At 45.0% G+C, this 90,774-nt stretch carries 89 protein-coding genes, 2 pseudogenes and 3 riboswitches (1 of these 94 cut by a window edge); of the genes and pseudogenes, 27 read left to right on the top strand and 64 right to left on the bottom strand.

Going from position 1 to position 90,774, the window contains the following annotated elements; translation table 11 throughout:
• Positions 1 to 159 precede the first annotated feature (159 nt).
• The 9 genes and pseudogenes from AB3351_RS17600 to AB3351_RS17560 form a co-directional block, all read right to left on the bottom strand.
• On the bottom strand, positions 160 to 1,887 hold the full coding sequence (locus AB3351_RS17600; protein ID WP_371148453.1) for a TniQ family protein: 1,728 nt from the start codon (positions 1,885 to 1,887) through the stop codon (positions 160 to 162).
• Between the two features lie 123 nt (positions 1,888 to 2,010).
• The gene (locus AB3351_RS17595; RefSeq protein WP_371148452.1) at positions 2,011 to 3,045 is read right to left on the bottom strand and encodes a TniB family NTP-binding protein; all 1,035 of its coding nucleotides are present in this window, start codon (positions 3,043 to 3,045) and stop codon (positions 2,011 to 2,013) included.
• A gap of 3 nt (positions 3,046 to 3,048) precedes the next feature.
• Positions 3,049 to 5,163 (bottom strand): integrase catalytic domain-containing protein, encoded by a 2,115-nt coding sequence (locus AB3351_RS17590; RefSeq protein ID WP_371148451.1) that lies wholly within the window; start codon positions 5,161 to 5,163, stop codon positions 3,049 to 3,051.
• A complete protein-coding gene (locus AB3351_RS17585) occupies positions 5,145 to 5,759 on the bottom strand; it encodes a TnsA endonuclease N-terminal domain-containing protein (protein WP_371148450.1) in 615 nt (204 codons plus the stop codon). The genes AB3351_RS17590 and AB3351_RS17585 overlap by 19 nt, the downstream gene beginning before the upstream one ends.
• Before the next feature lie 388 nt (positions 5,760 to 6,147).
• Positions 6,148 to 8,097, bottom strand: coding sequence for a TniQ family protein (locus AB3351_RS17580; RefSeq protein ID WP_371148449.1), 1,950 nt, complete (start codon positions 8,095 to 8,097; stop codon positions 6,148 to 6,150).
• Positions 8,098 to 8,283: 186 nt separating this feature from the next.
• A pseudogene (locus AB3351_RS17575) lies at positions 8,284 to 10,206 on the bottom strand (adenosylcobalamin-dependent ribonucleoside-diphosphate reductase); the annotation flags it as partial.
• 55 nt (positions 10,207 to 10,261) lie between these two features.
• Entirely contained in the window at positions 10,262 to 11,122 is an 861-nt protein-coding gene (locus AB3351_RS17570; protein WP_371148448.1) for a helix-turn-helix domain-containing protein, read from the bottom strand.
• Between the two features lie 228 nt (positions 11,123 to 11,350).
• A pseudogene (locus AB3351_RS17565) lies at positions 11,351 to 12,022 on the bottom strand (ribonucleotide reductase N-terminal alpha domain-containing protein); the annotation flags it as partial.
• A 268-nt stretch (positions 12,023 to 12,290) separates the two neighbouring features.
• On the bottom strand, positions 12,291 to 13,109 hold the full coding sequence (locus AB3351_RS17560) for a lipoate--protein ligase family protein (RefSeq protein WP_371148447.1): 819 nt from the start codon (positions 13,107 to 13,109) through the stop codon (positions 12,291 to 12,293).
• Between the two features lie 163 nt (positions 13,110 to 13,272).
• On the opposite strand from AB3351_RS17560, the gene AB3351_RS17555 reads away from it, so the two are divergent.
• Positions 13,273 to 13,461, top strand: a complete 189-nt coding sequence (locus AB3351_RS17555; RefSeq protein WP_371148446.1) for a hypothetical protein — start codon at positions 13,273 to 13,275, stop codon at positions 13,459 to 13,461.
• 186 nt (positions 13,462 to 13,647) lie between these two features.
• On the opposite strand, the gene AB3351_RS17550 is transcribed toward AB3351_RS17555, so the two are convergent.
• From AB3351_RS17550 to AB3351_RS17515, 8 genes are all read right to left on the bottom strand, one after another.
• Positions 13,648 to 15,219 carry a glycine betaine uptake BCCT transporter gene (locus AB3351_RS17550; RefSeq protein WP_371148461.1) on the bottom strand — a complete coding sequence of 524 codons (1,572 nt, stop codon included), beginning with the start codon at positions 15,217 to 15,219 and terminating at the stop codon, positions 13,648 to 13,650.
• Positions 15,220 to 15,346: 127 nt separating this feature from the next.
• The gene (locus tag AB3351_RS17545) at positions 15,347 to 16,516 is read right to left on the bottom strand and encodes a M24 family metallopeptidase (RefSeq protein WP_371148460.1); all 1,170 of its coding nucleotides are present in this window, start codon (positions 16,514 to 16,516) and stop codon (positions 15,347 to 15,349) included.
• A gap of 163 nt (positions 16,517 to 16,679) precedes the next feature.
• Complete coding sequence (locus AB3351_RS17540; RefSeq protein WP_371148445.1) at positions 16,680 to 18,131, bottom strand: aldehyde dehydrogenase family protein; 1,452 nt, start codon at positions 18,129 to 18,131, stop codon at positions 16,680 to 16,682.
• Between the two features lie 21 nt (positions 18,132 to 18,152).
• The gene (locus AB3351_RS17535) at positions 18,153 to 19,193 is read right to left on the bottom strand and encodes a homoserine dehydrogenase (RefSeq protein ID WP_371148444.1); all 1,041 of its coding nucleotides are present in this window, start codon (positions 19,191 to 19,193) and stop codon (positions 18,153 to 18,155) included.
• 11 nt (positions 19,194 to 19,204) lie between these two features.
• Positions 19,205 to 20,425 carry a M20 metallopeptidase family protein gene (locus AB3351_RS17530; protein ID WP_371148443.1) on the bottom strand — a complete coding sequence of 407 codons (1,221 nt, stop codon included), beginning with the start codon at positions 20,423 to 20,425 and terminating at the stop codon, positions 19,205 to 19,207.
• A 63-nt stretch (positions 20,426 to 20,488) separates the two neighbouring features.
• Entirely contained in the window at positions 20,489 to 21,712 is a 1,224-nt protein-coding gene (locus tag AB3351_RS17525) for a cystathionine gamma-synthase family protein (protein ID WP_371148442.1), read from the bottom strand.
• The gene (locus tag AB3351_RS17520) at positions 21,709 to 22,710 is read right to left on the bottom strand and encodes a cyclodeaminase (RefSeq protein ID WP_371148441.1); all 1,002 of its coding nucleotides are present in this window, start codon (positions 22,708 to 22,710) and stop codon (positions 21,709 to 21,711) included. The genes AB3351_RS17525 and AB3351_RS17520 overlap by 4 nt, the downstream gene beginning before the upstream one ends.
• Positions 22,711 to 22,725: 15 nt before the next feature.
• A complete protein-coding gene (locus AB3351_RS17515; RefSeq protein ID WP_371148440.1) occupies positions 22,726 to 23,931 on the bottom strand; it encodes a M24 family metallopeptidase in 1,206 nt (401 codons plus the stop codon).
• Between the two features lie 218 nt (positions 23,932 to 24,149).
• Here AB3351_RS17515 and eutB point away from each other — a divergent pair, with 218 nt between their 5' ends.
• Together eutB and AB3351_RS17505 are read left to right on the top strand one after the other, a co-directional pair.
• Positions 24,150 to 25,163, top strand: coding sequence for a hydroxyectoine utilization dehydratase EutB (eutB, locus tag AB3351_RS17510; RefSeq protein ID WP_371148439.1), 1,014 nt, complete (start codon positions 24,150 to 24,152; stop codon positions 25,161 to 25,163).
• Positions 25,164 to 25,220: 57 nt separating this feature from the next.
• Positions 25,221 to 26,927, top strand: coding sequence for a PucR family transcriptional regulator (locus AB3351_RS17505; protein WP_371148438.1), 1,707 nt, complete (start codon positions 25,221 to 25,223; stop codon positions 26,925 to 26,927).
• Between the two features lie 29 nt (positions 26,928 to 26,956).
• Here the strand turns inward: AB3351_RS17505 and AB3351_RS17500 are convergent, their stop codons facing one another.
• The 6 genes from AB3351_RS17500 to AB3351_RS17475 all read right to left on the bottom strand — a co-directional run bounded on the left by AB3351_RS17500 (position 26,957) and on the right by AB3351_RS17475 (position 32,928).
• Entirely contained in the window at positions 26,957 to 27,670 is a 714-nt protein-coding gene (locus AB3351_RS17500; RefSeq protein WP_371148437.1) for a TraR/DksA C4-type zinc finger protein, read from the bottom strand.
• 161 nt (positions 27,671 to 27,831) lie between these two features.
• Entirely contained in the window at positions 27,832 to 29,328 is a 1,497-nt protein-coding gene (gene gcvPB / locus AB3351_RS17495) for an aminomethyl-transferring glycine dehydrogenase subunit GcvPB (protein ID WP_371148436.1), read from the bottom strand.
• On the bottom strand, positions 29,321 to 30,679 hold the full coding sequence (gene gcvPA / locus AB3351_RS17490; protein WP_371148435.1) for an aminomethyl-transferring glycine dehydrogenase subunit GcvPA: 1,359 nt from the start codon (positions 30,677 to 30,679) through the stop codon (positions 29,321 to 29,323). The genes gcvPB and gcvPA overlap by 8 nt, the downstream gene beginning before the upstream one ends.
• Positions 30,680 to 30,682: 3 nt before the next feature.
• Positions 30,683 to 31,075 carry a glycine cleavage system protein GcvH gene (gene gcvH, locus AB3351_RS17485; RefSeq protein WP_371148434.1) on the bottom strand — a complete coding sequence of 131 codons (393 nt, stop codon included), beginning with the start codon at positions 31,073 to 31,075 and terminating at the stop codon, positions 30,683 to 30,685.
• A gap of 41 nt (positions 31,076 to 31,116) precedes the next feature.
• Positions 31,117 to 32,217, bottom strand: coding sequence for a glycine cleavage system aminomethyltransferase GcvT (gene gcvT / locus AB3351_RS17480; RefSeq protein WP_371148433.1), 1,101 nt, complete (start codon positions 32,215 to 32,217; stop codon positions 31,117 to 31,119).
• Between the two features lie 68 nt (positions 32,218 to 32,285).
• Positions 32,286 to 32,388: riboswitch (glycine riboswitch) on the bottom strand.
• 3 nt (positions 32,389 to 32,391) lie between these two features.
• Positions 32,392 to 32,482: riboswitch (glycine riboswitch) on the bottom strand.
• Positions 32,483 to 32,745: 263 nt separating this feature from the next.
• A complete protein-coding gene (locus tag AB3351_RS17475; protein WP_371148432.1) occupies positions 32,746 to 32,928 on the bottom strand; it encodes a hypothetical protein in 183 nt (60 codons plus the stop codon).
• Positions 32,929 to 33,167: 239 nt separating this feature from the next.
• Between AB3351_RS17475 and AB3351_RS17470 the strand changes: the two genes are divergently transcribed.
• The 4 genes from AB3351_RS17470 (at position 33,168) to AB3351_RS17455 (ending at position 36,998) form a co-directional block, all read left to right on the top strand.
• On the top strand, positions 33,168 to 33,569 hold the full coding sequence (locus AB3351_RS17470) for a hypothetical protein (protein WP_371148431.1): 402 nt from the start codon (positions 33,168 to 33,170) through the stop codon (positions 33,567 to 33,569).
• Positions 33,570 to 33,688: 119 nt separating this feature from the next.
• Positions 33,689 to 34,051 (top strand): ion channel, encoded by a 363-nt coding sequence (locus AB3351_RS17465; protein ID WP_371148430.1) that lies wholly within the window; start codon positions 33,689 to 33,691, stop codon positions 34,049 to 34,051.
• Positions 34,052 to 34,467: 416 nt separating this feature from the next.
• Positions 34,468 to 36,186, top strand: coding sequence for a DEAD/DEAH box helicase (locus AB3351_RS17460; protein WP_371148429.1), 1,719 nt, complete (start codon positions 34,468 to 34,470; stop codon positions 36,184 to 36,186).
• Positions 36,183 to 36,998, top strand: a complete 816-nt coding sequence (locus AB3351_RS17455; protein ID WP_371148428.1) for a YqhG family protein — start codon at positions 36,183 to 36,185, stop codon at positions 36,996 to 36,998. Before AB3351_RS17460 ends, AB3351_RS17455 begins: the two co-directional genes overlap by 4 nt.
• Before the next feature lie 53 nt (positions 36,999 to 37,051).
• Here the strand turns inward: AB3351_RS17455 and AB3351_RS17450 are convergent, their stop codons facing one another.
• The 13 genes from AB3351_RS17450 to AB3351_RS17390 form a co-directional block, all read right to left on the bottom strand.
• Positions 37,052 to 37,216: a YqzE family protein gene (locus tag AB3351_RS17450; RefSeq protein ID WP_371148427.1), complete on the bottom strand. Its 165-nt coding sequence runs from the start codon at positions 37,214 to 37,216 to the stop codon at positions 37,052 to 37,054.
• Between the two features lie 80 nt (positions 37,217 to 37,296).
• Positions 37,297 to 37,692, bottom strand: coding sequence for a hypothetical protein (locus tag AB3351_RS17445; RefSeq protein ID WP_371148426.1), 396 nt, complete (start codon positions 37,690 to 37,692; stop codon positions 37,297 to 37,299).
• Between the two features lie 6 nt (positions 37,693 to 37,698).
• Positions 37,699 to 38,235 carry a competence type IV pilus minor pilin ComGF gene (locus tag AB3351_RS17440; RefSeq protein ID WP_371148425.1) on the bottom strand — a complete coding sequence of 179 codons (537 nt, stop codon included), beginning with the start codon at positions 38,233 to 38,235 and terminating at the stop codon, positions 37,699 to 37,701.
• On the bottom strand, positions 38,127 to 38,501 hold the full coding sequence (locus AB3351_RS17435) for a hypothetical protein (RefSeq protein WP_371148424.1): 375 nt from the start codon (positions 38,499 to 38,501) through the stop codon (positions 38,127 to 38,129). Before AB3351_RS17435 ends, AB3351_RS17440 begins: the two co-directional genes overlap by 109 nt.
• A gap of 12 nt (positions 38,502 to 38,513) precedes the next feature.
• Positions 38,514 to 38,954, bottom strand: a complete 441-nt coding sequence (comGD, locus tag AB3351_RS17430; protein ID WP_371148423.1) for a competence type IV pilus minor pilin ComGD — start codon at positions 38,952 to 38,954, stop codon at positions 38,514 to 38,516.
• A complete protein-coding gene (locus AB3351_RS17425) occupies positions 38,941 to 39,300 on the bottom strand; it encodes a competence type IV pilus major pilin ComGC (protein ID WP_371148422.1) in 360 nt (119 codons plus the stop codon). The genes comGD and AB3351_RS17425 overlap by 14 nt, the downstream gene beginning before the upstream one ends.
• A gap of 20 nt (positions 39,301 to 39,320) precedes the next feature.
• Positions 39,321 to 40,364, bottom strand: coding sequence for a type II secretion system F family protein (locus AB3351_RS17420; RefSeq protein WP_371148421.1), 1,044 nt, complete (start codon positions 40,362 to 40,364; stop codon positions 39,321 to 39,323).
• Positions 40,321 to 41,436 (bottom strand): GspE/PulE family protein, encoded by a 1,116-nt coding sequence (locus tag AB3351_RS17415; RefSeq protein WP_373270237.1) that lies wholly within the window; start codon positions 41,434 to 41,436, stop codon positions 40,321 to 40,323. The genes AB3351_RS17420 and AB3351_RS17415 overlap by 44 nt, the downstream gene beginning before the upstream one ends.
• A gap of 126 nt (positions 41,437 to 41,562) precedes the next feature.
• Entirely contained in the window at positions 41,563 to 42,009 is a 447-nt protein-coding gene (locus tag AB3351_RS17410; protein WP_371148419.1) for a universal stress protein, read from the bottom strand.
• 127 nt (positions 42,010 to 42,136) lie between these two features.
• Positions 42,137 to 43,279: an HD-GYP domain-containing protein gene (locus tag AB3351_RS17405; RefSeq protein ID WP_371148418.1), complete on the bottom strand. Its 1,143-nt coding sequence runs from the start codon at positions 43,277 to 43,279 to the stop codon at positions 42,137 to 42,139.
• Positions 43,280 to 43,547: 268 nt separating this feature from the next.
• Positions 43,548 to 43,862 carry a YlbG family protein gene (locus AB3351_RS17400; RefSeq protein WP_371148417.1) on the bottom strand — a complete coding sequence of 105 codons (315 nt, stop codon included), beginning with the start codon at positions 43,860 to 43,862 and terminating at the stop codon, positions 43,548 to 43,550.
• Positions 43,863 to 44,073: 211 nt separating this feature from the next.
• Positions 44,074 to 44,547 carry a YlbF family regulator gene (locus tag AB3351_RS17395; RefSeq protein ID WP_371148416.1) on the bottom strand — a complete coding sequence of 158 codons (474 nt, stop codon included), beginning with the start codon at positions 44,545 to 44,547 and terminating at the stop codon, positions 44,074 to 44,076.
• Positions 44,548 to 44,608: 61 nt separating this feature from the next.
• Entirely contained in the window at positions 44,609 to 46,537 is a 1,929-nt protein-coding gene (locus tag AB3351_RS17390) for a hypothetical protein (RefSeq protein WP_371148415.1), read from the bottom strand.
• A gap of 167 nt (positions 46,538 to 46,704) precedes the next feature.
• On the opposite strand from AB3351_RS17390, the gene AB3351_RS17385 reads away from it, so the two are divergent.
• The 3 genes from AB3351_RS17385 to AB3351_RS17375 are packed head-to-tail and all read left to right on the top strand — an operon-like array spanning position 46,705 to position 47,782.
• Entirely contained in the window at positions 46,705 to 47,193 is a 489-nt protein-coding gene (locus AB3351_RS17385) for a PaaI family thioesterase (RefSeq protein WP_371148414.1), read from the top strand.
• A gap of 49 nt (positions 47,194 to 47,242) precedes the next feature.
• Complete coding sequence (locus tag AB3351_RS17380) at positions 47,243 to 47,602, top strand: hypothetical protein (protein ID WP_371148413.1); 360 nt, start codon at positions 47,243 to 47,245, stop codon at positions 47,600 to 47,602.
• A 15-nt stretch (positions 47,603 to 47,617) separates the two neighbouring features.
• Positions 47,618 to 47,782, top strand: coding sequence for a hypothetical protein (locus AB3351_RS17375; protein WP_371148412.1), 165 nt, complete (start codon positions 47,618 to 47,620; stop codon positions 47,780 to 47,782).
• A gap of 231 nt (positions 47,783 to 48,013) precedes the next feature.
• Here AB3351_RS17375 and AB3351_RS17370 read toward each other — a convergent pair whose 3' ends face one another.
• From AB3351_RS17370 to AB3351_RS17360, 3 genes are all read right to left on the bottom strand, one after another.
• Positions 48,014 to 48,223 (bottom strand): hypothetical protein, encoded by a 210-nt coding sequence (locus AB3351_RS17370; protein ID WP_371148411.1) that lies wholly within the window; start codon positions 48,221 to 48,223, stop codon positions 48,014 to 48,016.
• A gap of 75 nt (positions 48,224 to 48,298) precedes the next feature.
• Entirely contained in the window at positions 48,299 to 48,688 is a 390-nt protein-coding gene (locus AB3351_RS17365) for an Asp23/Gls24 family envelope stress response protein (protein ID WP_371148410.1), read from the bottom strand.
• A 92-nt stretch (positions 48,689 to 48,780) separates the two neighbouring features.
• On the bottom strand, positions 48,781 to 49,053 hold the full coding sequence (locus AB3351_RS17360) for an ArsR/SmtB family transcription factor (protein WP_371148409.1): 273 nt from the start codon (positions 49,051 to 49,053) through the stop codon (positions 48,781 to 48,783).
• Positions 49,054 to 49,167: 114 nt separating this feature from the next.
• Between AB3351_RS17360 and sleB the strand changes: the two genes are divergently transcribed.
• The 5 genes from sleB (at position 49,168) to AB3351_RS17335 (ending at position 55,752) form a co-directional block, all read left to right on the top strand.
• Positions 49,168 to 49,956: a spore cortex-lytic enzyme gene (gene sleB / locus AB3351_RS17355; protein WP_371148408.1), complete on the top strand. Its 789-nt coding sequence runs from the start codon at positions 49,168 to 49,170 to the stop codon at positions 49,954 to 49,956.
• Between the two features lie 181 nt (positions 49,957 to 50,137).
• Positions 50,138 to 51,190: a calcium/proton exchanger gene (gene cax, locus AB3351_RS17350; protein WP_371148407.1), complete on the top strand. Its 1,053-nt coding sequence runs from the start codon at positions 50,138 to 50,140 to the stop codon at positions 51,188 to 51,190.
• Between the two features lie 110 nt (positions 51,191 to 51,300).
• The gene (locus tag AB3351_RS17345; RefSeq protein WP_371148406.1) at positions 51,301 to 51,798 is read left to right on the top strand and encodes a peptidyl-prolyl cis-trans isomerase; all 498 of its coding nucleotides are present in this window, start codon (positions 51,301 to 51,303) and stop codon (positions 51,796 to 51,798) included.
• Positions 51,799 to 51,956: 158 nt separating this feature from the next.
• A complete protein-coding gene (locus AB3351_RS17340; protein WP_371148405.1) occupies positions 51,957 to 53,549 on the top strand; it encodes a long-chain-fatty-acid--CoA ligase in 1,593 nt (530 codons plus the stop codon).
• A gap of 103 nt (positions 53,550 to 53,652) precedes the next feature.
• Positions 53,653 to 55,752, top strand: coding sequence for a sigma-54 interaction domain-containing protein (locus AB3351_RS17335; RefSeq protein WP_371148404.1), 2,100 nt, complete (start codon positions 53,653 to 53,655; stop codon positions 55,750 to 55,752).
• Between the two features lie 47 nt (positions 55,753 to 55,799).
• On the opposite strand, the gene AB3351_RS17330 is transcribed toward AB3351_RS17335, so the two are convergent.
• The 8 genes from AB3351_RS17330 to AB3351_RS17295 form a co-directional block, all read right to left on the bottom strand.
• Complete coding sequence (locus tag AB3351_RS17330) at positions 55,800 to 56,585, bottom strand: gamma-glutamyl-gamma-aminobutyrate hydrolase family protein (RefSeq protein ID WP_371148403.1); 786 nt, start codon at positions 56,583 to 56,585, stop codon at positions 55,800 to 55,802.
• Between the two features lie 43 nt (positions 56,586 to 56,628).
• Complete coding sequence (locus AB3351_RS17325; RefSeq protein ID WP_371148402.1) at positions 56,629 to 58,641, bottom strand: ABC transporter ATP-binding protein; 2,013 nt, start codon at positions 58,639 to 58,641, stop codon at positions 56,629 to 56,631.
• 23 nt (positions 58,642 to 58,664) lie between these two features.
• Entirely contained in the window at positions 58,665 to 59,591 is a 927-nt protein-coding gene (locus AB3351_RS17320) for an ABC transporter permease (RefSeq protein WP_371148401.1), read from the bottom strand.
• A 5-nt stretch (positions 59,592 to 59,596) separates the two neighbouring features.
• Positions 59,597 to 60,532 (bottom strand): ABC transporter permease, encoded by a 936-nt coding sequence (locus AB3351_RS17315; protein WP_371148400.1) that lies wholly within the window; start codon positions 60,530 to 60,532, stop codon positions 59,597 to 59,599.
• Between the two features lie 81 nt (positions 60,533 to 60,613).
• Positions 60,614 to 62,263, bottom strand: coding sequence for a peptide ABC transporter substrate-binding protein (locus AB3351_RS17310; RefSeq protein ID WP_371148399.1), 1,650 nt, complete (start codon positions 62,261 to 62,263; stop codon positions 60,614 to 60,616).
• Between the two features lie 654 nt (positions 62,264 to 62,917).
• On the bottom strand, positions 62,918 to 63,433 hold the full coding sequence (locus AB3351_RS17305; protein ID WP_371148398.1) for a hypothetical protein: 516 nt from the start codon (positions 63,431 to 63,433) through the stop codon (positions 62,918 to 62,920).
• Between the two features lie 14 nt (positions 63,434 to 63,447).
• A complete protein-coding gene (locus tag AB3351_RS17300; protein ID WP_371148397.1) occupies positions 63,448 to 64,518 on the bottom strand; it encodes a M42 family metallopeptidase in 1,071 nt (356 codons plus the stop codon).
• 73 nt (positions 64,519 to 64,591) lie between these two features.
• Entirely contained in the window at positions 64,592 to 65,482 is an 891-nt protein-coding gene (locus AB3351_RS17295; protein ID WP_371148396.1) for an EamA family transporter, read from the bottom strand.
• A gap of 117 nt (positions 65,483 to 65,599) precedes the next feature.
• On the opposite strand from AB3351_RS17295, the gene AB3351_RS17290 reads away from it, so the two are divergent.
• Positions 65,600 to 65,800, top strand: coding sequence for a hypothetical protein (locus AB3351_RS17290; protein WP_371148395.1), 201 nt, complete (start codon positions 65,600 to 65,602; stop codon positions 65,798 to 65,800).
• Between the two features lie 81 nt (positions 65,801 to 65,881).
• On the opposite strand, the gene AB3351_RS17285 is transcribed toward AB3351_RS17290, so the two are convergent.
• Both AB3351_RS17285 and AB3351_RS17280 read right to left on the bottom strand, forming a co-directional pair.
• Positions 65,882 to 67,411 (bottom strand): fumarate hydratase, encoded by a 1,530-nt coding sequence (locus tag AB3351_RS17285; protein WP_371148394.1) that lies wholly within the window; start codon positions 67,409 to 67,411, stop codon positions 65,882 to 65,884.
• 122 nt (positions 67,412 to 67,533) lie between these two features.
• Entirely contained in the window at positions 67,534 to 68,712 is a 1,179-nt protein-coding gene (locus AB3351_RS17280) for a rhomboid family intramembrane serine protease (protein ID WP_371148393.1), read from the bottom strand.
• A 97-nt stretch (positions 68,713 to 68,809) separates the two neighbouring features.
• On the opposite strand from AB3351_RS17280, the gene AB3351_RS17275 reads away from it, so the two are divergent.
• Both AB3351_RS17275 and AB3351_RS17270 read left to right on the top strand, forming a co-directional pair.
• A complete protein-coding gene (locus AB3351_RS17275; RefSeq protein WP_371148392.1) occupies positions 68,810 to 69,487 on the top strand; it encodes an ABC transporter ATP-binding protein in 678 nt (225 codons plus the stop codon).
• Positions 69,442 to 70,236, top strand: coding sequence for an ABC transporter permease (locus tag AB3351_RS17270; protein WP_371148391.1), 795 nt, complete (start codon positions 69,442 to 69,444; stop codon positions 70,234 to 70,236). The genes AB3351_RS17275 and AB3351_RS17270 overlap by 46 nt, the downstream gene beginning before the upstream one ends.
• 42 nt (positions 70,237 to 70,278) lie before the next feature.
• On the opposite strand, the gene AB3351_RS17265 is transcribed toward AB3351_RS17270, so the two are convergent.
• Positions 70,279 to 70,596 carry a hypothetical protein gene (locus tag AB3351_RS17265; RefSeq protein ID WP_371148390.1) on the bottom strand — a complete coding sequence of 106 codons (318 nt, stop codon included), beginning with the start codon at positions 70,594 to 70,596 and terminating at the stop codon, positions 70,279 to 70,281.
• Positions 70,597 to 70,774: 178 nt separating this feature from the next.
• Here AB3351_RS17265 and AB3351_RS17260 point away from each other — a divergent pair, with 178 nt between their 5' ends.
• On the top strand, positions 70,775 to 71,233 hold the full coding sequence (locus AB3351_RS17260) for an acyl-CoA thioesterase (RefSeq protein WP_371148459.1): 459 nt from the start codon (positions 70,775 to 70,777) through the stop codon (positions 71,231 to 71,233).
• Positions 71,234 to 71,264: 31 nt separating this feature from the next.
• Here the strand turns inward: AB3351_RS17260 and AB3351_RS17255 are convergent, their stop codons facing one another.
• From AB3351_RS17255 to AB3351_RS17245, 3 genes are all read right to left on the bottom strand, one after another.
• Positions 71,265 to 71,849 (bottom strand): class I SAM-dependent methyltransferase, encoded by a 585-nt coding sequence (locus tag AB3351_RS17255; protein WP_371148389.1) that lies wholly within the window; start codon positions 71,847 to 71,849, stop codon positions 71,265 to 71,267.
• A gap of 58 nt (positions 71,850 to 71,907) precedes the next feature.
• Positions 71,908 to 73,581, bottom strand: a complete 1,674-nt coding sequence (locus tag AB3351_RS17250; RefSeq protein WP_371148388.1) for a methyl-accepting chemotaxis protein — start codon at positions 73,579 to 73,581, stop codon at positions 71,908 to 71,910.
• 96 nt (positions 73,582 to 73,677) lie between these two features.
• The gene (locus AB3351_RS17245) at positions 73,678 to 74,055 is read right to left on the bottom strand and encodes a helix-turn-helix transcriptional regulator (RefSeq protein WP_371148387.1); all 378 of its coding nucleotides are present in this window, start codon (positions 74,053 to 74,055) and stop codon (positions 73,678 to 73,680) included.
• Positions 74,056 to 74,216: 161 nt separating this feature from the next.
• Here AB3351_RS17245 and AB3351_RS17240 point away from each other — a divergent pair, with 161 nt between their 5' ends.
• Positions 74,217 to 74,588, top strand: coding sequence for a hypothetical protein (locus tag AB3351_RS17240; protein WP_371148386.1), 372 nt, complete (start codon positions 74,217 to 74,219; stop codon positions 74,586 to 74,588).
• Between the two features lie 41 nt (positions 74,589 to 74,629).
• Here AB3351_RS17240 and thiD read toward each other — a convergent pair whose 3' ends face one another.
• Both thiD and AB3351_RS17230 read right to left on the bottom strand, forming a co-directional pair.
• Positions 74,630 to 75,433, bottom strand: coding sequence for a bifunctional hydroxymethylpyrimidine kinase/phosphomethylpyrimidine kinase (gene thiD / locus AB3351_RS17235; protein WP_371148385.1), 804 nt, complete (start codon positions 75,431 to 75,433; stop codon positions 74,630 to 74,632).
• Positions 75,420 to 75,569, bottom strand: a complete 150-nt coding sequence (locus AB3351_RS17230; RefSeq protein WP_371148384.1) for a hypothetical protein — start codon at positions 75,567 to 75,569, stop codon at positions 75,420 to 75,422. Before AB3351_RS17230 ends, thiD begins: the two co-directional genes overlap by 14 nt.
• Positions 75,562 to 75,661, bottom strand: a riboswitch (TPP riboswitch). Its footprint overlaps the gene before it by 8 nt.
• A gap of 131 nt (positions 75,662 to 75,792) precedes the next feature.
• Between AB3351_RS17230 and AB3351_RS17225 the strand changes: the two genes are divergently transcribed.
• Positions 75,793 to 76,554 carry a 3'-5' exonuclease gene (locus AB3351_RS17225; protein ID WP_371148383.1) on the top strand — a complete coding sequence of 254 codons (762 nt, stop codon included), beginning with the start codon at positions 75,793 to 75,795 and terminating at the stop codon, positions 76,552 to 76,554.
• 75 nt (positions 76,555 to 76,629) lie between these two features.
• Here the strand turns inward: AB3351_RS17225 and acsA are convergent, their stop codons facing one another.
• Positions 76,630 to 78,351 (bottom strand): acetate--CoA ligase, encoded by a 1,722-nt coding sequence (gene acsA / locus AB3351_RS17220; RefSeq protein ID WP_371148382.1) that lies wholly within the window; start codon positions 78,349 to 78,351, stop codon positions 76,630 to 76,632.
• Positions 78,352 to 78,620: 269 nt separating this feature from the next.
• Here acsA and AB3351_RS17215 point away from each other — a divergent pair, with 269 nt between their 5' ends.
• Positions 78,621 to 80,045, top strand: a complete 1,425-nt coding sequence (locus tag AB3351_RS17215; protein ID WP_371148381.1) for a S8 family peptidase — start codon at positions 78,621 to 78,623, stop codon at positions 80,043 to 80,045.
• A gap of 73 nt (positions 80,046 to 80,118) precedes the next feature.
• Here the strand turns inward: AB3351_RS17215 and AB3351_RS17210 are convergent, their stop codons facing one another.
• Positions 80,119 to 80,622: a DUF3907 family protein gene (locus AB3351_RS17210; RefSeq protein ID WP_371148380.1), complete on the bottom strand. Its 504-nt coding sequence runs from the start codon at positions 80,620 to 80,622 to the stop codon at positions 80,119 to 80,121.
• A gap of 216 nt (positions 80,623 to 80,838) precedes the next feature.
• Between AB3351_RS17210 and AB3351_RS17205 the strand changes: the two genes are divergently transcribed.
• The 3 genes from AB3351_RS17205 (at position 80,839) to AB3351_RS17195 (ending at position 83,219) form a co-directional block, all read left to right on the top strand.
• Entirely contained in the window at positions 80,839 to 81,270 is a 432-nt protein-coding gene (locus AB3351_RS17205) for a hypothetical protein (RefSeq protein WP_371148379.1), read from the top strand.
• A gap of 129 nt (positions 81,271 to 81,399) precedes the next feature.
• Positions 81,400 to 82,749 carry a branched-chain amino acid transport system II carrier protein gene (gene brnQ / locus AB3351_RS17200; protein WP_371148378.1) on the top strand — a complete coding sequence of 450 codons (1,350 nt, stop codon included), beginning with the start codon at positions 81,400 to 81,402 and terminating at the stop codon, positions 82,747 to 82,749.
• 236 nt (positions 82,750 to 82,985) lie between these two features.
• Positions 82,986 to 83,219, top strand: a complete 234-nt coding sequence (locus AB3351_RS17195; RefSeq protein WP_371148377.1) for a hypothetical protein — start codon at positions 82,986 to 82,988, stop codon at positions 83,217 to 83,219.
• Positions 83,220 to 83,272: 53 nt separating this feature from the next.
• Here the strand turns inward: AB3351_RS17195 and AB3351_RS17190 are convergent, their stop codons facing one another.
• The 6 genes from AB3351_RS17190 to AB3351_RS17165 all read right to left on the bottom strand — a co-directional run bounded on the left by AB3351_RS17190 (position 83,273) and on the right by AB3351_RS17165 (position 89,777).
• The gene (locus AB3351_RS17190; protein ID WP_371148376.1) at positions 83,273 to 83,737 is read right to left on the bottom strand and encodes a FixH family protein; all 465 of its coding nucleotides are present in this window, start codon (positions 83,735 to 83,737) and stop codon (positions 83,273 to 83,275) included.
• Positions 83,738 to 83,825: 88 nt separating this feature from the next.
• Positions 83,826 to 84,251, bottom strand: a complete 426-nt coding sequence (locus AB3351_RS17185; protein WP_371148375.1) for a YugN family protein — start codon at positions 84,249 to 84,251, stop codon at positions 83,826 to 83,828.
• A gap of 88 nt (positions 84,252 to 84,339) precedes the next feature.
• Positions 84,340 to 88,134, bottom strand: a complete 3,795-nt coding sequence (locus AB3351_RS17180; RefSeq protein WP_371148458.1) for a dynamin family protein — start codon at positions 88,132 to 88,134, stop codon at positions 84,340 to 84,342.
• 85 nt (positions 88,135 to 88,219) lie between these two features.
• A complete protein-coding gene (locus AB3351_RS17175) occupies positions 88,220 to 88,945 on the bottom strand; it encodes a polyphosphate kinase 2 family protein (RefSeq protein ID WP_371148374.1) in 726 nt (241 codons plus the stop codon).
• Between the two features lie 127 nt (positions 88,946 to 89,072).
• Entirely contained in the window at positions 89,073 to 89,516 is a 444-nt protein-coding gene (locus AB3351_RS17170) for a hypothetical protein (protein ID WP_371148373.1), read from the bottom strand.
• 15 nt (positions 89,517 to 89,531) lie between these two features.
• The gene (locus tag AB3351_RS17165; protein ID WP_371148372.1) at positions 89,532 to 89,777 is read right to left on the bottom strand and encodes a hypothetical protein; all 246 of its coding nucleotides are present in this window, start codon (positions 89,775 to 89,777) and stop codon (positions 89,532 to 89,534) included.
• A 125-nt stretch (positions 89,778 to 89,902) separates the two neighbouring features.
• On the opposite strand from AB3351_RS17165, the gene AB3351_RS17160 reads away from it, so the two are divergent.
• Complete coding sequence (locus tag AB3351_RS17160; protein WP_371148371.1) at positions 89,903 to 90,106, top strand: small, acid-soluble spore protein, alpha/beta type; 204 nt, start codon at positions 89,903 to 89,905, stop codon at positions 90,104 to 90,106.
• Between the two features lie 88 nt (positions 90,107 to 90,194).
• Here AB3351_RS17160 and AB3351_RS17155 read toward each other — a convergent pair whose 3' ends face one another.
• A complete protein-coding gene (locus tag AB3351_RS17155) occupies positions 90,195 to 90,503 on the bottom strand; it encodes a winged helix-turn-helix transcriptional regulator (protein WP_371148370.1) in 309 nt (102 codons plus the stop codon).
• Positions 90,504 to 90,725: 222 nt separating this feature from the next.
• Between AB3351_RS17155 and AB3351_RS17150 the strand changes: the two genes are divergently transcribed.
• On the top strand, positions 90,726 to 90,774 hold the start of the coding sequence (locus tag AB3351_RS17150; protein ID WP_371148369.1) for a hypothetical protein. 83 nt of this gene lie beyond the right edge of the window; only the first 49 of its 132 coding nucleotides appear in the window; it begins with the start codon at positions 90,726 to 90,728; the stop codon falls past the right edge of the window.

Here is a 90,774-nt window from a genome sequence, read left to right as displayed (position 1 = left end):
AATGGCAGCTTATTTTTCAATCATTCATAAAAAGCTACAAACAGTTGTACGGGAGTGGTTTGTCTGAAACTGGATAATCAACACCCCTGTTACTATATATTAAAGGTTTGTAGTTACTTATGGTACGGTCCACTTCAATTAATCCTAAACATGATAATTTCACCATTTACTATTCCTCAGCTTTGCAACTGCAGATACCTGTTCTTTACTAAACAAATATCTTTTCCTTCCATCCTTCCACATAATAATTTTATCTGGCACTATTATACCTTTATTGATAAGAGACCACATTTTTTTTTCACCAATCTTCAGAAGTTTGATTACATCTGTCATGTAATAACCTTCTTGAATCTGTTTTTCGTATTTTATCTGTTCAATACAAGCTCGTAATTCACTTTCTAAATATAAGTTATCTGCTAAATTACCATTTATTCTTTTTGATTTCGGATGAATTCTACCCTCTAATGTGAACTGCAACAGTCTTTCAATACTTAGACCACAAACAGAGAACTTAATTAATGCCTCATAAAAGGTGATTCCATTAATTTCCCCTTTACATGGCTCTTCTCTACATTCTTGAAGTAATTTGTTCACTTCTTCAATTTTTATTTTTACGTAAGAAGCGTATGGTGTTTGAACTTCTGTTAGGAGACCTGCTTTAACAAGGCTAACAATAGATTCACGTTGTATACCTAAAATATCCGCAGCTTCTTTTTTGTTTATATAACTATCTGCATCTTTCAATGCTATTTCTAAAGATTCACGATCAATAAGATATATCGTTTTCTTTCCTCTTTTAACTTCATTCATTTGTACTTTGCCTGCATCAACGATATGTTGAATAGAACCATATGATAATCCAGCTAAAGCTTTGACTTCTTCTTTACGAAGCGTTGTTCTCTGTTCCAGTAGGGCTTGTTCACTCTTAAAGATAGATATATCCTTCCTAGCTAAACCTGCATCTATTTTACGAACCCAAAAATCAGCATATGCTTCTTTAATCATCGGAAATTCATCCAGTACTCTTTCAAATTGTTTTTTTTGTGAATACATATGCGAATGACTTTTTTTTGAAACAAATACTTCTAAAACACGGTAAAAATTATTTGGAAAATCAATATACATCCACCAAACGTTAGCATATGCGCTTAGACATTTTCGATTTGTTAGACTTACTCCCTTCTTGTTGTTAAAAATCCTAATTATACTCTCTTGATCATCAACAAAACTATATAGCCCCTCCAAAAGGTGAAATGAAGCATTTGCCAACCTTAAAAATTTAGGAAACAAAATCCCTTCTTTTCCTAGAATTATTTCTGTCTTTTTAAACATAGCATTTTGTAATCCAACTTGACTTTGATAAAAATGTGAATAAATATTTTCATACTTTATTAAAGCATCTTTATAACGGAACCCACATTCTTTGCAACGGCCGGATATTAATTCTCGATGACTAACTTTTTTAAAACATGCCTGACAAGAATCTACTAATTCGCATTTATGAGTAATACAAAGACATACCTGTTGCAATCCCCAAATGTATTGGTGAACAGTTTCTTCCTGTATACATATAGGACAATATTTCACCTTATTTTTTAGCAAATATTTCTCATATGAATGTCCAAATAATTGTGAACACCAATAAAGTAAACTATGTTTATATAGCTCGTGGAATTCTTGCCCTGTTAGGTGGGATAATAAAAGAACATCTTGTTCTGTAAACAAATTGTTTTGTATTTGAGATGGCCTTGTTGAAATTAATTTTAAAATCCAAGAAGTATTCGAATAACAGTTTTTCGAACATAAACGTTCCAGATAACTTAATAAACTCTCCCCACAGAGAATTTCTGGACGGATTAAAAACATCTGATCAGACATTTCTTCCATGTTTCTCACACCTTTCCCATTCATACCTTCAGTCTTTTCTTCATAATCCTTTTTCATACTAGATTAAATAAAAGAGCACTTGCCTAGGGTAGCAAGTGCTAAATGAGTATCAAAAATATAATATTATTTTTTCTGCTTACGTCTTCTATCGTGATTTTGTTTAAATAAACTCTCTTGCTGCAGCCGCTCTTTTTCGATTTCTTCATCTAAGTTAAAGTTCTTATTAGCAAATGGGTTTATCGCAAATGGACGAATCGAACGAGTAATCTTTTGAAAAGCATCTCCCAAATCAACTTCGCAAACATGATCTTGACCTTTTTTCAATGCAAATTTTGTAGCCTGCTTTAGTAAATCCATTACATATCGAGGAACACCAAAAGAAAAATAATAGAGCTTCCCAGCCACATCGGGATCAGCTAGATTTGAAAGTTTACTAAAGGGTAATTCATGATCAATGGCTTTAAGGAACTTTCTAAACGCAAGCTTTTCTTCAGTGGTTGAAAAACTAAACGGATGTAAAAATGCTCGATTAGGATATCGGCCATCCAATTGTTCATTATGCTTAAAGATCCGTTCCGACTCGGGCAATTCACACAACACCACTGGAATATTAATTTCTTCGATAAAAGTTTTTAACCAATCCGATGCCGTTGCTAAAACGTGATCCGTGTCTCGGTCAATCAAATGCTGGAATTCATCTAAAATGATTATTTCGATTCTGCACGCCTTAACAAAGTTTTGTATACGGTGAGTCATGTTTTCTTCCGTACCCGAGTCAAATAACGGATCACCCATTGTTCGAAGGATTTTTGATGCAAGAACTTTAGGAAACCTTGCACGAGGCGGAACTTTAACATTCAAAACAGGAATAACCGTTCGCTCCTTTTGGACTTGCCTAGGAAAATTAGCCACATACTCATCAACCAATGTAGTTTTACCAGCCCCAGTAGGACCTAATATGCATAACTGATCAGTAATAACACTTTCCTTAGATAATGCATGTATTTCCTCCAATTCAGAAAATACTTCATTGAAATTCGGATGTTTAACTACTATCGCCTTTACGTGTGCAACCCTTTTTGCATACTCTGGAAGAGTAGGACGGACACCGTTCAATGATTCAAAATGAGTCACTTTATATCTCCATTCTTCATTCAATTTTTATACCCTTCTACGAATCGTAGTTTCGAATCCTTGAAGATCCTCGTTATCCCCTTCACCATAGTTATACTCATTTATAACAGGGGATACATTTTGACTGTCAGAGCCACCTTCCCGTTTTTCTTTATTCCTTCCCTTCTTTTCTTTTCTACTTGAAGTACTTTTTGATGTTTTCTTTGACTTCTCCGTTATCTCTTCTACCAATTGCAATGATTCAATATCACTTGGTGCCAGCTGTACATCATAAATGGCTTGTATTGCTCCTAAATCTTCTGCAAACTGTTTTGCTCGTACGTCATCTGGTAACATCTCGATTTGACGTAGAGTCTTCCTACTATGTTGCACAATTTCGTCAATTCTATTTTGAGCTTCTGCAAGAACACTCGTATCAAAATTCCGATACGCTTGCTCGTTGTTGTATGAGTATGCATGTAATTGCTCATAATGGACAGGATGATTAGGATCAATCCTTTTGCGACGCAAACTATTTCTTGTTGGTGCTGCTTCTATATATTGAAGATTCTGTTCATCCCAAATATGTATTACACGCATGTCAGCCATATCATAACGTACCCTTACTTTACGGTCATCCTTTTTCCGTTTCTTCTCATCAAACAAACGCATTAATTCCGGACTTTGGAAAAATTGCGATTGAATCTCTATACCTTTGTTCGTAATAGTTCGCATATCAACACCAGTTGCAAGCAATAATTTCAAGTGTTCTTTTTTATATGGAAGGGTTCGTTGTACTCTAGTTTCTTTTAATCCTTCCTTCCACATAACTTCTGGCTTCATACCTAGTTCTGGGCTAATGTCATTTGCAATGAGGTCAATTAAAGCAATATGGATAATTTCATACAATGCCCGCAAGGTAACACATGCTTCCTTGTCCGAATTATATTGGGACTTCTCTTGTGGGTTTGAAAAAGTAGTACCTGGGATTTTATGAAACACTTTAGAATTTAACGTTTTAAATGTCCGTTCAATTGTTCCCTTATGATGACCTGCTTTTACTGGACAGTATTGCATTTCAATTCCAAGCAATGAACATACTTCCTCTAAATCCTGGGATTCATTTACTTTAGCGTTGTCAAGTACAACTGTTTCTGGAACTCCATAAGCGAGCCAATCATGTTGAAGACGTGGGTATAAGGTACGTAGATGAACCTTGGGTAGCATCGCATGAAGCAAACACTGCTTAATGGCTCTAGTGTCAGGTTCTTGAGGGGAAATGTAAAAACCAAGGGGGTAATGACTGTATTTATCAACGGCTAAGACAAGATAATATCGTTTCCGTTTCGATGTCTGTGTATCTACAATCAATAGATCAATTGGGGTCCAGTCAATTTCAACACGTTGTAAGGGTCGTTCAACTTCAACCTCTGCAGTAGATCCATTCTTATTCAAATCAGCTTGAACCACACCATGCCTAGCCTTATCCTTGGCATAGCTATCTGTTTTGTCTTGTACAATACGAAAGACCGTTGTAAGGCTGCAAGGTTTTATTTTTTGATCGTCGTCACGTGTTTCATTATATTCCTTCACTCGTTCTTTCATTTCAATCCATTTGTCTCTAATGGTCGACTGAAGACCGGTTCTTTCTTCCTTACGCAAAATACCCTCAATAATCGATACCACAATTGGATCCGTATTATAATCTCTCTTTTTAAAACGATCATTAGGAATTAAACTGCGCTTGTCTTCAGTAGCTTCCCAACGTTTTTTCCAGCGATACAGGGAAGCTGGCAAACCAATGATATTTTTGAGTTCTTGGGGTAAGGCAGAAAGATAATCTTTATACTTAGCTGATTTAACTTCACCCGTAATAATCGGTTTTAGTATTTGATACCGCTTCTCCATTAGATCACGTTCTTCATCCGTAAGCACACCAGTATCATACACTATAATTTCTTCTTCTTTTTTCCCAATCTCTTTCTTTATGGTTAGCCGGTTTTCATACCAGGCAATTAATAATTCATTTTCAGAGTGTATTTCAATTTGGTTGTCATAGGATAAATTAGTGATTTCGATATCATCGCCAATATACTTCCGAACCATATACTCTTGATCATTCAAACGAAATTTGATACCTGGAGTTAATGATACTCTCTCCATTGATATTCCTCCTCTGTTCTTCCACATGAAACAATAGAAATATCCGTTAATTTATCACTAATCAAATTTACATATACTTTTTTATAGTAAATAAGAGAGTATATTGCTTTATAAAATTCTTCGCTATTCAAATTGTTGCAATTTTCTCTAAGCATCTCTATCGTACAATCTCCTGAATCTCGAAGCATTTGTAACACATATTTTAATTTTTGAATTGGGATATGCTGATCTGCTAGTGCTCGTAAAAGAGATAAGTTTCGTTGTAAATATCCCTGTCGAAGTTGAACGTCAGTTACAACACAATAATTCCACCCCATTTTCTCACAATAAAGACGCCCTACAAGAAACTTAATTTCGTTCTCCGGCTTTTTAATTTTACTTGTTGGTTTAATCTCAACAATCCTTACTAAACCATCCTTTGTCAACACTTTGAAATCAGGATAATAATCACGTTTTCTGTGCTTATACAGATAAGGAATAGCTAAAGGCTGATGGATAATCTCAAGGATGTTTGGATCGTAATCAGCTATTCTAACATAATCTCTCTCAATACTACTTTCACAGTGAATCATTTTACCAGTTTTGAGAAAAGGCACTTTCCAACGATAATGCTTACCTTTACTCGCTTTTATTTTTCTAGCATGCTGTACGATTTAAATTCACCTCTCAAAATTAGTGTTGCCATTAGCAAGCATTCTCTAAACCAAGTAAGGGTGGGTGACTGCTAATTTACTACAAGTTTTTCATTAATCATATTTCGTTACGATCTGTATTTAATCCTTTGACGAATATAGTCATGTTATGTCTATATATTGTTGTAAACAACTAGTAATTCAAACGGGGATCAGCAGTAGCTTTGTCAGGTGAAACTGGATATTAAATGAAGTCCCTCTTTAACCCCATTGTCTGTTTAAATATCACCAATTGCTGTCGAAGAAAAAAGTATGCATTTCAAATACCGGTATTTATTAAGAATTAAGTTTTCTATGTGAAATTTCCATCTAAAAACATATTTACATCACTTTGAACAAATAAGTATTTGGTATATCCATCAACTGAAGGTCCCGAAACCGGTTGGATACCATTATTGATTAAATGTTTAGCTAGGTGTTTGTTATATCCTTTTCCAACTTCCAAAAAACTTACAGTCCAGTAATTATCAACAAATTTATCCAAACTTGATTTATTTACAAGAACCAAGTTCTTTCTAACTTGAATAGCTTCAATATAGCCCCTTTTTATCCAATGACTGATATCATAACTTGTAACTTTTATTTTTTTCGCAGCTTCGGCAATTGAGTAATACTTTCTATCCTCATTCTTTTCAGTTACATAAGACTTATCCCCGAGGTAGCCGCCATGCTTTCTCTTATATGTACACTTTTTCTTTCTGACACAGTTCTTCACATATAAATCCAAAGATCCTTGATCGAAATGATATTTTTGAAATCCAAACGATTGGTTATTTATGTTGACTGGCACTAACTCACCGTCAATCAGTGAAAAAATAAAGTCTTTTAAGGATTTGCCGTATTCCCTTACAAACATCTGCGCTTCTTTAAAAGAATATACAGCTCCTTCATTACGACATTTTGGTAATTTCATATTTGAGTCGATTTTCTTAAATATTGCTTCAGTGTCTTGTCTATTAAAAATGCTAAATGAAGCATTATCTTCTTTAGGTGACAGGACTGGAGAGATTAATGAGGATTCTACTAAACATTCGCAGCCCTTTACATCAAGTCCCAAAACATCTGCAAGATTAGGAATCCCTTTAATCATATTTTTTTTGAATTCAAGTACATCTGTTTTTAATAGTATAGTATTGTAAATCCTATTGTTTGCTTCATAATATCCTCTAAAAACTCCCTTATTTATCAGAATGCGAATAATATAAATTTTTATTCCTAAAACCTTTTCAGCTTGATGCCCAGTTAAATATTTATTTCTGAATATATCAGACTTGTTAAATGTGCTTGATATGTAATCTTGAATATGAATATCTAAATAATTTTCAAACCCCTCCCTCAAAAAATTGAAATCTTCATTATCGAAATATTTGTAAATCTTTCTTGTTAACTCTCCAAAATCCTTTGTGATCCCAATTTGTGAAGATTGGATAATTTGCCTTCTTCTTATTTTTATATCCTCTAAAAATTTATAATAATTTTCCGGAAAATAATTAAAGACATTATATGATTTGGTTAACCATTCACTTAATTCAGCTATATTATACTTCCTAGTTACAATTACGTTCTGATCTACGTTTTCTGGAAATGATTTAGCAATAAAAAATAATACATCATTTAGATCAATAAGACTTAAACTTTCCAAAGGGTTTGAGTTATCTTTATTTCTTCTACTTAAGTGAAGTTTTTCATATATTAATTTTGAAACGTAAACATTCTCTGAGTATTTGGCTGGAGAACTGATTAAATCAAAATCACAATTATTACAGTGATATTTTCGCATACTATGGAAAGTAATTTTACAGTTACAATTTGGGCAAACATCTATAAGCAACTGCCTATGAAAATGACATACAGTATACGAAAATAAATCCCAAACTTTACGTAAATATCCATATTGTTTAATACATTCTGAGCATATTCTTAGTTTGTCTGTAGCGACATGCATAACTTGTACATATTCTTTCACAACATTGTTTTCACTCTTGTGTCCTCCATTTTCTAATTTGAAATTTATTTTTTTTAGTTCCTCTATTTCTTTATCAAATAAGAATGCTAATTTAATCAGATTTTCTTCATTGATACTTAAGATATCATATTTTCTTAGTTGTCCTTTTTCTAAACTAATTAAGCTCTTTATCCAACGAAGCTTATATTTATTTTGGTACAAAATTCTTATTATGTATCCAAACAAACCTTCATCAGAGATTGGGTCTGGTCTGCTTAACAATATTGTTGGCTGCATAAGATCCCCCCAAAAAAGGGTGAGAACATTAATGCCCTCACCCAGTTGTATAATTATTAAATTAAATGTGTATTTTATTCATTTGTCAATAATAATGAAGCAAAATTCTCACCTAAAACGTAATTTTTCTCACCTGTTATGAAAAATCACACATTTATATGAATATAACTGACATTCTCATCATACTTACGAGCAGCGGGAATAGCCGCATGACTCACAATGCTTGCAGCCCTCTTCAGCTACAAGCGCTGCCGCGCCGCATTCTGGACACAGATCGAGTCCTTCACGATAGATGTCCCCATCCTCATCGCGCTCATGCGTCTCTTCTTGCTCAGGCATCGCAGCCGGAGCCTGTACATCTACATCAATCGCAGCCGCTACCGGTGTGCCTTCATTCTCATCAAGGTAGAATTCAATCGCCTTTGCTACCGCATCCGGAATCGAATCGACACGGTTGGCACCGAAACCAACAGCACCGGAGCCGCCAATCCCTTTCAGATGCTTAATTAACAGACGAGCCTTGTTACCATCCGGCAGTTCACCAAAGCGGAGGAACAGCGTAGATACACGGCCAAGCGCCTCAGACATCGCAAATACATCGCTACCCGCTTTTCCTACGTTTACAATGACCTCAAACGGTGCACCATCTGCTTCGTTTACCGTTATGTAGGCTTTGCCGAGTGGCGTTTTCATCTTATAGGTTGCGCCTTTGAGACGAAGCGGACGACGACGGTAGTCTTTTGTCGGCGGCATCTCATCAAGATCTGTCGCTTGAGAGATTTCCTCTGTTTTCGTCTTCAGCGTAGTTGTCTCTTTCTTTTCGTCTTTCTCTTCGCCTTTTGTCGTCAGAACCTGTACATCACGGCTGCCGTCACGGTAGATCGTTACGCCTTTGCAGCCAAGGTCGAAGGCAAGTTCATACAATGCTTTTGTATCTTCAACGGTGAAGTCTGTCGGTGCGTTCGCTGTTTTACTGATGGAGCTGTCCACCCATTTCTGAATGGCACCCTGTACACGCACGTGGTCTTCTGCCGATAGATCCATTGCGCTTACGAAATAATCTGGCAGCTTTTCTGCATCATTCTCTTCAAGCCATTCTTTTGCAATCGGCACGTACTGCTTGTCGAATCCCAGACGGCTTTGACGATAGAATTCAAACGCATAAAATGGCTCGATGCCTGTAGACGTACCCACCATCGTTCCTGTCGATCCGGTAGGAGCCTGTGTCAAAACGGTTACGTTGCGCATGCCGTTCTCTTTTACCGCACTGCGCACTTCCTCATCAAACTGCTTCATGAAGCCGCTTTGCAGGAAGAGGTCCGCATCAAACGCCGGGAAGCTTCCTTTTTCGGCAGCAATTTCTGTAGATGCCAGATATGATTCACGAGCAATAAAGTTATATAGCTTGTCCAAGAAATCAAGAGATTCCTGACTTCCGTAGCGGATTTCTAGGTTGATCATCATCTCTGCAAGACCCATCGTTCCAAGGCCGACACGGCGCTCGTTCTTCTGGTTCGCTTCATTCTCTGGGAAGTGATATGGTGTTGCATCTACGACATTGTCTAAGAAACGCACAGAATGGCGCACGGTTGTCGCAAGGCTTTCCCAATCTACATCGCCGTCTTTTGTGAATTTTGAAAGATTAATTGCAGATAAGTTACAAACGCCCCACCCTGGGAGACCCTGTTCCCCACATGGATTCGTACAAATAATCGGGTTAAAGTACCAGCTGTTCGACATCTGATTGTAGTATTCCATGAATACAACACCAGGCTCAGCGGATTTCCATGCCGACTCAATGATTGTATGCCACATGTCACGTGCACGAATTGTTTTGTATACACGCACCGGCTTGCCAAGCTCAAGCCATTTCTCCATATTGCCATCCCAGACCTCATCATATTCCGGGTCTGTTGTGTCCGGGAATCTCAAATCCCATTCCAGGTCTTCTTTAACAGCTTTCATGAAATCGTTGCTGACGCAAACAGATAGGTTAGCATTTGTAATCTGTCCCATATTCTGTTTTACCGTAATGAAGTCCAGCACATCCGGGTGCCAGTCGTTCATCATTAGCATTAATGCTCCACGCTTTATGTTACTCCCCGCCTGTAGCGAGTGGATAGGTCATTTCTGCCTATCTCTCATGCTTTCACATGAGTTCAGACTATATCATCAAGGAAGTAAACTTTTCATACTTTCGATTCAGCTTTAATGTTCCATAGGCATACATTTCATTATAGATTCTACACAAATCTTTTTGTGAAGTTATATGGAGGTCATAACAACCTTGCTTTTTATATAAGCCATTAATTCCTAGAGCAATTTCCTTAGACTTAAAAAATAACAGTATATCATTCAATAAAGCCTGCGAACCGGTAATACCGAACCTTTTTCTCCATCTTCTCTGACTTCTATGGTCGTAAATGTGTCCATCAGCATCAAATATACCGCGGATAAAGGCCCATTGTAAGTCTTGTCTGTTAAAATTAAGCCATTGCTCTTTTCCCGTCTTTTGTGGAGATATTCCTAATCGGATTAAATCATCGCATATCTTTGTGCAGTTAATTATAAGCGAAGCTTTCATCTGCTCATTAGAATATGTTGCCTTGTGAAACTTCAACATATCTTGCATCTCCATGTATAAAGCAATGTCTTCTAATATTTGTCGATCCGCTATAGAAAGCACAATCCCCATTCTTTTGCTTTTCCCTCTATCGACAATATAACCATCACCGTTAATAAAACCAACGATGTAAGCTTTATCAGGAGTATCAATTGTAGCGAAAAAATTTTCATCATAACGATACCGTTTCGATTTTACTTTTCCCGCTTCTCCACAAGGCCTGCCCTTTAATCCTATTTCTATCATCCAACGAGAAACAGTTCCTCTAGGAATGTCTATAAGCTTAGCTATTTCATTCTCAGTATGCCCTTGATTATAAAGCTGAATAAGGTACTGCTGAAGCTTTTCCTTGCTTCGCGCCTCGTAGTAACGTCTCCGCTGTCTACGATTTACTCGTTCCATATTACTTCCCTCTTAATGAATTCCTTCATGCGGGATACGATGTAACGTAGGAACTTTTAATAGTCGTTGAACCTTCGCCTCCGTTTCCAAAGGCGCTTGGCTGCTGATTGTCCATTGTTGCATCCATCCGATTTTTATGCGTTCACGCTCGCCGTTGCCAGCCACGTTGTAGCTCAGATAGCTTTAGGATGTTCCAGCAATTCGCGAAGTTACGTCGCCATGGTATTAACGACTTCCACCCTGCTCAATTAATCCGGTTGTATAGCTGAACAATCCGCCCCATGATACAGAACCGCTCGATGAACCGTTCACTCCACGCACTTGTGCACGGCGCGGACGAAGGCTGGAGAGGTTAATGCCGACCCCGCCCCCGCGTGACATAATTTCCGTCATCTGGCTCAGCGTTTCCATGATACCGCCGCGGCTGTCGTGCGGGGATGGAATTACGTAGCAGTTATACAGCGTCAGCTCATCATTTGCACCGGCACCGGCTGCAATCCGCCCACCCGGAACAAGCTTCCAATCCATCAGCAGATTACGGAACTTCTCCGTCCACTCCGCTTGCTTCTCCGGTGTTGTCTCAACGGATGCAATCGTCTTCGCCAGGCGATCCCACATCTCATCCGGTGTGCTCTCAAGCGTGCGCAGCGCCTTCTCTACATCCGCTTCCACCACGTCACCATTCCGCAATTTCACGTGGATGATCTTGCCTTCACGCGATTCTACTACACCGACTTCCTTTTTTGGGAATTTCGGATCATCTTTTGTTAAAACAAGTACAGTGTCTCCGGCTTGTACATTGTCAGGATTCGTATCTTTGAGCGCATAACGGTCGAGGAAAATTTTTTCGCTTAATCCTTCCAGTTTCGTTTTGCCCGCCATTTCAGTTGTTGTCTCCATTTTTCGCCCTCCAACTGGTTGAAATATAAATTGACCATTCATACCCGGTCTGATACATTGAATAGGTGTCCTTATTAGTCTAAACCAACGATTGCTAATACGTCAATATATTGTGCTTACATATAGATATTACCACAATATATAGTTAATTTCCTGTTTTTCCTCGAAAAATTTTTCGACAAAATATATTGCGATCCCGCAAGCTATTTCTCTTGCTCAACCGCACAAAAAACGGCCTCGTCGGCCGTTTTTATTTTCTACCTCGGTTCTATCGCTTGTAATTCCATTCATCGCAGCCGTACTTCTCCCGTACAAGCTGTTCGGCAAGCGCTTTCTCTTCCATCGTCAATTCATCATCCACAAGCTCTACCCCGAGCCCCTTGGCAAATCCTTTACGAAACGCTGCACTCGCTTCCTCGACCGTTGCCGGAGCCCTGCGCACTTGATTAATCGCAACCGCCTTCTCTGCAAAGCTCTTCTTCAGCCACTCCCGCACTCGCTCATTCGGATGACGAATAATATCAAACAGCATATCGGCATCCATATCCAGCAGAATGGCACCGTGCTGTAGAATCACGCCTTTCTGCCTTGTCTGAGCGCTTCCGGCCACCTTCTTCCCCTCTACCACTAGTTCGTACGAGGACGGGGCATCAAAACAAGCCGCAGAGGATGGGGCAGCAAGCTTCGCCTGATCTGGATTTACCATATCGGCCTCTAAATCCAACAGCCTGAAACCCTCTACCAGTCCCGCACTAATAATACGATAGGCATCGGTTACGCCTGATGGCATCGCCGGGTGCAATTCAGAGACAATCACACTATATGTAAGCTCCTTATCATGCAGAACCGTTCTACCTCCAGTCGCACGTCGTACGAACCCGAGACCGTATTGCCTTACTTTATCTAGATCAATTTCCTTCTCAGCTTTCTGGAAATAGCCGATTGATACCGTTGCTGGCTTCCATGTATAGAAGCGGACGGAAGGTTTCGTTTTTCCTTCACTATGTAGAGTTAGAACCGCCTCATCAATCGCCATATTCATCGCCGGGGAACTGATTCCCGTATCGAGAAAACGCCATTGCTCCATAGATGTACCCCTTTCTCTTTTGCTTCCCTTCTATTGTAGCATACGCAGTATATGCCTCACCTTTTTCAACTTGCTTTACATAGAGCATGTTTCACAAAGAAAAATAAGTGGTAAAGATAAGTCTACGTATATATTCCATGAGTATCAAAGGAGGCGTTACCGAATGAAAGACATGTGTATTTATTGCGGTGAAGAGTTGGTACTCTGGGAACGAAGCCGAAGCTATTGCAGCAAATGCCGGGAAGCAGCGGAAGTGACGTATGCAGATGATGTGCATTATGCAGATGACGAGATTCGCCACGATGACTATTATATTGATGAATCAGAAAATTTCAGCCATAAATATGAATAACAGGAGAAACAGCAATGAAGCAGCCAACCAGATACAGAGATGGTTTTATAGGTAATCTCCTGTCCCTCTTATGATTCACAGTGTAAAGGACGCTGTGAATTGTAAGGGGGATTTTTTTATAATTTTCACAGAAAAAAACAGCCTGAGTCTCCTGCTATTTCTGACTCAGGCTGCCTATCTTATCACTTATCCTGAACTTGCCTTCTTCTCTTCCTTGGAATACTCGCTGTATGATTGCCCCCCTAGCTGCTGTTGATGCTGCTCCTGCCGCAATGATTTCACAAGTGAAATACACATCGCAATTAAAATAAAGGTAAACGGTAGGGCGGTAACGAGTGATGCCGTCTGAAGTCCTTTTAATCCGCTGCTAATAATGAGAACAGCGGAAATGGCAGCCATCAATCCACCCCAGATTACCTTAGCGAGCATGGAAGGATTTAAGTTACCCTTTGATGTCATCATACCAAGTACAAACGTTGCCGAATCCGCAGATGTAACAATGAAGATCGCGATAAGCACAATCGATACAACAGACAGCAGCGAAGAAAGCGGAAGCTCATTTAGCATGACAAACAACGCGCTTGTAATATCTTTTGATACCGCATTTGCGATCGCTGTATTCTCAAACAAATCCATATGCAGAGCCGTTCCGCCAAAGATAGCAATCCAGACCAATCCAATAAACGGAGGTACGATCAAAACACCCATAACAAATTCGCGGATGGTTCGTCCTTTGGAAACACGTGCCACGAACGAGCCGACGAAGGGGGACCATGCGATGACCCAAGCCCAATAAAATATGGTCCAATCACGTACCCAAGTTCCGCCTTCATAAGGGGTTAAATAAAAGCTTGTCTCTATGAAATGCTGAATATAATCGCCAATTCCAAGTGTAAATCCATTAAGGATAAAAACTGTCGGTCCAGCAAAGAGAACAAACAGCATCAGGCAGAGCGCCATACCCATATTGATGTTGCTTAAGACTTTAATCCCCTTATCAAGTCCCGTTACAGAAGAGGTCATATAAAGAACAAACAAAACGGTAATAATCAGCAGCTGCACCCACGTATGATCCGGAATGGAGAAGACATACTTCAATCCGCCGTTAATTTGGAGAACAGACATTCCAAACGATGTAGCAACCCCTGTTATCGTTGCAATCACGGCTAGAATATTAATCCCATTCTTTAAGTAATAACTTTTACGCTTTCCCATAACAGGCTGCAGGGTTGAGCTGATGAGAGAATTACTCTTTTTACGGAATTGAAAGTAGCTAAGACCAAGACCTACGACCGCGAATACCGACCACTGATGTATTCCCCAGTTGAAAAATGTATAGCGCATGGCAGTGCGTGCCGCCTCAGCCGACTGCGGCTCCATGCCCTTAAATGGAGGAGAAGCAAAATGAGTCATCGGCTCAGCTACTCCCCAAAACACCAGCCCGGCTCCAAAGCCTGCGCTAAACAGCATACTGATCCAGGTAAAAAAGGAGTACTCCGGCTTTTCATGGTCTGCTCCCAGCTTGATTTTGCCATACCGGCTAAAAGCCATGAAAAGGCAAAAGCCTACAAAAAACACCATCGAAAGCAAATAGAACCAGCCAAAATTAATGGTCGTGAAATCAAAAATCGCGGAAGCATATTTCGCAAAGCCTCCCGGCGCAACCACTCCTGCAATAACAAACAGGAGAACAATAGCCGCGGAGGCCCAAAAAACTACATTATTATGCGATGCCCGCTTTATATCATTTTTCAAAATGATCACCCTTTATCCGTGTTATTCACACTTGTTTTTTAATAGGAGAGCTGCTCAAGTAATGAAGTATATCACTCTACTCTTCTGTAAACGCTTTCTCTCTATTCTGTCAGGGTTTCTTGATCCGTCTTTATTTCTTAACAAACAACTCTCTCGGAAAATTCGCCAGCACTTCACATCCTGTCTCCGTCACCCGAAACGATTCACTGATCTCCACTCCGTAGTCATCAAGCCAAATGCCAGGAATCATATGAAAGGTCATGTTCGGCTGCAGGATAGTTCGATCTCCTTTTCTGATGCTTGCGGTATGCTCACCCCAATCCGGTGGATAGTTCAATCCCATCGAATACCCAATGCGGGAGTCCTTTGTAAAGCCGCTTTTTGCAATCGACTTGTTCCAGGCTTGCTCTATTTCTTCGCACGTAACACCCGGTTTAATAACGTCCAATGCATTGTTGATTCCCTCGCCCACCACCTTGGCTAACTCACTGATTTTTGCCGGTGCCTCTCCGATTACAACCGTTCTTGCCAATGGGGAGTGATAGCGGTGATAGCAGCCAGCCAGCTCCAGGATCACAGGTTCGCCCCTTTTATAGGTTTGATCGGTCCAGGTTAAGTGCGGTGTCGATGTTTTTTCTCCGGCAGGCAGCAGCGGAACAATAGCGGGGTAGTCACCGCCATACTGCTCGGTTCCACTGATTTGAGCATGGTAGATTTTCGCTACCACATCACATTCCCGTATACCTTCTTCGATGGATTCAATACCTATGCGCATCGCGTTTTCTACAATTTTGGCCGCCCGCTTCATATACGTAATCTCTTGCTCCGATTTAATGAGGCGGACCCAATTCACCATATTGGTTCCATCGACAAAACGGGCAGTAGGCAGTCCTTTCTTCAAGCTCTCATAGCACTGCGCGGTAAAATAGTATGCATCCATCTCCACTGCAATTACGCTGCTATCCTGTCCTCTCTCCGCTATGATCTGAGCTACAAAATCCATTGGATGCTTTACAGTACTATGAACATAATCATCCGAATACGCAAGAATGCGGTCTTCATCGATCCAGGCCGTTACCTTCGCAGCATTCGCGTCCATTCCCCTGCCCACCCATATTGGCTGATCTTCATCAATCATAACGATGAGGAGCTGATGAACATAGAAGGACCAGCCATCATAGCCGGATAGATAATTCATATTAGCCGGATCGGTAAGCAACAGCACATCAATCCCTTTTTCACTCATGGACTGCTTCGTTTTTTTCAATCGTGTCTGGTATTCTTCCACATCAAAGCGCAGCATACGCACCCTCCCCATGTAATCGTTTTCTCTTACGCAGAGGAGAACTCCGGTTGAGGCTATCCCCAGGAGTCCTCTCTTCCTTCATCTAAAAACATTTTATTTTATGAATAATACATTTAATTATATATATCACTATCTTAACCGTAAATAATTATTTAATTTAGCTAGATTTACTCAGCTTAAAACATACAACTTTTGGCTCTGTCATTTCTTGAATTGCAAACTTTACCCCTTCTCGACCTAAACCTGAACCTTTAACGCCTCCAAATGGCATCCCATCAATTCGGTAATCCGTGCTGTCATTGATCATCACACCGCCTACATTCATACGATGAATCGCCTGAAATGCCCGATCGAGATTGCGGGTAAAGATTCCAGCCTGCAGCCCGTAATTCACATCATTAGATTTGACAATCGCTGTGTCAAAATCGGGGACCGAATACAGCAGGACAACCGGTCCGAATATTTCTTCCTTCGCCAACGTACAATCTTTTGGAACATCCGCTAATACAGTCGGCATATAATACGCGCCACTACGGCGTCCACCGCACAGCAGAGTCGCTCCTTTATCAACAGCCTCCGCCACCCACTTCTCGACACGAATCGCTTCCTTCTCCGTAATCATCGGTCCCATATCCGTCTCTTCAGATAGCTTGTCGCCGACACGATACTGGAGCGTTCTTTTTATGAAGGCTTGGGCGAACGCATCATAGCTCTTCTCTTCAATATAAATCCGCTGTACACCCAGGCAGTTCTGCCCCGCTGCCCAAAATGCGCCGGAAACTGTCGATTCCACCGCTTCCTCCAGATCCGCGTCATTTAACACAATAACCGGTGAATTCGAACCGAGCTCCATTCCTATCTTCTTCAATCCCGCTTTATGGCTGATCTCTGTACCTGTTTTGATTCCGCCTGTAAATGAAACCATGCGTACATCAGGATGCGTGACAAGAACATCCCCGATTTCTTTGGCATGTCCAGTAATGACGGTTAATACCTTGGGGGGCAGTCCGGCTTCAACAAAAGCTTCTGCCAGAAGGAGTGCGCTTAGAGGAGTAACCATTGCTGGCTTTACAATGATCGCATTCCCTGATGCGATGGCTGGGCCAACCTTGTGGGCTACTAGATTTAGCGGGTCATTAAACGGTGTAATGGCTGCAATAAGCCCGATCGGAAAACGATAATAATAGCCGACACGATTTTCGCTTCCAGGCATTTGATCAAATGGAATGGTTTCGCCATGGATTCTTCTTGCCTCTTCGGCGCTAATGCGGAGGGTTTCGATGCAGCGCATGACTTCTTTTCGCGCTTCGCGGATCGTCTTGCTCCCTTCGCGGGCGATGGTTATGGCATACTCTTCGTTGCGCTTCTGAATACTATCAGCCGCTCGATTCAGAATTGCAATCCGTTCATGCACAGGCATCGCTGCAGCGATCTCGACTCCCTCTTTGGCCGCTTCAATCGCTTTTCGCATGTCTTGTGCTGATGCAGCAGGCACTGTCGTAATCAAACTATTGTCCTTTGAATCGTATACTTCAACCACCTTTGTACGTGTTACCCATTCACCGGCGATATACATGCCCATTTGTTTTACCGTTGTTGATAGAGCCATTCTTCTTTTACCCCTTTCTATTCATATCTGTCCACGTGCAATATTAATCAAGTCAATCAGAATAGAAAATCCCGTTTCGGTACGGCCTGCTCCGGCCCCAACCAACGTAATCGGCCCAGCCAGATCACACGCATACGTAATCGCATTGACCGGTCCCATAATACCAGCTAACGGATCTGTAAGCGGAATCGCCTCAGGTCCTACTTTTGCGGTTATGTTATTTCCTTCCTTTTTGATTGCCGCTATTAACTTCCATCTCTTCCCATTGTCTTTTGCCCACTCAATATCCTGCCGTGTCAGATGCGTGATTCCTTCACACGCAATCTCGTCCCTTTTCATTGGCACGTTCATTACAACATTGGCAAGAATCACCGCTTTATATTGAGCATCATATCCTTCTACGTCACTGGTTGGATCGGCTTCAGCATAGCCAAGCGCCTGCGCTTCCTGTAACGCCGCTTCATAGGACAGTCCGTCTTCCATTTTGGTTAGAATGTAGTTCGTTGTCCCGTTTAAAATTCCCTTGATTTCGTGAATTTCGTTTCCCGCAAGCGAGACAAGCGGCATGCGCAACGCGGGCGTTCCGCTCATGACCGTTCCTTCGAATCCCCAGCGTACATTCTGCTTCTTCGCAAGCTCCGCTAGTTCTTGATAGGCAAGCGCTACCGGCCCTTTGTTGCTCATCACAACATTTTTTCCGGATTCAAACGCGGCCCGGCAGTGGTCAATCGCCGGCTGTCCCGTTTTTATATCGGTAAAGGTCATCTCTACAATGGTATCCGCGTTGCTCTGACGAATCGTCTGGAAGCTATCCCAGCCTCGGATTAAGCCGGGAGTGGAAGGATACTCATCCAGCCTGCCAGTATTTTTTACTGTATGAAGCACCTGATGAAGATCGAGACCGTCCGGATGATAGAGCGACCCTTTCATCAAATCAGCAATGGCAACAATTTTCGCGTCAAAACCGATGCCTTCTTGCAGGGCTTCCGCTTTGTCTCTAATGATTTCTGCTATTCCCTGCCCGACAACTCCAAAGCCGAGCAAAGCAATCTTATGTGCCATAAACCTGCCCCCTACTTTTGATTTAGCTTATATGTGCCTTGTAGAAACCGTACGGCCGTTTCCGCCATAATGGCAGCGCCCATAGGCAGGCATTTTTCGTCAATATCAAAGATCGGCGTATGAAGCTCCCGCTTGATCCCATCTAGGGGGGAGCAGCCGAGAAAGAACATTGCCGCTGGAACCATCTGGGCCATGTAAGCAAAATCCTCTCCCCCAAGGCCAAATGGAGTGTGCTTGATCACCGTTCCAGGGTAGAGATCTGTCAGCGTTTCTTGCAGCCATGCATTTACGGTCGCATCATTTTTTAATGCGGGTTCTCCGCGCTGTACCGCAAATCGATAACTGCCCCCGAGTACGTCCACAATAGAAATGGCTTTCTCAACTTCCGTAATTAACTGCTCTCGCACGACAGGATCATAGCTGCGCAGCGTTCCCTCCAAGTAAACCTCAGCCGGAATGATATTGCTTGCTGATCCCGCATGAATCTGGCCGACACTCACAACAGCCGCTTCAAGCGGAGATATCTTCCTCGCAACAATACCATGCAGCGCCTGCAGTACAGGCCCTAGCATCCATACCGGATCCGTTCCTAGATGCGGATAAGCCCCATGACCTCCCGTACCAAAGATCGTCGCCTCAAATACGTCCACATTCGCCATGCTATATCCTTCATGCACTTGCACTTCACCGACCGGGTTTTCCGGACTCATATGCAGTGCAATCGCACAATCCACCCCGTCCAAAGCTCCGGCTTGGATCATATGGACCGCTCCTGTCAGGCCGTTTTCATCCGTGCTCTCTTCCGCCGGTTGAAAAATCAGCTTAACCGTCCCCTTAATTTCTCCTTTTTGAAAGCGCTCGGCCAGCAGTTGAGCCGCACCTAACAGGATGGATGTATGAGCGTCATGGCCGCAAGCATGCATGATCCCTGGATGCTGTGAACGAAAGCTGTGGCCGGTTTCCTCCATAATCGGAAGCGCATCCATATCCGCGCGAATCGCGATGGTTGGACCGGTGCCAGAAGATAGCGTACCGACAACTGCGGTAGGATAACCTACACCGATTTCGATTTCGATCCCGGGCATCGTCCGCAGAACGTCCACTACGAATTGGGATGTCTGGAATTCCTGATAGCTTATCTCCGGGTTTGCATGGATACTGCGCCGCCAATGAATAAGTTGTCCAAAAAGCGCTTCCGATCTTTCCACTATTGACTCATGTTGGGTTGCCATTGTTTCACCTCGTAAGCCCATTTGACCGGATGACGACGCTCGCCACCCGGTCATGTTTTTTATTTACTTTTCGATTGTTGGTGCCAGCTGCATTTGTGCAGCCATGTGTTCGAACGCCTGCTCCAAATCGGCAAGTAAATCTTCCGTATCTTCAATCCCTACTGATAAACGAACCAATCCTTCAGGAATCCCCATCGCTTCGCGCTCTTCCGGTGTACACTCAACATGGCTTGTTGTACGAGCAGGACCATATGTGCTCTCTACTGCGCCCAGGTTTGCCGCTCGGTTTGCAAACTGCAGCTGCGGCAGGAGGTGTCTTACAGCATCCATGCCACCTTTTATTGCAAAGCTCAGCATCCCGCCAAAGCCTCGCATTTGCTTTTTGGCAATGTCATGGTTCACATGTGTTTCTAGTCCTGGATAATATACCGCTTCGACGAATTCTTGTTCCTGCAAATATTGAGCAATTTTCATCGCGCTCGCTTCCTGCTGGCGAACACGCAGCTTTAAGGTCTTCATTCCTCTTAGGATGAGATAAGCCGCCCAAGGGTCCATCGTAGCCCCGTTAATTTCACGGTAGTGATAGATTTTCTTCACCAACTCTTCTGAGCCGCATACTACTCCGCCGAGCGCATCCGCATGCCCGCCCAAGAATTTCGTTGCGCTGTGCAGAACGAGGTCAGCACCGAGTGCTAATGGATTTTGATTGATTGGTGTTGCAAACGTATTGTCTACAACAACAAGCGCACCTGCTGCATGACCGGCCTTCGCCATACGCTCAATGTCCGTAATCTTTACCGTCGGATTCGTCGGGGTCTCGAGGTAGAGGATTTTGCAGCCCTTCGCTACTTCAGCTTCTATCGCCTCGTGGTCACCCGTCGTGCACAGCACAACCTCAATCCCCATGAGCGGCAGGAATTCTGTAAAAATCTTATTGGTTCCACCATACGTATCTTTAATAGAAACAACACGGTCACCCGGACGCAAGAACGTATACAGCGTATTGCTGATGGCTGCCATTCCGGTAGAGAAGCTTGTGGCAGCTTCTGCATTTTCAAGAATTTTCATTTTATCTTCAAATGCCTGTACCGTCGGGTTGGTGTTGCGTCCATAAATATGCCCCTTCTTTTTTTCTGTGGCCACATCATACCACTCATCCATATCGGTATAGCCGTACGCTACGCTCACAACAACAGGTACCTGCGTTGCTCCATGAACAAGATAGTCTTCTTCTCCGGCCCATACACTTTTTGTTCCAACGTTTGCTCTCTCAAAATTTTTTGTCATACCAATCGCCCCTCTTCGTTTTCTAATTGAATTCCAAGCCCTTTTGCTACCAGTTCACTGTAGGCAAACCGCGCGATTACAGTATCCTGTACACCGGTTCCCGTTAAATCACAAATCGTAATCTGTTCCTCATTCGTTCGCCCTGCCATCCGGCCTGCAGTTAACTCCCCGATCTCAACAATATCGCTCTCCTTGGACAATATTCCCTGCGCTACCCCATGATGCAGCTCTCCCAATCGGAAGCACTGTGCTTTCACATCGCATGCCAGCAGATCGGCACGCTCTAGCACATGTACGTCCAATTCCTGCTTATGCTCAGCATCAGAACCCATCGCTGTAATATGCAGGCCAGGGTGCAGCCACTCCGGTTTGATGATCGGAGTTTTGGATGGTGTGGTCGTAACCACCATCTGGCTTTCTTTGACGACCGCCTCCGCACTAGAGGCCGCGCTCACTTTGACACCTAGTTCTTCCTCCATCTCGATGACATAGCGTTCGACACGCTCCGGCGTAGGCCCGTACACGAGCACGCGGTTGAAATCACGCACCTGCTGTAATGCCCGGATCTGATAGCGCGCCTGTGCGCCGGCTCCGATCACACCTACCGTATCCAATTCCTGCTTGGCAAGATATTTCGCTGCTACGGCTCCTGCTGCGGCCGTCCGTATATCCGTTAAGTATCCATTGTCCAGTAAAAGTGAGAGCGGAATGCCCGTTTCCGCGCTGATGACGATCATCATGCCGCTTAAGCTGGGCAGGCCCTTTTGATAATTGTTAAAAAAACCGGATGACATCTTAAGTGCAAACGTATCAAGCCCTTGAATATACGCTGTCTTGACATCAACTTCCCCGTTATGCTCCGGAATATCTACCCGGAGAATCGGAGGCATGGTCGCCCTCCCCAAAGCCAACTGGGTAAAGCCGTCCTCGACAATAGATATCGCTTCCTTATTCATTTGTACGCTGGCACGTATTTCATTTTCACGAAAAATGATCACCTTATGTTCACCCCTTTACCCGATGAATGATTCGGGAGCTGTTGTTTCTGTTGTCTTTACAATCAGTTCTCTCGGAACATCTGCAAATACTTCACAGCCCGTCTCCGTCACCCGAAACGATTCACTGATCTCCACGCCGCAGTCATCAAGCCAAATGCCAGGAATCATATGAAAGGTCATGTTCGGCTGCAAGATGGTCATATCCCCCGGGCGAAGACTTGCGGTATGCTCACCCCAATCGGGCGGATAGTTAAGACCCATGGAATATCCGATGCGAGAATCTTTTGCAAAACCGCTTTTTGCAATCGAATGCCTCCAGGCTAACTCGACTTCTTCACAGGTTACGCCGGGCCGAACGGCGGCGAGCGCAGTGTTAAGCCCTTCGGCCACCACACTTGCCAAGTCCTGCAGCATGCCCGAAGCCTCTCCGATTACCACCGTTCTTGCCAATGGAGCATGATAGCGCCTATAGCAGCCGGCCAGCTCCAAAATCACGGGTTCACCCCTCTTATAGCGTTCATCGGTCCAGGTTAAATGGGGGGTCGATGTTTTTTTCCCGGCGGGCAGTAGCGGAACAATAGCGGGGTAATCACCGCCATACTGCTCAGTTCCGCTGATTTGAGCATGATAGATATTTGCCACCACGTCGCACTCTCTCACGCCTTCTTCAATGGACTCAACCCCTGTAAGCATTGCACGTTCAACAATTTTTGCTGCTTTTTTGATATACGCAATTTCTTGTTCCGACTTTATGATCCGCACCCAATTAACGAGTGCTGTCGCATCCTTGAATGCGGCATTCGGCAATCCTTTTTTTAGGCTTTCATAACATTGAGCGGTAAAATAATAGGTGTCCATCTCTACACCAATCGTCCGGCTCCCCTGTCCGATTTCTTTCAAAATATCGGAAACAAAGTCCATCGGATGCTTGACTGCCGATTGAACATAATCATCTGTATAGGAAATGATGTTGTCGTGCCGAAGCCATGTCGTTACCTTGGCTGCATTCGCATCCTGGCCTCTGCCAATCCAAAACGGCTGCTCCTCGTCAACTATGACAATGAGCATTTGATGAACATAAAAGGACCAGCCATCATAACCGGAAAGATAATGTATATTGGCAGGATCTGTGACAAGCAAGACATCGATTCCTTTTTCGCTCATTTTCTGCTTCGTTTTGTAAAGCCTCTCACCATATTCGGTAACTGTAAATGATGACATAGCAGCGCTCCTTCTCAGCCGATTGAACTCCTGACTTAGCAAAATGTTCTTAAAATTTGGTATAGTGAAATAGTAATTAATTTTTATGTAGATAACATCTGCAAAATTGTATGAAATTTTTTCGAAAACTATAGTCAATTTATCTAATTGACGCTCCCTTATGCCTTTTATATAATGCACCTATTCTAATCATTGCATTATTCTATAGGAGGCTCGCGATGCATTACGCACAATCTCACTCTTTACCAAAAGTAACAGAAGTGACAATTCGGGACATCTGGCAAGCCAGAAAGCGAATTTCTTCCATCGTCAAACAAACCCCTATTATCTATTCGCATCACCTCTCGCAGCTAACAGGTTCGGCTATTTATTTGAAGCTGGAAAATCTTCATGATATTGGTGCATTTAAAGTCAGAGGTGCTGCCAATAAAATTCTCAGTCTGACTCCTGAGGAACGCGAACGGGGCGTAACCACATTCTCTACCGGAAATCATGGGCAAGCTGTAGCCTTTGTAGCGCAGCAGCTTGGAGTTAAGGCGGTTGTATGTGTCTCGAACAGGGTTCCAAAAGCGAAAATTGATGCCATTCAGCGTTGGGGAGCAACAATTGAGATTACCGGAGATAGTCAGGATGCGGCAGGAGAACATTGCGATCGGCTGCAAAAAGAGCAGGGATTGACTGTCATTAAGCCGTTTGATGACCCTGAGGTGATCGCCGGGCAAGGAACAATGGGACTAGAGATCGCTAGAGAGGTTCCTGAGGTCGATATGGTGATTGGGGGATTATCGGGCGGCGGCATGCACTCTGGATTAGGATTGGCTATGAAGTCGATCGACCCTGCCATTCAGGTTGTCGGCGTTTCTATGGAGCACGGGGCGGTCATGTATGAGAGTATAAAAGCAGGAAAACCAGTGGTTCTAGGAGAGAAGGATACGCTTGCCGACAGTCTTCTTGGCGGCATCGGTTTGGATAATGCGTATACGTTTGAGATGGTAAAAAAGTATGTGGATCAATCACTTCTTGTTTCAGAAGAGGCAATTGCTGAAGGAATGGCCTATATGTTAAAACATCATCACATGGTGATTGAAGGAGCCGCGGCAGTTGGAATCGGTGCTCTTCTGCGCCAAAAGATTGTAAAGCCCGGCAAATGTATCGTCATCATCATAAGCGGGTGCAATGTAAACCTTGATGCACATATACAAGCAGTCATGCCATTTATCAATAAAGTATAATAACGTTGTATGATGATATGAATTGCAAACTATACTTTATCCACCTAGGAGTTTTTCATGAACTTTACTGTAAAGGATGTAATGAATCTTGAGATTATGAAGCCTGGCCGCGTGTTAACAGCTCCATCGGCAATGTCTAAACGGCCTGTGGAATCCGTATCTGTTATCGAGATACCCGTTGAGAATTTCATCCTCAAAAATGAATTGGTATTGACTACGGCTATAGGATGCAGCGAGGATATACATGTGTTCAAACACTTCGTCCAGGACATCGTAGAATCGGGAGCTGCAGCGTTGGCTATTGCTACCGGACGCCATGTAATAAGTATCCCAGAGGAAATAACAGCCTATGCTGAGGAACAGCGCTTTCCGATCATTGAGATTCCCTGGGAGATTCGGTTTTCCGATATTACACATACTCTTCTAAGCCACCTCAATCACTGGCAGCAGACAACCCTGCAGCGCTCAGAGGAGCTGCAGAAGCAACTCCTTAATCTTTTTCTTCATGATGCCTCACTCTCTGATGCCACAGAATTAATCAGCCAAACGATTGGCAGTCCGGTCCTTATTGTAGATAAGAACGGCCATATTAAAGGATCGAGCCAGCAGGCAAGTAGCTTGGCAAAGAAATGGGAAGAGCAGGCTAAGACATATCTTACCTCACATATACCAAACGCGGTGCGTTACACCGAGGAGAGTATTAATTGGGTGCATTTTGTAGACGATGCCATTGTCCAACTTGAGATTAAAACAGCTAATAAGGTTCATGGATATCTGCTGCTTGCTCTCTCATCCACTTATTCGCTGCAAACTTTTCAGGAAAATGAAGAAGAATATATCTTGGAGCGGGCAATCACAATAGCTGCTCTATGGTTTCAGCGAGAGCATGCCATTCTAGAGACAGAGTTTCGTCTAAAGGATGATTTCATATGGAGTCTGGCAAAGGGTGAGATCGACTCCTGGGATACAGCCATATCCCGCGCCAAATCCTTGAATTATAATGTAATGCGCCCCTATGTCTGCATTCTGGGAGCACCTGAAAACTTGGAGTCCCTTTTCCAGCAGAACAATTCGATGCAGCTCTCTTACGAGCAGTGGACACAGACGATCGTACACTCCATTGAGGAGCAATTAATCAGTGCCGGGGAAGCTATGCAGCGACTCACAATGACTACGTATCACCAGGATCGATTTATCATTTTTCTAGAAATCTCGATGGATAATATAAATGAAATCGTTACAGCCTACCTTGATCGGGTAGATGACAGGCTGAACGAGCTTGCACCTGGTCTTCTCATATCATGGGGAATCGGAGAAAACCATGCAGGCGAGCGGACATTTATGGAAAGCTTCAATGACGCACGAATCGCATTAGAAGTGGGAACCCGCCAGAAAGGTCCCGGTTATCGCAGCACATACGCCAATACAGAGATTTACCGTGCGTTATCAAGCTTAGCAGATAATACTAAGATGCAGGAGATAACCCTATCTACAATTGGCGCACTCATCGATTACGATCAGCAAAGAGGACTTGATCTTATCCATACGCTCAACACGTATATACGCAATCAGGGAAATGTCAGTCAAACTGCGCGCGTCCTCAGCTTGCATAGACAGTCCCTGCTCTATCGCCTTCGTAAAATCGAGTCGCTTACGCAACGCTCGCTGGTCGATCCTGATGATTTGTTTTTATTGGATTTAAGCAGTAGACTCTGGACAACAGGACTGCTTGCAGCCACGATGAATTCATCGTCTTACGAATAAGTAAAAGAGGCCAAAACGGCCTCTTTTACTTATTCATTTTTATACATGTCGTTTGCCTCATCCAGCACAGCCTCATACCTGTCTCGCAGCGGCGATTCCAGGCTGGGGCCGATATAATGTCCGTCCAGATCAGCAAGCGCCAGCCCTTCGATATCCTCTACGTATCCGACTGATTCATCCGCCTCAATATACATATCATCATAATCAAGCTTGGATGGATCAAAGAAGTCGGACGGGCTGTCCGATGTACCGTATCGTGATACATCCTGCCACGCATCCTCCGCATCATACAATGTCGCATCCGCTTCGTCATACTCAAATTGACCGTACGCCGGAGCAAGTATGTCTTCTTCTGCCGGACGCCGCTTTGACACAAACCGTTCATCCGCATGCTCCATACAGCGTGTCGTTGTCGGAAGAGCTGCCAAGCGTTCAGTCGGAATCGGCGCGCGGCACACTTCACATATCCCGTACACGCCGCGATCAATCGCTTCAAGCGCACGCGTAATGTCACGCATCTCTTCTTCCTCATGTTCATAAAGAGCCAGATCCTTTTCACGTTCAAACATCTCGCTTGCCAAATCGGCCGGATGGTTATCATAGTTGGACAGCTCACTGACTGATTCCTGCATCGCGGCCTGACTCATTCCATAGGCATCGCTCTTTTGAAGGCGCTCTTGCAGATCCTGCTGCTGCTTGGTCAACAGCGAACGATAATGAGAAAGCTCTTGATTCGTAAGCATCTCTGAGCATCCCTTTCTTTCTATCCCAGATTATAAACCACCCTCTGTATAGCGGCGGCGCTATGCATAGTATCTGCATGACCTGATCAAAAGATGTTGGGGATTGAAGGAAGAAAAAGAAAAGGAGAGGCGGCTCATCCGCTCTCCCCTTATATCTATTCTTATTCCATTGCCTCTGGTTTTGTATAGCGCAGCACCGGTTTTCTAGCTGCTAATACTTCATCCAGACGGCTGACTACAGTATGATGCGGCGCTTCCTGCACCAGTTCTGGTGTCTGTTCCGCCTCTTGTGCAATTTGAATCATGACGTCGATGAACTCATCAAGTGTCTCCTTCGACTCTGTTTCGGTTGGCTCAATCATCAGACATTCCTCTACAATAAGCGGGAAATACGTCGTCGGCGGATGATAACCAAAGTCAAGTAAACGCTTAGCAATGTCTAACGTACGAACGCCCTGTTTCTTCTGCCGCTTCCCTGATAGAACAAATTCATGCTTACATACCGTATCAAACGGCAGATCATAATGTTCAGCCAGCTTGCGCATCATGTAATTGGCGTTTAATACCGCATATTCGGAGACGAGGCGCAATCCCTCCGGCCCCATCGTACGGATATACGTATAGGCACGTACATTGATCCCAAAGTTCCCGTAGTATGCTTTCACGCGGCCAATCGACTGCGGACGGTCAAAATCAAGACGATAAACGTCTCCTTCTTTTACAACCATCGGCTTCGGCAAAAACGGTACTAAATCTTTCTTCACTCCTACCGGACCGGAGCCCGGGCCACCGCCGCCGTGCGGTGTTGTAAAGGTCTTATGCAAATTTAAGTGTACAACATCAAAGCCCATATCACCCGGACGCGCTTTGCCAAGAATCGCATTGGCATTGGCTCCATCATAATACAGCAGCCCGCCAGCTTCATGAACGATCTGTGCGATTTCTACAATGCTCTTCTCGAACAAACCAAGCGTATTCGGATTGGTCAGCATAAGCGCTGCCGTGTCTGCTCCAACCACCTGTCGAAGCGCCTTTACATCAACAAACCCATTCTCATCCGATGCTACCGTTACGGTCTCAAATCCTGCCACACTTGCAGAAGCCGGATTCGTCCCATGGGCGGAGTCCGGTACGATCACTTTCGTGCGTTGCTCCCCGCGGCTTTCGTGATATGCACGAATCATCATCAGCCCGGTCCACTCGCCCTGAGCACCGGCGGCGGATTGCAGTGTGACCGCGTCCATACCGGTAATGGCTGCCAAGTCTTCCTGCAGTTCATACATTAGCTGCAGTGCACCCTGCACCGTCTCTTCTGGCTGGTACGGGTGAATGCGTGCAAATCCAGGATAACGTGCCACATCTTCGTTAATCTTCGGATTGTATTTCATCGTACATGAACCAAGCGGATAGAAGCCGGAATCAACTCCGTGATTGCGCTTGGACAGCTCCGTATAATGACGCATAAGTTGAAGTTCGGAAACCTCCGGCAGCTCTGCCGGTGTTTGACGTAAATACTCACTCGGAATTACCGCCGTAACGTCCACTTCCGGCACATCACAGTGCGGAAGCGAGTAGCCTACGCGACCCGGTTTGCTCATTTCGAAAATGAGCTCTTTTTCTTTGTTCTGTTCCTGAACCTTCGGCATCGTGTTAAGCATGGTGCGCTCCCTCCAATCCTTTCACTAATCGGTCGATCTCTTCTTTTGTACGCAGCTCTGTCACAGCCAGCAGCATATGCCCTGCAAGCTCGGGATAATCACGTCCAAGATCAAAGCCGCCGATAATTCCATTCTGGAGAAGCGCTCGATTAATGTCACCTATTGGCCGTGACGCCTTAATCACAAATTCATTAAATACCGGGGTATCATATGTCACTTCGTAGCCGTTAAGTTTGGCGATTTGCTGCTTCGCATACTGCGTCTTCTGTACGTTGAGCAGCGCCATTTCCTGCACACCTTGCTTACCGAGCGATGTCATCGCCACCGCTGCGGCCAATGCATTTAACGCCTGGTTGGAGCAGATGTTGGATGTCGCTTTTTCACGTCGGATATGCTGCTCACGCGCCTGAAGCGTTAGCACAAAGCCCCGACGCCCTTCTTCATCCTTCGTCTGCCCCACAATGCGCCCTGGAATCTGACGCATCAGTTCTTTTTTCACTGCAAAATAGCCGCAGTGCGGGCCGCCAAAAGCCATCGGAATCCCAAACGGCTGTGCGTCTCCTACAACAACATCAGCACCGAATGCGCCCGGCGGTGTAAGAATGCCTAAAGAAAGCGGATTTGCACTCACGACGAGCAGACCCTTATGCTGGTGTGCGATCTTCTCAATTTCGTTGAGCGGCTCGACCGCACCAAAGAAGTTCGGATATTGGACAAGAACAGAAGCCGTTGTCTCATCCACTGCGGCCGCAAGAGCCTCCATATCTGTGATTCCGTTTTTGCAGCCAATCTCGACAATCTCTAAGCCCTGTCCCTTGGCATAGGTTTGCAGAATCGAGCGCGCTTCTGGGTGCACACCGCGTGATACCACAACTTTTTTGCGCTTCGTCTTTGCTGCTGTCATTGCCGCAGCCTCCGCTAATGCGGTAGCTCCGTCATACATAGACGAGTTGGCGACATCCATTCCGGTTAATTCGCAGATCATCGTCTGAAACTCAAAAATCGCCTGCAGCTCACCCTGACTGATCTCTGGCTGATACGGTGTATAAGCGGTATAAAATTCAGAGCGGGAGATGACATGATTTACCACGCTTGGAATGTAGTGATCATACGTGCCTGCACCTAAGAAGCAGGCATAATCAAGCGCGTTGACGTTTTTTCCCGCCATTCGCCCCATATGTTTGGTCAGCTCTGTTTCCGGGATTGCTTCAGGAATCTCAAGCTCCCCCTTAAAACGAATCGACTCTGGAATATCTGCGAACAGCTCTGCAATGTTGGTGATACCGAGATCGGCCAGCATCTCCTGGCGATCCGCCTCAGTCATTGGAAGATAACGATATTTTACGGTCACGCTTTATTCCTCCTCCTTGCTGTATGCTTCATACTGCTCGGCTGTCATCAATGCATCCAGCTCTGCGGGATCAGAGAGGGCAATAACAACCATCCAGCCAGCATCATATGCATCCCCGTTAATTGTCTCCGGTGCATCTTCGAGCGCCTGGTTTACCTCCACCACTTCCCCACTTACCGGTGAGTAAATATCGGACACAGCTTTCACGGATTCAACAGTACCCATGCTTTCATCTACCTTTACGACAGCGCCTTCCTCCGGCAGTTCAATAAATACGATATCCCCGAGCTGATTTTGAGCAAAGTGCGTAATGCCGACACGTACACGCCCACCGTCAAGCACTTCCACCCATTCATGTTCCTTGCTGTATCTATACTCCATCTGCAATTGACTCATCTTGTCTTCTCCCCCAATTTCGTTCCTTACTGTGTCATTGTTTATGCTTTCGGGCGCTTATAAAAAGGCGTCGGTACAACTTTTGCCTTGACACGCTTCCCTCTGATTTCTACGTCCAGTTCTGTACCCGGCTCACTATGCTCACGCTTCACAAGAGCAAGACCCACGCTTTTCTTAAGCGTCGGCGACTGTGTACCTGTTGTCACCTCACCTACTTGCTCATCGCCTGCATATACGGCATAATGCGTGCGCGGAATGCCGCGTTCGATCATTTCTAGGCCGACCAGCTTGCGCGGGATGCCATTTTCCTTCTGTGCTTTGAGTGCCTCCTGCCCGATGAACGGTACCGGCTTATCAACCTTCACCGCAAATCCCAATCCAGCCTCAAGCGGACTGATATCCTTACTTAATTCCTGGCCATACAGCGGCAGACGCGCTTCAAAGCGAAGCGTATCACGCGCACCCAATCCACACGGCAGCACATCCTCCCCACCGGCTTCAAGGATTTTTTTCCATAGCACAGGTGCATCTTCCGCTTTTATATAAATTTCAAATCCATCTTCACCAGTGTAGCCCGTGCGCGAGACCAGTCCAGCCACGCCTGAGAAATTCACATTCTGTTCGAAATGAAAGAAGCGAATCGCAGATACATCCGTGTCCGTCAGCTTCTGTGCCACCGTTTCAGCAAGCGGCCCCTGCAAAGCCAGCAGAGCTATTTCATCCGATATATTGCGTAGAGTCATCTCGCCTTCCGCATGCTTCTTCATCCATTCATAGTCTTTATCGATATTAGAAGCATTAACAACGAGCAGATATTCATTATCCCCACATTTATAAACCAACAGATCATCAATCGTGCCGCCGTCTGGATAACACATAATCGTATACTGTGCCTGACCGATCGTCAGCTTCGATGCATCGTTTGTCGTTATTTTCTGTATAAAAGCAAGCGCGTCTTTCCCTTTTACCTCTATTTCACCCATGTGTGAAACGTCGAATAAACCGGCCTTTGTACGCACCGCCTCATGTTCTTTTTGGATGCTTGAGAACTGAACAGGCAAATCCCAACCGCCAAAATCAATCGTTTTGGCTCCATACTCTGCATACAGTGGATACAAAGGCGTTTGTTGCAATACAGTCATTCATCCAACCTCCCGTAAACATTCTCATTTTTCACAAAAAAAGGACAGGGATAGGGCGTCTTCCCTATCTCTGTCCTTTGTACCTGAGAGCTACCCAGACCAAGCTGCGCAACGGCAGCGTCCTATTCCGGTTTCCCCTTTGGTGGCTCGTCATGCGAGCTCTCTCCAGAGTTGCGTCCCACAGAAGTACTTTTGCCTGAGAGATTGAAAGGTATTCTTGCTCCTTCGGCGACGTGCTTCGCACGTTCTCTCCCTCTGCTTTCATCCGCACGATATTATATTATTGTTAAAAGTCAAACATATCATTCGCTTCTATCGTACCATGAATCAGAAAAATTGCAATGCATTCATCACTTTTTTATTAACGAAAATTAATCAAAACATAATATTGTTTGTCTTTTACGAATATAACACGAATAAAAATCACATTTCAATCAAATATAAACAAAAAACCGAACATTATTAACAAAAATCAGCTTTCCTACATAAAAAACGGAGCAAACATCTCTGCCCACTCCGCTGCTTCTTTTATTTTCTATTTTGTTTTGGTTCCCATACACATGTATATATCGGATCGACCTTGGTCAGTACAATACAATCATCTTCCACAGCGATCTCAATGGTTCCATACCCGAGAATCTCTTGAATCTCCGGCGGCAGCACTAGATTCCCATGTTCGTCAATCTGACCAAGCAGCGGCTTTTTTTCCATGCTATATATGCCCTCCTTACGGCCCGGCTACAAACAACCGTACCTTTATATCCGTCTTTTTCATTATTTCATCTCTTGTTTTATGATTCAATACCTAAAGAAAAGTACGCCTTTTTATATGGTTCAAAGGAATCATTTTCGTATAAAAAAGAGAAGAACACAAGAAAATTTCCAGATAACCTCTTATTATAAAAGAAGATATAAAATTTTCACCTCAGTTTAGAAGGGAGTACAAGAACATGCTATCGAATTGTTCTGTGTGCGGCAAGGTCTTTATGAAAGTCTCTAAATCGGTCTGTCCAGACTGTGCACGCAAGGAGCTAGACACCGTTAAACGTATTCGCGACTATTTGAAACCAAAGGAAAGACGGAATGCTCCCCTTGCTCAGATTTCGCAGGACCTTGATATCTCGCTTCGCTATATCGAATATTTGATTCGCGAAAAGTATTTTGACCTCACACGCTATCCGAATCTACAATATCCGTGCAAAAGCTGCAACACTCTCATTACGCTAGGAGAATACTGCAGTTCATGTGCAGCAAATCTGCGTAAAAAACTAAACAGCGCAGGCGAAGACATAGAGAAATCCGCAGAAGATGGTCGAGATGCGAACGGACAATTCTACAAGTCGCGCCTATAATCGAGTTCTTCTGCTACTCAATTAGATATACAGTACATTTCATAATTCCCCTCCCTTCCGGCATACATATGTACAAGTTAGCAATGTACTCTAAATACGTATGTTCCGGATGTGAGACAATGAAACAAAACATGATCGAATGGAGAACATGGCATAATTTTTTGATCCTTTTTTTACTGTATATGAATCTTGTACTTTCGTTCGGGCTCCTATACTGTGTGCTTGAATGGATGGGTCTTGGATTTATTCTCGATCATTATGCTTCTCCTGCGCATCAAAGCCAGTGGTATGACCGGATTACACGTTCATTTTACTTCAGCGCGGTGACCCTACTTTCAGTCGGATACGGAGATTTAAGTCCATTCGGTGCCGCCAGGGGGGTCGCTATGCTTGAAGCGATGATCGGCTATGTCCTGCCGGCTGCGCTGGTTATCCGGTATGCCGCATTCCCCAGCTCAAAGCCGCCCACACATACCTCTTGAAAAGAGGGAGGAATCCTCCTTCTTTTTTTATGTACAGCCATGCAAAAAGTGCGCACCGCACACGCGGTCCGCACTTTTCGTAGAACCGAACACACAATCGAGACATTCGGCTCCTGATGGCCATATATACGCATAGTGAATGTCTCATCGTATCTTCGGTATTGGCGTGTATTCACACACCTTATGCAAGCTCCAAACGCGGGTTGAGGCTGATAACGCTTCATCGCTGCATTATTCTTTCAATCCCATTTTTATGTTTGAAGCTTACGATATACTTTCCCACTCTACTTCTACTTGAAACACAAAAGATAATTTTTTACATAGATTCTTTTTTTTCTGGGCATTCTATCGATATAGACCATGTTCGCATGCTGGCCTAACGGCTAGGAACGGAAAAGAAAGAAGGTGGCTTTGGCATGATGGACATCCCCATTACATTTCAAAGGGATTGGCTTGAAGGCTTTAAAACAAGAGTGCAGGAAGATGGACCGTGGCACCATCGCGAGTTATATCGATTGGCCTGGGAAGCTGAAGGTGCCTGCGCGGTAGGTGATTTCAATGAATTACAGTGTCTTAGACACCTACCTCACCTTACCCCGCTTCCTCATCAAATCGAGACCGCCCAAACAGTCATTTGCGAAATGCACGGACGCGCACTGCTCGCTGATGAAGTAGGTCTTGGTAAGACAATTGAAGCTGGACTGATTCTTAAAGAATATATGGTACGCGGCCTTGTCAAAAAGGTATTGATCCTTGTGCCTGCCTCTCTTGTTGTACAATGGGTGCGGGAGTTGACAAGCAAATTTTCTATTCCGGCAATAGCACAGCGAAAAGAATATATGTGGACACAATATGATGTGGTCGTAGCCTCTATTGATACAGCCAAACGTCCTCCGCATCGTGATATCGTCCTTGCTCAACCGTATGATCTCGTTATTGTTGATGAGGCGCATAAGCTCAAAAATAAACAGACCAAAAACTATCAATTCATTCAGGAGCTGAAGAAAAAGTACTGTTTATTGCTCACCGCTACCCCTATTCAAAACGAGCTCGATGAGCTGTATAACCTTATTACATTGCTGAAGCCAGGGCATTTAGGTCAATCCGCACAATTCCAGGAAAGCTATGTACAGGGCAGACGTCAAGTAAAAAACAATGAAACATTAAAGAATGAATTAAAAAAAATAATGGTGCGCAACCGACGCGCCGACGGCAAAGTCGAATTCACTGCACGACATGTCATTACAGTACCTGTGGAGCTGTCATCTGAAGAGAAGACATTATATGAACAAATCACCCGTTTTGTCCAGGAGCAGTATCACGATGAAGAGGGTGGATATAAAAACCCGCTCGCCCTTATTACGCTGCAGCGAGAGATTTGCAGCAGCAGGGATGCCGCATTCATGACGCTGGTAAATATGTATAACCGCGCCGCGGAATCTTCGCCCGTACGGCAGCATATTCTTGCACTGATCGAGACGCTAAAGCAGGTTACAACACATCAGAAGGCAGAGAAAGTTATCGACATTATTAAAAAGTCTGATGATAAAGTGATTATTTTTACCGAATACCGTGCGACACAAGAATATCTGCAGCGTATGCTAGCGCAACACGGAGTTACCTCTGTCTTGTTTCGCGGCGGCTTTAAACGCAGCAAAAAGGATTGGATGAGCCAGCTATTCGAGCACCGCGCACAGGCGCTGATCGCTACCGAAGCCGGGGGAGAAGGAATCAACCTGCAATTCTGCAATCGGTTGATTAACTATGATATGCCATGGAATCCGATGCGGGTAGAGCAGCGAATCGGTCGTGTGCACCGTCTCGGTCAGACTCGGGACGTCTATATCTATAATCTGGCAACACGCGGCACCATCGAAGAAAAAATTTTGCATCTGCTCTATGAAAAGATCAATCTATTCGAGATGGTGATTGGGGAATTGGATACGATCATTGATCGTCTGCATCTTAACAAGTCGCTTGAGAAAAATGTCATCGATATTCTCTTATCCTCAAAAAGCGAAGGAGAACTCGCCATTAAAATGGACAACTTAAGTCAGGTAATCCAGGCAGTGCGTCAGGATACTGAAGCCATCATACCTGCCGAAGAATCGCTGGAAGGAGCCATACTTCCATGAATCAGATGCAGGTTCGTTCGTTCCTTGAACGTTATTTTGCCGCACATCAGGCACGGTATGAAGAAGTACATCCTGCTTACTTTAAAGTGGAACTGCCGACAGAAGTCGATAAAGATTTGGGGAATCGCCCATTCTACTGGACGTATGTAGAAAAACTAAACTTAGAACCACAGCCGATGTGCATGACACTTGTATTTGACCGCGCCGCATTGCCCGATGGTGTACACGGGGAAGATATTATGTTCGGCTCTCCGCGTCTGCAGCAATTTTTCACCTCGGCACGCCGCCATGGACGTTACATCCGGCTGTATGAGCATGCAAATGCGCAAGCCGCTCCCGACGTACAGGCGGCGCTTACACCCTGGCTTGGTATTAATTACAAAATCTCATTTATTTGCGATCGTAAAAAAGACTATCTCCTCTCACTTGGCATCAATCTCATTCACGGGCAGATTGACGAGCATTTCTTTGCTTCACTCGAATCTCGTGCCATGCGGCCGCTTCTCCCAGATTATGCTTATACAATGCGGCCCATCTTCAGCCCGGATTCGGCTGTTACTCATTTGGAGCAATATATAGAAAAATATATTCAGCAAGAAGATACTGCCTGGGCGAAAGAAGCCCGTAAGCGACTCGCTTCCGAACTCTTGCAGATTGAACAATTCTATACTGCTGTCGATGCTGGTGATAAGCCCAATGAAACGGTTATGAATCCGAAAGAAAAGCGGACAGAAGAGTTGCGCTGGCAGTATGAACCGCGCATCGAGGTCGACATTATCAACGGCGGACTGTTCTTTCTGCATACACCATAAGTGGACGATTACCAAAAGAGCCGAACCACTATAACCCTGGTTCGGCTCCTTCTTTATTTCTTTTTGCGGCGAAAAAGCATACCAATCGCAAGCGGCAGCATACCGAACCATCGATAAGCGAACGCTTCTTTCGGTTTTTTCTCCCTCTGACTTTTCGGTGTTTCCATGTATTTCACCAATCGCTGTGTTAAAAACTTTACATACTCCTGTGAGGACATCAGACACGCCTCCTTTATTTATCTTTTATTATTTATAGCGTGTCCGCTCTCCGGCCTTTTCAATCATTTTGGCACCCCCGCTACTCAATCATCGTCTCACTCCATCTGATAATCTCCCCGGTCTTCCGGTCAACGATCACCCACAGCCGTGTTGCCCGCTGTGGTACACGCCCGACTCCGGCGCCGATCCAGGCTTCTTTTGTACCACGCGGCTCTATTATGACTTGAATCTCTCTGCCCTGCACATGATATGTACGCGGTTCATAGTTGCCAGGCTCATTTAGCATATCTTCAATCATAAAATATACGCCCGCCTCCACGATATAATGGAGCCGCATACGTTCGCGATCATTAGAGGCAATTGGCCGCAGTTGATTTAGAAATACAATGGTATGCAGAATAACAAGCAACATAAGCTGAACATAGATCAGGACAATAAAAAAGACGGTACCACGCGAATTATTACACGGACCCATGCGGCATTACCTCACCCCCACAACTTCTCTTTTGCCAAGGAAAAGGCGACCGCTCCATATTGCGCCCTCCTTTTCCATCTCCACATAAAAGGAGCAGCCCTCTCCCTGCATGTCCATCTGAAATTGGCGTACATATTGGGCGACAATAATATATCCTGCCGTATTGACGCGTCGGACAATACGCTCACCCACCTGATCATACGTAACAACTCCGACAGCCGGATGTGTAAGATATAGTACACCCTTTTTTAGCTCCATTTTTGTACAGCGCCGAATTTCTTCTTCAATGTACGAAAACAAACCACGTGCTTCCGCTTCCAGCACGCTTTCATTTTTTACGCGTTGAAAATATCGCTGCGTTTCTGTAAATCCATACAACAGCGAAATAAGCACAAGGGATAGGACTACGGATGAAAGCAGGGCTTCAAGCAGCGTTACTCCTCTTTCGTTTCCGGTAAGAGAAGAGGGGTAAGCCGATACCCTTGAAAACCGATATGCCTCTCGCCTCCCCGTCTGTTCTTCCAACGAATCTGTACCTCGCATGTTTCCACCCTCTCCGTACTCTGTCCATACGCTACTCGAATCTGATAGCGGACACCGTGTTCTTCCCTCTCTGTCGTATCCATAGTCTGACCTACCTTCCATTGTTCAAGCAGTGACCTAGCAAGCAGGTACCCCGTTATTTCACTTTGCTTCTCTGCTCTCTCGCGCGTTATGATCTGCAGCGATCCTTGCGCTGCAAGCACAAATCCAGCAAACAGCGCAAGGGATAATAGCGCTTCAACATACGTGAACCCGTCTTCTTTCATCGTTTTCCTCCATTATTCAGCGCTCACTTGGAACCGACCGCTTGCCATATATACCGTAATACGCTTCTTTTGGCCGGTAGGATATGTGATAAAGATAGTACCTGCCTGCATCACATGACCTAAATCATTAAAGCTGATCGTACCGGATGCAAAGTTACTTACTACGGTAAAACCTGGCGGGATCGCTATCTTTTTTCTTTTCAATTCCCACATACGCTGGATGGTATAGAATTGATTATGCTTCCATACAACCACCTGAACACTAGCTCGGTAACTGATCGCTTCACTTGCGGCTGCATATAAATCAGCGCTAAGCTTTTCGATGAATTGCTGGCCTTGCATCTGTTGAACGGTATGAACAGCCGACGGCAAAGCAAGTCCAATTACACTCGAAAAAATGGCCAATACGATAAGCACTTCAATGAGGCTGAATCCATTCTTACGGTCCACCATGCTTACTGCACGCCACCGACATACTTTTTCCGTCGGCGGAAGCTGTTACTTCATATGCACCTTGAAGCGGACAAGTCGGTGTATTCCCTAGATATCCTTTGTCAACAAGCTCAGTCAGCGCATCGGCCGCTGCCGGATAAGCACCTCCATTTTCCACCGCATAAGCCTCAAGAGTAGTAAGAATCATCCGCTGATTTACTTCACAACTCCTCGTTTGCGCTTTGGCTACCGCCCCCTTGTAATTAGGTAGAGCCAGTGCCAAAAATGCACCAATGATAACGATCACAATAAGCAGCTCAATCAGCGTAAATCCGGCTTCACGCTTTTCTTTCTCATGCGCTTCCATTTGTTCGTCACCTTCTTTTCTTATTTCACTTCATTCATCATGTGCAGCACAGGAAGAAAAAACGACAGAACGACAATGAATACAATGCCTCCGATCCCAAGCAAAATTAACGGCTCTAACCAACGCATCAGCTTCTCGATCTGATGCTTCATATCGGTCTCCGTTTGCTCGCTGTAAAACAGAAGACATTCTCCAATCCTCCCGCCTTCTTCTCCTAACTCAACATAACGAAGAAGTTCCGGCGTAAAACACGCATGATTCTGCAGGGATGCACTGAGCGTGCGACCTTGCCGCAGTTCTTCTTCTATCTCTTCCGTGATCTGTCGAAGAAAGAACCAGGGCGAACGTACCCGCAGTAAATGACATACAGCAAGGATGGATACTCCCGCTTCGAGCAAAAGACCTGCCTGCATAGCAAAATAGTGGCTATATTGCAGGGTAAGCCAATATCGCACATGCGGCATGCGCAGCAGATATGAAGTCAAACGAGGCGAACGATAAAGCTTCCATATAATGAATACTCCTGCGAATGCTACCGCTATGGTTGGGAGGCTATAGGAAGAAAACAGGACAAAGGTAGAGAGAAACAAACGAGTCAACGGTGGAAGAGTAATATTCATTGTGTCATACATCGAGGATAACTGAGGCAAAATAACATGAAGTAAAAACCATAAACATGCAAGCGATAGGACTAACAGCAAGGATGGATAGCTCAACAACTGGTACAATTGATGTCTCCAAGCAACTCTTCTGCGGTAATAGCGGGCGGCAAATCCGAAGCTGGACGCATAGTGTCCATGCAACTCACCTGCTGCTATAAAAGAAAGAAAGATCGGAGGTGCGCTCAGCTTCTCAAGCGCAGCAGATAGCGGAATACCTGCTTCGAGTCGTTCAAGAACACGTTGAAGTTCCTCTCTCTCCCGCCGGCTAAAGTGATGAAGGGTCAACTGCAGACTATCAAGCAGCGGAATGCCGGCATCAAGCAGATAGGACAGACGTTGGCTTAGTCGTGCCAGCGATTCATCGGACCACTTCCTTATATACCGTATACTGCTCGCGTTCACTCGGCTCAGCCACCCCTTCTGCAATTTTCTGTTCCAGCAAGGCCGACAGAAAGGAAAAGCCGTTCTTATGAAGATACTGACGGATCACAGATGCAGAACAGCGATTTAGAATATAAGGGTGAAGGTCTTCTTCAACATGCAGCACCTCATAGATGCCTACCCGTCCACGAAAGCCCGTGCCATGACAGGAGGTGCAAGCTGGGGACTGTTCATAGCATTGTGGACAACGCTCACGAATCAAGCGCTGGGCTACGATGCCTGTTAGTGCAGAGCTAACCAGATACGGCTCAATCTCCATATCCAGCAAACGAAGAATCGTGCTCACCGCATCCAATGTATGGATGGTAGAAATAAGCAAATGCCCGGTGAGCGCAGCCCGTACAGCGACTTCTGCTGTCAGCTTGTCCCTAATCTCCCCTACAAGGATAACGTCAGGATCCTGCCGCAGTACGGCCCGTAAGCCTTCATGAAATGAAAGGCCTGCCCGCGGATGAATTTGTACCTGATTTATTCCTGGAATCCGGTATTCAACAGGCTGTTCAAGTGAGACGATATTGCGTCCGTGACGCTGCAACTCATGGAGCATCGTATACATCGTAGTCGTCTTTCCACTTCCCGTAGGACCTGCGATTAGAATCATTCCTTGGGCTTTTGATAGCATTGTGCGAATACGAAATACGTTCTCCCCATTCATACCCAACGATGAGAGGGACTGATATTTCGTCTCATGCGGCAGGAGACGAAGCACCACCTTCTCTCCGTATATGGTCGGCAGTGTAGCAACGCGCACATCAATCGGGCTTTCCTTGCCATCCGTCTTAGTTTGAAAAGCAAAGCCACCATCCTGCGGCAGCCGCCGCTCGCCAATATCCATTCCACTCATCAGCTTAATGCGCGATACGATGGGAGGCCCGAAGCTTTCCTCCTTCTCTTCCACCTCCTGCAAATAACCATCAAGTCGAAAACGAATAACCACTCGGTCCGCAGTCGGTTCTAGATGAATATCACTTGCTCCGCATTGAATCCCTTTCTGAATTAACATCGTTACATACTCTGGTACATCATTCATCATACCCCTCCTTTCTTGCTTCTATTTTATACCATATTTTTCCATTTATCAAAACCTTTCGGCATATTATGACAAAAAAATCCCTCTCACCTCATTCGAGGCAAAAGGGATACATCGTATATCATGATATTATTTTACAATTAAAACAGGACACTCAGCGAGTTGTGATACTTTATGACTGACGCTGCCAAGCATCATTTCTTTAAATCCGCTTAGCCCACGACTACCAATAACGATGAGCTGATAGCCACCTTCTTCAGCCTGATCCACAATTTGACGGGCCGGATCACCGACCACATAAAATGCATCTACCGCAATACCTTCTGCTTCCACTTTGGCTTTAGCCTGCTTTAGCAGCTCTTCGCCTTCTTTTTTCATTGCTTCATTAAAATCAATATTATATTCCTTTGAAATGTACGCCATTTCCCCAACCATGTACGGCGGAATTACTGCTTCTTTTCCTACATGAAAGAGACTAACCTGTGCGTTCTGTTCCTTAGCAATCGTCGTCGCAGCCATAAGCGCCTTATTGCTCATTTCTGAACCATCGACAGCTACCAGTATTTTATTAAACATTTCCTCGTCCTCCTCGCCGTAAAATATCTATCTACTTTTTTATTGTACAACCGGATACAAGCATTTACCAGTCGGTTATAGAGTAAATTATAAACATTTTGGTACGATTTGCACTTGTTTGATAACATTACGTAATAATACTCTCACGCTGATTGTATTCTTCATACTCTTGTTCGTTGTGCTGTTCCACCTGTTTGAATTGCGGCCATTCCCCTCTTTTGTAAAGCGCAAGAGCTGCCCGGGCAACATCCGGGTGGAATTGCGTACCTATACAAGCTTTGATCTCTTCCATGCCTTCATTAAATGTTTTTGGCGTATTATATGACCTCGATGATGTCATTGCATCAAATGAATCGGCTACATTTACGATGGCTGCGAGAAATGGAATCTCTTCACCCTTTAAACCGTGCGGATATCCCCGACCGTCATATTTTTCATGATGATATAAAATAATATCACGGACGCCCTTCATTTTCTTTAGGCCTCCGACAATGCGCGCTCCTTCGAGCGAGTGTCCTTTTAATTCAAGCCACTCTGATTCCGTTAACTTTCCTGTTTTGTTCAATACAGCAGTGGAAATATGAATTTTTCCAATGTCATGCAAAAGCGCCCCGTATTTTAGCATAAACATTTCATCTTGGGTAAGCTCTAGCTCCCTGCCCAGCGCAAGTGCGTACATCTGCACGCGGGTGGAATGCCCTAATGTATAAGCATCCTTGCTTCCGATGGCTTTCGCTAAGCTTGTGACCAACTCATCAAGCACGATCTGCTCTTCTCTTTTGATCTGCTGAAAGTGTGAAATCAATAGATTAGCCATCACACCGAAGACAGGAAGCATGAAAATATGCGACAGCGCATACACGGATGTGCGCCATTCCCCTTCATATACGTATGTATAGCCGCAATCGTATAAAATAAGAATAAACACGGAAAGCAGCGAATACGCAAACCCTACTGGCTTCTCATCATACAATCCGATAGAAGCAATACCGAGATAAATCAAGATAAGGTACGGACTTTCATCGACACCACCAGTCACCCATATATAGCCAAGAACAAATATAAAGTCAAGCACACGAAGCAATTGTTCATTTGAGGCAAGAAACGCCTCTGCCTTTTTTCCCTTCCACGTGTACACGCCGATCCCAATCATCCATCCCACCACTGTCAGCCCTAAGAATACGGCTGGCGAGAATGTAGGATGATGCTCAACAAAAAAATAGGTTAACGTAATTACGCTTAAAGAGACAAAGCGGAGTTTGCTTTTCATATGATTATGCATACATCCCACCCACTTTATCTTTTTCTTATTCAATTTTGTATCGGTTTTTTACGATGTGATTTTTATCTATTTGATACACATTAAAAGTTCAAATAAAAAAGCAACCTAAACAGGTTGCTGACTTCCGGAATTAGTGCGTTTTTTTCTGGTCGTCATGTAGCACGATATACATGATAAAGCTTAATACCCCTGTAGCAAGCACAAAAATTGGAATGTTCCACAACCAGTCCATCCGCGTGCCTCCCCCTTCTCACATCTACTTACTCTGTTCTCCTCGTGTAATCGATAAAATTTGTGTTTCTTCCATTTTGTAATCGAATTCCTTTGCTTTATCCGGTTTCGCATTATCATAATGCACCGGAATCTCATGACGGTGTGATTTCTCTACTCTCGTTACAAAATCAAGCTTAGAGATTCGATCAATCGTATCGTCGAGCCGATCAGCAGCCGTATACATCGCCACATAATTCATACGGCGGGATATGTAATGAATGTTACCGAACTTGCGTAAGTTGCGGGCCGCCTTCACGCTTCGGACGTAAACTGCCAGTCCGACACGGTGTTCTCTCATGTTTTGACTCTCCTTTTTCGTATAGTAGCACCATCAATCCTTGTTATCAAGGACCTAGACTGGTGAAGAAGTGACAACTTTCTTACTGTATAAAAAACAGAGCCTTCTAGGCAAAAATAGGCTGCCTGATCTCTCAAGCAGCCCTGTATCGACGGAATGGGCAGCCCACCGCCGCACTTCTATATTCTGCACACCGATGAACGATCGGCGGCTATTTCGTGGAACAGCCGCAGCCGCCTCCCGTACCGCAGCCACCACTACCGCAGCCGCCACCCATCATCTCATACAATGGATTGTTGCTTGGTACCTTGATATTGTCTGACACTGCATCTGCAATCGTCCGGCTGACACGGTAGAGCAATTCGTCCAGCGCGTCTTCAGCCTGTTTGAATGCAGCGATAGATGCGACCTTCTCCATCTCTCGCTTCTTCTGCCGAATCTCGCGCGTGACTTTATTATAGTCCGGATGATACTTCCCGAACCTCTGTACTTCCTCATATGCTTCCTTCATCTGATTGAATGAAGCAATGCTTGCCATAGCTTCATGGTCCTGATCCATCTGCTTACGAAGTTCCAGGTACCGCTTCATCTCTTCGGAGCCCATAAGCTGCTCGCCTATCCGGTGAGCACGCTCCATCACCTCGTGAAAATCGAGCGGTGACACAGTCATTGTTTGACTTGGCATACTCTCACCTCATTATCATTGTATCATGTCACCCAGTCTCTGCCTAGTCCTGGCATGATGTCTAAGAGGGCAGGTGCAGTTTCACGCGCCCGATCTCTTCAAGGCATACACTCTCTCTTCGATTACGGGTAGAAAGCGTTAGACGATAGTGTCCGTCCTCAGCCCTCATATCTACAATGCGCGTCTCTTTTAGAGGTTGCCCGCTTACTTCCATGGACAATGGAATGCCCAGCGTTTGCGCTGTTGTCATAAGTTTACGAAGAGTAGAGTGGTGATAGCTCTGATAATTTTTATGCCAAATCGCCGGGATATCTTTAAGTCCAGGCAACGTGTCTGCAAGCGTTGGGAATACCGATTCAATTTTATATCCGCCCTCCGCTTGAACATCCATGTCGCTCTTGGAGTCAAGTGTATTATTCCAATTCGGTTCTAGTATAGCCGCCTGCTCTTCATTTATGCTGATCCCCTTCTGCTTGACCGCTTTCTCAAGCGAAGCCAGATGAGATTCATCCACCAAAAAATCCTGTGCATTCAAACGTTCCCCCATGTATGCAGACAGCCCAGGATCAGCCGCAAGTCCATCGGCCGTCTCCACATCAGGACAACGCAAAATGACAGCCCGCAGCACACGCACAGATGAGCCGCTGTGCAGCCATTGCATAATCTGATTCCGCACGCTGATAGGTACATCAGGCTGAATACGCTCTAAGTCCTTAAGCAGCCCACCATTCCCTCCATCCCGCTTAATAGTCTGGACAGACGCTTTGGTTAAGCGAAAACGCCATACCTCCTGCTGTTCTTCTAGCTCTGCATACGCTCCCAGCCGCCAACGCAGCTCATACGGTGCTTGCGGGAGAAGCAGCACCTCAAACGTAGGCTGTACATATCCGGTACCCTCCCATGTCCGCTGCTCGTCAGACTCTGCCTGCATCTCTATTGTCCACGTAAGCGCTGCCTCTACTCCTTCACCCTGTCGGGTCATAAAACCAAACCATAGAAGCAGCGGAATTACTTCTTCGGCAAACGTCTGCCAATGGCTGCTCATACGCCCATGATTCTCCCCGCCATATTGGACATTTTCAAGCCTTTGTAGTGAACAAAGAGAAAAACGACGCTCACTACACGCCTCCATCCAATCAAACACAGCGCAATAACAAGGATTCGCGGTGCTTATTACTCTTCTTACCTGCTTATATAAGCGGCGCTGTACCGCAGACGCAAACCCACGAAATACAGATTCCGCCTGTTCTTCATCAACCGTATATCTCTCTTCACCCTCACGTTCCTGCCTTTCAAACAGCCCCATAGATAGTATAAGATGGAGCAAAAAGCCGTCTCGCGTAGCACTCTCTAGCGGCAGTCGTGCCATAAAGGAGGTGAATAGCTCATCCGGATACGGAATGAGTTTTTGCCAAAGCCTGCGCATTTTCATTGGCAAAACTCCTTTTTTAGTGAGCACAATCGGCTGCTTTCGATGTTCCTGCAGAATCGAAAATACAACATCACTGATTGAAAAAGCCGTTGCCTCGTCTCTGCCTGATAACATTTGACCTTGAGTCGGCGGCTCTTCACACTGGCGTACCATAATCGATGCAAGCCACGAACGAAATGCCGTCTGTATATCCCAAGGCATACAGTACGCAAGTTCCCCCCATAGACGACGCAGCGTATAGATAAGCCCCCGCCGCCTAAGACCTGTCAACCCGCTATATATAATAAGCGGTGATACTTCCCGCGCGTATTCCTCCATTTGGCGGTATGTAACAATATCCTCGCCAACCTGATACAGAAAGTGTAGCAGCACCTGCTTTTCTTCCTCAGTAAACGTCTCCCACATCTGTTCAATAACGTGCGGATCCGTTATATAGCTTGCAATGTCTTCAGCAGAAAACGAACCTTCTCCTTTTTTAGTGCTCGGCCATTCATTTTCCTGCACCAATTGTTCTAGTACACGGTGATTGAGTTGCCTAAGGATCGTACGAACTTCCATATTTCCCACTCCAATTTCCACAACAAGTTCTGGATAGATAAACCATGGTCATTATAAGTATATACATTTCCTATAAGGAGATAAAACATTCTGCCCCCTTCTTTGAATTCATTCTTTTCTTATTTTGATTATAATGTTAGATAAGAGACAAAGGAGCTGACTTGATTATGCGAAAAGATCAACATGCATTGCTGGAATTTATACAAGATACCCTCGCTGAAGGAACAGAGGATGAACAGCAAATCCTCTATCTGGCACGTCAGGCTATTGAGCATGTGCGTGAACGCAAGACTGCCTACCTGGCCGGTTTTCTTGGTCTGCAGGGAGAATATCTTGAAGATGGAACCTACCGATTTGAAGTACCCATTACACCTTTTATGCTCAATCAGATGAAAGCGGTGCATGGCGGCATTACCGCTACCCTGGCTGATTCGGTTATGGGCGCGGTGGCGATGCGCTCTACCGGCTATAAAGTCGTCACTACAGAGATGAATGTCCATTACTTGACGCCGGGTACAGGAGATCGACTCATTGCCACCTCCTCCATATTGCGACGCGGAAAAACGCTTTGTGTTTGCGAATGCAAAATACATAATGAGCAGGGGCGGCTTGTCCTTGCCGGTACGGGAACTTTTTTTCTTGTTGAGCCGATCTAAGCGCATTCTTCTCATTTCTGCATAGTGTAACAGCAGGAGGAGGAGATGGATGGCGAGGAAAAAGCGGATAAACAATGACAATAAGAATACTACCAGTGGGGCAAATACCAAAAAAAACGACAAAAATTCCATTCCCGCTACTTCCGCTCTTCCATTCGATAAGCTTCTGACCTCAAACAACCTTGAATTCGTTACCGCCCTGCTTCTACTCACCGAAAAGCTTAAGGTTGAGAGCATATTGCTCAGCCGGAAAGGCGGCGTAGAAGTGACGCTGATCGGGGAATTCTGCACCATAGATAATACCGGCGAAAACTCACGGGTCGAGCGACTTGCTTCTTTTTTGAAGCAAGATGGAAGCATGACAATGGATGAAGTCTTTTCGGCATTTAAAAAAAGACTATCGGAATAAAAGGAGGGACAAAAAGTGGCGGACGGACACAGCAAGCGTAGAGGCCACAATCAAGCAGCAGATAATGCCTGCTGTTTTGACGGCGAACAATTCTCCATGGTGGTCCTCTTGCTTATCCTGATTTTTCTTGGCTTCTTCGGCAAAACAACATTTGAAACACCCGAGCTTCCTTTCCCTTAAAACAAAAGGACCCAGCCTGCCAAGCGGGTCCTTCTTGTTATGATATTTAATTATCGAAACCGTTGAACAGGAAAACCAACACAATAATAATTACAATAATCCATACGATTTCAGAGCCGCCATCAAAGAATCCGCTCACGGTCCCATCCTCCTTTCCGGTGCTCTTTGTACCATCGTATGTAACGGTCACCGGAATGGGGATACTTCAATCGCCTAATTGCCCTCACCTTGCTACATCTTTCGAATAATATAATAAATCACAAAAGCTCCGATAATAAGAAACGACATGAATACAAGCGTATAGATATATTTAATCTGCAGGACCCCACCCTGCCAGAATTCCCCTAATGGAAGTTCTACTTCCCTTATGATAAGCAGTATAAGCACGGCAAGTCCAATCCAAAACCACCATGTTGCTCCGCGCCGGTTCATCTCCCCCACCCTCTTCTCTCCATCATCTTCCATCCCTTTATCTATACCAAAAAGGCCGCCGAATCTTCAGCAGCCCATTGTTTGTTATTTAACGCGATGTGCCGGCTCCGGCAGCGCTTCTTTTTCAGTTTTTGGGAATTCCACGCCTTCCACTTTCACATTAACTTCAACCACCCGCAGACCGGTCATTGATTCAACCGCTTCTTTCACATTCTGCTGCAGCTTCCGGCATGCTTCATCAATTTTTGAACCGTAGGAGACAATAATACGAAGATCAATGGCCGCTTCGAATTCCCCTACTTCGACGGATACCCCTTTTTGTACATTCTTTCCGCTTACTCTTCGGGCTAATCCTTCGGTAATTCCGCCTGACATTCCGGCAATACCTTCGGTTTCGCTTGCTGCAATTCCAGCGATTACGGCAACCACATCATCCGCAATCCGCACAACTCCGTTTCCTTTTACATCGGCCATGGGAATTCCTCCTTTATATATCTAATTAAATTTCATTTTATTCCTTCATCTGGACGAAGGCAACTTGTTTCCTGAAAGCGTTGAAATTTTTTCTAAAATGAAAGTAAAAAATTTGACAACTGCTCCATCTTTTCCCTTCGCACACGATAACATACAAATGTTCCCCGCTCTTCGGTCTCTACCCATCCACTGTCTTTAAGAATTTTTAAGTGGTGCGATACAGTGGATTGCGCCATCCCCACAAGTGAAACAATATCACCGCAATAGTATTCTTCCTGTCTTGCCAGCAGATATAAAATATTCAATCGCACAGGATTTCCAAGCGCCTTGCATGCTCTTGCCATTTCATCGAGTGTTGGCTCCATCGCTATCGTACTCCAATCATTCCCTTCTTTTCACTTTCCATTATACACATGTTTTTTCCCTGTAACGTTCAAAATATGGATAACTACGCTTAAACTTTGCAAATGGAGGTTCATATGGATAAGAAAAAGTATGGATGGCTTATCAGCCTCTCCCTCGTCTTCACGCTTCTATGTGTCAGCATTCCTTTGCTGCCGCAGCAGGTCACACAAGCATTTAGCAAGCAGACACGATATGTCGGATCTACGAATCCGGACGTGAGGGAGATGCAAGGACGCCTTAAATTTCTTGGCTTCTATACCGGTAAAGTAGATGGAACTTTTTCTTGGCGTACATATCACGCCCTGCGCAATTTCCAATATGAATTCGGTCTAGATATTGATGGCGCTCTTGGCCCAAAGACAAAACTCAAACTCTGGCAGGCAACAAAAAACTGGCGCCCCGGCCCTGGTGAAACAGCCGTTGCACCGAATAACAAGCCCGCTACGCCAGCAAAAAATGCGGCACCTACCGCCGCAAAAAAATCACTGCCTAAAACCAATACCTCGCTATCACAAAACGAATTAAAGATGATGGCAAACGCCGTATTCGGTGAAGCACGGGGAGAGCCTTATGTCGGACAGGTAGCGGTAGCTGCCGTTATTCTCAACCGTGTAAAAAGCCCTTCTTTCCCAGATTCTCCAACCGGCGTTATTTTTGAGCCGCGCGCCTTCACTGCGGTAGCGGATGGACAAATCTGGTTGACGCCAAATGAAACCGCCAAAAGAGCCGTACAAGATGCGCTGAACGGCTGGGATCCTACAGGTGGAGCCACTTACTACTTCAATCCGGATACGGCTACCTCCGGTTGGATTTGGACGCGGCCACAGATTAAAAAAATCGGCAAGCACATCTTCTGTAACTAAACATAGACCAATGCAAAAAGCGGGGGGTAGAATGTATATTTCTCCCCGCTTTTTCTGCATATGACATCGTAGCTGCTCCGAAAAATTTTGCTTTTTACTTCTTTCATGTTTTACACTGTTGTGTAGGTTGTATATTATCTTATCGGATATATTTACTTCGCGCAGAAAGAGAGGGACTCGTTTGAATCAGAAACTGTTTTTTACGCTTGTCATTGCACTGACAGCAATTAGCGGATGGGCTCATTACTTTACGCACTCCGCTGGCTTGCAGTTCGTGACCACGTCGGCTGCTATTATTATGCTGGCCGCCCTGCTCGGAAAAGCGACAGAAAGCGTGGCACATTACGCTGGTGAGCGTGTGGGCGGCTTCCTGAATGCAACCTTCGGAAATGCGGCGGAACTTATTATCGCCATCTTTTTGATTAAAGAAGGTTTATTCGATATGGTAAAGGCCAGTATTACCGGCTCCATTATCGGGAACCTACTGCTTGTTCTCGGCTTAAGCTTGTTCGCCGGCGGGCTGAAATTCAAGCAGCAGCATTTTAGTCCACTGCTTGCCGGGCATAATGCATCCTTGATGATGCTGGCCATCATTGCCCTGTTCATCCCTGCTGTATTCCTGAAGGATCTGCATGCGGAACGAATTGGCACGCTTAGCTTGATCATTTCCGGCCTGCTCATTGTCGCATACATACTGTGGCTCATCTTCTCGATGGTGACCCATAAAACAGAACTGGCTGATCAAGCAGTAGCAGAAGAAGCAGAAGAGGGGAATGTATGGAGTAAAGGTACAGCTATTCTTCTACTTATCGTTGCTACCATATTCGTAGCGATTACGAGTGAATGGCTCGTACACAGCATCCAAGAAGTGGCCGAAACACTTGGCTGGTCAGAAATCTTCGTCGGTGCCTTTGTCATTGCCATTGTCGGTAATGCTGCCGAACACAGCGCAGCCATCTTCCTTGCCATGAAGAACAAAATTGGAGCTTCAGTAGAGATTGCGGTTGGAAGCAGCCTGCAAATCGCCCTGTTTGTCGCCCCTACGCTTGTATTTGTGAGTCTTTTATTCGGCAAACCGATGGATCTGGTATTTACGTCATTTGAATTGGCGGCTATCGGTGTGGGTGTCTTTATTGCCTCCTCAATTTCTCGCGATGGCAGCACAAACTGGTACGAAGGCGTGCTCCTTCTCATCGTCTACATTATTCTTGGAGCAGCATTCTACTTCTTGTAATTCATATCAGCCTACTCATGATCGTTATCTGCTATCACCACAAACAGTGGCAGTAGCAGACTAACATACTTGCTACAATTAGCTTTTATAGAAAAAAGGAGAGAGAAAATATGGCTGAAGTCATTACAATTAACGGTAATGTCAATTTTACAATTACTATTGACCCAAGCGTCTGGATCTTTGATGATCGAAAATTTAAAATGGAAGACTTCTTCGCAAGCATTGGGGAAGAGCAGCAGGATGAAGAAGATGATTCCTTGATGAAAATGGGACAGCAATGGGACAAGGAACTTACCCAGGGGGTTGCACCAACAAAAAAAAGTGAGCAATTGTTCGTAGAAAAGAAGCGGATTGTAGGTGACTACGGTATGAAGCTTGAACCGTTTCTCAAAAATGCCGAACCAAAATCTGAAGCGACCATGCTGCGCTGTGAGTTGGCTCAGGGAGAAGACGTGATGCTTTCCCTAGCGGAAGCTTACGAAGCTGTGCTCTGCTTCGCCATTGACGGCAAGCCGATTCGTGAAGACGGTCCGATCCACCTGTATTATGGAGATGGACGCAACATGGAAGCACCTATCCGGGAAATCACTCGACTGGTCGTTGTATAATATGATATCCATAACCTCTAGACTGCGCACCTGCGCCGTTTAGAGGTTTTTTATTTTTGAAAAAATATGACGCAAACCATCTTCCTTTTTCGAAATTTTATGGTATTTTGATTGTGTACCACTTTATCCAGATCAAGATATTGGGGAGGAGAGAAACTATGTATGTACCATTATTGCTGCACGATTTTTTAAAGAGAGCCGTGTACCACTACCCACAAAAAACCGCTGTTATAGACGGTGAGAGACGCTTTACTTACGCAGAGATCGAAAAACGCGTACTCCGTCTTGCAAACGCTTTTAGAACACACGGCATCAAAAAAGGAGACCGTATTGCTGTTCTGTCTCCAAATCGGTTGGAAATGTATGAAGCCTTTTATGCCGCATTCACATTAGGGGCTGTTATCGTACCTCTTAATACTCGCCTTGTTCCGGCAGACTATGAGTACATCGTAAATCATTCCGGGGCGAAGATGTTCCTTGTCGATGCAGAACTTGCTTCACTCATTGAGCCGGTTACCGCAGGCCTGCATAACATTGAACACTACATATCCCTTGCCGTGCCGGGATTTGCGGATCAAGATGGCTGGATGACTTATGATGCAATGATCGAGAACGCTTCAGAAGAGCCTGTACAAGAAGAGGTTGACGAAAGAGATATGGCGACCATCCTGTATACAAGCGGGACAACCGGGCGGCCAAAAGGCGTCATTCAAACCCATCGCAGCCTTTATATGAATGCAATTAATACGATCATTCACACACGAGCTGAAGATACGGACGTGCTCTTACATACGCTGCCGATGTTCCATGTTAACGGTTGGGGTACACCCTTCTCCTTTACAGGAATGGGGGCTACCCATGTAATGCTGCGCAAAATCGATCCAGCGCTTATTATCAAGCTTGTTAAAGAAGAAGGCGTGACGGTTGCCTGCATGGCACCAACCGTCTTGAATATGATTCTAAATGCTCCGACGGCCAAAACAACAAAGAGCGAACAAAATGTTCGTGTCGTTATCGCCGGATCAGCACCGCCCCCTTCCTTTGTAAAGGCTGTAGAAAAAGAACTCGGTTGGACATTCCTTCAAGTATACGGCATGACAGAAGTCGCGCCTTTTATTACTGTAGGTCACATCAAAAAAGACATTCGTGATGAAGCCGATGAAGACCGCATCCACCGTCTAAAAGCAAAGGCAGGCATCAGCATGCTGAATGTCGAAGCACGCGTTGTGAATGAAGACGGGGAAGACGTGACACCGAACGGGGAAGAAGTCGGCGAGGTCATCTGCCGCTCGAACTCCGTCATGGAGGGATATTGGCAGCAGCCGGAAGAGACAGCTCGCTCCATCGTAAACGGCTGGTATCATACCGGAGATATGGCAACGGTCGATGAGAACGGATATATCGATATTGTTGACCGGAAAAAAGATATCATTATCAGCGGCGGAGAAAACATCTCCTCCATCGAAATCGAAGGTACGCTGTACGAGCATCCGGCTGTGCTTGAAGCGGCGATTATTGCTATCCCGCACGAAAAGTGGGGCGAAGTACCGCATGCTGTATGCGTGCTGCGTGAAGATGCCAATGTAGACGAAGAAGAAATTATCGCTTTCTGCCGCGAGCGGATGGCACATTTTAAATGTCCGAAATCAGTACAGTTCGTCACAGAGCTTCCAAAAACAGCATCCGGAAAAATCCAGAAGGTCGTCCTGCGCGAGCCATTCTGGAAAGCAGCCGGACGCGGAGTGAACTGAGTAAAACCATTCACAATACATGTAAGCCAAATCGAAGCAGCCGTTCCAATCCAGGGGACGGCTGTGTTCATTGCAGGACGTGCAGAGCAGGAGGAGTAATAGAATGAGCAAGTTGAATTCCATCTTACTTGTGGCCTATCATCATTCAGTGTTGCGCAGAACCGTAGAACAACTGCATCAAATCGGATTTCAGGACCTTTTTCATATAGAAGCACGTACAGTCGATGAGATTAATCATGCACTTATTAGCGAATTCTCGCTGGTAGTCGTTACAAGCGAAATTATATGCAATAAAATTAAACCTTTTTTTTCTTCTAAGACCGCTTATATCATAGCACGCCGGATGATTAATTTTTCGAACGTGCGCAAGCTTTTGGGAATCCAAAAAGGAACAGAAGTTTATCTTGTGAATAATGTCAAGGAATCGGCCGACGAAACTGTAAATATGTTAAATGAAATCGGCCTTGAGCTTCATTTTGTTCCTTATTACCCAGGAAAGCCGATTCGAAAAGACATCGCGATTGCGGTTACTCCAGGAGAAGCTGAATTCGTGCCGGAGCATATCGAGACGGTCATTGATATCGGAGACCGCTTAATCGACTTGTCCACCTTATATGAAATTTTTCATTTCTTTAACATATCGCCAGACTTCTCCAATCATTATATTCCCATTCGCTACATACAATCGCTATTCCAGATGGTTAAAGAATTAAGCGATGAAATGTACCGTTCAAAACTGCTTCAAATGCAGTTGGAATCGATTGTTCATAATATAGATGATGCCGTAATTGTATACACCGAACAGGAAACGTTTGAGATTATCAATCATAAAGCCAAAAAGCTGCTTGAATTGGAATCCATAGATGTGCAGAAAAAACCTCTAAAGGGGCTTATCAGTAAAGCGTTCTATGAGACAATCGCCTGCCTTGCTATGGATCAGGATCAATTTAAAGATATTGACGGCACAATGTACTATATGCGAAAAAAAAGCATCAGTATCAATAACGAGACGTTTGCTTTTGTCGTTGTGTTTCGTAAAGTGGACGAGTTCCAGCAGATTGAAATTGATTACAGAATCAACATGAAAAACCGTAATTTTCTAGCACGCTATACGTTTAAGGATATCAAAACGAGAAGCGCTTCCCTGCTTCAGCTGCTTACCATTTCAAATAAATTGGCACGCAGTGACTCCACCATTCTTATTCTGGGTGAAACCGGGACGGGAAAAGAGGTGCTGGCACAGGCCATTCATAATGCTTCGCCCCGTCAGTATCACCCCTTTGTCGCCATTAACTTTGCTGCTATTTCCGAGAGTCTACTCGATAGTGAATTGTTCGGCTATGAAAGCGGGGCTTTTACAGGCGCCAAAAAAGGCGGGCATATTGGAGTCTTTGAACAGGCACATAAGGGTTCCATTTTCCTTGATGAGATCGGGGACGCATCTCCTTCGATCCAAAACCATCTGCTTCGGGTTCTGCAGGAAAAGCAAATTATGAAGGTAGGTGGAGATAAAGTCATTTCTCTAGATGTGAGAGTGATCGCAGCTACGAATCAGGACCTGGAGCAGTTGATTGAGGAAGAACGTTTTCGACAGGATTTATACTACCGATTGAATGTACTTCCGCTTCACCTTCCGCCCTTGCGAGAAAGACGGGAAGATTTACCCTTGCTGCTTGATCTTTTCCTCAAAGAATTCCAAAGTAAGCTTGGTGCTCCGCATATGGAGTTCTCCAAGGCGGCATTGCAAACATTGCTTGATTATGACTGGCCAGGCAATATACGCGAGTTGCGTAACGTCGTTGAATACCTCGCTCATGTATGCGAAGGAACCATTTATGTAGAAAATCTTCCTTTCTTATCAAAAAAGCTAAAATGGAAAGCATATAAAGGGAACATGGAGAACGATTCACTTTTTAAGATCATGATGGAATTCCAGAAAAAAGGGTTTTTGAATGAAATGATAACCATTCTTGCCTATTTGGGAACAGGTCATATCGATTCAGCCGGTCGGCCCTCTATTCTATCGCATCTGCATTGGAAAGGCAGGCACTTGACGGACCAACAACTCCGTTATCGTCTGAAGCTGTTGGTGGAACATGAGCTGATCAACAGCGAGCGAGGCAGAAAGGGAAGCCAAATCACCTCAAAGGGAAGGGATTTTCTGCAGTACTGTATGAAACAGCCAAACAATGATACGAAATAAGAAAAAGGCTGCTCTCACCAATAAGAGAACAGCCTTTTTCTGCTGTTTTAGATGACTTGTTTTGACCTGATGGATGTTTGATTATGTTTGCATTGCTCTACAAACGCCTTAAAGAGCGCTTTTGCATATTCATCGCTTTCATGCATAAGCTCCGGATGCCATTGAACACCAACAACGAAGCGTTCTCCTTGCAACTCAATGGCTTCGATGGTATCATCCTCTGCTGTTGCAATGACCTCGAATCCTTTACCCAATGTTTTCACCGCTTGATGGTGAAAACTATTGATAGGGACTTTGCTGGTTTGGCAGATTGTATGAAGCCTGGAGCCTTCCCTAATGGTAGCGGTTTGGACGGCGATATGCTTCGGAGTACCCCCGGAATAATCATGTCTGATTGTATGCGGCTGTTCGGTAGCTAAATCCTGGTAAAGTGAACCACCACCTCCAACCGCCATCAGCTGACAGCCCCGGCAGATGCCCAGTACAGGCAAATCGGTTTCCTCCAATACTGCACGAATGAGTGCAATTTCGTGCGTATCACGGCTTACATTCACTTTGCCCAGTTCCTGGCTGTGGGATTCTCCATAGTAAGTTGGATTAATATCCGATCCTCCTGTGAAGAGAATTCCATCCAATGCTTTAAGAACGGGGAGAAAGTGAACCGTTTCTTCTATTACAGGCAGCAATACAGGAGAACCCCCTGCCCGCTCAATCGCTTTCACATAATCATCGGAGACATATTGGAGTCGTTGATCGCCAAGTGCTAGGCCTTTATTGAGAATTTGATCCGGGTTGATCGTGCAGTTTATAGAAATCCCAATGGTTGGTCGCATATGCTTTCCCCTTTGCTAAAATATACATAGACCACATATTCCTTTAAAAAAGATGACATGAGACCCAATGTTTTTCCTTTACTTCCTTCCAGAGCGGTGCGCTTTGTCCGCAAAGCTCATGAGCCTTGGGACATCGAGAGTAAAATCGGCAGCCCTGCCCTGGATTGATAGGACTTGGAAGCTCGCCTTCAAGTACGATTCGCTGACGCGTGCGTTCTACCTCTGGATTCGGAATCGGAGCGGCAGATAAGAGAGCCTGTGTATATGGATGAAGCGGATTCGTATACAATTCGTCTGTATCGGCGAGTTCTACCAAATTCCCCAGATACATAACACCAACACGATCGCTAATATAGCGGACCATAGATAAATCGTGGGCGATAAATAAATATGTTAAACCGCGTTCGCGCTGCAGCTTCTTAAGCAGATTAACGACCTGCGCCTGAATCGATACATCGAGCGCGGAAATGGGCTCATCCGCAATGATAAACTCCGGCTCGACCGCCAATGCCCGGGCAATGCCAATTCGCTGTCGTTGTCCGCCGGAGAATTCATGCGCATAACGACCCGCGTGACTCGGCTGAAGGCCAACGGTCTCAAGCAGTTCGTGAACACGTTCCATCCGTTTTTTCTTCCCGGAAACGAGACCGTGAATATCGAGACCCTCGGCTATTATATCTGCAACTGTTTTACGCGGATTTAAAGAAGCATACGGATCTTGAAAAATCATTTGAATGTTGCGGTTTACTGCTTTTTGCTCCTCAGCATGAAGTTTTTCATGAAGTTTGATATCTTTATAAAAAATTTCACCTGCTGTTGCCTTATATAGCTGAAGAATGGTTCGACCGGTTGTAGATTTTCCGCATCCTGATTCCCCTACAAGACCAAGTGTTTCACCTTGATAAATATCGAAGGTTACATTATCCACTGCTTTTAATACTTTATTTTTGCCGACAGTAAAATATTTCTGCAAATTCCTTACTTGCAGCAGCGCCTCCTTCTCTACTTCCGACTTTGGAAATTGTACGATGGAAGGCTGGGAAGCATCCTTTCGCGTTTGAACTTTTATCGGAGGTTCAATATGAGGCGCTTTTTCATGTAAAAGCCATGTAGCGGCGTAATGTGTCTCTGAAATCTGATACAAAGGAGGTTCTAGTTCATAATCTATTGCCAGTGCATACTCATTACGCACAGCAAAAGCATCTCCTTTGGGCGGATAAAGAAGATCAGGCGGAGAACCCGGAATCGTATAAAGCTCCTTGTCGCGATCTGTATCCGGCATAGACCCGAGCAGCCCCCATGTATATGGATGCCGTGCTTTGTAAAAAATCTCATGAACCGTACCGGTTTCTACAATTTTTCCTGCATACATGACAGCTACACGGTCTGCCACATTCGCCACAACCCCAAGATCATGTGTAATAATAATGATGGAGTTTCCTGTCTTCTTTTGAATGTCTTTTAGCAGATCGAGAATCTGCGCTTGTATCGTCACATCTAACGCGGTAGTTGGTTCGTCAGCAATTAAAATGTCCGGATTGCAGGACAGAGCCATGGCAATGACAACACGCTGCCGCATCCCCCCGGAGAATTGATGTGGATATTGGCTTATCCGGGCTTCTGCATTAGGGATTCCTACCAACTTTAGAAGCTCAATGGCCCGTGCTAGTGCCTCTTTTTTACTTTTGCCTGTATGTTTGCGCAAGCTTTCAGCAATCTGCTTACCAATGGTCATTGTAGGATTTAAGGACGTCATGGGATCTTGGAAAATCATTGCGATTTTTGATCCGCGTATCGATTCCATTTCTTTATCTGACAGCAATCCCAATTCTTGATCTCCGAAGAAGATTGTACCCTGATTGATACGGCTGGTGTCCCGTGGTAATAGGCGCATAATCGCTTTGGATGTAACAGATTTACCAGAACCCGATTCTCCCACGATGGCGAGTGTCTCGCCCTTGTTGACATGAAAGGTAACACCGCGAACTGCATGTAATTCTCCGGCATAGGTTTTAAACGTTACATGTAAATCCTGTACGGTAAGAGCACTCCTCAAGCACAATCCCTCCCCTGGCAATCTTATTTTCTCATTTTAGGATCCAGTGCATCTCTTAGGCCATCAGCAAGTATATTGAATCCTACCATAATAGCGATAATAACAACGGCTGGAGCCAACAGCAGGTAGAAGTTGTTGCGCATCGCCTCGTATCCACTATTAATAAGTACACCGAGTGAGGCGAGCGGCTCCTGTAGACCCAGACCAATAAAGCTTAAGAAAGCCTCTGTAAAAATAGCGGAAGGAATGGTAAACATCATATTTACAATAATAAGCCCTAATGTGTTAGGGAGCAGATGATGAATGATTAAACGCCTGTTGCTTGCACCAAGGGAACGGGCGGCCAATAAAAACTCCTGTTCCTTAAGCTTCAGAATTTGCGCGCGTACGAGCCGCGCCATGTTTACCCATCCTGTTAATACCATAGCAACCGTAATCGTCAAAATCCCCGGCTTCATCACCATCATCAGGATAATAACAACAATAAGATTTGGAATTCCGATTAAAATCTCGATAATACGCTGCATCACTGTATCAACTCGCCCGCCCAACAAAGCCGAGACGGAGCCGTATGTTACACCGATAATCAAATCAAGAATAGCGGCCAGCAAGGCGATATAAAGAGAGATTCGGGTTCCCTCCCACACGCGTGTCCATTGATCGCGCCCGAATTTATCGGTTCCAAACCAGTGTTCTTCCCCTGGAGACTGGTAGGCATTGCTTTGATTTTGCTCATAGTAGGTATAAGAAGAGATTAGCGGACCAACAATCGCAGCCAACAGGATTATGGCAAGAATAATAAGGCTGATAAGTGCTCCGCGATTCTTTTTTAAACGCATCCAACTATCTTGAAAGGCAGTAAGAGAAGGACGGGAAATTTGTTCCTGGTCTAGTTGCTTCCGCCCTACTATGGTAAACATTTCGTCTCTGATTTCTTCCGGTTTCCCCATCGTGCTCACTCCTTTGTCCCGGTTAGTCGAATACGAGGATCAATGATTCCATACAGCAAATCAATGAGCAGAATAACCAAGATATAAAAGGCGCTGTAAAAAATCGTAAGCCCCATGGTAGCAGAGTAGTCATTAAACTTAATCGCATCGATAAATAGACTGCCGATACCAGGAACAGCAAAAATCTTTTCAATAACAAGCGAGCCTGTTAGCAAACTTACAATAATGGGACCTAGAATGGTAATAACCGGTATCAGGGCATTACGAATTGCATGCGTAATAATAACAGTCAAATTGCTTAGTCCCTTGGCTCGGGCAGTAAAAATATAATCCTGCTGCAGCACCTCAATCATCTCATTGCGCATAAATCGGGCAATCACAGCAATGACCCCGAAGGACAGCGCAAGAGTAGGCAGCACGGAACTCGAATAGCTCTCCCAGAATGCAATCGGAAACAGACCCCACTTTAGCCCGACAAAATACTGCAGCAGAGCTCCTGTTACAAAGTTAGGAACGGAAACACCGATGATCGCTACAAACATTGTAGTGTAATCCCAGATCGTATTATGGCGAAAAGCCGCAATAATACCTAAGATAATGCCGATTGTCAAACCAAGGATAACGGCCTGGGTACCGAGAAGCATCGAAGGCCCGATACGCCCGGTGATTAATCCTTCAACAGATTGTCCGTTAAAATAAAAGGAAGTACCGAAATCTCCTTGCATCAAATTCTTCATATACACAACATATTGCTCCATCACCGGTTTATCCAATCCATATTGGGCATACATCTGCATGCGCACTTCTTCAGGAAGGACAGATAATCTTTCTTCATCAAAAGGAGAACCCGGAAGCTGCTTCATAAGAAAAAAAGTAGCGGTTGCTATAATAAATAGCGTAACCACAATATTGATGAGGCGGATGACTATGTACTTTTTCATAGCTACCTCCTTGCCGTTGATATAGAAGTAAAACTAAAGCGAAAAGAGAGAAGACACTCGTCTCCCCTCTTTTTGCATCGCTTATTTTTCAATACGAGCATACTTTAAGTCGAGACTTGCACCATATGGATGATTGACCATGTTTTTAATATACGGTTTTTGCAAATACGTTTCGCCCTGATAAACAATAGGCGCGATGACCGCATCTTCCTCCAGCAGAATTCGTTCTGCTTTGAGCATCAGCTCCACACGCTTTTGTTCATTGGCTTCATTAATAGCGCGATTCAACAAATCATCGTACACCGCATTTTCATAATTTCCACGACTTGACATCGCCGCTCCCCGCCACTCATCAAGATAGGACATCGCATCATCATAATCGGCTCCCCAGCGGGTAATACCCATCTGATAATTGCCATCACGCATCGTCTGCAGGCGTCCTTTGTGAGGCTTCGTTACAATCGCGACATCTATCCCCAGATTTTTTTTGTATTCACTCTGCAGGAAGGTAGCCACGTCTTTACTGGCGGTATCATCTGAGGAAATAAGCTCCAGCTTTGGAGTAGAGCCGAGCTCGGCTACTCCTTTTGCCCATAACTCTTTTGCTTTTTCCGTATTCGGACTAAGAACGGCTCCCTGTAATTCACTGAATTTTTTTCCGCCGCTAACCCCGTTTATGCCTGGGGGAACAATGCTGGTTGCAGGCATCGAACCGTTATTCAGCACATTATCAGCCAGCGCTTTTGTATCGTATGAGATTTGCAGAGCTTTACGAATGTTTTTGTTAGCCACTTCCGGTTTCTTCAGATTAAACTGTATAAAAGATGTGGTAAAAGTAAGTTGCGTCTGAAACTCAGGGTTGTTCTTATATGCCTGCACATCACTGGAGGAAAGATTCACACGGTCTAGCTGTCCTGATTCGTATAAATTTAGAGCGGTGCTCGTTTCTTTAATTACTTTAATATTGGCCTTTTCGATTTGTACATTTTGCTTATCCCAATATTCTGTATTCTTATTTAACACCACACCTTTAGCTTGATCATACTCTGTTAAGACATAAGGTCCATTGTATAAGAGAGTGTCTTTATTCAGAGCAAATTGGTCACCCTTTTCTTCCACAAACTTCTGATTCAATGGAAAGTATGTTGGAAAAGCGGTAAGGCGAACAAAGTACGGAGTAGGATTACTTAATTGGACAACCAGTGTTTTCTCATCTTTTGCATTGATACCTACCGCACTCTCATCAGCTTTGCCTGCAGCAAATTCTTTTCCGCCTTTTACATAGTTAGCAATGATATTAGCAAACGAGCTTCCGCTCTTAGGCTCCATCACACGCAGCCAGGCATATTTAAAATCGTGAGCGGTAACCGGTTCACCATTGCTCCATTTTACGTTGTCACGCAGTGTAAATGTATATGTAAGCTTGTCATCGGAAATCGCTACACTTTTAGCAATGGCAGGCTGGGGCTCATGTTTCTCATCAAGACGATACAGCCCTTCCATCACGTTGTTTAATACACGGTAGGAGACCATGGACGTCGTTCTGGTTGAATTTAAGTCTGGAATATCATCTTCCGTAAGCCAATTCAAAACCGTTTGCCCGGAAGAAGCAGTTTTCGTATCGTCCGTCTTGGACGCAGTTTTCGTATCGCCACTAAAGTTGCACCCACTTACGATAGTGCCAAGCACCAGTAAAGGTGCAAGCCATTTTATTACCCGCTTTTTTTTCATTCTTTTTCCCCTCTCTTTATATAATGATTCTCTTCATTATCTTTAAAAGCAAGCAAAAAATATACCAATCATTTGAATAAACAGAATAAAAGGGGAGAACGCCGAATTTATTACTTATTTTCTCTTTTGTTTTACGTTACGTTTTCGAGAAAATGTTTTAATTGGGTCATCCATTTTATCAGAATAACCAATTATAAAGAAGCATATAGTATCCATTTTCTTTACCAATATGTACAACACCGCTTGTTCTCCGCCCTAGATTTCCATATAAAAAACCGGGGTGCCGCTGCGCCCCGGTTTTATTTCATTTATAATGAGATTTTAATGATTCCTGTCACAATCACAAGCCCGCCCACAAATAAACCTGCTGAAAAAATCAGACCAAATAATCTTCTGGTGTATTCCTCCATCCTGCCGCTCCTCCTTCGCTTCTATCACCTAATTCCATACTAGTATACCCATTATATGGATAAACGAAACCAGACAAACGGCTCAATCGAGCAAATAAAAAAAGAGCTCCGCAATAGCGGAGCCCAAAACAACAACTCTCAACCAATTGAATAAGTTGTCACTAAAAGAATAATATAAAATTCGGCAAGAAACAATAGAAATTTTAGGAAAAACATTGGTTTTTACGCAAAAAACGACAAAATTTTAACGTTTTCCCTCTAATACTTTATGAGGCACATGCTGAGCGGATAAACAAGCAAGAAATGCGGCCTCATTCTCTTGCAAAAGTACACAGCTAAGTGTTTTGGCAAAGTACATATGAACACGTTCCTTATGACCTGACATAAAACGCAAGCGATATACAATGTCCAAATCGCGCAGACTATAAAAGTACGCCAAACGCGAAGGTGTTAGCTTCGCTGTAAACGTCCGGCTTAGCACTATGCCATCCTGCTTATATTCCGTCTGCTTCGCTTCACGCGCACCCATTACAGTCAAAAAAGAAACCGCTGTCTCCATGCCGACGAGCTTCACCATCTCCGCATCATTGTATTCGATTTCTACTTCTGTTAAGTCAGTCTTCACTGCCTCAAGCATGCAGGAAAAAAGGTTCCGAAGCACCAGATTGCTTGGAGATAAGCCATGAGCATCAAATTGATATACATATTCTACAGCTTCCCTATCCTCTCGCTCGATTCGGTGCAAGTATAAATACTGCATACACTTCCCCCTATCTACTGCCGCTCCTTGATGCGCTTCAGTGCATCATTATCAATTCGCGAGAGCAGCGCCAAGAGCAATTGTTTTGCTGCCTCGTAATCGTCCCGATGAATGATTGCCGCATGGCTATGAATGTAGCGAGCAGGAATGCCAATAACAGCCGATGGTACACCCCTGCCTGTCACATGCACCTTTCCCGCATCCGTACCGCCTGGCGAGACAAAAAACTGATAGCGAATGCCAAGTTCTTCTGCCGTATCAATCATAAAGTCTCGCAGTCCCGGATGAGTCACCATGGTACGATCCATAATTCTCATCAGAAGACCATCACCAAGCTTACCCATGCCATCGCGAATGCCGGGAATGTCTCCAGCCGGACTCGCATCCAGCGCAAAGAAAAGATCGGGTTCAATCATATTGGCTGCCACACCTGCTCCACGCAGTCCTACTTCTTCCTGTACGGTAGCTCCGCCATAAATAATGTTAGGGTGCTTCTCATGCTGCATCTTCTGCATCATCTCGACAGCCAAAGCACAGCCATACCGATTATCCCAAGCTTTTGCCATCAATTTTTTTGGATTGCCGAGCACCGTAAACGGACAAAGCGGAAGTACAGGCTGACCCGGGCGCAATCCCATACGCTCGGCATCCTCTCTATTATCGGCCCCGACATCAATGAACATATCTGTAATATCCATTGGTTTATTTTTACGGCTCGCTGGCAGCACATGAGGAGGGATAGAACTAATTACCCCCATGATCATGCCGCTGTCTGTCTTAATCTGTACACGCTGGGCAAGCAATACTTGGCTCCACCAGCCCCCTAGTGGCTGAAATTGCACGAATCCTTTGTCCGTAATGCGTGTCACCATAAATGCTACTTCATCCATATGACCCGCTACCATAATCTTCGGGCCTTTGTCATTCCCTCGCAGCACACCGAAAATGCTGCCTAGATTATCGTAGACGACCTCTTCCGTTGTCTTGCTTATGTATTCACGCATAATGCCGCGCACATCATCTTCAAAACCAGGCGCACCGCACGCTTCTGTCAATTGCTGAAACAAATTCAACTGCTGATCCATACATCCCATCCTTTCCGTTTTTTGCTTCCTATCATTAAACATACCGCACTCGTCATGTAACGTCAAAAAGGGCTTATGTTCCTGCACGCACTTTCTGTCTGCGTTCCATAAGCTCAGGCACAGCAATTCCCGTCAGAATAACTGCGACTCCAAGCCACTGGAGCATGTGTACGTTTTCCCGGAGTACAATGCTTGACATCAGCGCTGCCATAGGCAGCTCAGCCGCTCCCAATATTGTTGCCAGTCCGCCGCCGATATGCGGCACACCCAATGTAAAAAATAATGTAGGCACAACACCACCAAATAACGCAAGCGGCAGCGCATAGATGAGCAGACCTTCCATCATCGATCCGTTAATGAGAAACGCGGGCGGATAAACAGCAAATGTAACAAGAACAGCCCCCGTTAACATAACCGCTGTCCTTGTATACGGATGCGCATTGCCAATGACTTTACCGCTAAAGATAACAAAGAGCGCATACGTGCATGCCGATAATAAGCCAAATACCACTCCGGCTACGTTCAGCGCACCTAGACCCTCAGAGAAAAAGTTGCCTGATAGCAGCGTCCCTACCATCAACAACAGCAGTGCAATGATTTTATCACTACCAGGCCGCCTGCGCTCCATACAAGCCACCACAATTACTCCAATCCATGTGAATTGAAACAACAGCACAATTGCAATGGAAGCCGGAACATACTGCAGCGATTGATAATAAAATATGCCTGTTAACCCGCTTGTACTCCCTACACCGATTAAAGCCAGCCACTGCCTGCCTGATATTTTCTGTCGCGAAAACAAAAGTGCCACTGCCCACATACTGGCCATGGCCAAAAACATCTGTGCACCGCTCACTTCAGAAGGCATAAAGCCCGCTTTATAAGCAAGTTTAACAAATGTAGACAACACCCCGTAGCTGCACGCACCTAAGAACACGAGCAGCACTGAACGCCAATAAATCATTCTTTTCTTCCTCTCCCTGAACTCTTCTCTGTTATTGTACTACACTTTTCAAGCAAACAATGCCAATCATATCACCATACGTGTTCGGGCATGCTGATAGCAGGAGGTGTTGGACTGATGAGAAAAGGAATAATCCCCATTGTGCTTGGAACCGCGGTTACATTAACCGGGATCAGCATGTTAAATCGCCGTCACGTAGACGTGCAAAGCGATAATCCCTATGCTTGGGGGATTGCCGGATTCGGACTCGCCCACATCGTACTAGGGGCAATTGACGCCGCACGCGACAATGAGCATAACGGAGATGACTTCTTCTAAGCGGATCATTGAGCTTCGGGTCAGCATAAGCAAAAAAGCCAGCAGGGGCTCTGCTGGCTTCTTGAATATCTCAGATGATACTTAGCTGAATACAGGCTCAGAGAATTTCGTCAGTTTCTCCAATGAATTCTTATCTACATCAGCATGCAGGCTGTTGCCGTGGGAATCCATTGTTACGATTGCGGCAAAGCCTTCAACCTGTAAATGCCACATCGCTTCTGGAATACCGAACTCAAGAAAATCTACGCCTTCCACCTTCTTCACGCAATCCGCATAATATTGTGCTGCACCACCGATTGCATTCAGATACACACCGCCGTGTTCCTCAAGGCCCTTCAGTGTTTTCGGACCCATTCCGCCCTTTCCAATAACAACGCGAATACCGAACTTTTTCATGATATCAGCTTGGTATGGCTCCTCACGGATACTGGTCGTAGGACCTGCTGCTTTGACATGCCACTCGCCGTTGTCATCCTTCATCATAACTGGGCCACAATGATAAATTACACCACCATCTAAGTCAACCGGACAGTCATGATCCATCATGTATTTATGGAAAGCATCTCGGCCTGTATGCATCAGGCCGTTAATAATAACAACGTCACCGACCTTTAGGCTGCGCACCTGCTCTTCTGTAATCGGGTATTGCAGCACCACTTCGCGGCGCTCCCCTGACTGTGCAGACTGCTGTACACCTTCGTGCAAATCCGCCGTACCCTCTTTGTATAACCATTCTTTGATATCTCCGGTTGTCGGATCAATGGATACGCCCTGACGACGGAAGGCCCAACAGTTGTATGCTACGGATACGAAGAAGCTTGCCGGGAGGCGGTTGATTGCGCCGACCTTACAGCCAAGAAGCGTGGTTTCACCGCCAAAGCCCATCGTACCGATGCCAAGCTCGTTCGCTTTCTCCATAATATAGTCTTCTAACTCCGCCAGTTGCGGATTTGGATTCACATCATCCACTTTACGGAATAACTGTTCCTTTGCCAATGCATATCCTGTTGTACGGTCTCCACCGATGCCTACACCGATGAAGCCGGCGCTACAGCCTTGGCCTTGCGCTTGATATACGCTGTGCAGAATACATTTACGAATTCCGTCAAGATCGCGGCCCGCTTTACCCAGACCTTCAATTTCCATCGGCAGACTGTATTGAATATTCTTGTTCTCACAGCCGCCACCTTTAAGAATCAGCTTCACTTCGATCTCGTCTTTTTCCCACTGTTCAAAGTGAATCACCGGCGTACCTGCACCAAGGTTCGTTCCGCTGTTCTCGCCTGTTAGCGAATCAACAGAATTCGGGCGCAGCTTGCTATCTTTAGTTGCCTGCTCAATTGCTTCGAGGATGGCTTTCTTCATCTCAATCTGATTGGCACCTACCGGCGTATGTACTTCAAATGTCGGCATGCCGGTATCTTGACAGATCGGTGATACATTCGTCTCTGCCATCTCGATATTTTGCGCAATGGTTGTTAGCGACAGCGCAGCACGCGTGCCTGCATTCTCCCTTTTACGTGCCTCAGCAACCGCACGTCGTACGTCCGGCGGGAGGTTTGTAGATGTTTCGATAATCAATTTGTATACACTGTCTTTGAATTGATTCATGGACTCCTACCCCTTTTCCGTGAAAAATGGCTCTCAACTTTTTATTATATCTGACATTTCCTAAAGGGAAAAGGCTTATCCATGATTTCCGCTGTGCTAATGCCTCCAAGAAAAAAGAGACACTACAGGCCTCCAAGCTGTATGCCCCACCAACATAAAAGAATGAGCAGCACCATCGCTCCAACTCGCACCCCGATACGCGCTTCATGCTTAGGTAAGCCCACCACGGCTGAGGCAAAAAAGCCACCGAACAAACCACCAAGATGCGCATAGTTATCGATAATGCCAGGAGATAGAAAGCCGATCACCAGGTTAATGCCAAGTACAACAAGGATATTGGTACCCAGCGTACGGAAAAACAACTCCTTATTCTGCGTGCCAAAATACAGCATAGCGCCGAACAAACCAAAAATTGCACCGGATGCACCCGCAGAGATGTTGTCTGAAAACGCAAAGCTTCCAACCACACCGCTGATGCCTGAGATCATGTAAATAACGAAAAAGCGCGTCGAACCATAGATCTGCTCTGTTAATGAACCAAGCGAATACAATGCGACTCCATTAAACAAAATATGCATAAAACCAATATGCAAAAACATCGGAGTAATAAAGCGCCACCATTCTCCAGCAAGGATAAGCGGATCATACTTGGCTCCATAAAAAAGCAGCACCTGCGGGTTCTGACTGCCTCCACTCAACTCCATGAGAATAAACATGGCAATAATAATAACAAGAAAAAAATACGTAAGACGCGGCTTGCCGTAGAAAAATGCGGCACGCACCTCCTGCTCCCGCGCCGCTTCCGCCTGCTCAATACTGTGCATCCAGTGCGCAGCAGGACGTTCTGCTTCTCCGTACGTTGTCTCATCAAAAAATTCAGGAGGAAAAAAGCGCACTTTTTCTTTGTTCCAGGTTCCAATCCAACGCTTCTCCTCTAGCTCATATCCAATCGCTGTCAGCGCCACAGACTTCTCATCTATGCCCGGCCTTCCTGACAAAGATTCACGCATCGCTTCCACTACAGGCTCGTAACATACATAAATGATGCGGCCTTGAATGGATTTCGCGTTAACCTGACGCCGAATGTCTTCCATATGCGCCGCTCCTTCACGCAGGTCATATTCTAGCGTCGCAGTCCACAGAAAATCAGCTAACCGAAGTTGTATATAATGCAATTCTCTGCCTTTCTGACGCACAAGCTCAATGATTCCTTCTCCGGACCCGAGCAGAGTATATTCTTCTTCCGCCACAAGACGATAGGCTATTTTCCATATGTATTGTTGTGCTAATGTAGTATCCAAAGGCTTCTTCCTTTCCGCAGAAGTTAAATATACTATACTATACGTACATATCAGATGAAAAATCAAAAAATCTACTCCACTGAGGGGAGGAACAACGGTGAGCGCTACTGATTCCGTGCTCCAATTATTACATGTCTCAAAAGCGTATCAGAATGGGAGCGAGCGCATGACGCCTCTCAACAACGTTACCGTCGCAGTAAAGGAGGGCGCCTTCATTACGATTACCGGACCATCAGGCACCGGAAAAAGCACCTTGTTTCGCCTGCTGACCCGCTTGGAGGAACCGGATAGCGGACAGATTTTTTACCGCAACCGCCCGCTTACAGAGCAAGATCCACCTATATTGCGCCGCCGCGTGCACTATGTATTCCAGTCTCCGGTCTTATTCCCAGGCACTGTCGCAGACAATCTATCGTATCCCGTTCAGCTTGCAGGAGAAACACTGCCAAGGAGCGAGATGGAGGCTCTGCTCACCCGAGTTTCACTGCCTGCATCCTACTTGTCACGCAGCATCAAGGAACTCTCAGGAGGAGAAAAGCAACGTGTCAACATCGCACGCTCTCTATCCCTCTCACCCGATGTTCTCCTGCTTGATGAACCAACCTCGGCATTGGACCATCAAAGCGCTGCATATATCGAACATGAGATTCTCTCCTACCATAAGGAAGGGCATACCGTACTATGGATTACCCATTCGCCTGAACAGGCCAAACGCTTGGGAAGCAGTACATGGCACTTAGAGAACGGCCGAGTAGAGGAGCGGAGCAGACAATGAGTACGCTTGCCACTGTTGCTACTATAGGATTTGTTTTGATCGCCATGCTGCTGTCTCTTCGCCTGAAATTGCAGCTCGAAGGCGACATGCTGCTCAGTACCATACGCGCCATTGTACAGCTTCTAGCTATCGGATACGTACTTGAATTTGTTTTCTCTAGCAATCATCCGCTATTTATTATCTGCATACTGCTTATCATGTTGGTCGTTGCCGCTCAAAATTCAGCCAAACGCGGCCAGGGAGTTCCGTATGTATTCCTTCGTGTTTTGTTCACCATTTCACTGGTTTCCGCACTGACAATAGGAATGATGCTCGCATTCGGCATGCTTCAGTGGAAACCGCAGGCAGTCATTCCCATTAGCGGAATGATCATCGGGAACTGCATGATCGTCTCGTCGCTGCTCCTCAATCAAATGCGCGAGCGCTCCGCCTCTATGCGGGAGGAAATCCTTGTTGCACTTTCACTCGGTGCCACGAGCCGTCAGGCCAGCGAACGCTTAACCCGGGATGCCATACGCGCAGGTATGATTCCCATTATTGATGCGATGAAGACTGTCGGGCTTGTTCAACTACCCGGTATGATGACCGGTTTAATCATTGCAGGCACCAGTCCAATTGAAGCGGTACGGTATCAACTGCTTATTATGTTTTCATATACGGCCGCTTCTGCACTTACCAGCATCATACTGGGCTTTCTCATTTACCCTACGCTATTCACACGCGCACATCAGTATATTGGCTGGAAATAAGAAAAACGAGCGGAATGCTCGTTCTTCTTAGCACAATTTTCCTCAATTGCTCGAACTCTCACGTACCTGTTCATTTTCACTGTAAGATGCCGGATAGCCGTACATCCCCATATTCATTGGCGGTCCCGGAAATGCTGGTCCATAGCCATGCATTGTATGGAAGCCTTTTTTGCAATAATATTCATACATTTTTCTGTGGTAACAATAACGCTTATAATAATTTTTGTAGCATTTTTTGTGATGCGCATGTTTGTGACATTTGTGCTCGTAATACTTCATCTTCTCTACGTGGTAGTGATATTTAACCACTTCCACATCCATCGTCTGCATGACGCCCATGGGCTGATGATAGTAATTCACGTGTAACGTCCTCCATTCGTATTGTTTTATTTAGTAATCTGTTACACTGTATTCACCCATAGGACGATGAGACACGACGCTTGCCTATACCGGGCAAATTAGGTGCATACCTATGAGAACCAAAAAAGAAAGGTGAGTTACTTTGCAAGGAAAACGCACACACGAATCCCGTACCATCATGACTGATATCGTTCTGCCGCCGGATACGAACTATCATGGAACCATCTTCGGCGGCAATGTTATGGCCTATATTGATAAAGTCGCAAGCATCACCGCAATGCGCCATTGCCGCAGACAAGTTGTGACAGCATCAAGCGATAGTCTAGATTTCCTTGCTCCAATCCGTACTGGGGAAGCCATCTGTCTAGAAGGCTATGTGTCATGGACACATAATACTTCCATGGAGATCTATGTAAAGGTTGAAGCGGAAAATCTTCTAACGGGAGACAGACGTTTGACCGCTCAATCCTATCTTACATTCGTAGCACTTGATGAGAATGACAAGCCGATTGCTGTACCGCCCGTTCTTCCTGAATCAGAAGAAGAACGCTGGAATTACAAAACGGCACAAGACCGGTATAAAATACGCAGCCAGCGTCGGGCGCTTACGAAACAACGGCTGCAAAAAGGAAAATAGCCGCAGAAAATCTGCGGCTACCTATGTATGATCATTGCTTAACAGCATATAAGCTTACAAAAGGTTCTTCTTCTCCACCTGTATTGGTACGGTCGAAAATTCGAAATCCGTGCGAGCGCAGGATACGTTGTATCTCTTCCTCCTTATAAAGTCGATTAAAAATATTATCGACCACGATATCTCCTTCACCAATTCGATAGGAGGAGAAGAAGACCCCACCTGGTTTCAGTACGCGATAGACTTCATCAAGCGCTTTATGCAGATCTTCTTCGGTTAAGTAAATGAGCGAAGCATTAGCCCATACCCCATCATACAATTCATCTCCGGTCGGAATATGCCGGAAGTCTCCTTGAATAAATTCTACATCCTGTACCTTCTGCTTGGCCTGTGCAAGCATAACCTCGCTAATATCAAGACCCTGTACATGCAAGTCATATCGCTTCAACCGCAGCGCATCGTGTCCGGCACCGCAACCAAGGTCGAGCACGCTGTTGCCCCCAAGCAGCATCTGAAATCCTGGGATAAACTGCATGGTCAGCTCTCGATGACGCCATTTCTCGCCCGCCTGGTTTGCCAGTTTATCGAAAGAAGCTCGATTGCGATCTACGTAATCCATTTTTTCACCTCCCGCCCCTTTTTTCATTCTAGCTAATTAAGTGGCGGAAAGCTACATACTATGAAATTTTGAACCGGCTAACATGCGTCTGCAGCTCCTCTGCCATCTTCGCTAGCATCTCGGATGCAGCATTAATCTCTTCCATAGTAGCCGTCTGTTCTTGTGAAGCAGCCGCTACCTCCTGTGTGTCAGCGGCAGCGGTTGAAGCTAGACGTGAAATCTCGTCACCCTGACGCACAATATCCTCCGTTCCTTGAGAAATGGTTTCTGAAGATGCGGTAACCAGCTCAATCTGTTGATTCAAATCTGCAATCGCCTTCAATATCGTCGAGAAAGCTTGACCCGCTTCCCCAACAACGGAACGTCCTTCTGATACAGCTTGACTGCTCTCTCCCATCGAAGCAACCGCGGTACCGATTTTTGTATGAATATCAGAGATCAGCGTAGCAATCTCGCTGGCCGACTTGCCTGATTGTTCAGCCAGCTTGCGAATTTCCTGCGCTACTACAGCAAAGCTCTTACCCTGCTCTCCGGCACGTGCAGCCTCAATGGCGGCATTAAGCGCCAATAGATTCGTCTGCTCACTAATCTGGCGGATGGTGCCAATGATACCTTTAATGGCTTCCGAGCGATTGCCTAATTCACGAATCTGCGTTTCTGTATCGCTTACTTTCTGCGAAATATCATTCATCTCAAATCCAACTTTTTTCAGGGAATTTTCTCCCTCTTGGGCATACGTAACCACAATGGAGGAATCTTTCTTTACCGTATGAATTTTATCGGCAATATCTTTAATATTTCCACCCATCCTATGCAGCGCTTCGGTTGTTAGACGCACGCTCTCCATCTGTCCCTCTGAGCCTGAAGCAATTTCCTGCGACGCTTCGGAAATCTGTTCGGAAGCGCGCGTGCTTTCGTTGGCACTAGCTGTCAGTTGCTCAGATGACGCTGCCACCTGCTGTGACACCTCATTAACCTGCCGCAGCATGTTTCTGAATTCACGAATCATTTCATTGAACATGTGGGTAAGTTGTCCGACCTCATCCTTTGATCCCGGAGTTACTTGTACGGTGATATCTCCCGCCTCCGCCTTCTCCATCGCCACTACCAATTCCTTCATCGGCTTGGTCAAGAAATTCACAATCATATAACCGATAACAATGGCAAACAGGGATGAAACCAGACTAATAATAAATATTTGCATACGAATAAACAGGAGCGGCTTCATCATATCTTTTAAATAACTACCGATAACCAGCTCCCATCCATTCGACAGTTGGACGAAAGAAGCGACTTTTTCTTCTCCCTTCCATGGATACGTGATATAGCCTGTTTTTTGATTTAAAATATCCTTAGCAAACGATTCACCCGCCAAACTGGTATTGATCATTTTCGAATCCGGATGATAAAGCACCGTTCCTTTATCATCAATAATGTAAGCGTATCCACTCAATCCATTAGCTTTATAATAATTTGTCTCTACATCATCCACCATCGCTTTGACTCTCTCTGATGCTATTGCATTGGTCTGTTTATCATTAAGGATAGAATTAATTTCTTCGGCCTTAATTTTCGTTATGTACTTCAAATCCTGTACTGTCATATCATACACGCTATTATAAGCAGAATTGTAGCTTAAAAAACCCGCTGTCATTAACGGAAGCAGCGTGATCAACAAGATCGTGCCTGTAAGCTTTAGCTTAATAGACACATCATTCAATTTACGAAACAATGATAATCCCTCCCAAGTACGTTATTGCCTCTATCTTAACTTGTAATCCTTTTGTATTCCATACTTTTTCCTATTTCTTTAGAATAATCTTTCACTTTATCTTTTTTTATCGATGGAATGAAACAATATTCGTTCATACATTGCAAAAAAACGATCTAACGTATATTGATAGCGTTCTAATTCACATGACCATATGCCCAGATGTTCAATTCCTGCTTCTGTAATAGAATACATGCGCTTTGGAGGGCCGCCTGTAGATATTTCCCAATGTGACTGCACAAGCTTTTCATTCTCTAGCTGACGAAGAATACGGTATACATAACCAGGATCAACAGATGTAAATCCGAACTCTACTAGGTCTTGAATAATTTGATAGCCGTAGTTGCTTACTCGTTGAAGGAGAAGCAGCACACACGGAGTAAGCAGATTTTTGGGTGTGCTGTAAGACTGGGTCTTCTCTTTATTATTCTCCATATACACGCCTCCCTTGTATGTCCCATTCACTTCACTATACGAGCATGATTGTGTAAAAATGCATGGTCGTTACTTTTTTAATTTTTTCATAATTTTATTTGTATATTTTACCTATCGAACGTAATATAAAAAGGAGGGATTAAAAAACAGGAGGGATTCGCATGGCATCCAATCAAACGTTCGACCCGGTTCAAATGTGGAAAAGCTGGTATGATCTAGTGGAAAAAACATGGGGGAAGACGATGGACGACTTCGTCAAAACATCGGAATATTCGACGATGATTGGCGAATATCAAAAGTGGTTTTTTTATTCCCAGGATCAATATAAAAAGATGGTCGATCAACTCCTTACCGAGAACAATCTGCCAAACAAAGATGAAATTGCCCGGTTGGCACAATTGGTCATTCAGTTAGAGGAGAAAGTAGAAAAACTTGATGAACGACTTGATGATGAAATTATAACGAAGTTGGACGAGATCAAAGCCGCACTTGATAAAAGTACAAAAAGTACCGCGAAAAAAGCAACCGTATAACCCAAAAAGCAAGCGAGGCAGCGACGCCCCGCTTGCTTTTCTTATTTTCCCTTTGTCCGATATGCCCAGTGATTGGTTGGACCATGCCCATGTCCAATCCCCAATGGATTACTGATCGCTGCAGTAATAAATTGTTTGGCTTGTTCCACCGCTTCTCGTACCGGCTTCTTTGCCGCAAGTCCTGCTGTAATTGCAGCGGCAAAAGTACAGCCGGTACCATGCGTATGCTCCGTATAAAAACGCTCCGCTTCTAGCTCTATAAATTCGTGGCCATCATACAGAATATCTGTAACGATCTCTCCCGTCCCATGTCCTCCCTTCACAACTACATGCTGCGCACCCCATCCATGAAGCATGCGTGCAGCCTCTTTCATCTGCTCCTTGGTTGTAATCTCACGCAGACCGGTAAGCACCTCTGCTTCTGGAAGATTTGGTGTTACGACGGTTGCGATAGGCAGCAAATATTCTTTTACCGCCTGTACTGCCTCTTCTAGGAGAAGCGGAGCACCGCCTTTAGCGATCATTACTGGATCAAGCACATAATTAGGCACGTTGTATTCTTTTAGCTTATCGGCTACCATCTGAATAATCTCACTATCGAATATCATTCCGGTTTTTACTGCATCTGTGCCGATATCTGATAATACTGCATCCATTTGCTGGGCAATAAATGCCGGTGGAATCGGATGCACCCCGTGTACGCCTCTTGTATTCTGCGCTGTAAGCGCGGTGAGAACAGACATACCATATACGCCAAGCTCCTGAAATGTCTTCAAGTCGGCTTGAATCCCTGCTCCGCCTCCGCTATCAGACCCTGCTACTGTTAATGCTTTATATATGCTCATATACAGATACCTCTTTTCTTATGATGAATATAGCGGCATGCAGGATTCGTTTTTGCATGCGCTCAGCAAAAAGCGCCACTCCAAGTGGAATGGCGCTTACCGTTCTTGTACGAGCAGGCCGACGATGCGGCAGCATCCATCCACTTCCCTTCGCCAGAATTACCCGGATCAGGTTCTAAGGGTCGAAGCGGTTGCTTCTCTCAGCCTGCGGCACCCCTAGTGGTTCTTTTTCATTCATGGTACCCCTCCCAACCATATTCGTCAAGGAAGAAAGCGGTATCTAAATTTTCTAAAAAATCTGTTCGTTATTTTTACTTTATGATATGCTTAATAAATGAGATAGAGAGAAGGATGTGAAGATGATGTACCCTTTTCCCCTTAGTAAATACATCAAGCACATCACGACAAACTGGTATAAAGAGAAGCCCATTCTTGACCCTGAATTGATCCAAAATGTGAAGGAAATGACTGACAGCATCCGGCATCGTACGTATCCGGATCGCCATCTGCGCTCCATGCGCTTTGTTGTATTCGATACAGAAACAACTGGATTTCACCCATTTGCTGGAGACGAGATTATCTCGATAGGAGCAGTCATCATTCAAAACGGACAAATTCATGAAAGTGAATATTTTCACGAATACATTCATCCGAATAAGCCTATTCCACCTATCGTTACAGAGATTACCGGAATTACGAATGATGATGTAAAAGACTCTCCCCCAGCGCTGCCGGTACTCCACAAATTCCTTACCTTTATTCATGACAGCTACTTGGTGGCGCATTGCGCTGACTTTGATATGAACTTTTTGAACAGCCGCCTCAAAAAACTATGCAGAACCAAGCTGTATAACCCTGTTATCGACACGATGACCCTGGCTTATCATCTGCTTCCAACCAACGCATCATATGGACTAGATACGCTGCTTGATCAGCACAACATCGAGATAAAAGAACGGCATACTGCGCTTGGCGACGCACTGATGACTGCCCAATTATTTCTTATGTTTATTGAAGAACTCGAACGTCGTGGGGTACATACGCTCCATGAATTGGAAAGCTATATAAAATCCATGCATCTGCTGCGTCAACGAACCGAGACCGGATACGCTTCCTTGTAAAGCATGACAACTACATTTCTAAGCATAAAAGAAAGAGGTAGGAACATAGCGTTCTTACCTCTTTCTTTGGTTGCATTAGTCTTCCATTGTAGATAAATCACCTGTTGGCAGACCGAGTTCCCAAGCCTTTAAGACACGGCGCATGATCTTACCGGAACGCGTCTTCGGAAGCTTATCACGGAATTCTATTTGTCGCGGTGCAGCATGTGCAGCCAAGCGCTCCTTCACAAATACCCGAATCTCTTCCTTCAATTCTGTGCTCTCTTCATAGCCCGCACGCAATGTAATGAATGCCTTGATAATCTCACCACGTACCGGATCGGGAACACCGATAACACCAGCCTCGGCTACCGCTGGATGCTCTACCAGCTTGCTCTCAACTTCAAATGGACCCACCCGTTCACCGGACGTATTAATTACATCATCTACACGTCCTTCAAACCAGAAGTATCCATCCTCATCCATATAAGCAGAATCCCCAGATACGTACCATCCGGTCATAAAATACTCCTCATACTTTGCCGGATTGTTCCAGATCTTACGCATCATTGCCGGCCACGGCGGCATAATAGCAAGATTCCCCATCGTGTTCGGCGCAAGCTCATTGCCTTCATCATCTACAATCGCCATCTTAATGCCTGGCAGCGGCTTACCCATAGAGCCAGGACGAATCGGCATGGAACGATAATTGGCACAGATGGTTGATCCTGTCTCCGTCATCCACCAGTTATCATGAATGCGGTGCTGTAATACGTCTAATCCCCAACGGATGACTTCTGGATTCAACGGCTCTCCCGCAGAGAGAATATGACGCAGCGAAGATAAATCGAAGCGCTTTGGCAGCTCATCGCCTTCTCCCATCAGCATCCGGAATGCCGTCGGCGCACTAAACCATACGTTCACCTTATATTTTTCAAGCGTCGCATACCAATCTGCCGGCTTAAAACGTCCACCGCGCAGCACAACGGATACTCCATTCAACCACGGAGCCCACATGCCCGCCGATGTTCCCGTTACCCAACCGGGGTCTGCGGTACACCAATAGATATCGCCTTCTCGCAGATCGTATACCCATTTACCTGATACATACTGATGAATCATGGCATCATGAACTTGAAAAACACCTTTTGGTTTACCGGTTGAACCCGATGTATAATGCAACAGCATGCCTGATTCACGCTCTACCCATTCAATGGTATATTCATCAGACGATGCCATTAACTCTTCATATAATACTTGATTGTCGGCCGTCTTCTCCTGCGCACCGACAAGAATAACATGTCTTAATTCTGGGAGTTCATTCACCGGAATGCGGTAAAGAAGGGACGGTGTCGTCACCACAGCCACAGAGCCGCTATCAAGCAGACGATCTCTAACAGCATCCTCCATGAACGCCTCGAAAAGCGGACCTGCAATGGCGCCCATGCGCACAATGCCAAGCAAAGCGATAAACAACTCAGGGCTGCGCGGCATGAAAATAAAGACACGATCGCCTTTTTGCACACCCTTCTCCTTTAAACCGTTAGCAAATTGGCAGGATAACTGGCGCAGTTGTTCGTATGTGTACTGCTCGTCCCGCTCTCCGTCCGTATAGTATAATGCCACTTTGTCGCCATTGCCGTTCTCCACATGCCGGTCAATCGCTTCAAAGACAATGTTCACTTTGCCTGTCTCGTACCAAGAAAAGTTCTTCTCCATCTCTTTCCAATCCATGGTACGTGCCGCTTCCTCATAGTTCGTAAGATTCGCGGTGTCGTCAAGCATCATGATATCCTGCGGTCGTTCTTTCGTAGTCATGGTTTCAACCCCCATCCGAGTAATATTCTAGCTCTTCGGCAGAGCTTTTTACTTTAGCGAAAATTCTGTTTGTTATACAACACTGTACTATACTTATTCCACAAATAAAAGCGTTTACCTTCAAAAAATTATGATTTTTTCGTGTTAATTTCCTCCTGTCAGCACAAGGTATGACAGTGGTTTTCAGGCTGTAAAAATCCACCTTTCATACAATGCCCACACCTGCCACACGCTATAAGCAACGCATCACTTCCCTAAGGAGGTTCCTCATGAAACGCTTTGTTCGATATGGCGCTGGCGGGCTGGCTGTGCTGTTGGCCGCATATTTTTTATTTGCCGAGCCGAAGCGCAGCGCAGCACCGCCCAAACAAGCATCTCCCCCTGTTGTGCAACAGACACAGGAGAAAAGTAAATTTTACCGGATTAACTATATTAGTGAAGTTCAGGAAGCACGCAAACAGCTTGATAGCAGCGGCCATGTTATTACGATTCACCATAACAGCAAACAGACGAGCCATTACATGAAACGGGAAGTTACCGTCAAATTCAAGACACCTCCTGCGCCTGATAATCTGAAGCAGACAATGACCCATATTAACGGTTGGAAAAAAGCAGGGTCCGGTACGCTTTATATTTTCAAATCACATACAATGTCTACCGATGAATTGATCGCATACTTTAATAAACGACAGGATGTCCGGTTTGCTGAGCCCAATTATTTGCTTCTGCCGAATGCAACGCCTAACGATACGCTCTATCCTCGCTATCAATGGAACATGCCTGCAATCGACATGGAAAAAGCCTGGGATATCACCAAAGGAAAACCCGATGTAATTATCGCCGTGATTGATACGGGCGTTGACTTAACCCATCCTGAATTTCAGGGAAAATTAGTGAGCGGCTATAATGTGCTAAACGACTCTAACAAGGCACAGGATGATAATGGACACGGCACGCATGTTGCCGGCATTATCGCAGCAAAAACCAACAACCAGCAAGGGATTGCTGGCATTGCCTGGAATAACAAGATTATGCCGGTTAAAGGCATTGGGGCAGACGGCAGCGGCTCTTCTTTTGATATTGCCCGCGGCATTATTTGGGCAGCCGATCATGGCGCCAAGGTCATCAACATGAGTGTTGGAAATTATCATCCCTCTAACGTACTTCATGATGCAATTAAGTACGCTTTCAGTAAAAATGTCATCATGATCGCTGCAAGCGGAAACGACCATACGAATCAGCCTAGCTATCCTGCCGCTTACCCTGAGGTAATCAGCGTAGCTGCAGTTGACTGGAAGGGAAAACAGGCCGAGTTCTCCAATTTCGGTCCTCATATTGATGTGTCAGCACCTGGAGTAGACATTCCAAGCACGTACATTCAAAAGGATTATGCTTCATTATCCGGTACCTCTATGGCTTGTCCTCATGTCGCCGGATTAGCCGGACTTATTCGTTCGCTAAATTCTTCATTAAGCAATAGAGAAGTAATGAAGATCATCCGAGAGGCTACAACCGATGCCGGCATCAAAGGCTGGGATCAGCATTACGGTTACGGCATTATGGACGTACCGCGCGCGCTGCAACTGGCAGGCATCAAAATGCAAAATGCCGCTCAGCCGACCGCACCCAAGCAAGAACCCACACCGCATAAAAACGGAGGTCTGCTTGAGTGGCTTCGACAACTATTTATGTAGAAGAGCTACACGTATAAAAAAATCTCCCGCTGCCTTATAAACAGCGGGAGATTGTATACTTTTTTTTATGCGATTAGCGAACTGTACTCATCCGTTTCATCGTCACATAGTCTGTTTCATAATACTGAAGTTCGTCTCTTAGGTATTCAAATACTTTTGACATGCCTAAAGTCATCTCTTTAAGGTCGGGAGTTACTTCTTTATGGAAGATAATCGCATCACGGCCTGTATACGAATTACGGCCATCCTCTTCGTATACTTCTCCCTTCGGATAAAAGAATACGTTTACACAAGTGTGGTATACCGTATAGAGGGCTTCTTCCGCGAATTCTTTATTAAAACGGGCGCGGCGCAGGCAAATACCTAACTTCTCATAGGCATTTTCACAGTTAACGAGGAGATGGCGAAAATCGGATAGGTAGTCTCGATAATACGGTTCATACTCCTCAGGGTTAGAAGAGGTTTGTACTAATTGATTCAACGTCGTCGAGTTTAAGAACTTCTCTAGTTCCATACAAACTTTCTTCAATCTGTTGTAGGACTCCTCACAGATTTCTTTCAACTGAGTCTCTGGCATAAGATACCCTCCAACTTTTAAGATTCTCTTCCCTATTACAGCAATTGTAACAAATTTGTTACAACGAACCTAGTATTATTTAATCTGTTTAACAATGTTCAAAAATTCTAAATTTTTTATCCTGATTCTTTTGTATGTTCTTCCCTTTATTCGTACATACTACTTGAATAGCGTCAACGCCACATATTGTATTGCGTAAAGGAGTCATTCATATCTATGGCTGTTATCCGCTTTCTACATCTTATACACGAAATTCGCGAAATACTCCTAGTCTCTCATCTGCTTCAACAAAAAAATCAATCGCAGCCTCTCTATCTCTCCTTTGTGCCGCTATCAGCCTATCGTCAGCACACCGAGATGACGGGATTAGGTGTATTTGAATGGCATCGCATTCATCAAGGACGTGTCATTCACTTACGCAGCCTCTATATTTGTGAACCAAGCCAAACAATTGATTTCTATGACCAAGATGAGAGCATCTTTTTTTCACTCACACAGGCTCCGATGTTTTTACGTCGGAAGGAACCGATCCTTATCAAGCAGGAAGAAAAACTTGGACTGATCGAAGTGATTACTAAGGAACATCGACTTCTCATAAGCTTTACACTTTCTCAGTGGCCTTCTCTTGTTTTCCCCTATAAAAAATGAATAGTTTTTCTATTTTGAATTTATGTATTATACTTTATTTATAAATAAAATATGGTATGATAGATAAGTCGTTTGACAGATACGACTAAAAATTCAGTCATTTATTGGGTTAGGGTACAAGGAGGAAGTATGAAGCAAGTGTTATCAGTAAAAGAACTATGGGCTGTTGGTTTAATGACATTCGCGCTCTTTTTAGGAGCAGGCAACATTATTTTCCCGCCGACTTTAGGCCATGATGCTGGACCGGCGATGTGGACAGCAATCCTTGGGTTTCTGATCACTGGTGTGGGTCTGCCACTATTGGGTGTAGCGGCAGTTGCAAGCGCAGGAGGCAATGTGCGGTTAATGGGGAACCGCGTCAATCCTGTATTCTCTGTTATCTTTTCAGTACTCACATATTTGGCAATTGGACCGCTGTTAGCCATTCCACGTACAAGTGCGGTAGCTTACGAAATTGGGGTCGCACCATTCCTGCCGGAAGGTGTTCGCGGCTCTACGACAAGTCTGCTCATCTACAGCATCGTATTCTTCGGTATTGCGTTCTGGCTATGCCTGCATCCTGGCAAGCTGGTTGACCGTTTCGGTAAAATTCTTACACCAATTATGATTGTCCTGCTAGCCGTATTACTAATCCGTGGGGCAATTTCACCTCTTGGCGATGGGGGATATTCAACTGCAACATTAGAAAATCCGTTTTCAAAAGGGTTTCTAGAAGGCTATAATACGATGGATACGCTGGCTGCTCTCGTATTCGGTATCGTAATTGCTAACACAGTACGCGAGCTTGGTATTACAAACAAAAATATGCAGGCCAAAATCATTATCAAGTCGGGCGTCATTGCTGTAACCGGTCTCGGACTTTTGTATGTCGGTTTAACCTATCTCGGTGCCACGAGCGGTCACGTAGTCGGACCATATGAAAACGGCGGACAATTAATCACACTAATGGCCAAAGAATTGCTTGGACAAGGCGGATTGATCCTGCTGTCGTTTGCAGTTACATTTGCCTGCTTAACCACAGGGGTAGGATTGATTACAAGCTGCGCGGAATTCTTCTCAAATCTGACGAACAATCGCCTCTCGTATCGTCTTGTTCTGTCGATTTTGGTTCTATTCAGTGTGGTAATTACCAATTTCGGTCTTTCTACCATTCTGAAGATTTCTGTACCTCTTCTGGTGACGCTGTATCCGATTGCTATCGTCCTGATTATTCTCACGCTGACAAATACGCTGTTCCAAGGACGCCGTCCCGTATATGTCGGAGGTGTGATTGGTGCGGCAGTACTGTCTATACTTGATGGTCTCAGTGCAGCAGGAATTACCTTCCCTGCTGTTACGAATGCGCTGATACAACTCCCTCTTATGAGCGGGCTGCTATCACAGGGCTTAGGCTGGATCATGCCAGCGATCATCGGAATTATCATCGGTGGTATTGTAGCATCCTTTACATCTGCTCCAAATAAAACCGTGACAGAATAAACACATGCAAAAGGGCGGGAATATCTCCCGTCCTTTTGCAATTATATGAAAAACACACCTATCGACCTCTTTCGTTTTAATTAATAGAAAATTACAAAATTAATATTGTTATTTTTTCTATCCTTTTTTATAATAAAGCAAATGACAGGAAAGGAGGCCAGCTAGAGACTCTACTTGGCACAATAGCGAACCGGTATCGAGGCACGGATTTCAAAAGAAGGGAGAATGACTCAATTATGAGCTTCGCCAACTGGGATGAAATCATTGACACGTGCATGAGCTATTCAACAAAGACTCCCCATTCCTCTACGCCTCTCTCATTATCCGAGAAACATGACATCCGGACGGCGCAGACAGCAGACAGTACAGAATGGGCGCATGCAAATAGACCTGATACGGAAGATTCGTGGATGAGTAAGCCTTACGACGAGATGCTGGCCCGTAACTATGTATCGGCTGCTAGAACATAATGAAAAAAGAAGCGTACATGGTTACTGAACAGAACCTTGTGCGCTTCTTTTTATTAAAAATCTGGGTTCTTTAATGATCCGTCTTCCTGCAGTCCGACTTTATCCATCTCTTCTGGAAGCATCATATCCCCTTTAGCTTTGAATGCAAACTGTTCAGTCATGTCTTCTCCCCCTGCTTTTATCTGCACGTAAGCAAGCCAATCTCCCCCCATTGGCAATACTGCTTGTCCTTTATATGTACCAGGCTCCATCATTGTTGCACGGAAGCCATTCTTCCCATGATCCATCGCTGCCATCTCCAGTTGAACGACAACGTCTGCATCTTTTACTGGTTGTCCGTCTTTTTCGATGTGAACGCTATACTCCATTTTTTTTCCCGCTTCTATATTGTCCGGTGCTTTAAACGACACTTTCATACTTGTGGCATTCTTCTCTTCACCTGTCTTCTCTTGCCCACAGGCCGTAAGTACGAATACCAGCAGCAAAGCTATAAACCCCATGCCCCATATGTTTTTCATCGCCCTCACCCTTCTCCCATCATGCTTGCTTTCTACATAGTAGAGAGGCCTTCGGACAAAACGACCGAAGGCCTCTCTTTATTTGTGTTTAGAATACGGGACGCACACCGCTGCGAATTTCGCGGTCAGTCACGCTCGCATCACGAACATTGATGTCAATCTTGTCAGCTTTGAGCCGCTGTGCAGCTTCTTTGATGATTTCGCGAGCACGATCCACGTAGCTCTTCTCGATTTCTTTGCTGAAATCAAGTCCTTCGTGGTACTTAGCACCGGTGATCATCACATCCGTCACCTGAACTGTGCAATTACTACGTTCGATCTCACCTGACGTAGCACGTGTGAAAATGCGCAGAAACATGAAATCTTCCAGCTTCGACGTCAACAACGGATAGTCATACGCAGCCCAATCGTAATCGAACATGCCGCCACGATTGAATCCGATGTCATGCAGGGCGGTATCGATCAAATCAAAGGAGAACTCTTGGCCTACAAGGTTTGTTTCGACAATTTTCATCCGGTATCACCCACCACATCGTTTTTTTTCTCTATACTGCTTCTTTCATTATAGTAGAAAATTCATAGAGTAGCGAGACATAATTGTTTTATTTTGGATCAACCAAAGCGACAGCGGCTGACAAACCGGCCTCTACATTCTGCCTACGCAGCGCAAGATCTTCTACATCCATCTTCATACTAAGTGCAGCAAGAAGACCTGCAAAATGCTCTTCCACTTCCGTTTCTGCACGCGTGCGAGCTTGCTTTATTTCATGCAGAAATGCCGCAAGATAGTATTCGCGCAAAATGTGCTCGCCTTCACCTATATATGCCTGCACCGGGTTTTGATATTTCTGTTCGAGTGATTCCCTCATTTTTTCATGACCGCCCTGTTCAAAAAACTGCTTCGGATTTTTAAACAAGCTGAGCGAACCTCGCAGCTCATTGGTCGTTCCTTCTGGGAACTGTGCGGCAAACTCGGGCGTGTCATATGCAGGCTGCTCCCATGTTCGAAGTTCGAAGTGTTCGATCTGCATACGTACCGCAAGCCGCTCAAGCATTTTCACTCCTATGCCTGCCATGAACTTCTCAATACGCAGCGCTGTGGCACGCATCTCCTGTGCCAAATCAAACGCCAGGAAACGTGATAATTCTTCAAGTCCCTGCTGCAATGCCTTCTTCAAATCCCGTCCGTCATTTTGGATTGACGAAGGATTGAATGAATGGCGAAATGCCTCGCTAAAGCGCAGCATAACCCTCTGCTTAACATAATACGTAAGTTCTTGTATTTCCTTCTCTACCGCCTGAACATCAGCCGTTGTATCCCATTGATGAATCTCCTGCAGCGCACGGTCCTGATGACTCTTAGCCTCAATCAGCTTGCGCTCACGCAGGCTCACATCCTGACGCGCAGCTAGGATGAGATCATCCATCGTTTTTATGCTGCGACGAACTTCAGCAAATGCTTCATTAAGAGCAATCTGCATAAGTTCTTCAAGCGTAAAGGAAATGAATTCTTCTTCGAAATGTGCAAGCCCGGAGAAGCTTAGTGCTTCCTCTGTAGCCGGAAGTGCCTCCCCTTCCCTTATACCCAATCGTTTGCGAAGAATACCTGCGGCTGATTCGCTCAGCTTGCCCTTCTCATCCATGCGAGCCAAGAGCGCAGTCTGACTCGATACGGGATAAATGCGCGGACGAACAATTCCGCACGTAGCCAGATTTTGTACAACATGATCTACTACGCCGTCCAACTCTTCTTTCGATTGGGCCAAGTCCGCCGCATTTACGATAAAGAACATCTTATCCATAGCAAACGTATCTTTAACGCGCCCTAACTGTATGAGAAATTCGCGGTCTGCATGTGAGAATGCATGATTATAATATGTGACGAACAATACAGCATCGGCGTTTTTGATGTACTCAAAAGCAACGCCTGTATGACGAGCGTTAATTGAATCGGCACCCGGCGTATCCACAAGAATGATGCCCTGCTGTGTGAGCGGACAATCGTAATACAACTCAATCCATTCCACAAAGCACGCTTTATGCTCCTGCGCAACAAACTCCTGAAACTCTTGAAGGCCGATAATAAGATCTTCGCCAAGACGAGAGACGATCTCACCGAACCCTTTCTGTACCGCGCGAAGAAAACTATAATGCGGTTTTGCTGTCGGGTGAATGTCTCCTGCATCAAGAGTCGCGGTCTGCTCAATTGCCTCTTGAATGGTATTCGCCTGCACACCGAACACATCAAGTGAATGAAGCACATCGCTTGTAATATCCTGCTCCGTTTTCAAACGGACGCGTACGCTGGCATGCGGATTGTGCTCATCCGGCGGTAAAATCTTATTAATAGCAGCCGTCGTCGGATTTGGAGAAACCGGAAGAATTAAATCACCCATCAACGCATTGGCAAATGAAGATTTCCCCGCACTGAAAGCACCGAACAACGCTACAGTAAAGCGGTTCTTGTCTAGGCGTTCTGCACGCTGCTCCATCGCGCGTGCAATACCGGATAACCCTGGAACATCATGGATCGTATGAGCGCTTTGGCGAAGCATATCAGCGGTCTGCACACGCTGCGCTTTGTAGTCCTTTTTTATTGCGGACGTATAGCCTGTATCCTGTCGCCCCACTTCTTTAGCCGTCGTCAGGCGGATTGGCTTTGCTTCTATGTGTGCAGGTGAAGCGCTCGTTGCTGCCGTCCGCTCTGCCGCCTGCTGCTCATAGGCTGGAAGTGGTGCCGCCTGCTCCTCGCCTGGTGCTCCCTTCCATACCATATCAGACAGTTTGTGCTGGGTACGAATCTCCTGTTCAGCCAATGTCGTTAACTTGTCTTCAGCCTCTTTCCATTCACGAATCGAATCAAGCTGCTGTGTAAGCTCCGCTGCTTCACCCTCTGCCTGCTTGCGCATAGCCTGTGCTGCACGCTCAATCATATCCGCTGCTTTGCGGCGATACAGATTCTTCACTGCATTGGCGATATCTTTGGAGTAATTAAGAATTGCCTCGCCGCCTGTCAGAGCTCCTGTTTTGACTTCATTCTCTATTAGCGTCTCAGAGAGAGGAACAGCAAAATCCATAACCTGCTTCTGATACTCGCTGTCATCATACCCATACGTTTCAGGAAGAATACGCAAAAGCCCCTTAATATGCCATTCCAAGTGCGCAGATGCATTCTGAGAAAGCTCCGCATGCAACTCCTGCAGCCGCTTCGCTTTTTCTTCCTTTGTCTTATTGCCCGAGAATAAGAATCCAACCTTAAAGCCAGGCTGTCGGCTCTCTAGAAAGAGACGAGCCAGCTCACGTGTGGAGAACGGAATTAACGGAGCATTCTCAAGAATGTTCTGCAGTTCTTGCTTCCCCTGTTTTTCAAGCTGATCGGCCGGTTCAAACAGGGCCGACAGACGTGCGGACAGTTCTGCATACTGCTTCTGCACATCTCCCTCCTCTGCCCGCTCTTTGACCAAGCGCTCATACGGCTCACGCTCTTGAGCATGCATATCATGGAGAAATCTTCGGTGTTCCTCAATCAAATACATTGCAGCCCGCATAATACTTGGAATAATAAGCGTTTCTTTGTTTTTGAAAAGCTCGCCAAGTTTCTCAAGCAGCTCAGCCCACTCATTCTCGGGATGAGTGGCGTCCTTTAACGTTGTAAAATAAATGCCATCCGGCTCAATATCCCAATGCCGAAACGCCTCAATAACACTCTGACGGTACGCTGCAAAGCTCAATTCAAAGTCCACGTGCTTATCGATCTGATTAATAACCAAATATACGGGAACTCCTCGATCCTTCAATGTTTTCGTAAACTGAAAGTTCACTTCCGATTGAACATGGTTATAATCCATGACATACAATACGGCATCCGAGAGATGAAGGGAGGACTCCGTTGATACCTTATGTGCATCATCCGTTGAATCAATACCCGGCGTATCCATAATACTGATGGCTTCACCAAGCAGATTGGACGGATAGTACAACTCAATGGTCTCTACTTCATCACCATTGATTGCGTATTTTTTAAGCTCACTGACATCATAATCAGCCCCGACATCCATCGGAGCACGATGTTTGAAGAAGACCCTTGCCGACTTCTTTCCGGTTTTGATGCTTACCACATTAGCGCTCGTCGGAATCGGGCTTGATGGCAGCACCTGGCTTCCCATCAACGCATTAATCATGCTTGATTTACCAGCAGAGAAATGTCCGCAGAAAGCGACAGTAAATTCTTTTTTGTATAACTTTTCAAGCAACTGCTCCGCTTTTTTGGCGTTTTTCTCATCTCCGGCCAAAGCGAAGTTTTGTTTTAATTTCTCAATGCGATAATATAATACCTCGGCGGATACAGCATTCCGCTCCTCCTGTGCCTGTGTCAGGCGCTCCATTGTTTCAATCATTCCACTCACCGTTGCTCCTCTTATTTGTGTACATTTTATGTCATTAATCTATCATCCCAGCCCGGTAAGCGCAACTATCCTCCGCCTAATTTTCAGCTTTTAGGCGAGCTTTCATCGCTTGCACAACCGTCTTTAACACCTTTACGCGAGCATACCACTTATAATTCCCTTCGACAATAAACCATGGAGCGTATGAAGTATCGGTACGTTCTAGCATCTCATCCACCGCTTCTACATAATCATCCCATTTCTCACGGTTGCGCCAATCTTCTTCCGTTAATTTCCAATGCTTGAACGGATTGGCCTTTCGTTCTTCAAATCGATCAAGCTGCTCTTGCTTGCTGATATGAACCCAAAATTTCACGATGACAGCACCGTCATCTGCGAGCATCTTCTCAAACTCGTTGATTTCTTGGTATGCACGCTTCCATTCATCTTTATCAGCCAACTTCTCCACGCGCTCTACTAGCACACGCCCATACCAAGAGCGGTCAAAGATGCCGATCGCCCCCTTTGGAGGAAGCTTGCTCCAAAAGCGGCTCATATAATGGTATTGCTTTTCGATAATATTCGGTGCGCTGATCGCATGAACTTGAAAACCGCGCGGATCGATCTTCTCTGTAAGACGGCGGATTGCGCCCCCTTTCCCCGCAGCATCCCAGCCTTCAAATACGAGGATAAGCGGAATATTCTCCTGATGAAACTGCCGCTGTAATGTAAGCAGTTTCAACTGGTATTTTTTAAGTTCCTCTTTGTATTCTTTTTTTGTTTCAAACTTTCGATTCACATCAACATCATGTAATTTCCCCATCGCACTCATCTCCCCTTTTGTTTCCACTTTGTTCTAGATTGCACATCGCACCAAAGAAATCCTTCTTTTCCCAATAAAAGAAAAACCCCCGCTCAGTACGGCGTGGGGCTCTGGCAATAGCATGCAATTAAAACTCGCTGCTGCTTGTCTGATCCGCTTCCCATTCAAGCGATGCACGCGGCACAGGGAATTCTAGAGAATCAAGTACGTACAACAGAAACGGCATCGTACCATCGTGTTCTTCATGCAGCTTGCAAAGAACGTGTTCATCTAATTTCTCTGCAAGAAATTGTTTCATTTTCTGATTCGCTTCCTCTTCGTGGTCACGGAACCAACGCAGAGTTGTCGGCCCGGATTGTGCAAGACCGTATTTGTCCGCATACTCACGAACATGCTGCGGAACATAGGCGTACGCATAGTGACCGGCCGCTTCTGCCAGCTCATGCTTCTCCTGGTCAGCCGTGCATCCTTCCGTTACATAACTATATTTCCCGCACTGATAGCACTTCACTTCATAGCGGTGATTTCCTGTTACTTGTTTTCCACAATAAGGGCATGTAATTTGCTCCATTGTATTCTCCTTTCATTACCCCTTCTGCTTATCTCTTTGTATCAAAACTTTAATGAGTAGCGCAATGAGATAAGCTAACAGCGAAAATCCGGCCCCAATGAGAAAAACCGTCTGCTGGTCTTGCGAATAATACGCTACGAATCCAAACATCGGCAATAACACGACAGGTGCCGGCCATGCCCGCTTCGTAGCAAAATACGTCAGCAATGCCACTACAAATGTGACTAATCCCCCGAAATAAAACACTAACTTCAAAACCATAAGGCTCCCCCTCGCCTTTTTTCTATCATTTACCATGTGTAAGATTGTGAGTAGATTGTGACAATATACTTACAAGGACATACATCCTTGATACTCTAAAATTCTCGTAAGGAGATGAACAAATCATGGCTCAAAATCAACGCAGTTCAAACAATTTGGTAGCACCAGGCGCACAACAAGCGATTGACCAAATGAAATACGAAATCGCTTCTGAGTTTGGCGTACAATTAGGAGCAGATACAACATCTCGTCAAAACGGTTCTGTAGGTGGAGAAATCACTAAGCGTTTGGTGCAAATGGCTGAGCAACAGCTTGGTGGCCGCTTCTAATCCCCACTTTTTCTTACACACAAGTAAATCTTCTATGGATGAAAACAAGCCAGATCGTTCAGCGGTCTGGCTTTCGTACGGACGCAGCTCACATCCACTTCTCGCCCCAGTTCTGAATGGATTCAATGACCTGCTGGAGGTCTTGTCCCTTTTTTGTTAATTCATATTCAATACGCACCGGTGTCTCCGGATAAACTTTGCGCTCAAGAATGCCTGCTTCCTCGAATTCTTTGATTCGCTCCGTCAGCATTCGATCACTCATCTCCGGAATTTGTGCTTTAATGTCCTTAAAGCGCCTCGGACCGCCTAAGAGTACGCGAATAATTAATCCAGACCACTTCTTGCCGAGAACTTCAATGGCCGACTCGTACTTCGGGCACATTCTGCTGTAATCCACGACATACACCTCCTTTTTTATTCTATCACGAATAAGTAACGATACAAATAAAAGGATCGATTTTTTGTTTATTCTCACACGACTGTCACACACACAGATCGTCATTATATCTATTATCCCATTTTATCAAGTTATTATTGTATTTACCCTACCAATAGTTTATCATTGCTATACTACAAAGTAAAAATATTCTGAAAATACTGGTAAAGAGGGGGATGTGCAATGAGTTTTTCTACCTTGCTTGGCGAAGGATTGCTGTATGTTGTCGCGC

Source organism: Aneurinibacillus sp. REN35, from assembly GCF_041379945.2.
Lineage (GTDB): Bacteria > Bacillota > Bacilli > Aneurinibacillales > Aneurinibacillaceae > Aneurinibacillus.
The sequence above is the reverse complement of the archived record's forward strand: the minus strand, read 5'-3'. Positions and strand labels throughout refer to the sequence as shown.

Excerpts from the sequence above, each read along its gene's own strand:
- AB3351_RS17600 (WP_371148453.1), bottom strand. The coding sequence starts at position 1,887 with ATGGAAGAAATGTCTGATCAGATGTTTTTAATCCGTCCAGAAATTCTC.
- AB3351_RS17590 (WP_371148451.1), bottom strand. The coding sequence starts at position 5,163 with ATGGAGAGAGTATCATTAACTCCAGGTATCAAATTTCGTTTGAATGAT.
- AB3351_RS17580 (WP_371148449.1), bottom strand. The coding sequence starts at position 8,097 with ATGCAGCCAACAATATTGTTAAGCAGACCAGACCCAATCTCTGATGAA.
- AB3351_RS17570 (WP_371148448.1), bottom strand. The coding sequence starts at position 11,122 with ATGGAACGAGTAAATCGTAGACAGCGGAGACGTTACTACGAGGCGCGA.
- AB3351_RS17560 (WP_371148447.1), bottom strand. The coding sequence starts at position 13,109 with ATGGAGCAATGGCGTTTTCTCGATACGGGAATCAGTTCCCCGGCGATG.
- AB3351_RS17555 (WP_371148446.1), top strand. The coding sequence starts at position 13,273 with ATGAAAGACATGTGTATTTATTGCGGTGAAGAGTTGGTACTCTGGGAA.
- AB3351_RS17540 (WP_371148445.1), bottom strand. The coding sequence starts at position 18,131 with ATGGCTCTATCAACAACGGTAAAACAAATGGGCATGTATATCGCCGGT.
- AB3351_RS17535 (WP_371148444.1), bottom strand. The coding sequence starts at position 19,193 with ATGGCACATAAGATTGCTTTGCTCGGCTTTGGAGTTGTCGGGCAGGGA.
- AB3351_RS17530 (WP_371148443.1), bottom strand. The coding sequence starts at position 20,425 with ATGGCAACCCAACATGAGTCAATAGTGGAAAGATCGGAAGCGCTTTTT.
- AB3351_RS17525 (WP_371148442.1), bottom strand. The coding sequence starts at position 21,712 with ATGACAAAAAATTTTGAGAGAGCAAACGTTGGAACAAAAAGTGTATGG.
- AB3351_RS17515 (WP_371148440.1), bottom strand. The coding sequence starts at position 23,931 with ATGTCATCATTTACAGTTACCGAATATGGTGAGAGGCTTTACAAAACG.
- eutB (WP_371148439.1), top strand. The coding sequence starts at position 24,150 with ATGCATTACGCACAATCTCACTCTTTACCAAAAGTAACAGAAGTGACA.
- AB3351_RS17505 (WP_371148438.1), top strand. The coding sequence starts at position 25,221 with ATGAACTTTACTGTAAAGGATGTAATGAATCTTGAGATTATGAAGCCT.
- AB3351_RS17500 (WP_371148437.1), bottom strand. The coding sequence starts at position 27,670 with ATGCTTACGAATCAAGAGCTTTCTCATTATCGTTCGCTGTTGACCAAG.
- gcvPB (WP_371148436.1), bottom strand. The coding sequence starts at position 29,328 with ATGCTTAACACGATGCCGAAGGTTCAGGAACAGAACAAAGAAAAAGAG.
- gcvH (WP_371148434.1), bottom strand. The coding sequence starts at position 31,075 with ATGAGTCAATTGCAGATGGAGTATAGATACAGCAAGGAACATGAATGG.
- gcvT (WP_371148433.1), bottom strand. The coding sequence starts at position 32,217 with ATGACTGTATTGCAACAAACGCCTTTGTATCCACTGTATGCAGAGTAT.
- AB3351_RS17475 (WP_371148432.1), bottom strand. The coding sequence starts at position 32,928 with ATGGAAAAAAAGCCGCTGCTTGGTCAGATTGACGAACATGGGAATCTA.
- AB3351_RS17470 (WP_371148431.1), top strand. The coding sequence starts at position 33,168 with ATGCTATCGAATTGTTCTGTGTGCGGCAAGGTCTTTATGAAAGTCTCT.
- AB3351_RS17465 (WP_371148430.1), top strand. The coding sequence starts at position 33,689 with ATGAAACAAAACATGATCGAATGGAGAACATGGCATAATTTTTTGATC.
- AB3351_RS17460 (WP_371148429.1), top strand. The coding sequence starts at position 34,468 with ATGATGGACATCCCCATTACATTTCAAAGGGATTGGCTTGAAGGCTTT.
- AB3351_RS17455 (WP_371148428.1), top strand. The coding sequence starts at position 36,183 with ATGAATCAGATGCAGGTTCGTTCGTTCCTTGAACGTTATTTTGCCGCA.
- AB3351_RS17450 (WP_371148427.1), bottom strand. The coding sequence starts at position 37,216 with ATGTCCTCACAGGAGTATGTAAAGTTTTTAACACAGCGATTGGTGAAA.
- AB3351_RS17445 (WP_371148426.1), bottom strand. The coding sequence starts at position 37,692 with ATGGGTCCGTGTAATAATTCGCGTGGTACCGTCTTTTTTATTGTCCTG.
- AB3351_RS17440 (WP_371148425.1), bottom strand. The coding sequence starts at position 38,235 with ATGCGAGGTACAGATTCGTTGGAAGAACAGACGGGGAGGCGAGAGGCA.
- AB3351_RS17435 (WP_371148424.1), bottom strand. The coding sequence starts at position 38,501 with ATGAAAGAAGACGGGTTCACGTATGTTGAAGCGCTATTATCCCTTGCG.
- comGD (WP_371148423.1), bottom strand. The coding sequence starts at position 38,954 with ATGGTGGACCGTAAGAATGGATTCAGCCTCATTGAAGTGCTTATCGTA.
- AB3351_RS17425 (WP_371148422.1), bottom strand. The coding sequence starts at position 39,300 with ATGGAAGCGCATGAGAAAGAAAAGCGTGAAGCCGGATTTACGCTGATT.
- AB3351_RS17415 (WP_373270237.1), bottom strand. The coding sequence starts at position 41,436 with ATGATGAATGATGTACCAGAGTATGTAACGATGTTAATTCAGAAAGGG.
- AB3351_RS17410 (WP_371148419.1), bottom strand. The coding sequence starts at position 42,009 with ATGTTTAATAAAATACTGGTAGCTGTCGATGGTTCAGAAATGAGCAAT.
- AB3351_RS17405 (WP_371148418.1), bottom strand. The coding sequence starts at position 43,279 with ATGAAAAGCAAACTCCGCTTTGTCTCTTTAAGCGTAATTACGTTAACC.
- AB3351_RS17400 (WP_371148417.1), bottom strand. The coding sequence starts at position 43,862 with ATGAGAGAACACCGTGTCGGACTGGCAGTTTACGTCCGAAGCGTGAAG.
- AB3351_RS17395 (WP_371148416.1), bottom strand. The coding sequence starts at position 44,547 with ATGCCAAGTCAAACAATGACTGTGTCACCGCTCGATTTTCACGAGGTG.
- AB3351_RS17390 (WP_371148415.1), bottom strand. The coding sequence starts at position 46,537 with ATGGAAGTTCGTACGATCCTTAGGCAACTCAATCACCGTGTACTAGAA.
- AB3351_RS17385 (WP_371148414.1), top strand. The coding sequence starts at position 46,705 with ATGCGAAAAGATCAACATGCATTGCTGGAATTTATACAAGATACCCTC.
- AB3351_RS17380 (WP_371148413.1), top strand. The coding sequence starts at position 47,243 with ATGGCGAGGAAAAAGCGGATAAACAATGACAATAAGAATACTACCAGT.
- AB3351_RS17365 (WP_371148410.1), bottom strand. The coding sequence starts at position 48,688 with ATGGCCGATGTAAAAGGAAACGGAGTTGTGCGGATTGCGGATGATGTG.
- AB3351_RS17360 (WP_371148409.1), bottom strand. The coding sequence starts at position 49,053 with ATGGAGCCAACACTCGATGAAATGGCAAGAGCATGCAAGGCGCTTGGA.
- sleB (WP_371148408.1), top strand. The coding sequence starts at position 49,168 with ATGGATAAGAAAAAGTATGGATGGCTTATCAGCCTCTCCCTCGTCTTC.
- AB3351_RS17345 (WP_371148406.1), top strand. The coding sequence starts at position 51,301 with ATGGCTGAAGTCATTACAATTAACGGTAATGTCAATTTTACAATTACT.
- AB3351_RS17340 (WP_371148405.1), top strand. The coding sequence starts at position 51,957 with ATGTATGTACCATTATTGCTGCACGATTTTTTAAAGAGAGCCGTGTAC.
- AB3351_RS17335 (WP_371148404.1), top strand. The coding sequence starts at position 53,653 with ATGAGCAAGTTGAATTCCATCTTACTTGTGGCCTATCATCATTCAGTG.
- AB3351_RS17330 (WP_371148403.1), bottom strand. The coding sequence starts at position 56,585 with ATGCGACCAACCATTGGGATTTCTATAAACTGCACGATCAACCCGGAT.
- AB3351_RS17320 (WP_371148401.1), bottom strand. The coding sequence starts at position 59,591 with ATGGGGAAACCGGAAGAAATCAGAGACGAAATGTTTACCATAGTAGGG.
- AB3351_RS17315 (WP_371148400.1), bottom strand. The coding sequence starts at position 60,532 with ATGAAAAAGTACATAGTCATCCGCCTCATCAATATTGTGGTTACGCTA.
- AB3351_RS17310 (WP_371148399.1), bottom strand. The coding sequence starts at position 62,263 with ATGAAAAAAAAGCGGGTAATAAAATGGCTTGCACCTTTACTGGTGCTT.
- AB3351_RS17305 (WP_371148398.1), bottom strand. The coding sequence starts at position 63,433 with ATGCAGTATTTATACTTGCACCGAATCGAGCGAGAGGATAGGGAAGCT.
- AB3351_RS17300 (WP_371148397.1), bottom strand. The coding sequence starts at position 64,518 with ATGGATCAGCAGTTGAATTTGTTTCAGCAATTGACAGAAGCGTGCGGT.
- AB3351_RS17295 (WP_371148396.1), bottom strand. The coding sequence starts at position 65,482 with ATGATTTATTGGCGTTCAGTGCTGCTCGTGTTCTTAGGTGCGTGCAGC.
- AB3351_RS17290 (WP_371148395.1), top strand. The coding sequence starts at position 65,600 with ATGAGAAAAGGAATAATCCCCATTGTGCTTGGAACCGCGGTTACATTA.
- AB3351_RS17285 (WP_371148394.1), bottom strand. The coding sequence starts at position 67,411 with ATGAATCAATTCAAAGACAGTGTATACAAATTGATTATCGAAACATCT.
- AB3351_RS17270 (WP_371148391.1), top strand. The coding sequence starts at position 69,442 with ATGGCACTTAGAGAACGGCCGAGTAGAGGAGCGGAGCAGACAATGAGT.
- AB3351_RS17260 (WP_371148459.1), top strand. The coding sequence starts at position 70,775 with ATGACTGATATCGTTCTGCCGCCGGATACGAACTATCATGGAACCATC.
- AB3351_RS17255 (WP_371148389.1), bottom strand. The coding sequence starts at position 71,849 with ATGGATTACGTAGATCGCAATCGAGCTTCTTTCGATAAACTGGCAAAC.
- AB3351_RS17245 (WP_371148387.1), bottom strand. The coding sequence starts at position 74,055 with ATGGAGAATAATAAAGAGAAGACCCAGTCTTACAGCACACCCAAAAAT.
- AB3351_RS17240 (WP_371148386.1), top strand. The coding sequence starts at position 74,217 with ATGGCATCCAATCAAACGTTCGACCCGGTTCAAATGTGGAAAAGCTGG.
- thiD (WP_371148385.1), bottom strand. The coding sequence starts at position 75,433 with ATGAGCATATATAAAGCATTAACAGTAGCAGGGTCTGATAGCGGAGGC.
- AB3351_RS17230 (WP_371148384.1), bottom strand. The coding sequence starts at position 75,569 with ATGCTGCCGCATCGTCGGCCTGCTCGTACAAGAACGGTAAGCGCCATT.
- AB3351_RS17225 (WP_371148383.1), top strand. The coding sequence starts at position 75,793 with ATGATGTACCCTTTTCCCCTTAGTAAATACATCAAGCACATCACGACA.
- acsA (WP_371148382.1), bottom strand. The coding sequence starts at position 78,351 with ATGACTACGAAAGAACGACCGCAGGATATCATGATGCTTGACGACACC.
- AB3351_RS17215 (WP_371148381.1), top strand. The coding sequence starts at position 78,621 with ATGAAACGCTTTGTTCGATATGGCGCTGGCGGGCTGGCTGTGCTGTTG.
- AB3351_RS17210 (WP_371148380.1), bottom strand. The coding sequence starts at position 80,622 with ATGCCAGAGACTCAGTTGAAAGAAATCTGTGAGGAGTCCTACAACAGA.
- AB3351_RS17205 (WP_371148379.1), top strand. The coding sequence starts at position 80,839 with ATGGCTGTTATCCGCTTTCTACATCTTATACACGAAATTCGCGAAATA.
- brnQ (WP_371148378.1), top strand. The coding sequence starts at position 81,400 with ATGAAGCAAGTGTTATCAGTAAAAGAACTATGGGCTGTTGGTTTAATG.
- AB3351_RS17195 (WP_371148377.1), top strand. The coding sequence starts at position 82,986 with ATGAGCTTCGCCAACTGGGATGAAATCATTGACACGTGCATGAGCTAT.
- AB3351_RS17190 (WP_371148376.1), bottom strand. The coding sequence starts at position 83,737 with ATGAAAAACATATGGGGCATGGGGTTTATAGCTTTGCTGCTGGTATTC.
- AB3351_RS17185 (WP_371148375.1), bottom strand. The coding sequence starts at position 84,251 with ATGAAAATTGTCGAAACAAACCTTGTAGGCCAAGAGTTCTCCTTTGAT.
- AB3351_RS17180 (WP_371148458.1), bottom strand. The coding sequence starts at position 88,134 with ATGATTGAAACAATGGAGCGCCTGACACAGGCACAGGAGGAGCGGAAT.
- AB3351_RS17175 (WP_371148374.1), bottom strand. The coding sequence starts at position 88,945 with ATGGGGAAATTACATGATGTTGATGTGAATCGAAAGTTTGAAACAAAA.
- AB3351_RS17170 (WP_371148373.1), bottom strand. The coding sequence starts at position 89,516 with ATGGAGCAAATTACATGCCCTTATTGTGGAAAACAAGTAACAGGAAAT.
- AB3351_RS17165 (WP_371148372.1), bottom strand. The coding sequence starts at position 89,777 with ATGGTTTTGAAGTTAGTGTTTTATTTCGGGGGATTAGTCACATTTGTA.
- AB3351_RS17160 (WP_371148371.1), top strand. The coding sequence starts at position 89,903 with ATGGCTCAAAATCAACGCAGTTCAAACAATTTGGTAGCACCAGGCGCA.